Below are 100,741 nucleotides of genomic sequence, written 5' to 3'. Positions count from 1 at the left end.
GAGGTGCCGAGTGGTGGGGCAAGAGCGTTTTGCTTACTTTTGCGCTTTTCAAAAGTGAGCCGCCGTCAGGGCGGAACCCTAAGTGGCCGTTACCTAAATAATGGATATGTACTCGATCTGATCCAACATCCTGGTCGGCTCAGAGGCCGCCATCGGGGGCAAGCCCCCTCCCACATTTGATTTGTGAACACAGTCAAAACTGTGGGAGGGGGCTTGCCCCCGATGAGGCCTGCCCTGACAACGACTACCGCTCGGTCAACCCAAACTGCGTCAGGCAGAACGTGGCAATCCCCATATCCTCCAACCGCTGCGACCCACCCAGCTCCGGCAAATCAATAATCGCCGCCGCTTCAAAGATCTGCGCACCCATGCGTCGCACCAGGTTCGCTGCCGCAATCAGGGTGCCACCGGTGGCGATCAAGTCATCGAACATCAGCACCGAGTCGCCTTCGCACAGGCTGTCGGCATGCACCTCAAGCAGCGCTTCGCCATATTCGGTCTGGTAAGCCTCGGCCAACACGTCAGCCGGCAATTTGCCTTGCTTGCGAAACAGGATCAGTGGCTTGTTGAGCTGGTAGGCGACGATCGAGCCGATCAGAAAGCCACGGGCATCCATTGCGCCGATATGGCTGAAGTCGGCTTCGACATAACGCTGGGCAAAGCTGTCGGCGACCAGGCGCAGGGCGCGGGGCGACTGGAACAACGGCGTGATGTCACGGAAGATCACCCCAGGCTTGGGGAAGTCGATGACGGGGCGAATCAGGGATTTGATGTCGAACGAATCGAAAGTCATCGTCGAAGGGTCCTGGGCGGAAAACGGACCCGAAGTATACCTGCGGCCTTGCCGGTTCGCTCGGCCGCAGAGCGCGGATTACCCTTCCAGGGAGCCACCGGCCAGTGCGCACAGTTGGATAGGGTCGAGGATATGCACTTCCTTGCCCTCGGCGGCAATCAATGCGTTCTGCTGGAAGCGGGTAAACACGCGGGACACGGTTTCCACCGCAAGGCCCAGGTAATTGCCGATTTCATTGCGCGACATGCTCAGGCGGAACTGGTTGGCCGAAAAACCACGGGCGCGAAAGCGCGCCGACAGGTTGACCAGGAAGGTCGCAATGCGCTCGTCGGCGGTTTTCTTCGACAACAGCAGCATCATCTGTTGATCGTCACGAATCTCGCGGCTCATGACGCGCATCAACTGACGGCGCAGCTGTGGCAGTTGCAGGGCCAGTTCATCAAGGCGCTCGAAAGGAATTTCGCACACCGATGTAGTCTCCAGCGCCTGCGCCGACACGGGATGCATTTCGGTGTCCATCCCCGACAAACCGACCAATTCGCTGGGCAAGTGGAAGCCGGTGATTTGCTCTTCGCCGCCGTCGCTGAGGCTGAATGTCTTTAACGCGCCCGAGCGTACTGCATAGACGGAATCGAACTTGTCGCCCTGGCGAAACAGAAACTCGCCTTTTTTCAGCGGGCGGCCACGTTTAACGATGTCGTCCAGCGCTTCCATGTCTTCCAGATTCAGCGAAAGTGGCAGGCAGAGGGGAGCCAGGCTGCAATCCTTGCAGTGAGCCTGGCTGTGAGCGCGCAGTTTGACTGGCTCGGACATTTCTTAAATCCTTGTGGGAAAACACACATAAGACGTAAGGGTAACGCACTGGGGGTAGATGAGGCCAGCGTGTACGAAAAGCCTCGGCGTTATAAAGGTCCGTGTGTCGTGGCCGATACAAAGTAACGATACCTTTTGAATTCGGAGCCAGACCCATGATTTCCATCGGTGCAAATACCCCGGCAAGCCTCAGCGCGCTGCCTTTACCGGAGCCGAAAGACCAGGTGGCAGAAGCGAAGTCGGCGGCGGCTGGCAAAGAGCTGAAGGACGCCACTTCTTCGCCCCTCAGTACCAAGACGGACGAAGGTGTGAAGGTGACCCTTTCCGGCGCAGCCTTGCAGGCGGTCAGAGACACGAAAAAATCCAACAGCGATATCGAGGAAAGCGGCCTGCCCAACGAGGTCCAGCAGGTCTTGAAGATGATCCGCGAGATCAAGAAACAGATTGCAGAAAAACAGGCCGAACTGACCGCTGTCATGGCCGATAACACGCTTTCTGCGGAGCAGGCCAGGGTCAAGGTCAATAACCTGCAGGGTGCGATTGCCGTGCTGAACGCGAGCCTCATCACGGCGCAGACTGCGTTGGGCAAGGCCATGAAGGGGCTCAGTGGCCCCGATGCGATGAAGGCCGCCTCCCTGGCGATGGCGTAGGCAGTCTCAGATCACCCGCGAGAAACGCTGGCGATTCTGGTGCTCAAGGTAGGCATCGAACACCATGCACACCGAACGCACCAGCAAGCGCCCGGCCGGCATCACACGAAGGCCCCGGGCGTCCAGTTCGATCAGGCCGTCTGCGGCCATTATTTGCAACTGCGGCCATATATCGTCGAAATAGCCGCGAAAATCGATGTTGAATGCCTGCTCGATGTCCTCGAACACCAGGCTGAAATTGCAGATTAGCTGCTGAATCACCGCCCGTCGCAGACGGTCGTCCGTGGTGCAGATCAACCCACGGCTGGTGGCCAGTTGCGCGCCCGCCAAGGCATTCTGGTAGCCGTTGAGATCACTGCTGTTCTGGCAGTACAGGTCGCCGATCTGGCTGATCGCCGACACGCCCAATCCAATCAGATCGCAGTGCCCGTGGGTGGTATAGCCCTGGAAGTTGCGCTGCAGGGTGCCTTCTTCCTGGGCGATGGCCAGTTCGTCGTCCGGCAGGGCAAAGTGGTCCATGCCGATATAGCGGTAGCCGGCCTGGGTCAATTGTTCGATGGTGGTTTGCAGCATCAACAGTTTTTCTGCCGGCGAAGGCAGATCATCGGTGTTGATCCGCCGCTGGGGCATGAAACGCTCGGGCAGGTGTGCGTAGTTGAACACCGACAGGCGGTCGGGTTGCAGGCGGATGACTTCTTCCACAGTGCGCGCAAAATTCAGCGGCGACTGCTTGGGCAGGCCGTAGATCAGGTCGATATTGATCGAGCGAAATTGCAGGGTGCGCGCCGCGTCGATCACCGCGCGGGTTTCCTCCAGGCTTTGCAGGCGATTGACCGCCCGTTGCACCTCGGGGTCGAGGTCCTGCAGGCCGATGCTGACGCGGTTGAAGCCCAGTTCGCGCAGCAGGCCCATGGTCGCCCAGTCGGCTTCGCGAGGGTCGATCTCGATGCCGTAGTCGCCCGAATCGTCCTCGAGCACATTGAAGTGCTGGCGCAGGTGTGCCATCACCTGGCGCAATTCGTCATGGCTGAGAAAGGTCGGCGTGCCGCCGCCCAAATGCAGTTGTTCCACCGGCTGTTTGGGGTCGAGGTGGCAGGCGACCTGCTGGATCTCCTGCATCAGGCGTTGCAAATAGGCATGGGCGCGACCACGGTCCTTGGTAATCACCTTGTTGCAGGCGCAGTAGTAACAAATATTGGCGCAGAACGGCACGTGCACATACAGCGACAACGGCCGGGTGGCTTTGCGACTGTCGCGTAGCGCATGGAGCAGGTCGAAAGTGCCGACCTGGCTGTCGAATTGTACGGCCGTGGGGTAGGACGTGTAGCGCGGCCCCGCCAGGTCGTAGCGATGAATCAGATCGGTGTCCCAACGAATGGCGTCGAGCATGCGGGCGGTCCCCCGGTTTGGCTGGTGGGCCGAGTCTAGGGGCTGGGTGGGGTGGGCATGTTGATTTGCATCAACGGGGAGCGGCGCTATGCCACAGGGCCGGTCAGTGCCCCATCAGCCAATGCTGGTGTGGCCCGGGCAGGGTCCAGAGCCCGAACAGCACCACCAGCAAACCACCGGCCATGCGCACGCTGCGCCTGCGCAACAGCGCGGTGACACGTTCGGCGGCCAGCCCGGTCGCCAGCAATACCGGCCAGGTGCCCAGGCCGAACGCGAGCATCAGCAGCGCGCTGTCCAGCGCATTGCCCTGGCTTGCGGCCCAAAGCAGGGTGCTGTAGACCAACCCGCACGGCAACCAGCCCCACAGCGCGCCCAGCAGTAAAGCGCGGGGCAGGCTGGACACCGGCAGCAGGCGGTTGGCCATCGGCTGGATATGTCGCCACAGGCCGCGCCCGAGGCTTTCGAGACGGGTCAGGCCGCTCCACCAGCCGGCCAGGTACAGGCCCATGCTGATCAGCAGCAGCCCGGCGAGCACCCGCATGAACATCGCCGCCGGGCTGTTGGCCACGGCCCACCCGGCCAGGCCGATCAGCAACCCCGCTGCGGCATAACTTAAGATGCGTCCCAGGTTGTACGCCAGCAGCAGGCGAAAACGGCGGCTGCGCTGGTCCCTGGGAATCGCCAGGGTCAGCGCGCCCATCAGCCCGCCGCACATGCCCAGGCAATGGCCACCGCCGAGCAGGCCGAGGGTCAGCGCAGAGGCCAGCAAAGGCGCCAGCTCAAGCATGGGGCGGTTCCTTGGGCGGCTGTTCGGCGCGGTTGGCTTCGTCGATGGCGGCCAGGTGATTGGGGTCCTGGTCGTCGAACAGCACACTGTGGGCCGGGCCGTCGAGGTCTTCGTACTGGCCGCTGTCCACGGCCCAGAAGAAGATGTAGATGGCCACGCCCACTAACAGCAGCGCCGCCGGAATCATCACGTATAGAGCTGGCATCTGCACTCCATGCCCGCGCGGCTCACGCCGGCAGCGGGCGATTGATCAAGGGGGCGCCAACGGCCGGCGCGCTTGGCAGGCGCGTCAGGCGCAGGGCATTGAGCACCACCGTCAACGAACTGAGGGACATGCCGATTGCCGCCCAGATCGGGGTGATCCACCCCAGGGCCGCGAACGGCAGCATCAGGCCATTGTACAGACCGGCCCACAGCAGGTTTTCGATGATGACTCGACGTGTGCGTCGCGCCAGGGAGAACGCCTGCACCAGCGCCTCCAGGCGGTTGGACAACAGCACCGCATCGGCGCTGGTCTTTGCCAGGTCGGTGGCCGAGCCCATTGCCACGCTGATATCCGCGGCGGCCAGTACGGGCACATCGTTGACGCCGTCGCCGAGCATCAGCACTGTGCGGCCCTCTTGATGCAGGCGTTGCAGCACCTGCAGCTTGTCGTCTGGACGCAGGCCGCCATGGGCTTCATCGATGCCCAGCTCGGCAGCGACGCTGGCGACCATCGGCGAGCTGTCTCCCGACAGCAGCAAGGTGCGCCAGCCGCGCGCCTTGCACGCCGCCAGCAGGGCGGGCGCGTCGCTGCGCAGGCGGTCGTCGAGCACGAACCAGGCGAGCGCGCCGCGTTGATCGCCCAGCAGCAGCCATTGCCCGGCTTCGTCCGGTGACGCCGGGATCGGGCCGGCGCTGAGTTCACAGACAAACCCGGGTTGGCCGATGCGCAACAGGCGTTCGCCCACACGTCCTTGCAGGCCGAGGCCGGGGCTGCTCGATACGTCATGGGCCGCCAGGGGCGCACGGCCAAAGGCGCGGGCAATCGGGTGTTCGGAGCGGTTTTCCAGTGCGGCGGCGAGGCTCAGGCACTGGTCGCTGTCCAGTTCGCCCAGGGGCCGGATGGCGCGTAACGCCAGGCGTCCTTCGGTGAGCGTACCGGTCTTGTCGAAAATCACCGTGTCGATCTGGTTCAGCCCCTCCAGCACATGGCCGCGGGTCAGCAGCAACCCAAGGCTGTGCAGGGTGCCGGTGGCGGCAGTGAGGGCAGTGGGTGTCGCCAGGGACAGCGCGCACGGGCAGGTGGCGACCAGCATGGCCAATACAATCCAGAACGCCCGTGACGCATCCAGCTGCCACCACACCAGGCCGATCACTGCAGCCGCAATCAGGGACGCCAGCAAAAACCACTGTGCGGCGCGGTCGGCGATCTGCGCCAGGCGCGGTTTCTCGGCCTGGGCGCGCTCCAGCAGGCGCACGATGGCGGACAGGCGCGTGTCGTGGCCGAGGGCGCGCACCTCGACGGTCAGCACGCCTTCCACGTTGAGGGTGCCGGCGGTGACCGCATCGCCGACATGCCTAGGCTGCGGCAGGTATTCGCCGGTGAGCAGGGATTCATCGACGCTGGACTGGCCTTCGACAATCACCCCGTCCGCCGGCAGCACCGCGCCAGGATGCACCAGCACCCGGTCACCCACGGCCAACTCGCCCAGCAGGATGCGTTCGCTCTGGCCGTCCGCGTCCAGGCGCAGGCACGAAGCCGGCAGCAGGTTGACCAACTGCGCGGTGGCGGCGGCGGTGCGCTCGCGGGCACGCCGTTCCAGGTAGCGTCCGGCCAGCAGGAACAGCGCGAACATGCCGACCGCGTCAAAGTACAGCTCACCCACGCCGGTGATCGCCGTCCAGATCCCCGCCAGATAAGCCCCGCCAATGGCCAGGGACACCGACACGTCCATGGTCAGGTGACGCGTGCGCAGATCGCGCAGCGCGCCTTTGAAAAACGGTGCGCAGCTGTAGAACACGATGGGAGTTGTAAGAAACATCGCAACCCAGCGCAGGATCACATGCAGTTCGGGGCTGAGGTCGATATTGAATTCCGGCCAGGTGGCCATGGTCGCCATCATGGCCTGGAACCACAACAACCCGGCAACACCCAGCTGGCGCAGGGCCAGGCGATTCTCGCCGGCCAGTTGTTCGGCGGCACGGTCCGCTTGATAGGGGTGGGCGGCATAACCGATATGGCGCAGTTCACTGAGCACCTGGCTCAACGGTAACTGCCCGTCAGCCCAGCGTACATGCAGGCGGTGGTTGGACAGGTTCAGCCGTGCCTCGGCCACGGCGGGCAGGCCGCGCAGGTGTTTCTCGATCAACCAGCCACAGGCCGCGCAACTGATGCCTTCCATGAGCAGGGTGATTTCAGCGAGTTCGCCTGTGTGGCGCACGAATGGCTTTTGCACGTCGGCGCGGTCGTACAGCGCCAATTCATCGAGCAACTGCACCGGCAAGGCCTCGGGGTTGGCCGAGGCTTCGCTGCGGTGCCGGTAGTAGCTTTCCAGCCCGCCCGCCACAATCGCCTCGGCCACCGCCTGGCACCCCGGGCAGCAAAGCTCGCGACGCTCGCCGAGGATGTCGGTGGTGAACCGGCTGCCGGCGGGGACGGGCAGGGCGCAGTGGTAGCAGGGGGTGGTCATGGTCGGGATCTTTGGTGGCTGGAAGGGCCTCATCGCGGGCAAGCCCACTCCCACAGGGGTACGCGTTCCAATGTGGGAGTGGGCTTGCCCGCGATGCGCGAAGCGCGATCTTTTACTTTTTCAGGTCTTCGGCACCCTGCAACGGTTCGTCTCCGAGCAGCAAGTCCTTGTCGTGGCTGACCTCTTCTTCTTCGAACAGACGCCAGGTCTTGTCGCCTTCCACGCCGAGCAATTCCACGAAGCGCCGGCCTTCGACCTTCTCGGTGACCTGGCCGATATAGCGGCCGGGCTCGCTGTCGCTGCGGGTCAGGTTGATCTTGCGATCCTTCTCTGGCTGGGTCGGGGAGATCAGGTTCAGTTCCAGCGTGTTCGGGTTGCTGTAGCCGGTAAGGCGCAGTTCGACTTCACCGGTCAGTTCGTCCAGGTGCAGCTTGCCGCGCAACTGGAGGGTCTGGGCCAGGCGTTCGCGGTCCAGGGAGCGGTTGATGCCTTTGCCGGCCTCGTAATAATTGTCGTTGACCAGGTTGTCCGGGTTATTCACCGCGATGGTCACCATGGACAGGGTCAGGGTCACCGAGCAGGCAAGGATGCCGATGATGATCCAGGGCCAGAGGTGCTTGTACCAAGGGCTTGCGGCAGTGGCTGCGGGCATTCTTGTATTCCCTGTCTAACGAACTTGTGGGCCGATGAATCGGCTCTTGGCTTCAATGTGAACGCGGGTGTCGTCGGCATCCTCGAGGATGAACGTCACTTCGTTGGTGCTCGACGGCAATTGCTCGGGGGCGCTCGACAATTCCACCGGCATGCTGACGATGTCGCCGGCGGCCACCTTGATCTCGCGTCGGCCTTGCAGCTTGAGGTCGGGCAGGCCGGCGGCGTCGAGCACGTAGGTGTGGTCGCGCTGGTCCTTGTTCATGATCTTCAGGCTGTAGACGTTCTCGATGCGGCCTTCGGCGTTTTCGCGGTACAGCACCCGGTCCTTGCTCACGTCGAAGCCCACCAGCGAACGCATGAAGAAGGCGGCCACCAGCAGGCTGATCATCGCCAGCAACACCAGGGCGTAACCGAGCAGGCGCGGACGCAATTTATGGGTTTTCTGCCCGGACAGATTGTGCTCGGTGGTGTAGCTGATCAGGCCGCGCGGGTAGTCCATCTTGTCCATGATGGTGTCGCACGCGTCGATACAGGCGGCGCAGCCGATGCACTCGATCTGCAGGCCGTCGCGGATGTCGATACCGGTGGGGCACACTTGCACGCACATCGTGCAGTCGATGCAATCGCCCAGGCCCTGGGCCTTGTAGTCGACCCCCTTCTTGCGCGGACCGCGCACTTCGCCACGGCGTGGGTCGTAGGACACGATCAGCGTGTCCTTGTCGAACATCACGCTCTGGAAACGCGCATACGGGCACATGTAGATGCACACCTGTTCGCGCAGCCAGCCGGCGTTGCCGTAGGTGGCGAGGGTGAAAAAACCGACCCAGAAATACGACCAGCCGTCGGCCTGGCCGGTGAAGAAGTCCAATACCAGTTCGCGGATCGGCGAGAAGTAGCCGACGAAGGTCATACCGGTGACAAAGCCGATCAGCAGCCACAGCGTGTGCTTGCTGAACTTGCGCAGGAATTTGCCGGCGCCCATGGGCGCCTTGTCGAGCTTGATACGCTGGTTGCGGTCGCCTTCGGTGACCTTTTCGCACCACATGAAGATCCACGTCCACACGCTTTGCGGGCAGGTATAACCGCACCACACGCGTCCGGCGTACACCGTGATAAAGAACAGGCCGAACGCCGCGACGATAAGAATGCCCGACAGCAGGATAAAATCCTGGGGCCAGAACGTCGCGCCAAAAATGAAGAACTTACGCTCCGGCAGGTTCCACCACACCGCCTGGTGACCGCCCCAGTTCAGCCACACGGTGCCGAAGTAGAGCAGGAACAGTGCGGCGCCGCCGAGCATGCGCAGATTGCGGAACAAGCCGGTGAAGGCACGGGTATAAATCTTCTCTCGCGAAGCGTAGAGGTCGACGCTTTTGGCAGGCGGGGTAACGTCGTGTACCGGTATCTGGTCGCTCATCATTGCATCCCACGGCGGTGGAGATTTGCCTCGGCCAGTACGTGCCAACCGCGGTCAAATTGGGGGTGTTGCAGTGGCCCAATGATACGCCCCCGATGGTGCGCAAAGGGTGCGACCTTTGGTCGCGTTGGGGCAAATCAATTGATGGTGTAAGTGACCTGGATCAATTGACTTGTTGAGTATGGACGGTTTTTGCTGTTGTGTTGGGCGGGCAGCCCCTGAAACCGTTCACTCAAGAGACCCGGTCTTCATAACAAAACAGGTCGAATGTGTCGCGGGCAAGCCCGGCTCCCACATTTGATCTTTGGTATTTTCAGAATTGGGGCCGCTTAAGTGAGTCACTGATCGAACTGCTGCCTGGCGATAATGGTTGCACGCTCAGGGGTGAATTCGATGTTGTCATCAGGCATTTGCAGCATGTCGGCAATATTTGCAGCAACCGCTTCGTTTACTTCTTCCTGATTACTTTGTTGGAGTATGACGTTGCCTTCGTTCATGCATCAGTCTCGATTGAAAAAGTCGCCTTCAAACTTAACGCCTGTCGCTTGTCGTAGCAATAAACAACAAAGCCCCGTCAGTTTTCGCTGCGCGGGGCCTTGTTGTGTTCGAGGACTTACTGCTCTTCAGCCTTCTTGTCCCCATGGGACAAGCTGTACACATACGCCGCCAGCAAGTGCACCTTGTCATTGCCCTGCAGTTGCTCCTGCGCGGGCATCTGACCCTGGCGACCATAGCGGATGGTCTGCTGCAACTGGGCGAAGCTTGAGCCGTAGATGAACGCACCCGGGTGTGTCAGGTCCGGCGCGCCCATGGCGGGGGTGCCTTTACCGGCCGGGCCGTGGCAGGCCACGCAGTTGCCGGCGAAGAGTTTCTCGCCGTTGGCCACGTCGGCCTTGGCGCCTTCCGGCAGTTTGCGGCCGTCGAGGTTGGTCACCACGAAGGCCGCTACGTCCGCCACGCCTTGTTCGCCGATCACTTCAGCCCAGCCTGGCATCACTGCGTGGCGGCCTTGCATGATGGTTTGCTTGATGGTTGCCGGGTCGCCGCCCCAGCGCCAGTCGGCGTCGGTGAGGTTGGGGAAACCGTAGGCGCCCTTGGCGTCGGAACCGTGGCACACCGAGCAGTTGGAGGCGAACAGCCGACCGCCCATCTTCAGGGCTTGCGGGTCCCTGGCGACTTCTTCAATCGGCATCGAGGCGAATTTGGCGAAAATCGGCCCGAACCTGGCCTCGGACCTGGCCATTTCCTTTTCCCATTCGTGCACGCCGGTCCAGCCGGTCTGGCCGTTGGCAAACGGGGTTTGCTTGTCGTTGTCGAGGTAGTTGTAGCCCGGCAGCAGGCCTTTCCAGTTGCCCAGGCCGGGGTAGAGCGCAAGGTAACCGAGGGCGAAGATGATGGTGCCGACAAACAGCATGAACCACCATTTGGGCAGCGGGTTGTCGTATTCCTCGATACCGTCGAACGAGTGGCCGACGGTCTCGTCCGTCTGCTCGGCGCGCTGGCCCTTGCGGGTCGACAGCAGCAGCCAGGTCAGGGCGAAGATGGTACCCAGACTGAGGACTGTGACGTACAGGCTCCAGAACGTAGTCATTCTTTGTTACTCCTAGACGCTTGCTCGACGTGCTTGATGGCTTCGGGATCATCTGCAAAGGGCAGCATGGTCGCGTCGTCGAATTCCGATTTGCGCCGGGGGCTGAACACCCACAGCGCCAGACCGATAAAGGCCACCATCACCACAACGGTGCCCAGGCCACGAATCATGCCGATATCCATGCCGGTCACCGTTTACTTTTGATGAGGGTGCCAAGGCCTTGCAGGTAGGCCACCAATGCGTCCATTTCAGTCTTGCCCTTTACGGCTGCGGCCGCACCGGCGATGTCTTCGTCGGTGTAGGGCACGCCCAGGGTGCGCAAGACTTCCATCTTCTTCGCGGTGTCCTTGCCGTCGAGCTTGTTTTCCACCAGGAACGGGTACGCCGGCATTTTCGACTCGGGCACCACGTTGCGCGGGTTGTACAGGTGCGCACGCTGCCAGTCATCGGAGTAACGCCCGCCGACACGGGCCAGGTCCGGGCCGGTACGCTTGGAGCCCCACAGGAACGGGTGGTCCCACACGCTTTCACCGGCCACCGAGTAGTGGCCGTAGCGTTCGGTTTCGGCGCGGAACGGGCGGATCATCTGCGAGTGGCAGCCCACGCAGCCGTTGGCGATGTAGACGTCGCGGCCTTCCAGTTCGAGGGCGGTGCGCGGCTTCATGCCTTCGACCGGCTTGTTGGTCACGTCCTGGAAAAACAGCGGGACGATCTGGGTCAGGCCACCGATGCTCACGGCGATGACCATGAAGAAGGCCAGCAGGCCGATATTCTTCTCGACGACTTCATGCTTCATCAGTGGGCTCCCACAACGGCGATCTTGGCGGCGGCTTCAGCTTGCGCCGGGTCGGAGGCGCGCACGGTGCGCCAGACGTTGTAGGCCATGAACAGCATGCCGGCGGCAAAGAACGCACCGCCCAGGGCGCGGACGATATAGCCCGGGTGGCTGGCTTGCAGCGCTTCGACGAAGGAATACGTGAGGGTGCCGTCATCATTGATCGCACGCCACATCAGGCCCTGGGTGATGCCGTTGACCCACATCGAGGCGATGTAGAGCACGGTGCCGATGGTGGCCAGCCAGAAGTGCGTGTTGATCAGCCCGACGCTGTGCATCTGTGCGCGGCCGAACAGCTTGGGGATCATGTGATACAGCGCGCCGATGGAAATCATCGCCACCCAGCCGAGTGCCCCGGCGTGTACGTGGCCGATGGTCCAGTCGGTGTAGTGGGACAGCGAGTTGACGGTCTTGATCGCCATCATCGGCCCTTCGAAGGTCGACATGCCGTAGAACGCCAGGGACACCACCAGAAAGCGCAGGATCGGGTCGGTGCGCAGCTTATGCCAGGCGCCCGAGAGGGTCATCATGCCGTTGATCATGCCGCCCCAGCTTGGCGCCAGCAGGATGATCGACATCGCCATGCCCAGGGACTGTGCCCAGTCCGGCAACGCGGTGTAGTGCAGGTGGTGCGGACCTGCCCAGATATACAGGGTGATCAGCGCCCAGAAATGCACGATGGACAGGCGATAGGAATAGATGGGGCGTTCGGCCTGTTTCGGCACGAAGTAATACATCATTCCGAGGAACCCGGTGGTCAGGAAAAAGCCGACGGCGTTATGCCCGTACCACCACTGGATCATCGCATCCGTCGCGCCGGAGTAGGCCGAGTAGGACTTGAACAGGCTCACCGGCAAGGACGCGTGGTTGACGATATGCAGCATCGCCGTGACCAGGATGAACGCCCCGTAGAACCAGTTGCCGACATAGATGTGCTTGGTCTTGCGCTTGACGATGGTGCCGAAGAACACCACGGCATAGGTCACCCACACGATGGCGAGCAAAATGGCGATCGGCCATTCCAGCTCGGCGTATTCCTTGGTGGTGGTGTAGCCCAGGGGCAGGCTGATGATGGCGCCGACGATGACCGCCTGCCAGCCCCAGAAGGTGAAGGCGGCGAGGCCATCGGAGATCAAGCGCGTCTGGCAGGTGCGCTGCACCACGTAATAGGAGGTGGCAAATAATGCACAGCCACCGAAGGCGAAGATCACCAGGTTGGTGTGCAGCGGTCGCAGGCGGCCGAAGGTCGTCCAGGGCAGGTCGAAATTCAATTGCGGCCAGACCAGTTGCGAGGCGATGAACACCCCGAGCCCCATGCCAAGAATTCCCCAGACCACCGTCATGATGGCGAACTGGCGAACCACCTTATAGTTATAAGCAGTCGGACTGATTGCTGTGCTCATTCTAAGGTTCCACGGTTTAAGTATTTTTATAGGTAAAATCGGCCGCAAGTATGTAGAAAGCGAGGGGCCATTGCAACGCAATGACTGACCTGTATCAAGGCGTTCCACGCCAGATTCTGCGCACTTTCCCTGTTTTGTGTAAGGACAAAGTCAGAAATCTAAACCTGATCGAGTGGACAGGAATTTTCGAGGGCGCAACGGCTACCGTCGCGTACGCCAGGATTGGCCCACTGCAGGAACAAGCGTAGACCCGAAAGCGAGGAGGGGACAGTTGGGTTTTGAAGGGGTGTGACACTGGGTCGCGAATGTCGCCACACGGTAGGAGCGAGCTTGCTCGCGAAAAACGTCAACGGTCACGCGTCAGTCTGGTCTATCGCGTTGTGTTGACGTTCTTCGCGAGCAAGCTCGCTCCTACAAGTGCTAATGGGTCAGGCTGTACACGTAAGCGGCAAGCAAATGCACCTTGTCATTGCCCTGCAGCAGGTCCTGCGCCGGCATCTGGCCCTGACGGCCGTGGCGGATGGTCTGCTGCAATTGCGCCAGGCTTGTGCCGTAGATAAAGCCGCCTGGCTCGGTCAGGTTCGGCGCGCCCATGGCTTCCACGCCGTGGCCTTGGGGGCCGTGGCAGGCGACGCACGTGGTGCTGAATGCGGCTTGGCCGGCGGCCAAATCGGCGTTGTTGTCCGCCGGCAAGGGCAACTTGGCCAGGTCGTGACGTACATACGCGGCGACATTTTTCACCCCATCCTCGCCCAGCACTTCGCCCCAGGCCGGCATCGCCGCATGGCGACCGTTCATGATGGTGGCCTTGATCGCTTCGGCCGAACCGCCCCAGCGCCAGTTGTTGTCCGCAAGATTCGGGAAGCCATACGCGCCCTTGGCATCCGAGCCGTGGCACACCGCGCAGTTGGACGCGAACAGGCGACCGCCCATCTTCAAGGCTTGCGGGTCTTTGGCCACTTCTTCCACGGGCATGGCCGCGAATTTGGCGAAGATCGGCCCGAACTTGGTGTCGGCCCTGGCCATCTCCTTGTCCCACTCCTTGGCCGACGTCCAGCCGTCTTCATAGCCCGGCAGTACGCCTTTCCAGTTGCCTAGGCCCGGGTAGAGGATCAGGTAGCCGACGGCGAACACCAGGGTGCCGACGAACAGCATGAACCACCATTGAGGCAGTGGGTTGTCGTATTCCTCGATTCCATCGAAGGCGTGGCCCATGGTCTGGTCGACGCTGCCGCGGGTTTCGCCCTTGCGGGTGCCGATCAGCAGCCAGGTCAGGCCGATCAGGCTGCCCAGGGTCAGTACGCAGATCCATGTACTCCAAAACAGGGTCATGGCTGGTTGCTCCTTGTTGCAGGCTCTTCTTGAGCATTGTGTGGAGAAGGCTCATCGGCGAACGGCAGCAGGCGCGCCTGCTCGAACTCCGCGTTGCGCCGGTTGTTGAACACCCACAGCGACAGGCCGATAAAGGCGATGGCCACCACCAGCGTGCCGAGGCCGCGAATGGTGCCCGCATCGAATTCAAATCCCATGGCTCACCTCTTGCTCTTGATGGCAGTGCCGAGCACTTGCAGGTAGGAAACCAGCGCGTCCATCTCGGTCTTGCCCTTGAGGCTGGCGACCGCGCCATTGATGTCGTCATCGGTGTAGGGCACGCCGAGGGTGCGCATCACGTTCAACTTGGTCTCGGTGTGGCTGCTGTCGACGGCGGCGGTGACCAGCCACGGATAAGCCGGCATTTTCGACTCCGGCACCACGTTGCGCGGGTTGTACAGGTGCGCGCGGTGCCAGTCGTCCGAGTAGCGTGCGCCGACGCGGGCCAGGTCCGGGCCGGTGCGCTTGGAACCCCACAGGAAGGGGTGATCCCACACGCTTTCGCCGGCCACCGAATAGTGACCGTAGCGCTCGGTCTCGGCGCGGAACGGGCGGATCATCTGCGAGTGACACTGCACACAACCTTCGCGGATGTAGATGTCGCGGCCTTCCAGTTGCAACGCGGTGTAGGGCTTCATGCCTTCGACCGGCTTGTTGGTCACGTCCTGGAAGAACAGCGGGACGATCTGGGTCAGGCCACCGATGCTCACGGCGAGCACCATCAGCAGCATCAACAGGCCGACGTTCTTTTCAATCGTTTCGTGTTTCATCACAGACTCCTCAGGCCAGCTGCGCGACAGGGACGGCTTCGACAGGCTGCACCGAACGCACGGTGCGCCAGGTGTTGTAAGCCATCAGCAACATGCCGCTGAGGAACACCGCGCCGCCCACCAGCCGCACGATGAAGCCAGGGTGACTGGCCACCAGGGTTTCGACGAAGGAGTAGGTCAAGGTGCCGTCTTCGTTGACCGCACGCCACATCAGGCCCTGGGCGATGCCGTTGACCCACATCGAGGCGATGTAGAGCACGGTGCCGATGGTGGCCAGCCAGAAATGCGCGTTGATCAGGCCGAGGCTGTACATCTGCTCGCGACCGAAGACTTTCGGGATCATGTGGTACAGCGCGCCGATGGAAATCATCGCCACCCAACCCAGTGCCCCCGCGTGTACGTGGCCGATGGTCCAGTCGGTGTAGTGGGAGAGGGCGTTGACGGTCTTGATCGCCATCATCGGGCCTTCGAAGGTCGACATGCCGTAGAACGCCAGGGACACCACGAGAAAGCGCAGGATCGGGTCGCTGCGCAACTTATGCCAGGCGCCGGACAGCGTCATCATGCCGTTGATCATGCCGCCCCAGCTCGGGGCCAGCAGCACCAGCGACATCACCATGCCCAGCGACTGCGCCCAATCCGGCAGCGCGGTGTAGTGCAGGTGGTGGGGGCCGGCCCAGATATACAGGGTGATCAGCGCCCAGAAGTGCACGATGGACAAGCGATAGGAATACACCGGGCGTTCGGCCTGCTTGGGCACGAAGTAGTACATCATCCCGAGAAAGCCTGCGGTGAGGAAGAAGCCCACAGCGTTATGGCCGTACCACCACTGCACCATGGCATCCGTCGCACCGCCGTACAGCGAGTAGGACTTGGTCAGGCTGACCGGGATTTCCAGGTTGTTGACGATATGCAGAATGGCCACGGTGATGATGAACGCGCCAAAAAACCAGTTACCGACGTAGATGTGTTTGGTGTTGCGCTTCATGATCGTGCCGAAGAACACGATGGCATAGGCGACCCAGACGATGGTGATCAGGATGTCGATCGGCCATTCCAGCTCGGCGTATTCCTTGGAACTGGTGTAGCCCAGCGGCAGGGTGATTGCAGCCAGCAGGATGACCAGTTGCCAGCCCCAGAAGCAGAACGCGGCGATTTTCGGGGCGAACAGCGTTGTCTGGCAGGTGCGCTGCACCGAGTAGAAGGAGCTGGCGAACAGCGCGCAGCCGCCGAAGGCGAAGATGACCGCGTTGGTGTGCAGCGGGCGCAGGCGACCGAAGCTGGTCCAGGGCAAATCGAAGTTGAGCGCAGGCCAAACCAATTGGGCCGCGAGAAAAACCCCGAGCCCCATGCCGACGATGCCCCACACCACCGTCATAATGGCGAATTGGCGGACCACCTTGTAGTTATAGGCGGTACTTAAAGTAGTGTTCATGGTTCCCCATCCACGGTTCAACCCAAGCAGATGCGGCACTTGGGCTGGAGTTATAGGCAGACTAAAAAGCGAGGCAAGCATGGGCAAAGAGCACAAGGCCAGTATTGACGGGGATCAATGGGCGCACTGTGTGCGTGAACGCGGCTGGCTGTGGGATGCCGCCACGGGCACCCCATCGGGCCAGCCCGTCACCTTGATCCTGGCCCACGGCGCCGGCGCGCCGATGGACTCGGCGTTCATGAACGACATGGCTGCGCGCCTTGCCGGGCATGGTGTGAACGTGGTGCGCTTCGAGTTTCCCTACATGGCCCAGCGCCGCGCGGACGGCGGCAAGCGACCGCCGAATCCGGCGCCGAAACTGTTGGAATGCTGGCGTGAGGTGTATGCAGAGGTGCGACGTCATGTCGCTGGGAAACTGGCGATTGGCGGTAAATCCATGGGCGGGCGCATGGCCAGTCTATTGGCCGATGAGCTGGGCGCCGCCGGGTTGGTGTGTCTGGGGTATCCGTTCTATGCGGTGGGCAAGCCGGAGAAGCCCAGGGTCGAGCATTTGGCTGCGCTCAAGACGCCGACGCTGATTGTGCAGGGCGAGCGGGATGCATTGGGTAATCGGGCGGCGGTGGAGGGGTATGCGTTGTCACCGAGCATCGAGGTGATGTGGTTGGTGGCGGGGGATCATGACTTGAAGCCGCTGAAGGCGTCGGGGTTCAGTCACGAGCAGCATCTGGAGGCGGCGGCGGTTCGCGTGGCTGAGTTTGTGGGTGCCTGTTAGGGACCTATCGGGGCATAGGTATCTACACAACTCTGTAGCGCTCAACCGTAACCACGATGCGAAGCGAGTCGCTCTTGATCTTGATCTGCTTTTGATCTTGATCTCAGGCGCCCCGTTAAACCACGCTGGCCGAACGCAGGCTTGAATCCGTGGGTAACCCGGCAGGACGCCGGGTTAGCCGCACTGGGCCATGGATGGCCCATTGCGGCGGCCCACGGATTCAAGCCTGCGTTCGGGCACACCGAGCCTAGGCGAGGTGCCGAGTGGTGGGGCAAGAGCGTTTTGCTTACTTTTGCGCTTTTCAAAAGTGAGCCGCCGTCAGGGCGGAACCCTAAGTGGCCGTTACCGCAGAAACGGATATGTACTCGATCTGATCCAACATCCTGGTCGGCCCAGAGGCCGCCATCGGGGGCAAGCCCCCTCCCACATGTTGACCTCATTCCAACGTTGGAACGCGGTCGAGTGTGGGAGGGGCGGTGCGACGATTCGACTTGCCCCCGATAGCGGTCTACCGGTTAAAACGCTCCACCAGCGAGTACTGGGTATTGGCGGTATGCGTCAGCTCTTCACTCAACTGCGCCGAGTTCATCGCCTGTTCCGAGGTCTGGTCCGCCAACAGCGCAATGGTGCTGATATTGCGGCTGATCTCTTCAGCAACCGCGCTTTGCTCTTCGGTCGCGGCGGCGATCTGAGTGGTCATGTCGGTAATATTGGCCACCGCCTCGCTGATGCCCACCAGCGCCTGATCCGCTTCCATCACCCGTGCCACACCTTCTTCGGCCTGGCGATGCCCGGCGTCCATGGTTTGCACGGCAGCGCTGGCGGTGTGCTGCAGCTTGGCGATCAGGGCATGGATCTGCCCGGTCGACTCAGTGGTGCGTTGCGCCAACTGGCGCACTTCATCAGCCACCACCGCAAACCCTCGGCCCATCTCGCCGGCACGCGCCGCTTCGATGGCGGCGTTCAACGCCAGCAGGTTGGTCTGGTCGGCGATACCTTTGATCACATCCACCACACCGCCGATTTCGTCGCTGTCCTTGGCCAGTTGCGTGACGGTGACGCCCGTCTCGCCTACGGCCACCGACAGGCGCTGGATCGCCTCGCGGGTTTCCCCGGCGATATCGCGGCCACGGCCGGTCAGGCGATTGGCTTCCTGGGTGGCATCCGCCGTGCGCTGCACATGGCTGGCGACTTCCTGGGTGGTCGCCGCCATCTGGTTGACCGCCGTGGCGACTTGTTCGGTCTCCACGCGTTGACGCTCCAGGCCGCTGGAGCTGTTGTGCGCCAGGGTGTTGGACTGCGCCGCCTGATCGTTGAGGTGCTCGGCGGTGTCCTGCAGGCGGGTGAGGCAGGTCTTCAAACGCGCTTCCTGGCTGAGGATCGACATCTCCAGGCGCGCCTGGGCGCCACGGCTGTCGGTGTACATCTGCGCGATCAGCGGGTCGGAGGTGGTCTGCTCGGCCAGGCGCAGCAAACGCTTGAGGCCGCGCTGCTGCCAGCTCAGGCCGAGCAGGCCCAGCGGCACCGACAGCAATGCAGCCAAGGCAAAGCCCCACTGGGAGGTGAGGGTGGCGCCGATCATGAAGCTCAACTGGCTGACCAGGATAAATGGCAGCCAGTCCTGCAGCACCGGCAGCCACTTGTCCCGCCGGGGAACGGCCGACTTGCCCTGGTTGATGCGTTGATAGAGCGCTTCGGCCCGGCGGATCTGCTCGGCGGTGGGCTTGATGCGCACCGATTCGTAGCCGATTACCTGGTTGCCGTCGAAAATCGGCGTCACATAGGCGTTAACCCAGTAGTGATCACCGGTCTTGCAGCGATTCTTGACAATGCCCATCCATGGCAAGCCTTGTTTGAGCGTCGACCACATGTGTGCGAACACCGCCGCCGGAACATCCGGGTGACGCACCAGGTTGTGCGGGGCACGGACCAGTTCGTCGCGGCTGAACCCACTGATTTCGACAAAGGCGTCGTTGCAGTAGGTAATCACACCCTTGGCGTCTGTGGTGGAGATCAACCGTTGCTGGGCGGGGAAGGTACGTTCGCGCTGGGTAACGGGTTGGTTATTACGCATGATTGTTCAATCCGCAAGGCTTTCAGGGGTTATCGGCCATTGCGGGCGTTTATTTAACTTATTTTTGTAATAATCCCGCGGCGAGTGCCGCGGGAGATCAGGAATGCTCGCGGCTCGCGCCTGCTTTTTGTGGTCGCAACACCAGCCACAACGCCCCTGCAATCAACACCCCGCCATACACGTGGGCCATCGACAGCGGCTCGTCCAGCAGCAACGCGCCCCACAGTACGCCGAATGGCGGGATCATGAAGGTCACGGTCATCGACTTGACCGGGCCGATGGATGACAGCAGGCGAAAATACAGAATGTAGGCGAAGGCCGTACACACCAGGCCCAACCCCAGCAACGACATCCACACCTGCCAGCCACCCCAGCTCGCCGGCGGCTGACTGATGGCGCTGTAAGCGAACAGCGGCAGCAAAAACAACGTTGCGCCGAGCATGCTGCCCAAGGCTGACAGGCGACTGTCCAACCCACCGCGCTGATCCAGCCAGCGCCGTGCGAGAAACCCGGCAAAGCCATAGCAGGTGGTGGCCAGCAAGCACGCCAGTGCCCCCGTCAACAAGTCCATGTCAAACGCCACCGGGCCCGCCCGGGTCAGCACGCCCACGCCGAACAGGCCCAGGCACACCCCGGCGATTTTCGAGGGCGTCAGGCGTTCACTGAAAAACATCCCGCCAATCAGTACGCCCATCAATGGCGTAGTGGCGTTGAAAATGGCCGAGTAACCCGCCGGCAATACCTGCGCGGCTACCGAGTACAGCGTGGCCGGAATCCCGGAGTTGATCACGCCCAACAGCAGCACGGTCTTGAACTTGCCCTGGAAGTCCCAGCTCACGCGCATCATCGAAAGGATCACCAACAAGCCGGCGGCAGCGATCGATACGCGGAAAAACGCGGTCGGCACGCTGCCGATTTCCGGCGCGATGATGCGCATGAACAGGAAACTCGCACCCCAGATGGCGGCCAGTCCCAGCAGGTACAGGGTGTCGACAGGTTTCACGGAAAACTCCTACGCAATCAGGCGGCGGAGTGTTGCCCAGCGTTACGGTTGGCACAATCGCTAAGTAGCGTCGCCAATGAAAAATCGGCCTTCTCCTGCCTCGGTTCACTGGCTAAGCTCAGGGCTTCCCGCAACCCGTTCGAGGTTTTCCGCATGTCGCAGCCCGCCCTCGCTATCGCCCGGATGATCCTCGACGGTTTCGACGACTACCGTGAGCACTTTCGCCAGATCACCGATGGCGCGCGCGAACGTTTCGAAAAGGCCCAGTGGCAGCAAGGGCAGGCCGCTTCGGCGGCGCGCATCAACCTCTACGAAGAGAAGGTGGGGGAGGTCACGGCGCGTCTGCGGGCGGCTTTCGAGGCGGGCGTGTTGCAGGACATCGAACGCTGGCCGCTGGTAAAGAGTGCCTACATCGGCCTGATCGACCTGCGCTTTGACGACGAGCTGTCCGAGACCTGGTACAACTCGGTGTTTTGCAGCCTGTTCAGCCATGACCTGATCAGCGATGGCTGCATGTTCATTCATACCACGCGGCCCAGCCAGCAGCGGACGCGGGCTGCGCAAACCCGCACCTACACGCCTGCCGGCAAGATGGCGGACATGCTCGCGCAGATTTTCGCGGACTACCGCTTCAGTGAGCCTTACGCCGACTTGCCTGCCGACCTGCGCCGCCTGGAAGCGCAACTGCGGGACAACCTGCCGGACTGGGTGTGCAAAGACCCGGACCTGCACGTCGAGCTGTTTTGCTCGGTGCTTTACCGCAATAAAGGCGCCTACCTCGTCGGACGTATCTACACCCGCGACGAACAATGGCCGTTGGTGATCCCGTTGCTGCACCGCGAAGGGCGGGGAATCCAGATCGATGCGTTGATCACTGATGAGGCCGACGTGTCGATCATCTTTTCCTTCACCCGGTCGTACTTCATGGTCGATGTGCCGGTACCTGCGGAGTTCATCGGCTTTCTCAAACGCATCCTGCCCGGCAAGCACATTGCCGAGCTGTACACCTCCATCGGCTTTTACAAGCACGGCAAGTCGGAGTTCTACCGCGCACTGATCAACCACCTGGCGACCACCGATGATCAATTCATCATGGCGCCGGGCGTGCGTGGCATGGTCATGAGCGTGTTTACCCTGCCGGGTTTCAACACGGTGTTCAAGATCATCAAGGACCGTTTCTCACCGTCGAAAAACGTCAACCGCGCTACGGTGATCGAGAAGTACCGGCTGGTCAAAAGTGTCGACCGGGTAGGGCGCATGGCCGATACCCAGGAGTTCGCCGACTTCCGCTTTCCCTTGAGCAAGTTCGAGCCCGAGTGCCTCGCCGAGTTGCTGGAAGTGGCCGCCGGCACCGTCGAAGTGGAGGGCGACAGCGTCCTGATCCGCCACTGCTGGACCGAACGGCGCATGACCCCGCTCAACCTCTACCTCGACAACGCCAACCCCGCCCAGGTGCGCGAAGCCCTGGAAGACTACGGCCTGGCGATCAAGCAGCTGGCGGCGGCGAATATCTTCCCAGGTGACATGCTGCTCAAGAACTTCGGCGTCACCCGTCACGGCCGGGTGGTGTTCTACGACTACGATGAAATCTGTTTTCTCACCGAAGCCAACTTCCGCCACATTCCCACGCCGCACACTCCCGAGGATGAAATGGCTTCGGAACCCTGGTACTCCATCGGTCCGCTGGATGTGTTCCCCGAAGAATTTCCACCGTTTCTGTTCGCCGACGCCGGTCAGCGCAGGTTGTTCGATGAGTTGCATGGCGAGCTGTATGACGCCGATTACTGGAAGGGCCTGCAGGAGGCGATACGTGCCGGTAAGGTCATTGATGTATTCCCTTACCGGCGCAAGCAATGCGATGAATCATAAGAACCAGCGGTGTTTGAACCGCGTGGCGTCAGACATCTTGTTGGCGTATCGATGAAAGAGGTGAGACAGATGTCCCGGCACGATCGCAGTGTCAAACCCCGCTCATGAAGTTCATCCCGCGTACTGCCTGGCTGGTTGTGTGGTAATTCGCAATTCTTTGGGCTGTCAGGCTGGTGACTGGCGTCGACGTGGTTCGAGGGCTTGATGTAGAAGACGCCTTTTCTGTGTAGGCGGGGGGGAATTCATATTGGGGTGGTGGCAGCGACTCTTTTGAGCGCGGTTGAGCCTGCATGGACTGTGTGTAGCTTGGCGGGCGTGGGGTGACGGAATCGATGGGCATTTTAAACTCCAGTTTCAACAGGTGACGCGTTAATTTTCTAGACCTGACCAGGTTTTCGCTAGCTTGGGCATGGGAATGTATCGTTCGACAGGATTGTTGGTCTGGACCGCTTTACTGCATGGCTACGAATGGGCTGTCTTTATTGGTCTCCAATATTTTATTGCTCCAGTTGCTCGTGCGGTTTCGGTCCATCTCGTCCGGAGCATGCTTCTGCGCTGTCGCTGTCTCTTTATAGAGATCATGCATTGACTCTTTATAGGCTGCATCGACGTTTTCCGTCGGGAGGCCTTTGTTCTGCAGTTCTATTTTTCGTTGCAACAGACCGATAGGTTTATCAAGGTGACTTTGGCTGACGGTGGAAGTCGGGAAAGTCTTGGGCAGACTTCTCAGCGTTTCAATGGTTTTCCATGAGCTGTCTGAGGAACTTGATGCACCTTGGGACGTATATTCCGGAGTGCGTTGATGCTTTTGCGCAAAGGAATGGCCGTAACCGCCAGCTCGCGAGTAAGACATACGATCTATCGGCATAAAGACTCCTGGCTGTGTTGTGGGAGGTTAAAGGTCGAGCGCTCAATCCCGTGTAGAGACAGGCGTCAAATCCTCGATCTGTGCATCCTCATTGAGCCGGTTGCATCGCGTTCATCCAATCGGATTTCTGCTATTGAATAGTCGGAATCGTTTATCGATTCATGTAGTCAATTTCGCCAAAGCGCCTAAGCCCGCGCGTTCATTTTTGATTGACCGTCTCAAGGCCGGGAGAAATCTGCGACAATCTTTCCCCATTCAATTGATCCACGCTGTGCAGGGCAGACCTGCCTCACCAAAAGACCCTTGCCACCCAGATGACTGACCAAGTACCCACCCTCGACCAACTGCTCAACACCCTCGATCACGCCATGCTCGCCGACCGCCACCGCTTGCGTCGGCAGTTGCTTGAGCTGCGCAAGAAGCCTGACGAGGAAAAGCTGGCGCAGTGGGTGGCGCGCAAGCAGGCGTCCTGCGCCCAGGTCACGGCGCGGCGTGCGAGCCTGCCGGTGATTCGTTACGACGACAGCCTGCCGATTGCAGCCAAGCGTGACGAGATCAAGGCTGCGCTGAACAAGCACCAGGTGCTGATCATTGCCGGCGAAACCGGTTCGGGTAAAACCACCCAGTTGCCGAAGATCTGCCTGGAAATCGGCCGTGGCCAATACGGCCTGATCGGCCATACCCAGCCACGCCGGATCGCCGCGCGCAGCGTTGCCAGCCGTGTCGCCGAAGAACTGGCCACCCCGCTCGGCGCGTTGGTCGGCTATCAGGTGCGCTTCGAGGACCAGAGCGACTCCAATACGCTGATCAAGCTGATGACCGACGGTATCCTGCTGGCGGAAACCCAGAACGACCGCTATCTGGAGCGCTATGACACGATCATCGTCGACGAAGCCCACGAGCGCAGCCTGAACATCGACTTTCTGCTCGGTTACCTCAAGACGCTGTTGCCGCGCCGGCCCGACCTGAAAGTCATCATCACCTCGGCCACCATCGACCTTGAACGTTTCTCCAAGCACTTCGACGATGCGCCGATTGTCGAAGTCTCGGGCCGCACGTTCCCGGTCGACACCTGGTACCGCCCGCTGACCCTGGAACAGGACGAGGAGGGCAACCGCGTCGAGGACGACCTCACCGTCGACCAGGCGATCCTCGCCACCCTCGATGAAATCGCCGCCTATGAGCGCAGCGAACGGCGCAGCCCCGGCGATGTGCTGGTGTTCCTGCCCGGCGAACGCGAGATTCGCGACGCCGCCGAGATGCTGCGCAAGGCCCAGCTCAAGCACACAGAGATCCTGCCGTTGTATGCGCGCCTGTCACCGGCCGAGCAACAGCGTATTTTCCAATCCCACCCGGGCCGCCGCGTGGTACTGGCGACCAACGTCGCGGAAACCTCGTTGACCGTGCCGGGCATTCGTTATGTGATCGACAGCGGCACCGCGCGCATCAGCCGCTACAGCTACCGCGCCAAGGTGCAGCGCCTGCCGATCGAGGCGATCTCCCAGGCCAGCGCCAACCAGCGTAAAGGCCGTTGCGGCCGGGTCGAGCCGGGCATCTGCATTCGGTTGTACAGCGAAGAAGACTTTATCGGGCGCCCGGAATTTACCGACCCGGAAATCCTGCGCACCAACCTCGCCGCAGTGATCCTGCAGATGCTGCACCTGCGCCTGGGTGAAATCACCGACTTCCCGTTTATCGAACCGCCGGATGGCAAGGCCATCAGCGACGGTTTCAACCTGCTGCAAGAGCTGTCGGCGGTGGACCGCAACAGCCAGCTCACGCCGTTGGGCCGCCAACTGGCGCGCCTGCCGGTGGACCCGCGCATGGGCCGCATGCTGCTCGAAGCCGCCAAGCTGGGCAGCTTGCAGGAAGTGCTGATCGTCGCCAGCGCCATGTCGATCCAGGACCCGCGCGAGCGTCCGCCGGAGCGCCAGCAAGCCGCCGACCAGGCCCATGCGCAGTGGAAAGACGCGGATTCGGACTTCGCCGGGCTGGTCAATCTGTGGCGCGGCTTCGAAGAACAGCGCCAGGCACTGACCGCCAGCCCGCTGCGCAACTGGTGTCGGAAGAATTTCCTCAACTACCTGCGCCTGCGCGAATGGCGCGATTCCCATCGCCAGTTGAGCCTGATCTGCCGCGACATGCAGTTGACGATCAACAAGGAACCGGCGGATTTTCCGAAATTGCACAAGGCGGTGCTGTCCGGCTTGCTCAGCCAGATCGGCCAGAAGACCGAGGACGGCGACTACCTGGGCGCGCGTCAGCGGCGCTTCTGGATTCACCCTTCTTCGGGCATCGGCAAGAAACGTCCGCAATGGCTGATGACCGCCGAACTGGTGGAAACCACCAAGCTGTATGCGCGCATGGTGGCCAAGATCGACGCCGACTGGATCGAACCGCTGGCCGGGCACTTGATCAAGAAAAACCATTTCGAACCGCATTGGGAGAAAAAGCGCGGCCAGGTGGTGGCGTTTGAACAGATCACCTTGTTCGGGCTGATCGTGGTCGGACGCCGGCCGGTGCATTACGGGCCGATCGATCCGGTGGTGTCGCGCGAGCTGTTTATCCGCGAAGGCCTGGTGCGTGGGGAAATCCAGTCGCGAGCCAAGTGCCTTGCGGCCAACCAGCAACTGCTGGAGCAGCTCGACGAACTGGAAGCCAAGGCGCGCCGACGCGACATCCTGGCCGACGAAGAAACCCTCTACGCCTTCTACGATGCGCGCCTGCCGGCAGAGATCCACCAGACGGCGACCTTCGACAGCTGGTACAAGGTCAACAGCCAGAAAGACCCGCAACTGCTGATCATGCGCGAGGAAGACGTGCTGGCCCGCGAAGCCAGTGAAGTCACCGCCGCGCATTACCCGGACACCTTGCACCTGGGCGACCTGGCCCTGGCCTTGAGTTACCACTTCGAGCCCAACCACCCGCGTGACGGCGTCACCCTGCGCGTGCCGGCGCCATTGCTGCCGGCATTGCCGGCCGAGCGCCTGGAATGGCTGGTGCCGGGGGTAATCGAAGCCAAGTGCATCGCTCTGGTGCGCAACCTGCCCAAGGCGCTGCGCAAGAACTTCGTGCCGGTGCCGGATTTCGTCAAGGCCGCGCTGCAGCGCATCGAGTTCGGCCAGGGCTCGCTGCCCCAGGCGCTGGGCCGTGAATTGCTGCGCATGACCGGCGCGCGGGTCAGCGACGAAGCCTGGGCCGAGGCGGCGCAGCAGGTGGAAAACCACCTGAAGATGAACCTTGAAGTGGTCGACGGCCAGGGCAAGTTCCTTGGCGAAGGCCGTGATTTGGCAGAGCTGACGGCACGTTTCGCCGAGGCCAGCCAGGCGGCGCTGGCGGTACCGCAAACTGCGAAAAGCCAGCAGCCGGTGGAGGCCAAGGTGTTTGCGGCGGTCGCTGAGAAGACCCAGCAGAACATCGCCGGCCTGTCGATGACGGTGTACCCGGCGCTGGTGGAAGAAAACGGCACGGTCAAGGAAGGGCGTTTCTCTACGGCCGCCGAGGCCGAATTCCAGCACCGCCGTGCCTTGCAGCGTCTGTTGATGCAGCAACTGGCGGAACCGGCGAAATTCCTGCGTGGCAAATTGCCGGGGCTGACCGAATTGGGCCTGATGTATCGCGAACTGGGGCGCATCGATGCACTGGTGGAAGATATCCTGCTCGCCAGTCTCGACACCTGCGTACTGGAGGGCGAAGCCACTTTACCGCGCGATGGTGCCGGGCTGGCCGCGCTGGCCGAGCGCAAGCGTGGCGGCTGGACCGAACATGCCGAGCGCCTGGCGCGCCTGACCCTGGACGTGCTGAAACTCTGGCATGGCCTGCAAAAGCGCTTCAAGGGCAAGATCGACCTGGCCCAGGCGGTCGCCTTGAACGATATCAAGCAGCAACTGAGTCATCTGGTGTACCCAGGGTTTGTGCGCGAGACCCCGGCGCAGTGGTTCAAGGAACTGCCGCGTTACCTCAAGGCCATCGAGCTGCGCCTGGAAAAACTGCCGAGCCAGGTGCAGAAGGACCGTGTGTGGAGCACCGAACTGAGCGGCCTGTGGGCCCAGTACCAGAACCGCCTGAACAAACACACCCAGGAAGGCAAGCGCGATCCGCAGTTGGAACTGTATCGATGGTGGCTGGAGGAATATCGGGTGTCGTTGTTCGGCCAGCAGTTGGGGACCAAGGTGCCCATATCCGACAAGCGACTGAGCAAGCAATGGAGCCAGGTAGAGCCTTGAGGTCTTCCCGGTTGCCCAAGTGAGCAGGGGGCAAATGTGGGAGGGGGCTTGCCCCCGATGACTGAGTGTCAGCCACTGATGTCTTGACTGATACACCGCCATCGGGGGCAAGCCCCCTCCCACATTGTGAGCTGTGTGCAGCCGGACTATCGAGGACATTTCCGACAAGGATTTGGGTTCAGTACCGCCGCGAGCAACTGATAACAGGGTCCAACTGTGGGAGGGGGCTTGCCCCCGATGACTGAGTGTCAGTCACTGATGCCTTGGCTGATACACCGCCATCGGGGGCAAGCCTTCTCCCACATTTAACGGTGTCTGTCCGGGAAGTGGCGCCAAACCCCGGTGTTTGTGGCAAACTTCGCGCCCATAAATGCCGGGATCGTCGTAGCAGCGACGCGATGGAATAAAGCGTTGCCAGTTTGATGCCCGCTGGACGGAATCAAACGACCTAAAGTTTGGTACGACGGTACCAATATCTTCTGCCTGACAGATTTAGAGGAACGACCGTGCATAACGTCGTCATCAGCGGCACTGGCCTGTACACCCCGGCCAACAGCATCTCCAACGAAGAGCTGGTGCAGTCTTTCAATACCTATGTGCAGCAGTTCAACAGCGAAAACGCTGCGGCCATCGAGCGCGGCGACGTGCAGGCGTTGACTGAGTCCAGTGCGGCGTTCATTGAAAAGGCCTCGGGCATCAAGAGCCGCTTCGTCATGGACAAGGACGGCATTCTTGACCCTCGGCGCATGGCCCCACGCTTGCCCGAGCGCAGCAACGACGAATGGTCGGTGCTCTGCCAGATGGCCGTCGGCGCTGCCGAGCAGGCCCTGCAACGCGCCGGCAAGACCGCCGCCGATATCGATGGCGTGATCGTCGCCTGTTCCAACCTGCAGCGTGCGTACCCGGCCATCGCCATCGAGGTGCAGGAAGCCCTGGGTATTGAGGGCTTCGGTTTTGATATGAACGTGGCGTGTTCCTCGGCCACCTTCGGGATTCAGAATGCCGCCAACAGCATCCAGTTGGGCCAGGCCCGGGCGATCCTGATGGTCAACCCGGAAGTCTGCACCGGTCACCTGAATTTCCGTGACCGCGACAGCCACTTCATCTTTGGCGATGCCGCCACGGCGGTGATCCTCGAGCGGGCCGACCTGGCGACCTCCGAGCACCAGTTCGACGTGGTGAGCACCAAGCTGCTGACCAAGTTCTCCAACAACATCCGCAACAACTTCGGCTTTCTCAACCGCACCGCGGAAGAGGGCGTCGGCGCGCCGGACAAACTGTTCGTGCAGGAAGGCCGCAAAGTGTTCCGCGATGTCTGCCCGATGGTGGCCGAGTTGATTGGCGAGCACCTGGCGGAAAACCAACTGGACGTCACCGATGTGAAGCGCTTCTGGCTGCACCAGGCCAACCTGAGCATGAACCACTTGATCGTGAAGAAACTGCTGGGGCGCGAGGCCTCGGTGGAAGAGGCGCCGGTGATCCTCGATACCTACGCCAATACCAGTTCGGCAGGCTCGGTGATTGCGTTCCACACGTATCAGGACGACTTGCCCAAAGGCGCCGTGGCGGTGCTCAGCTCGTTCGGGGCCGGCTACTCCATCGGCAGCGTGATCCTGCGCAAACGCTGATGGCGGAGCGGGTCTGCGCGTTTACAGTGAGGTGTTGAATGGCAGCAGCGGACGACACGCATCTGCTTGAACGCCTGCTCAAGGGCGAGCAGCGGGCCTACAAGGAGTTGGTCACCACGTATCAGAGTGCGATGCGCGCGGTGGCCTATGCCATCGTCGGCCAGCGGCATGCCGATGAGGTGGTGCAGGATGCCTGGCTGTCAGTGGTCCGCAACCTCGCCAGGTTCGAAGGGCGTTCCAGCCTGAAGACCTGGCTGCTGACGATCACCGCGAACGCCGCCAAGGGCCGCTACAAGCAAAATCGTCGGGAGGTGTTGCTTGACGACCTGCCTTCTCCCCATGGAACCATCGGTGATGAACGCTTTACGCCTGACGATGGGCACTGGGCCGTAGCCCCGTATGCCTGGCACCAGGACACGCCGGAAGCCTTGCTCACCGAAGAGGAATTGCGCAACTGCCTGGAGCACACCCTGCTGAGCCTGTCCGAATTGCAAAGCAGCGTGCTGGTGCTGCGTGAACGCCAGGGCCTGGAGCTGGAGCAAATCTGTAATCTTCTGACACTCTCACTCTCCAATGTGCGTGTGCTGCTGCATCGGGCACGGCTTAAAGTCTTTGCCACAGTGGAGCATTTTGAGGAAACGGGCGAATGTTGACGTGTAAGGAGCAAGTGGCACGTTCCAGTGACTACCTCGATGGGCAATTGACCTTTCGTGAGCGTCTGCTGGTGCGTCATCACTTGATGTTCTGTCCGAACTGCCGGCGCTTTATCCGTCAGATGCGCCTGATGCAGGCGACGTTGCGGATCATGCCGGACGAGCCGGTGAAGGATGCGGATGCGCTGGCCGAGCGGCTCGCGGCCGAGCGGCGTAAAGATGTGTAGGAGCGAGCTCGCTCGCGAAAAACGTCAACGATAACGCGGGTATCCTGGATAAACGCGCTGCCTGTTCGTTCTTCGCGAGCATGCTCGCTCCTACAGGGTGAGGTTAGAACTTGGCTTCAGCATCCAGCTGCAGGGTGTTGGTGTTGGCATCACGCTGAGTCCGGCTGGCGTAGTCAGCCTTGGTCAGGAAGTACGTGGCGCCCAGGGCGAAGTTCTTGTCGATGTCGTAGCTGACCTTCATCTTGTGACCGCGCGAACCGGTGGTGCCGTTGGCGAAGTCCGAGTCGGTGAAGGCGCCTACCACTGCGTCACGTTGCGTATCGCGGTAGTTGTAGTCGAGGTTGAAACCGAACACCTTGGACTTGGCACCCACCAACCAGGCGGTGTCCTGATCGGTCACGGCATCGTTGTTTTTCACGTATTGGCCGTAGAAGGCCAGCGGCACTGCCAGGCCGCCGATGTCGGCCTGGGCAAAGCCTTCATACAAGCGGAATTCGTTATTGGCCGAGTTGCCGTTGACCGCCAGTGCGCAAGGCGTGGTGGTGGTCGTGCAGCGGCTGTCCTTATCGTTCTGGTAGGCGTAGACACTGCCGCCCAGGGTCATTTTCAGGTTGTCGGTCAGCGAGAAACGCGTGCCCAACTGGCCGGATGTCAGGCGCAGGTCGTGGCGAAATTGCACGCCGTCGCCGTCGACGTTGTCCTTGAGGTTGTAGTTGCCCAGGCTGCCGAACAGTTCGGCGCTGCCGCCCAGCGGGTATTTGTAGGTGACGGCCAGGCCTTCGGGGTTGATATCGCTGTCCCAGATCACATCGCCCATGCTCACCCACGGTTGCATCATCTTGCCGCCGATCACGTGCAGGTTCTTGATCTGGTCAGGGTGGTAGTCGATGTAGCCGAGGTCCAGCCAGATCGATTTCTTATCGAAGTAACCATCCTGGTCCTGGTTGGTGGAACGCGCATCGTCGCCGCCGCCCGTGGCGATACGGATACCGGTGTCCACCTGCGGGTTGATCTCGGTGTAGGCACCCAGGCGCGCGCGGATACGTTGACGGTCCTTGTCACGCCCACCGTTGTTGGGCTCACCGTCGATCTTGATGGTTTCCTGGCGAAAACGCACATCGCCCTTGAACTGAGTCTTGGCGGCCCAGGCCAGCTTCTGGTCGAAGCTGCTCAGCTCGTTGGTCTTTTTCGCGGTGGCGGCAATCTGTTCGTTGGTTTCCTGTTGAGCCTGGCGTGCGATCTGCTGTTCTTTCTGGTCCTTGGCCAACTCGTTCTGCAATTCGGTGTACTGCGAAGCAGTGATCTGGCCGTTGGCCTTGAGCATGTCGAGCAACTTAGCGTCGACTGCAGCGCTGGCCGGAACGCTCAGGGCCAGCAACAGGCCGCCGCACAGGACCGCCGCAGTTTTAGTGGAAGCAAGACGCATATCAATCTCCGAAAGTGAGGAGGGGTAACAAACCCTCCAGGACACAACCGACCGATGACGGACGGAAAAAAGGCCACCTGGCAAACCCGGGTGCTCTAAAAACAGGCGTCAGTATCGCGACGGTTTATGACGGAGTAGTGGCTAAGTGATTTCATCTCCATGACAATTGGTTTGCCCACGGAACTATTGATTTGGAGTTGTGTCCCGGGTTTTTTCCGGGTGTGTACACGGCTGTGATAGGCGATACTCGCCAGGCTTTCACGCCCAAGACACAGAGAAGATGCCGATGCCGCTGCAACGCCTGGACAGCCTGTCCGACATCGCCCCGCAGGCCTGGGATGCCCTGGCGCCGCAGGCCCAGCCATTCGTGCGGCATGCGTTCCTGAGCGCGCTGGAAGACAGTGGCAGCCTGGGGCCCCATTCGGGCTGGCAACCGGAGCATTTGCTGCATTGGGAAGGCGAGCGGCTGGTGGCGGCATTGCCCGGTTATCGCAAATGGCATTCCTATGGCGAGTACGTGTTCGATCATGGGTGGGCCGACGCCTGCGCACGCGCCGGCATCGACTACTACCCCAAGCTGCTGACGGCCGTGCCGTTCAGTCCGGTCAGCGGCCCGCGTTTGCTTGCGGCCAATGCCGAGGACGGCTTCGAACTGCTGAACAGCCTGCCCGGTTACCTGGAAATCGAAGGGCTATCCAGTGCCCATGTCAATTTCACCGACGCGCTGGCCGATGACGCATTGGCCCGGCAACCCGGCTGGTTGCAGCGCCTGGGCTGCCAGTTCCACTGGCAGAACCGTGGCTACCGCGACTTCCAGGATTTTCTCGACGCCCTGAGTTCACGCAAGCGCAAACAGATGCGCAAAGAGCGCGAACAGGTGGCGGGGCAGGGTATCGAGTTCGAGTGGTTGCAGGGCCATGAACTGAGCGAAGCCCAGTGGGATTTTGTCTACGACTGTTACGCCAACACCTATGCGGTACGCCGCCAGTCGCCCTACCTGACCCGGGCGTTTTTCAGCCTGCTGGCCGAGCGCATGCCCGAGGCGATTCGCGTGGTCCTGGCCAAACAGGGCTCACGCCCGGTGGCCATGGCGTTCAGCCTGATCGGCGGTGACAGCTTCTACGGCCGCTATTGGGGCTGCCTGGCGGAGTTCGACCGGCTGCATTTCGAGACCTGTTTCTACCAGGGCATGGACTACGCCATCGCCCACGGCCTGCAACGCTTCGACGCCGGCGCTCAAGGCGAGCACAAACTGATTCGCGGCTTCGAACCGGTGATTACCCGTTCGTGGCATTACCTGCGCCATCCGGGGCTGAAAAACGCCGTGGAGGATTTCCTCGAGCGCGAGCGAGTGGGCATCCTGGCGTATGCAGAAGAGGCGAGGTCGGCGCTGCCTTATCGGCAGGCTTGAGCCAACGATCGATCCGTATCATTTCCGCCCGAAAAGAACCAAGAAGTATTATGACGCAAACATCGAAAACTGATTGGGAGCGCCTGGCCAAGATGAGCGACAAAGATATTGATACCAGTGAAATTCCTGAACTGGATGCTGAGTTTTTTCGACGTGCTGAACTGCGTGTTCCTGTGAAGCAGGCGGTCACCATTCGACTTGATGCGGATGTTCTAGAGTGGTTCAAAGGTCAAGGCACTGGCTACCAGACCCGCATTAACCAGCTCTTGCGCCAGTACATGCAGGCTCATCAAGGCTGATCAACACGTCAAAAGTTCCGCCCTGCCTTATCGGCAGGCCTGCCCGTAAGATCGTTCCCACGCGGAGCGTGGGAATGATCAGGCTGCACTAACCTTAGAGTCTGCCGGTCTCGATGCCTTCAATCGATGCCAACGAACCCACCCGTCTGGTGCTGCCACAACCGCGCATACAGCCCGCCATGGGCCAGCAATTGGGCGTGGCTGCCGCTTTCGGCGATCCGGCCTTTTTCCAGTACGACCAGTCGGTCCATGCGCGCGATGGTCGAGAGTCGATGCGCGATTGCAATCACGGTCTTGCCCTGCATCAGGGTTTCCAGGCTTTCCTGGATCGCGGCTTCCACTTCGGAGTCCAGTGCCGAGGTGGCTTCGTCCATGATCAGGATCGGTGCATCCTTGAGCAGCACGCGGGCGATGGCGATCCGTTGACGCTGGCCGCCGGAGAGTTTCACCCCACGCTCGCCCACATGGGCATCCAACCCGGTACGGCCCTCGGAATCCGACAGCAGCGGGATGAACTCGTCGGCGCGCGCCTTGTGCACGGCGGCCCAGAGTTCTTCGTCGGTGGCCTGCGGCTTGCCGTACAGCAGGTTGTCGCGGATCGAGCGGTGCAGCAGCGAGGTGTCCTGGGTGATCATGCCGATCTGCGCGCGCAGGCTTTCCTGGGCGACTTCGGCGATGTCCTGGCCGTCGATCAGGATGCGGCCGCCCTGCAGGTCGTAGAGGCGCAGCAGCAGGTTGACCAGGGTCGACTTGCCCGCGCCGGACGGGCCGATCAGGCCGATCTTCTCCCCGGCCTTGATCTCAAGGTTCAGGCCGCCAATGATCCCGCTCTGCTTGCCGTAGTGGAAATCCACCTGCTCGAAGCGCACCAGGCCGCGGGGCACTTCCAGGCGCGGGGCGTCGGCGCGGTCGACCACCGCGAGCGGCTGGGCGATGGTCTTGAGGCCATCCTGCACGATGCCGATGTTTTCGAAAATGCCGTTGACCACCCACATGATCCAGCCGGACATATTGACGATGCGAATCACCAGGCCGGTGGCCAGGGCAATGGCGCCGACGGAAATCAGCGACTGCGTCCACAGCCACAGGGCCAGGCCTGTGGTGGTGACGATCAGCAGGCCGTTCAGGACGGTGATGACCGCGTCCATGCTGGTGAGCACGCGCGCCGCCAGTTGGGTTTTTTCGGTTTGCTCGACAATCGCTTCCTTGGCGTATTCCTGCTCATTCTGCGTATGGGCAAACAGCTTCAAGGTGGTGATGTTGGTGTAGCCGTCGACGATGCGTCCCATGAGTTTGGAGCGTGCTTCGGAAGAGATCACCGAACGCTCCTTGACCCGCGGCACGAAGTAACGCAATGCCAGGCAGTAGCAGATGATCCAGATGATCAACGGAATCATCAGTCGCCAGTCGGCCTCGGCAAACAACACCAGCGAGGTGATGGCATAGATCGACACGTGCCAGATGGCTTCGGCCGTTGCCACCGCAGAGTCACGCAACGAGTTGCCGGTTTGCATGATGCGTTGGGCAATGCGCCCGGCGAAATCATTCTGGAAGAAATTCAGGCTCTGCTTGAGCACGTAGCTGTGGTTCTGCCAGCGGATCAGGCTGGTCATGCCGGGGTTGATGGTCTGGTGCACGAGCAAGTCATGCAGGCTGTTGAAAATCGGCCGCAGCAGCAGGGCGACCACGGCCATCCAGATCAGCTCGGTGCTGTGCACCTGGAAGAAATTCGCGGGCGGCGTGCCCTGGGCCAGGTCGATGATGCGGCTCAGGTAGCTGAACAGCGCGACCTCGATCAGCGCACCGACCAGGCCCACCACCAACAGCGCGGCAAAACACGGCCACACCTGGCGCAGGTAGTAGAGGTAGAAGGGCAGGACTTTATCGGGCGGGGCCGCGCTGGGAGCATCGCGGAAGATGTCGATCAGTTGTTCAAAACGACGATAGAGCATTAGGCTTGACGCCCGCCGTGCGGGCTCTCCTTTCAAATGCGCACGTCGCCTTGTGGGCAACGTGCGGAAGTTCCTGCAGACCTCAGTCGATGCGCTTGGCCGACTTGATCAGGACAGGATCGATTGGCACGTTCTGCATGCCTTGCTTGGTGGTGGTCTGCGAATTGACGATGACATCCACCACGTCCATGCCCTTGACCACCTTGGCAAATACCGCGTAACCGGCATCGCGGCCCGGGTCGAGGAAGGCATTGTCGGCCACGTTGATGAAGAATTGGCTGGTGGCCGAGTTCGGGTCATTGGTGCGAGCCATGGACAAGGTGCCGCGCACGTTATGCAGGCCGTTGCTGGCTTCGTTCTTGATCGGTGCTTCGGTCGGCTTTTGCGACATTTGCTGGGTAAACCCGCCGCCCTGGACCATGAAACCCGGGATCACACGGTGAAAAATCGTGTTGGTGTAGAAACCCTTGTCGACATAGGCGAGGAAATTCTTGGTGCTGATCGGCGCCTTGACCGGGTCGAGTTCGATTTCAATGTCGCCATTGGTGGTGGAAATCAGTACGTGGGGCGCCTTGGCCGGTTCGGCCGCCATCAGGTTGGCAGCGAACAGAACGGAACCGGCAAGGAAGGCAATTTTTTTCAGCATGGGTCAGTGATCCTGGGTAATGGTGTCGAGTTGATCCAAGGGCGTGGCGGGAATCTTCAATCACCACCGGTCGCGCGTTGGGCAGCAGTTTTACATAGATTTCTTTCCGGGCCATGGGTTCACTGCGTTTCAGGCTTGCCGAGGGGCCGCGAAGGGCGCGTCCAGCGGAGCGGTATCAAAGGTGCGTAGCAGTTCCACGAGAATCTGCGTCGCCGGCCCCAGGGGTTTGTCCTTGTTCGAATACAAATAGAACGTGGGATGGCGGCTGACGCCCTGTTCCAACGGCAGTTGCTTGAGCAGGCCTTCGGCGAGTTCGCGCTCGATCATGTGCCGGGGCAACCACGCAAACCCCAGGCCGCTGCCCACGAACGCGGCGGCGGTGGCCAGGCTGCCGACGGTCCAGCGCTGTTCGGCGCCGAGCCAACCCACATCCCGCGGTTGCTGGCGACCGGAGTCGCGGATGACCACCTGCATATGGCTTTCCAGGTCCTGGAAGCTCAACTCGCGGTGCATGCGGTGCAACCCGTGCTCGGGATGGGCCACGGCGACGAATTCCACATCGCTCATTTCGGTGCCCAGGTAACCGGGAATGCTGAAGCCGCAGATCGCCAGGTCAGCCACGCCTTCTATCAAAAGCTCCTCGACGCCGGACAACACCTCCTCACGCAAGCGCACCCGGCAGCCTCGGCTCTGCGGCATGAAGGCGGTCAGGGCGCGTACCAGGCGCGCGTTGGGATAGGCCGCATCCACGACCAGCCGCACTTCGGCCTCCCAGCCTTGTTCCATATGGTGGGCAAGATCTTCCAGTTGGCTGGCATTCTTCACCAGTTGCCGGGAGCGGCGCAGCAGCACTTCACCCGCATCGGTGAGTACCGCCTTGCGCCCGTCGATGCGCAGCAGCGGCACGCCGAGCTGGTCCTGCATGCGCGCCACGGTGTAGCTCACCGAGGACTGCGAACGGTGCAGCGCTTCGGCCGCCTGGGCGAAGCCGCCATGGTCGACCACGGCCTGCAATGTGCGCCATTGATCAAGGGTCACGCGGGGCGCTTTCAAGATGAGCTCCTCTTGTCCTAAGCTGGCGGTCCTTATTGGAGACTGCCGAATGAGAAAATTCTGTTGTGTGTTGCTGGCGCTGCTGCCGATGAGCGCGTTTGCCTACCCGATCGACGTGACTAAACAGATCGACGGCGTAAGCATCGACTACACCGCGTCCGATGTGGACGGCGATATCAGCTCGATTCAGCTCAATAACTACGGCACTCAGGATGCCCTGTGTTCTGTAATCTTTACCAATGGCCCGGAAGCGCCGCGTCGTCGCTCCGTCAGCGTGCCCGCAGGCAAAAGCACCCACACCACGGTCAAGTTCAACCGCGCGATCATCAAGATGCGAATCGCCCTGACGTGTGCGCCGAAATAAGGCAAGCGCGGAGCACGGCGACAGGCAGACTCCGCTTATAAACAAATTTATAGATGGGTTATAGCAGTTTTTTGCGCTTTTTAATCGAAGCGGCCACGGTTAATCTTTTCTGCATCGACTCACAGCATTTTCCGATAGAGCCTACATGGCCCTGTCCGCCAACGCCCTGTTCGCGCAGGTGGCTTGATCCTTTAATCGCCAGATAATCCCCCGGTGTTTATCTGCCCCCAAGCAATCCCTTCAAGTACGCGTACCGAACCTCCCTTTGCACTGTTTGCTCCTGAGTGCTCCTGCCCGACTGCCGCTTCAGCGAGGTCGGGTTTTTTTTGCCTCGAGTTTCTTCGAGCATCGAAAAGCTTTAATGTCGCGCCCATTCGAAACGAGGCGCACATGGGCTATCTACTGGTTGTCACCCTGATTCAGGCATTTTCCTTCAGCTTGATCGGCGAATACCTCGCCGGTCACGTCGACAGCTACTTCGCAGTGCTGGTGCGCGTGGTACTGGCCGGGTTGATCTTTATCCCACTGACCCGCTGGCGCTCGGTGGCACCGGCCTTCATGCGCGGCATGCTGGTCATCGGTGCGCTGCAGTTCGGCGTGACCTACGTGTGCCTGTATCTGAGCTTTCGCGTACTGACGGTGCCGGAGGTGTTGCTGTTCACGATCCTCACACCGTTGCACGTGACCCTGATCGAAGACGCGCTCAACCGGCGGTTCAATCCCTGGGCACTGGTCGCCGCACTGGTGGCGGTGGCGGGTGCGGCGGTGATTCGCTTCGACCAGATCACGCCGAATTTCCTGATGGGCTTCCTGCTGCTGCAACTGGCCAATTTCACCTACGCCGCCGGGCAAGTCATGTACAAGCATCTGGTGGCACGCTATCCGAGCGATCAGCCGCATTACCGACGCTTCGGTTATTTCTACCTGGGTGCCTTGCTGGTGGTGCTGCCCGCGTTCCTGCTGTTCGGCAAGGCAGACTTTCTGCCCCAGGCGCCGCTGCAATGGGGGGTGCTGGTGTTCCTGGGGTTGATCAGTACCGCGCTGGGCATGTACTGGTGGAACAAGGGGGCGTGCCTGGTCAATGGTGGCACCCTGGCGGTGATGAATAACCTGCATGTGCCGGTGGGGCTGCTGCTGAACCTGCTGATCTGGAACCAGCATGAACCGCTGGGAAGGCTGGCCCTGGGCGGCCTGGTGATTCTGGCGGCGGTTTGGGTGAGTCGATTGGGTATCAAGCCCGCCGCTGGCGTAAAGTCTGCGACCTGAAGGTGCCAGCGATGTGTGAGCGGCAATGAGAGTGTGTTATCGAAAGGAACGGTGTGGGGGTGGCAGAGTGGACAAGGTCGATGAACTGATAATTGCTGCCTTGAAGGATGACTCCCGCGTCAGCCTGGCCGAACTGGCGCGCCAGGTTCACAAGTCTCGAACCGCCGTGGAGTCGCGGGTTCAAAAACTGATCGAAAAGGGCATTATCCTGGGCTTTACCATCAGCGTCGCTGAGGGTGATGAGGCCCGGCAATCGGCATTTTTGATGCTCAAGCTCAACGGGAGCACCTGCCACCTGGTGTTTCCGAAAATCCACCAGTATCGCGAGGTGGTGCAGGCCTATTCATTGTTTGGCGACGTGGACATGATGCTCGACGTGCGCTACCGCCATTTTGAAGAGTTGATGGTATTGAAGGAAAACCTGCTCAAGATCGAGCACGTGAATGAGGTGGTGGTCAATCCGGTGCTCAAGGCCTGGCGCTAGCCGCTGCCGTCCGGGACGGCAGCGGCTGGTGCCCGATCAGGCCGGCGCGTGGTCGTGGAAGGTTTCGAGAAAGTAGTGATTCAGCGCCGGCATTGTCTGGCGCAGGGTGTCCACGAATTCTGCGATGACCGTCTGGTTGAATGCCAGCGTGGTGTCGTCATGCCCCAGTACCACCACCAGCAGGCTGGACGATGCGTTCGTCAGTCTGAAGTCATGGGCATCGGCGTCGACTTTGCCGATGCTCGCCAAAGGCACGTCGCCGCAGGTATAGACGATGTCGCCCGCGGGGATCATGACGTCCTTCTTGGCAAACAACGGGCGGAAGGCCCTCGGTTCCGGCGAGCGCATGACGTGGATATCGTCCCGCTGATGATAGCTGTGTACGCCGATGCTGACGCCGTGTCGGATCGCCACGGCGTTATAGGCATCGACGACGTTATTGATCGGGCGCACACCGTTGGCGATGAAGCGCCGCAGCAGTTTTTCGTTGGCGCTGACCGTGTTGGTATAGCCGAGCTTTTCAAGCTGGCGGGCAAACCCTTCGTAAACGGGATTGGCGTCCAGTTCGTTGAGGTGCGAGGCCACATGATTCAGGTTGCTCTGCAAGAGACTGACGAAACTCTGGTCGTCAGACACCCGGATGTTTTCGACAACGGCGGCGCACGCATTATTGAGGCCCAGGTCAAGGGCTGACTGTTGAATGATCAAACGACTTTTCATGCCCTTAGCTCCATAGCTTGTTGCGCAGCAGTTCAGTGCTGGCGTCGAGCTGTTGCAGGCTGGGGTGCTGCAACCAGAACAGCCCTGGGCAGGTGGCGAAGTCGATCGTGACCGGCGTGGTGTCGCCCGGGCTTAGGAAGAAGCGATGGCCGCAATAGGCTTCATCGAGCATTGCGCTCTGCAGCGCCTGAGGTGAAGGCGCGGTAAAGGTGCGGCGCTCGTCGGAACAGAAAAAGCCAATACGACCATGGCTGATCTCACGTGCAACTCCGGCCGGCGGGCGAGGCCGGCCGAGGTAGCTGTCGATGGCCAGCGATAACAGGTCCGGCTGGTACACCTGTTGAAACAGCAGCGGGGCGATACCGCCATGCAAACGGCCGCCCGCTTCAATCATCACCGGGCCCGCATCGGACCAGATGATTTCCATATGAATCGGCCCGATCTCGATGCTCAGGGCCGCCGCTGCCTGGCGCGCGTAGTCGATCAAGGGTTGCAGCTCTTGTGCCTGGGGGTCGAGGGTGTCCAGGCTTTCATAGACAAACTTGCTGCCGTTTCTGTGGATTTTGGTGTATTTGCACACCGTGGCGATGGTGTACTCGCCATCAAAGGCGACCATGTCCACCACGTACTCCGGCCCCGCCACGAATGGCTGCACGATAAACCCGAGGTTGAACTCCCCAAGGTCGTTTTTCTGCCGCCAGGCCGCATTGTTCAGGGCGGTTTGCACTTCGTGCTTGCCCCGGGCGAATACCACGCCTTCGGTGGCGGCCGAATTCAGCGGCTTGACCACGTAGGTGGCCGCTTCGTCCAACGAGTCGACGACTTCCCGGATGCGGGTTTGCGAACTCAACAGTTGCGACGCAATGTTCGCCAATCCGTGTTTCTTGAGCGCTTGCTGCATGGAAAACTTGTTGCGCCGCAGGTCGCTGGTGATGCGGCTGTTGCCCGCAATACGCAGCACTTCGGTGAGGTAATCGGTGAGATAGATCGCGGTCTCGCAGCCTGCGATCACCGCGCTCAATGACAGCTTCTCGAGGGTTTCCAGCAGGCTCTCTTCCCAGTGGTAGACCTCTTCGAAATCTTCCCGGATCAGGTCATCGGTGAAGTGCCTGGGCAAGGTGTTGGTGGAGATCACCGCGATGCACTTCACGCCCTGGGCCTTGAACAACGGGGCGTAGAGTTTGCCGGTGGAAAACGGGTCGACGATCAGTACGGTTGGCAATTGAGGCATTCCTTATTCAAGGGTCGCGGTGGCCGGAACCGCCGGCGTGAGGTTCCACGCCAGCACGGCGGCGGCCAACAGGCCGGCGGAGACGATCATCAACAGGCGCGCACCTTCCAGCCCGAGGAATCCTGCGGTGGTGAAAAACGTCAGGATCATGGGCGCCGAACCGCTGACCAGCAGGTAGTAGAGCGAACTCTTTGCAGCGATCACGTCGGCCACCCGAGCATTGGGCGCCGACTCGATCAGGTTCTTGCGCAATTGGATGCGCAGGCTGTTGATGCAAAAGCCCAGCAGGAACGCGGCCACCATCATCACGTAGAGGTTCTGGAAATACACGATTGCCACGTCGGCCAGCAGCACCAGGAGGATGGCGCTGTAGCTGTTGAGCTTGATACGTGGCAGCACCGCCGCACTGAAGGCACCCAGGCCCGCCAGGCCGCTGGCCACGCCGAACAGGGTGGCGTTCCACTCATTGAGCTTTTGAAACACGATCGGCACCAGGCTGTTGAAGGCGCCGATATGGAACCCGATCATGCTTAACACAATGATCAGCACGTAGAGGTTTCGCGGCAGGTTCAGCGCCTGGGCCACGGGGCTGTCACCGGCCTGCTCGGTGTTGTCGGCGCCGGGCGTGGCCTGTACGAACAGGATCGCCGCCAGCGAGACAATCGCCGCCAGGCTGATGATCTGGAGAGTCTGGCTGACCGAGAACACGTCCACGATCACCCCGCCCAGCAGCGCGCCGCCGAAGGCGCCGATCTGGATTGACGTTTGCATCAGCCGCGCCGAGGTGTCGCTGTCGGTCGCGCCGGCCAATACCAGCTTGGTATTTTTCGACTCGAGGGTGCTGATGGTGAAATAGTCGGTGACACCGACCACGAACGCGATTGCCAGGAAGCCGATGGGCAACACGGCGGCGTTCGTGAACGACAGGCCAAGCACGGCGGCGAACGCGGTCAGGCGGATGTACAGCAGGCGTTTCATGCTCAGTTCAATGGTGAAAAACTTGCCGATGTATTGTTCGCACACATACGGCACCACCGTCGCTACGCACAGCGTGGCGCCCACCAGGAATGTCGAGCCGGTGGTTTCCAGGCCGAACCAGACCATGGCAATCACAATCGCCATGTCCAGGCCGGTAAACAGGGTCACGATCGAGTAGAACGCTGTCAGTGTTGATTTAGTGGTCATAGGGCTCAGTCGTAACGAGAAAGTTTGAGTAAAGGCACGCACCGTTGGGTGTCACCGACGACGGTACTGAACTGGTTTCTGACGCGAACGGTGGGTGGCGACTTCTTTTCCAGGTTGCACACCTTGTAAGCGTTGTCGTGCCAGGGGCAGATCACACTCTGCCCGTCGCCGCTGGTTTCACCCATGTGCAACGGGCCGCCGCGATGGGGGCAAGTGGTCGGCAGCAACTGCGTCGAATAGGTGTGGCGCTTGAGAAAATAAGTGGTGTCTTCCACGGCCACGTAGTTGGCGTCGGTCAGGTTCAGGCGGATAGCTTTCATGGGGTGCCTACTCAAAGTGCCGTGACGGTATAGGTGCAGGAGGGGCTGACGACGCGGGTGCCATGCAGCATGCCCTTGGGAATCACCACGCCTTCCCCGGCCTTCAGGCGCACGCTGAGTTCGGGGCTTGCGACAAAATCCAGCTCGCCGGTTTCAACCCAGAACAGCTCGTCATTGGGGTGGGTGTGCGGCACCGAGAGTTCGTGCTCGGCCTCGGTAATTCGCAGGTCCACAGGCTTCTGGCCGTGGTGGGCGGCAGCCAGTGCACGGTGTTCATCCAGCTCGTCATGCCATTTGATATGGGCGTAGAGCTCTTCATCGGCGATGTCCTGCAGCAACCTGAACTCTTCGAAACCGCGGACCAGGTCGGGAATGATCTTGCTGCCGAACTGCTTGATCATCGGCAGGATGAGGCGCTGCAGGGCCATTCTTCCGTGATGGACATCGATGTGTGAATGTTCATCGAAATAGTCGGTGGAGACGCTGTCGCCGAAAATGGCCTTGATGGCGCTCGACTGATGCTTGGTGGTGAGGGCCAGGGTGGCCTCGGTGTAATACATCGCGCCAATGTAGCGGAACAGCTCGCCGTGGTTGGCGGACACATAATGGAAGTAGTTGGTCAGTGACAAGGAACCTGCGGTGTAGAACTGCCAGTAATGGTGCACGTGGTGAGACATGCCCATGTCTTTGAGCATGTCTTCAAAAATGGTGCTGTGCTTCTTTTTATCGACGCCGTAGCCATATTCATCGATCAGGATCTTGAACAGCTCGCTGGTGTACACACCGCAGTTGCCCAGCACGTTACGCGCCATCGCCGAGGCTTCACTGAGGAAGTCGCCGGCGCATTGGGTCATGAAAAAACGCGCGGCCCGTTCAGGGTTGCGGCTGGTGGTCAGTACCTGGTGCAACCTGGATTCGGACTGTGCGACATCTTCCAGGACTTTGTCGGTGTGGGCGACAAACGAATCCAGGCACCACGAACCGTTGATATGCACTTCCTGCTTGAGCCAGTCGTACAGATACTGCTCAAGCAACGGCCGGATCTTCTTGCCGCTGGCGGCGTGCTCGGGGTCGTAGAATTGCTTGAACGCCTTGAGGTCGAGTTCCATGGGCGGCTTTGGCAGAAATACCAGGTCCTGCTCATAGATATTCAATAACAAGCGTTGCGCCAATAAATGCTGACTGTCTGAAAGTTGGTCGCTGGTCAGACGGGTGCTGATAATGACATCTGAAATATCCTGCGGCCGAGAGGGGCGCTGGAATGGGCTGTTGGTATAAAAGCTGCGCGGCTGGGCAAAAGCCTGGGCATCACCATAGTGCGTAAGCGCCTCGGCATCCGAACTGAGTGCGAAGTGGGGCGCGTCATCTGACAGCTTAGTTGTCCATAACATAAGAAGTGCCTTCTGGCTGATTTGTTCGATGGCCAGATGCTATAGATTTGGTTTTTCTAAAAACAGATTGAAAATTGGGCGCGTAGATAGTGAATTTCACTAAATCAATAGGTGGAGTCTGCTTTGTGATTTGGGTGAGTTGATTTATTTTAGGGCGACGACTAGACATGTTCGCCGGCCTTTTCCGGCATGCGGGCTAATAAGGTCTTGAGGAAGAAGGAAGATGACAGTCAGCGTTTTGATCCTGCCGGGCCTGTTCAACTCCGGTGAAGCCCATTGGCAATCGCAATGGGAGCGTCAGTTCCACGGGTTGCAGAGGGTCGAGCAGCAGGACTGGCAAACGCCCGTCGCTGCCGATTGGGTGGCGCGTCTGAATCAGGCGATAGAGGCGGCTGACAGCGACGTTGTGCTGGTCGCGCACAGCCTGGCGATTACCCTGATCACACGCTGGGCGGCGCAGTATCCGCAGTCGAACAAGGTGAAGGGCGCCTTGCTGGTGGCGCCGAGCGATACCGAGGCGGACTCGTATCCGTCGGGCACCACCGGTTTTACGCCGATGTCGATGCAGCGCCTGCCGTTTCGCACGATCCTGGTGGCGAGCACCAACGATCCCTACGTCACCCCGGAACGGGCGAAAGCATTCGGCGAGGCATGGGGCAGTGAACTGGTGTGGGAGCCGGACGCCGGCCATATCAACGGCGACTCGGGGTACGGGCCTTGGCCAAAGGGTGTGGAATACCTTTACCAATTGACCGGTGACCCGCAGTTCCAACTGAAGTAGCGGCCACTGCGAGGGACCGGCCCGGCCCCTCGCAGCTCAGGTTGTCAGTGCTCCAGGGTTTCCACGGCCTTGGCATTCTGCGTCATCGCAAACAACCCGCCGCGCAGGTCCGTGCCGCTCGGCTGCTGGTACAGGCTCAAGCCGAACTCCGGCAACACCGCCAATAAATAATCGAAAATATCCCCCTGGATGCGCTCGTAGTCCGCCCACGCCGTGGTGCGGGTGAAACAGTAGATTTCCAGCGGCACGCCCTGGGCGGTGGTCTGCATCTGGCGCACCATGCAGGTCATGTTCGGCTGGATGTCCGGGTGGCTTTGCAGGTACGCCAGGGCGTAGGCGCGAAAGGTCCCCAGGTTGGTCATGCGGCGGCGGTTGGCCGACAGTTGCGCACTGTGGCCCTGGGCTTCGTTCCAGGCCTTGAGTTCGGCCTGCTTGCGCCCGATGTAGCCGGTGAGCAAGTGCACCTGGGTCATGCGTTCTTCTTCGTCATCGCGCAGAAAACGCACGCCGCTGGCGTCGATGAACAGGCTGCGCTTGATGCGCCGTCCGCCGGAGGCCTGCATGCCGCGCCAGTTCTTGAATGACTCGGACATCAGGCGCCAGGTGGGAATGGAGACGATGGTCTTGTCGAAGTTCTGCACCTTGACCGTGTGCAGGGTGATATCCACCACATCCCCGTCGGCACCGACCTGGGGCATTTCGATCCAGTCGCCGACCCGCAGCATGTCGTTGCTGGTCAATTGCACGCTGGCGACGAACGACAGCAGCGTGTCCTTGTACACCAACAGGATCACCGCCGACATGGCACCCAGGCCCGACAGCAGCAACAGCGGCGAACGGTCGATCAGGGTGGCGACGATGATGATCGCGCCAAACACGAACAGCACCATCTTCGCCAGCTGCACATAGCCCTTGATCGAGCGGGTGCGCGCATGTTCGGTGCGCGCGTAGATATCCAGCAGCGCGTTGAGCAGGGCACTTATCGCCAGCACCATGAACAGAATGGTGATCGCCAGGGCCACGTTGCCGATGAACAGGATGGCGGTCTTGCTCAGGTCCGGCACCAGGTACAGGCCGAACTGGATCACCAGGGACGGCGTCATCTGCGCCAGGCGATGGAAGACTTTGTTATGCCGCAGATCGTTGAGCCAATGCAGCGCCGGTTGCCGGCCGAGTAATTTGACCGCGTGCAGGATGAGGTAACGCGCCACACGCCCCACGACGAAGGCCACCACCAGCAATACCAGCAAGCCGAGGCTGGAATGCAGGACCGGGTGTTCATCGAGGGCGCCCCAGAGGTCTTGGACGTTGAGCCAGAGCTGTTTGATATCCATGGATTAACCGATTCTTCTGTAAGACAACACGGGCCGATTAGAGCATTTAAGTGCAACAAAGTTGACGCCACGGACAAAATCGCTGACAAAAAAGCAGCTGATTAGCACCGTTCGCGTAAAGAAACTCGGTTTGGACGCCCGAAACCGGTAACCTATGCAGCTGATATTTTGTATTTCTTCGAGGTAGCACCCGTGTTTTCCCAATTCGCCCTGCACGAACGCCTGCTCAAAGCCGTGGCCGAGCTTAAATTTGTCGAGCCTACGCCTGTGCAGGCAGCGGCCATCCCGCTCGCGCTCCAGGGGCGTGACCTGCGGGTGACGGCGCAAACCGGTAGCGGCAAGACCGCTGCTTTCGTCCTGCCGGTTCTCAACCGCCTGATCGGCCCGGCCAAGGTCCGCGTCAGCATCAAGACCCTGATCCTGCTGCCGACCCGCGAGCTGGCCCAGCAGACCCTGAAGGAAGTGGAGCGCTTCTCGCAGTTCACCTTCATCAAGTCCGGCATCATTACCGGTGGCGAAGACTTCAAGGTCCAGGCCGCCATGCTGCGCAAGGTCCCGGACATCCTGATCGGCACCCCGGGCCGCATGATCGAGCAACTCAATGCCGGCAACCTCGACCTCAAGGAAGTCGAAGTGCTGGTGCTTGACGAAGCCGACCGCATGCTCGACATGGGCTTTGCCGACGACGTGCAGCGCCTGGTGGCCGAATGCGTCAACCGCCAGCAGACCATGCTGTTCTCCGCCACCACCGGTGGCTCGACCCTGCGCGACATGGTCGCCAAGGTGCTGAACGACCCCGAGCACCTGCAGGTCAACAACGTCAGCGACCTGAACGCGACCACGCGTCAGCAGATCGTCACCGCTGACCACAACGTGCATAAAGAACAGATCCTCAATTGGCTGCTGGCCAACGAGACCTATCAGAAGGCGATCGTCTTCACCAATACCCGCGCCGCTGCCGACCGGATCTACGGGCGCCTGGTGGCGCAGGAATACAAGGCGTTCGTGCTGCACGGCGAAAAGGACCAGAAGGATCGCAAACTGGCCATCGACCGCCTCAAGGCGGGCGGCGTGAAGATCCTGGTCGCCACCGACGTCGCCGCGCGCGGCCTTGACGTGGATGGCCTGGACCTGGTGATCAACTTCGACATGCCACGCAGCGGCGACGAATACGTGCACCGTATCGGCCGTACCGGGCGTGCCGGCAACGATGGCCTGGCCATCTCGCTGATCTGTCACGGCGACTGGAACCTGATGTCGAGCATCGAGCGCTACCTCAAGCAATCGTTCGAGCGCCGCACCATCAAGGAAGTCAAAGGCACCTACACCGGGCCGAAGAAGGTCAAGGCCTCGGGCAAGGCCGTTGGGGTGAAGAAGAAAAAGACCGACGCCAAGGGCGAGAAGAAGAAGGCCGGCGCCAAGTCACCGACCAAGCGCAAGATCGCCAACCGGCCGAAGACCGACAACCTGTCGCTCGTCAGCAAGGACGGCATGGCCCCGCTCAAGCGTCGCAAGCCAGAAGCGCCGGCTGCCGAGTAACATCCGTCTGACCGATCGTTCCCACGCTCCGCGTGGGAACGCCTCCCGGGACGCTCCGCGTCCACGCCTGCATTCAGCTTTTGGCGTTAGTCGCCGCTTCCTTGAGTTCCTTGAGGCGCGCATCAATCAACTGGCACTTGTCGGGAAATTCCGCGCTTTCGGTGTCCAGGTCCATTTTCTGCAACTCGTCATTCATCTCTTTGGCCTTGGTCGGGTTCTGCTCGGTGAGCTGGGTGACTTCCCGCGCCAGTTGCTCGCGCTTGGCGGTGGCTTCTTCCGGCGTGCAGGCCCAAGCGGGCATGATGCTTAGCAGCGTGGCGACGACGGCCAGGTTCATCAGGGTTTTCATGGGCGACCTCCTTGGCGATTGTGTACGGTTGAGGGGGCGAACGTCGGGAAAGTTCAGCGAAATGACGTCCGTCGATCAGGCTGAACGGCGGCTGAGCTGGCGTGTCACACCCCTGGACGGGCTACTTTTCCGTGGGCCTGCAGGAGGAATCAGGATGACGACTTACAACTGGGATCTGATCGAACGTCTGCTGCATGAAGTGCAAAACGGTGAGGGCAGCTTCGCTCCGCGCAAGTACGCCGAGCAGGAAGCCGCCGAGAAGGCCACGGCGGGCGAGCCCGTGGGCAACCTGGATACGCTTAAAAAGACGGCTGCGGATTACGAAGCGCTGTTGCTCAAGCGCGGGTTTATCGAATCGCGTCCGGAGGAGGAGGGCGGCAATGGCGAGAATTTCATCCTGACGCCGCGCGGTTCAAGCCTGCTTTCCCTGATCGACAGTTCCATTCCAGGCGAGCACCATCCACGTCTTGTGCTGGATCAACAGGAAGATGCGCTGGACGAAGTCACCTTCGATCACGTGGCCTCCAAGGCCGCAATTGCCGGCGGCGCCATCTGAAGACCCCGCATTACCCTGTAGGAGCGAGCTTGCTCGCGAAAAACGTCAACGATAACGCGTGTTTTCTGAATGAGCGCGGTGCCTGTGAGTTTTTCGCGAGCAAGCTCGCTCCTACAGACGGCGGTAGGGCTTGTCCCGCGCTGCTATCGAAAGCACGGCCTTTCCCGCATCACGCAGAGGCAGCCTTGAGGCATTTGAGGGCCTGAAAATCGCCACGGACTTTGTCGATTTTCTGGCTCAGCTTCATGCGCTGTTGCTCAGTGCTCTGCGCCATCAAATCCACAATCAAACTACGCGCCGCCGCTTCGGTCTGTGCATAGGCCGCCCGGTACTCGGGGGTCCAAAGACTTTCCCGGTCCACCAGTAATTGCTGCATTTTTTGCGCAAACCCGGGACTGTTGCGTTGCTGCAGCGCCTCGCTGAACTGCGCCTGCCAGTGCGCGCGGTTGCCGATCCACTCGTTGTTCTGATCTCCCAATGCCTCGGACCAGGCCACCACCCGCTGCTGCTGGCTGGCGCTGAGTGGGCCGATCCAGGCGTCCAGACGCTTGCTCATGCGCTCGGCGCGCTCCTTGATCTGCTGGGCCAGCGGCGGCTTGAGGTATTCGTCCTGGCGTTTGCGCAGGTCTTTGGCCAGGGCGTCGTTCATCTCCTTGACCTGCTGATCATCCAGACCTTGCAGCAGGTGCACCGCAGACGGGGTGATTTCACGCGCGATCTCGGCGATGGCCTGTTTGGCTTCGACAGTGCGGGCCTGCAAGGCGGCGTCGGTGATCTTGTTGGCGTCGACCATCTGTTGCAGGCGGTCCAGCCAGTCCAGGTAACCCGGCAGTTGCGTGGTGCAGTGCCAGGCCAGGTGCTCCTTGAGTTTGTCATTGAACCAGCTCTTCTGCCCGGCGTTCATGTCCAGGTAGTCGTTGAGGGTCCAGGGGATGATCACGTCAAGATTACGGTAGGCCAGGCCCACGCGATTGCAGCCGGCGAGCACCAGGCTCATGGTCAGCAATAACACTATAAATTTGAGCCGACGCAACATGGGCAGGTCCTTGCACGGTTGGGGTTAATGCATGTGAACCTGCACAAGGGGCGACAGTTCAGCCCATCAATAAAACGACCGGACAGCCTTCAAGGTCAACAGACCGTCACATTGCGAATTGTGTCCGGAGTAGGCCGAGCAGTCCCCGCCACTGAGACTGGAGTCGCTGTAGATCAGGTCCAGGTCGACCCCCTTCCAGGCGCGGGACAGTTGCACTGACCAGTCGCTGAAGCTGCTGATGGCGCCGTTCTCCACCAACACCGGCGTGCCCAGTTGATGGGTGGTGTACTTCACGCTGACGCCGACGCCGAACGGCTGGGTGCCGCCGAGGTCGGCAAACAGCGTGCTGTCCTGGCGGTCGGGGTCGTTGCTGAAAGACACGCCGAAACGGTTGCCCAGCAGGTTCAGGCCACCATAAAACGCCTGGCTGTCGAGGGGGCTGACCTTGGGATAGCTGTAGTGAATCAAGCCCACTTCGTAGCCCAGGGTCTGGTCGAAGGGATGCTTGAAACCCATATAGGAATCGACTTCAAGGGTGCTTGGGGAGGACAATCCCATGTTCGGTGAAAACTGGCCGAAGTACAGGCCGCTGTCGTGACTCAGGTCCAGTCCGCCATGGAACGCGTCGCTGCCGGGAGAGGTCGGCTTGACCAGGCCCTGGGCCATGGTGCGGCTGGGGGTGGTACCCAATTTCAGGTCGAAGTCGCCCAATTCGCGCTGGAAAATCTGCGCTTCGGCGAGCGGACACGCGGCAAGCGCGCTGACCAGTAACATGCAGGATTTGAGCATGCTTCACTCCATGAAAAGCGAGGAGCAGTGACGAAAAAAGATGGGCAGATGCCCGTGCTAGACGTGTGCAAGGATACCGGCGAAAGCTCGCAGGTGAGGCCCGTTCGTCGATTGGGGTGAGGATCAAGGTGTTGCGAAGGCGTTTCGGGCTCTAGTCCTAGCGCCTTGAAGGCAAGACGCTTAGGGACCAGGTGCGTTGCGCGGGTATTACTTTTTGCCCAGGCTGATCTGCTTGGACGGGCCGAAAGTCTGGCCGCTCACGCCCTTGGCAATTTGCTGGATTTCGCCACCGGACTTGAGGAACGCAGCAATCTGGCTGTTGATCGATTCGCTGGTTTCAACGGCGGGAGCTGGCTTTGCTTTGCTGTTGGATGCTTTTACGCGCATGGCGGCCACTAACCTGTAGAAAATTAACTTGGCCAGGCATCGTACAGGAATTACTTGACAATTGCTTGGCAAATATCCCCTGGGAATTAAATGTCGCCTCTGCAAAAGACCGAACTTGATCAACCCAATAACCCGCTAACTGACTGTTTTAACTCGAAAGCTTGAAACGTGCAGGCGCTGGCGACGGGTAAAATTCGCAGGATTGATCAGACGAGCGGGGCACTGCCATTGCAGTGCCACGTCGGCCTGCGGATTTTTCAGGCACGCGCGCGTGTCTGGCTCAACTCGGGTAGAATGCCGCCCACGCAATGAGGGTATCTGGAAATGGCTTTAGTCGGGCGCTACAACAGCTTGCAAGTGGTTAAACACACTAACTTTGGTTTGTACCTGGATGGTGCGCAAGACGGTGAAATCCTCTTGCCTAATCGGTATATCCCCAAGGACATTCCCAGTGAAGATGAAGACTGGCTTAACGTTTTCATTTATCTGGACAGTGATGACAAACTTATCGCCACCACTGAAAAACCCAAAGTTCAAGTGGGCGAATTTGCCAGTTTGAAAGTGGTGGAAGTCAACAGCATCGGTGTGTTCCTCGATTGGGGGCTGCCCAAGGATCTGTTGCTGCCTTATTCGGAAGAAAAACGTCAGCTGAGCGCCGGTGAATACTGCGTGGTGCATGTCTACCTCGACAAGCACACCCGGCGCATCACCGCCACCGCGCGCCTTGATCGCTACCTGGACAAAACGCCGGCCAATTACCAGGTGGGCCAGGAAGTCGACCTGTTGGTGGCCGAAGCCACGGACATGGGCTTCAAGGCGATCATCAACAACAAACACTGGGGCCTGATCCACAAGAATGAAGTGTTCAAGTTCCTGCGCCCGGGCAAGGAAGAGAAAGGCTTTATCAAAGAGATCCGCGCCGATGGCAACATCAGCCTGAGCCTGCAGCCGGTCGGCCAGGAAGCGGCTTCCAGCCTCAACTCGAAGATCCTCGCCAAATTGCGTGACAACAACGGCACCTTGCCGGTCAGTGATAAAAGCGATCCCGCCGTCATCAGCAACTTGTTCGGCGTGAGCAAAGGCAACTTCAAAAAGGCCATTGGTGCGCTCTACAAGCAGGGGCAGATTGTGATTCATGCCGATCGCATTGAACTAAGCTGAGTGCGGCCGGCTCTGCTGTAGGAGCACGCTTGCTCCTACAGTGGATGGTCAAATGTCGAAGAAAACCTTGTTTGCCTACCTCGGTACGCTGGTCGCCTTCCTGGTGCTGGACGGCCTCTGGCTGGGCGTCCTGATGGGGCCTACCTATAAGAGCCTGCTCGGCTCGCTGATGCTCGATCAGCCCCGGCTGTTACCCGCCGTCGTGTTCTATCTGCTGTATGTCCTCGGTTGCGTGATATTCGTTGTCTTGCCCAGCGCGAGCTGGCAACGCGCTGCGCGTTTGGGGGCCTTGCTGGGGTTGGTGGCCTATGGCACTTACGACCTGAGCAATTGGGCCACGCTGCAAGGCTGGTCCGCCGGCCTGGCGGTAATGGACATGGCGTGGGGTACTGTTCTCACGGCGATCTGTTGCACAGTCGGCTTCCTGTGTGCACAACGGGTGCGTCAGTGATTGTGTACAGGATTGTCTTGCACCGTTGCTGCGCATAGCTGTTCTATCTAAACCTTTATAATGTCTTTGGAACACCGTTCCACGGGCATTGTGTGCCATTGGCATGCATTCTGCTGACTGCCTCGTATACAACCCATACTGCGTACCGTATGCATATCGCTACGGCAACGCAGGGCGATATTACGAGGAGTCCCGCGATGACCGACCAATTGCCCAACGGCTACAGCCCACGGCTGTATAACCAGGACCTGGGCCCACTGCCGCAGAAATGGACCTGGTACAACATCTTCGCCTTCTGGATGAGCGACGTGCACAGCGTCGGCGGCTACGTGTTCGCCGCCAGCCTTTTCGCCCTGGGGCTGGCCAGTTGGCAGGTGTTGATCGCCTTGCTCGCGGGCATTTGCATTGTGCAACTGATCGCCAACCTGGTGGCCAGGCCGAGTCAGCAGGCGGCGGTGCCTTATCCAGTGATTTGCCGCCTGGCATTTGGTGTATTTGGTGCGAATATTCCTGCGGTGATCCGTGGCCTGATCGCGGTTGCCTGGTACGGCATTCAGACCTACCTGGCGTCGAGTGCCTTGATCATCGTGGTGCTGCGCTTTTTCCCGTCGATGGCTGTGTATGCAGAGCCGCACTTTGCCGGGTTGTCGTACCTGGGCTGGTTCGGCTTTCTTACGTTATGGGTGCTGCAGGCCGCTGTGTTCTGGGCCGGCATGGAATCCATCCGCCGCTTTATCGACTGGGCCGGCCCGGTGGTGTATGCGGTGATGTTTGCCCTGGCCGGCTGGATTGTGTGGAAAGCGGGCTGGGCGAATATCAGCTTTACCCTGGCGGAAAAGTCGCTGTCGGGCTGGCAGGCCATCGGTCAGGTGATCGTGGCGACGGCGCTGGTGGTGTCGTACTTCTCCGGGCCTACCCTCAATTTTGGCGATTTCAGCCGCTACTGCCGCAGCATGCAGGACGTGCGCCGTGGCAACTTCTGGGGCCTGCCGGTGAACTTCCTGGCCTTCTCCCTGGTAACCGTGGTGATCGTCTCGGGCACGCTGCCAGTATTTGGCGAAATGTTGCATGACCCCATCGCCACGGTGTCGCGCATCGACAACAGCATGGCCGTGCTGCTGGGCGCCTTCGCGTTCGTGACCGCCACTATCGGCATCAATATCGTCGCCAACTTTGTCTCGCCGGCGTTCGACTTCGCCAACATTGCGCCGAGCAAAATCAGCTGGCGTGCGGGTGGAATGATCGCCGCCGTGGCGTCGATCTTTATCACGCCGTGGAACCTGTTCAATAACCCGCTGATGATTCACTACACCCTGGACATCCTGGCCGCGTTTATCGGGCCGCTGTTCGGCATCCTGCTGGTGGATTTTTACCTGGTCAAAAAGCAGCAGATCGACGTGGATGCGCTGTTCGATGACAGCCCGAGCGGACGCTATTACTTCGACGGCGGGGTGAATTGGACGGCGGTCAAGGCCTTGGTACCGGCGACGCTGGTGGGCGTCGCCATCACCTTCACGCCGGCATTGCAAGTCATGGCCAATTTCGCCTGGTTTACCGGCTGCTTCCTGGGAGGGCTGTTTTTTCTGCTACTGGCACGGCGTGAGCAGGGGCGCTTGCCGACCCCTCTGGTCGCTGGCTGAGCACGACACCGCCGGCCACCAACAGGCCGCAACCGGCAATCACCAGTGCCGGTTGCAGGCCGCCGCTCAAGTGGCTGCTCACCGAGGCCAGCAGCGGCCCGCTCAATTGGCCGATTGCAAAGCTGGCCGTCAACAAGCCGGTGCTGCGCTGATAGCCGTGGGGCGCTATCTCGCGCAGGCGCGCCATGACCAATTGCATGCACGCCAGAAACGGTGCGCCGCACAGCAATACTCCCAGCGCCAGGCCCCAGGCATTGCCCAGCAGGCACGTGAATACGCCGGCCGCCTGCAGCCACAGCGTGGTCATCAGCCAGCGCCGGGTGGTGTTCGGGTCCTTGCGGCGCAGGCTGGCTATCACCACGCCCATCGCAGCGGCCAGGCCAAAGCACGGCCAGAACAAGTCGGCTTGCCAGGCGCCCTTGAACTGCGCAGTGGCCATCTGCGACAGGAAAGTCGCTGGAATGATGTAGCCCAGGCCGAACAGGAAGTAGATCCAGCCCAAGTGCGCGATGCTGCCGTTATTACCCGCGTTGGAGGCGGGCGCAGCCAGCGTGGTCGGCGCAGGCAGGAAGGGCAGGATGGCCAGCAGCATCACCAGTGCCACCGCGCCATACACCAACCACAGCGTTGCGGAGCTTTGCCCCAATAGGTTGGACCCCAGCGCCAGCAGTCCGGTGAGCACAATGCCCAAGCCAGGTCCTGCGAACACCAGCGCTCCCAGGCGTGGCCTGCCAGCGGCAATCGCCAGCGGCTGGCTCAGGCTGGTAATCATCACCAGGGCCCAGGCGCTGGCGACTCCGGTGCCGAAACGCAGCAGCAGGTGCGGCCAAAAGCCGTGGGCCCAACAGGACGCCAGGGTCAGCAGCACGCAGAGCCACAACCCGCCGTACAAGCGCCCTTTAATATGGTGATGACTGCGGGCGAAGATCGAGTCCACCGCACCGACGAAGTAACCCAGGTAATTGGCGGCCGCGATCAACCCGGCGCCGGTCAGGTCGATCTGACCTTCGCTGAGCAAATGCGGCATCTGCGGGGTAAGGGCAAAGCGGCCGATGCCCATGGCCATCATCAGGGCGACAAAGCTGGCGGTTAAGCGAATCAGCGGTGACATGTGCACGTGTCCTGCGAGAAAGCGAAGACCTTCAGGCTAAAGCGGATTGACTTTCTGTAAAAATGAATAATAGTGAGCAACTTGTTCAGTTTTGGAGAAAGGCTATGGAGTTCAGTCAACTGCGCATCTTCCAGGCGGTAGCGGAAGAGGGCTCCATCACCCGCGCCGCCGAGCGCCTGCACCGGGTGCCGTCGAACCTGTCGACCCGGCTCAAGCAAATGGAAGAACAGCTTGGCGTCGAGCTGTTTGTGCGTGAACGCCAGCGTTTGCAGCTTTCTCCTGCGGGTAAAGTGCTGCTGGACTACAGCACCCGTCTACTGGCCCTGCACGATGAAGCTCATGGCGCCGTGCAGGGCGGGCAACCGGCGGGTGATTTTGTGCTCGGCAGCATGTACAGCACGGCGGCGATTCACTTGCCCAGGCTATTGGCGCGTTATCACAAGGCCTATCCAATGGTGAATTTGCAGGTGCAATCCGCGCCGAGCGGCGAACTGCTCGAAGGCTTGATCACCGGGCGGCTGGATGCGGCGCTGGTGGATGGTCCGTTGACGATTGCCACGCTGGACGGCGTGCCGCTGTGCGAAGAGCGCCTGGTGATCATTTGCGAGGCCGATCACCCGCCGGTGCGCGGCCCCCAGGACGTGGCCGGCCGCTCGGTTTTCACGTTCCGCCGCAGTTGCGCCTATCGCACCCGCCTGGAGACCTGGTTTTCCCACGAGCGCGTGGCCATGGGTCGCGCCATCGAGATCGAGTCCTACCAGGGCATGCTGGCTTGTGTGATCGCCGGCTCAGGCGTGGCGTTGATGTCCGAATCCATGCTCGAGAGCCTGCCGGGCAAGGACAGTGTGTCCGTTCATCCGCTGACTGGGCCTTTTGCCACTGCCACCACCTGGTTGATGTGGCGAAAGGGTATGCTCGGCGCTAACCTCAATGCATGGATCGAGCTGCAGCAGGCGAGCCAGGCAGAGAGCGTGCAAGACAGGCGCGAGATTGCTTGAACGAATCGACAGGATTCTGATCCATTCAGTAATAGTTCGTTGTGGTTTCGCGCAAGCAATACATAGGACTTAGGGCTACTATCAGTGTAGGAAAGGGCGACAAGACAGGCGTCTACCCGCATTACCCTCAAAGGGGGCAAATCATGAAAGAGAAAATTCAAACCTGGCTCCATGATCTTGGCGTTGCGCTGGGCTTGATCGAGCCTCCACTGCAGCCGGTGCCGATTCGTACCGATGACGAGCAACGCCGCCCACGTCGGCGTTGATCCCCAGCCAACCCGGTATTCGTGTGGGAGCGGGCTTGTTCGCGATGCGGTGAGTCAGTCGATAAGTAGTTGACTGGTTTACTGCATTCGCGAGCAGGTTTGCTCCCATATTTCGTTTGTGGCAGGCACGAAGATCGGTTAAAGCGCCTTACATCTCTCGCCTTCAAATGTCGGAATTGGGCTACTCGCTCGTCAGAATTGGCTGGCTTATTCATTTTAAAAGATGAGCGTAGGTTGACTTCCGTTACGGAATTTCATCGGTTGTTGCAATTCTTTGTGGAAAGGTCAAACAAAACCCAGGAATAGAGAACGGCCGCTTCCGTAACTCCAAACTTTATAAAACCTCTCTTCGGGGCATTACTAAGTCAGAGTTATTGGAGACTAAGCCATGACGCGCTTTCCCGTTCCGCCCGTCGCCGCATCCTTGATCGCCACAACCGAGAGCATTTTACATATCGCGCCGGTTTCCAGAGGCTGGAAAGCTGATGCTCCGGACAACATCGTGTTTCTCTCCCCGACAATAACCAAGCAGGCGTTGCTCACCCAGATCGGGCTTTTGCGTCCAGCAACAATCGTTGTTGGGGACCAAGCCATGGATGCAGACGTCATAGACCTCTGGCGTTCAGCCCACCCATTTGGAAACCTGCATCTGATTCGCAGGGGGACAAGCCTCGATAAGGTTCGACTGGACCTGTGCGCATCCAAAGGGATTCAAGTGGTCAACACGCCCGGTGTGAACGCGCCGCATGTCGCTGCTTATATTGCGCGCTGGCTGACATTGGCCGATGGCTCGATACCCCGTGACATCTGCGTGCTGGGATATGGCAATGTCGGCCAGGAACTTGTCACGTTACTCCTTGATCGAGACCCGGATGTTCGAATTAAGGTGTTAAGCCGCTGCCCTTCGGCACTTGGCAGAAAAGTCTCCCAAAACAGCCGGGTGTCATTTGTAGTCGACTGGTTCGAGGCGATGAAGGGGGCCCGTGCAGTCGCTCTGTGTTTATCTCTGACTAAGGACTCCACCCGTCGTATTGACCGTGCCCTTATTCAATGTCTGCACAAAGAGGCTCGCGTTGTTTGCGTCGCCAAACCGGACGTGTTCAGCGATGACGCTTTGCAGGCCCTGGCGCGAGCCGAGGGCATCCAGCTTGTATTGGACTATGGGCTCGTCACATTGGACGCGTTTCGAGTGCGCGCGCAAAAGCTCGGCTGTAGTGTCTCCACGTGGCGCAAACCGGCGACGCTGACGGCGCAGGCGGCAACTGCAGAAGCCTGCCAGTGCGATCTCGACTATGCCGTCGCAATCCAATTGAGCTTGACGGCTTTGCACGATCTTGCCAGGCGCAAAGTTGTACAGTCATTGGCGATTCCCGTTCAGCAGATAGAGGCCGATGCGCCACGCGTGTCGATCATCGGCAGAGGGATCAACGGCCTTTTTCAAGCCGTGATGTTTCGCCTGGCCAATTATCAAGTCGACGTATACGGCCGCAACCGGCAGAGCGATGGCGCCAGCCACAAGCAGGTGAACATGCGTCACCTGTCAGCGACGGAGACGACGGCAAAGCCGCTCCATAATCAGTACCTGCTCTGCGGAAATCAGCATTTGGCCGTTGAATGCAACCGAGCAGGCATTGAATTGTTTGAAAAACTTCTGGCTGACAACCCGTCACTGGCACCCTTTGCCCACGCGCGGATTGTAAGAGCCTATATAGGCGATACCACTGATGTAGAAGGCGCGATACGCGAACAGCGCGATATCGAACGCCGTCCTTGGCCGAGCGGCAAGCCAGGAGGTGAAGTTGCAGAGATCAGTCAAACGCAAATCCAGGCAAGTTACGGCGTTCAAGGTGTCGGCCGGGCTATAGAAGTATCCGGCTACGAGGTGGCATTCGACGATCTGATTCTGGAGTTGGAGAGGCTTTTGCAACGTGCGGGGGTTCAGTTTCGGTCCAGGCTTTTGACGTCGGAACACATTTGTGAACTGAGCAAAGATCACTTCGTTGTCACTGCCATGGGCGTAGAGGAACCCAACGTGATCGCGATCATCGGTTGGTTTTTCAAACTGCCCGCGATTGGACATGAAGGTGCCGAAATGCGCGGGCTCGAGTTGCAGTACGATCTACCCGTCGGTGTCATGAATTGCCGCCTGGACGGGGATTGCATTCTTGTCTCCGGCGGGCAGGTTCCGTCTGGATCAACGCTTGAATATAAAGAGCAAGTACTCGCGGCGTGCCTTGCTGCTATTGCTCGGCATTTTCCACAGTCTTACCGCAGAGCCGTCGAAAAAAGTGACCTGCAAATAATCGAATGTGCGAGGCCGGGTACTTCAGATGGGCTTTCGATCGTGTATTGGTCCGCCTACCATCAAATCGCGGCCGGAGGCACATATGCCGGCGGCACTACCCAGGGATTGGTGTGGGCCTCTTTGGTTCAGGAGATCATCCTGGCCAGAACGTCTGACCATTGAGGGACAAAAAAACGGGTGTGACATTCGCCGTCGCACCCGCTGAAGAAACCGCTCTAAAGCCCGGACGGGGTCAAGCCACGCCTGCCACCACGGCGCCCGGTTTACGCGACACCACACTCACCAGCACAAAACTCACCGACGCGACCGCGAGGCTGTAATAAATCGGCGTGTTTGCATCCAGCCCGTCCTTGAACATAAATACCAGCGCGGTCAGGAACCCCAGGCCCATCGACGTAATCGCCCCTGCGGTGGTCGCGCGTTTCCAGAAGATTGCTCCGATCAGCGGGATCAGCATGCCGCCCACCAGCAGGTTATAGGCCAGGGTCAGGGCGCTGATCACATCGTTCACCACCAGTGCGATGCCGATCACGGCGATGCCGGTCAGCAGGGTGAACAAGCGGTTGACGCCCAGGCTCGACTGCTTGCCGCTGCGCAACCGTGGCAACACGTCTTCGGTCAGCACGGTGGAGGCGGCGAGCAAGCCGGCGCTGGCCGTGGACATCATGGCCGCCAGGGCTGCGGCAATCACCAGGCCGCGAATGCCGTCCGGCAGTGAGGCTTTGACGATGGCCGCGAACGCGTTGTTGGCGTTATCCAGTTCCGGGATCAGCACATGCGCCGCCATGCCGATCAATGCGCATGCCAGGCCATAAACAATGCAATAGAACCCGGCGAAGGTGCCGGCGTACCGCGCAACCTTTTCGTCGCGAGCGGTGAATACGCGCTGCCAGATATCCTGGCCGATCAGGATGCCGAAGAAGTAGATCATGAAGTAGGTAATGATCGTGTCCCAGCCAATCGCGGTGAAGCTCAAACTCGATGCCGGCAGCCTGGCCACCAGTTCATCCCAGCCGCCGACGCGGTACAGGCAGATCGGCAACAGAATGAACATCAGTCCAACCGTCTTGATCACGAACTGCACGATATCGGTCAGGGTCAGCGACCACATGCCGCCGATGGTCGAATACACCACCACCACGCCACCGCCCAGCAGCACCGAGATCCAGAACGGCAGGCCGAACAGCACTTGCAGCACAGTGCCGATGGCCAGGATCGAGGTCACTGCAATCATCAGTGCGTAAGCCAGCATGATCACTGCGCTGGCCTGGCGAGCCATGGGGTTGTAGCGTTTCTCCAGGACCTGGGTGACGGTGAAGATTTTCAGCTTCAACAGCGGTTTGGCCAGGAACAGGTTCAGCGCAATGATCCCCGCGCCCAGCGCGGCGCACAGCCAGAAACCGGAAATACCGTGCACATAACCCAGGCGAACAGTGCCGACGGTGGAGGCGCCGCCCAATACCGTGGCGGCCATGGTGCCCATATACAGCGATGGCCCCAGGTTGCGCCCGGCCACCAGATAGTCTTCATGGGTCTTGGCGCGGCGCATGCCGTAGTAGCCGAGCACCAGCATGCCGGCGGCGTAGATGAGGACGACAAATAGATCCAAAGCCATGACGGTGATTCTCCGATTATATTTTTTATGGACGATCAGGCGGCAGTCGGCTCGGCAAGCGCGCGAGCCAAGGTCAGGTACATCGGTGATTGGGGACCTTGGAAGTCCCCGGGTTTTTCAGAGTGCGGCCATGCTTTTTATTCTGTTCAAGGCGTGTACGCGCTGATCAGCGATGCGTCACGCCGGGCAATACACAGAGCATTTCATACAGCAGGTTGGCACCCAGCAGCGAGGTGTTGCCGGTGGTGTCATAGGGCGGCGAAACTTCCACCAGATCACAACCAATCAGGTCCAGGCCCTGGCAGCCACGAATGATCTCGATCGCCTGGATGGTGGTCAGCCCGCCGATTTCCGGCGTGCCGGTGCCCGGTGCCCAGGCCGGGTCGATGCCATCGATGTCGAAACTCAGGTACACCGGGCCGCCGCCGACCTTTTCGCGCACTTCGGCCATCAACGGCGCGAGCGAGTGATGCCAGCACTCTTCGGCCTGGACCACGCGGAAGCCCTGCTTGCGGCTCCAGTTGAAGTCTTCAGCGGTGTAGCCCTGGGCGCGCAGGCCGATCTGCACCACACGGTCGCAGTCGAGCAAACCCTCTTCCACGGCGCGGCGGAAGGTAGTGCCGTGGGCGATTTTCTCGCCGAACATATGGTCGTTGACGTCGGCGTGGGCGTCGATGTGCACCAGCCCGACCTTGCCGTGTTTCTTGTGAATCGCCCGCAGGATCGGCAGGGTGATGGTGTGGTCGCCGCCCAGGGTCAGGGGGATGACGGCGTGCTCGAGGATTTCATCGTAGGCGTGTTCGATGATGCGCACGGCGTCGAGGAGATTAAAGGTATTGATCGCCACGTCGCCCATATCCGCAACCGACAGCGAATCGAACGGCGCAGCGCCGGTTGCCATGTTGTAAGGGCGGATCATCACCGACTCGGCGCGAATTTCCCGAGGCCCGAAGCGGGTGCCGGCGCGCAGCGAGGTGCCGATGTCCAGGGGCACGCCGATGAAGGCCGCGTCCAGGCCCTCGGCCGTTTGCAGGTGGGGCAGGCGCATCATGGTGGCGATGCCGGCGAAGCGCGGCATTTCGTTGCCGCCCAGTGGTTGGTGGAAAATCTTGTCCACGGGATTGCCTCATCGTTGCTGTGTTTATCAGGAGGCCGATTCTGTAAAAAGCGGGGGCGGGGAAGAATCGGCAGAGGCAAATACTTAGTTCAGATTTTTCTAAACTAACGCCTGGGGTAAACTCGGTTCAAATGAGAGAGCCTGCGGAGATTTGATGGCCAACGCCTTGCCCGACCTGAAACTGCTGCGCATCTTCGTCAGCGTTGTGCGACACCAGGGGTTCGCCAACGCGCAACACGCACTCAACCTGTCGACGTCAGCCATCAGCACCTATATGAGCCAGCTGGAATCGGCGTTGGGCCTGGTGCTGTGCCATCGTGGGCGCGGCGGTTTCAGCCTGACCAGCAAGGGCGAGCTGTTTTATCAGGAGACCTTGCGTTTATTGGGCGAACTGGAAGGCTTCGAACAATATGCCGCCGCGTTGAAGGGCGAATTGCGCGGCACCCTCAAGCTCGGTGTGCTCGACTCCACGGTCAGCGACAAAGCGCTGCCGTTCGCTGAGGTGATCGGTGCCTACAGCCTCGAACACCCGGCAGTCCATTTGCATCTGTCGGTGATGAGTCCTTATGAACTGCAACTGGGGGTACAGGACAATCGCCTGGATCTGGCCATCGGCGCGTTTTCCAACCGCATGAGCGGGCTGATCTACATGCCGCTGTACCGGGAGCAGCACTGGCTGTATTGCAGCACCCGGCACCCGTTGTTCAACGAGCGGCGTATCCCCGAGCAGGTCATCACCCAGCAACGTATGGTCGGGCGTGGTTACTGGAGCCAGGCCGAACTCGCGCGCCACGGCTTCAAGCACAGCGCGGCCACCGTGGAGAGCATGGAGGCGCAGCTGATTTTGGTGTTGTCCGGCGCCTACATCGGCTACCTGCCCGAGCACTACGCCCAGGCCTGGGCCGACAAGGGCGACCTGCGCGTACTGCTGCCGGCCACCTTCGGCTACCAGGCGCCGTTTTCGATGATCATGCGCCGGGGGCGAGGCCGCGAGCCGCTGATCCAGACGTTTCGCGATTTACTTAAAGCCCAGCTCAACCAGGCCTGAAAAACATGTCCAGACCCCAGTGTTCCCATTGTCTCAGGCCCGTCAGCCACTGCCTGTGCCCGCTGATTCCGCGTCTCGACAGTCGCACCCGTGTGTTACTGCTGCAGCATCCGAGCGAGGTCAACCACGCGCTTAATACCGCGCGGCTGGCGGCGTTGGGGTTGAACAATGCGCAGTGGGTGGTGGGGGAGGTGTTCGATGACCTGGCGACCCTGTTGAACCCGCCCGGCTATCAGGCGCGGCTGTTGTTTCCGGCCGACGATGCCCAACCCCTGCAAGCCTACGCACAAGACGATCAGCCGCTGTTGCTGGTGGTGCCCGACGGCACCTGGCGCAAGGCGCGCAAGTTGCTGCACCTCAACCCGTTGCTGGCGGCCTTGCCTCGGGTGACGCTGGCCGATGGCGGCGTCTCCCGGTATCGCTTGCGCAAGGCGCCGGGACCTGGCGCCTTGTCGACGGTCGAAGCGATCGCGCAGGCGTTGCAGGTACTGGAAGCGCCGGCATCGTTCGAGACGTTGCTCAAGCCTTTTGAAGCGTTGATCGAGGGGCAGATTGCGGCGATGGGGGAGGAGGTTTTTCAGAGAAATCATGGCGGTGGGGATTAGGGGCAGGCGGGGTATCGCGGTGCGGCTATCGGGACATAGGTATCTACACAACTCAGCAGCGCCCAACCGTAACCACGATGCGAAGCGAGCCGCTCTTGATCTTGATCTGCTTTTGATCCTAGGCGCCCCGTTAAACCACGCTGGCCGACCGCAGGCTTGAATCCGTGGGTAACCCGGCAGGACGCCGGGTTAGCCGCACTGGGCCATGGATGGCCCATTGCGGCGGCCCACGGATTCAAGCCTGCGTTCGGGCACACCGAGCATTAGCGAGGTGCCGAGTGGTGGGGCAAGAGCGTTTTGCTTACTTTTGCGCTTTTCAAAAGTGAGCCGCCGTAAGGGCGGAACCCATAGCAGCCGTGACCGCAGAAACGGATATGTACGCGATCTGATCCAACATCCTGGTCGGCCCAGAGGCCGCCATCGGGGGCAAGCCCCCTCCCACTGTTGACAGCGTTCCAACATGAGAATGCGGTCGAATGTGGGAGGGGGCTTGCCCCCGATGGCGCCCTCACAGGCACCCCACTTCTTCCTTATTCCTATAAGCCATAAGCACCGCACTTTGCGTGATATGGCCCGCCGACCTTTCCCGGTATGATGTCCGCCCCCGCAGTCTGGATTGCGAATACGCCATGACCTTGCAGTACCCAACAATCGCCGATTGCGTCGGCAACACACCCCTGGTCCGCTTGCAACGCATGGCGGGTGACACCAGCAATACCCTGTTGCTCAAGCTTGAAGGCAACAACCCCGCCGGGTCCGTCAAGGATCGTCCGGCGCTGTCGATGATTACCCGCGCCGAACTGCGCGGGCAGATCAAGCCGGGAGACACGCTGATCGAAGCCACCTCGGGTAATACCGGGATCGCCCTGGCCATGGCCGCCGCGATCAAGGGTTACAAGATGGTGCTGATCATGCCCGACAACGGCAGCGCCGAGCGCAAGGCGGCGATGACCGCGTATGGCGCCCAGTTGATCCTGGTTACCCAGGAAGAGGGCATGGAAGGCGCGCGCGACCTCGCCGAACGCCTGGCCGCCGAAGGCCGTGGCCTGGTGCTGGACCAGTTTGCCAACGGGGATAACCCCGAAGCGCACTACACCAGCACCGGCCCGGAAATCTGGCGCCAGACCCAAGGCACCATCACGCATTTCGTCAGCTCCATGGGCACCACCGGCACCATCATGGGCAATTCGCGCTACCTCAAGGAGCAGAACCCGGCGATTCAGATTGTCGGCCTGCAACCGATGGAAGGCGCGGCCATTCCCGGTATCCGCCGCTGGCCCGAAGAGTATTTGCCCAGGATCTATAACGCCACGCGCGTGGACCGCATCATCGACATGGCCCAGCGTGAAGCCGAAGACACCACCCGCCGCCTGGCCCGTGAAGAGGGCATCTTCTGCGGTGTGTCGTCCGGTGGTGCGGTGGCCGGTATGTTGCGCCTGTCCGAAGAAGTGGAAAACGCGGTGATCGTCGCGATCATCTGTGACCGAGGCGACCGCTACCTGTCGACCGGCATCTTCGACGAACCCAACTGATGGCCAAGCACGAGAGAGGCCTGCGCTTTCAACCGACGGGCGGCAGCCGGGCCCCTCAGATTCCCGTGGGCAAGAAACAACGGCTGACCATCGAACGCCTGGCCAATGACGGGCGCGGCATTGTGTTCTTCGAAGGGCGCACCTGGTTCGTCAACGGTGCGCTGGCCGGTGAAGAAGTCGAAGCGCGGGTGCTGGGCGCCCACGGCAAGGTGGTCGAGGCGCGCACCGAACGTGTGTTCACGGCCAGCGAACTGCGCCGTCCGGCGCCGTGTGCGCATTTTGGCCGCTGTGGCGGCTGCAGCGTGCAACACCTGCCCCATGCCGAACAACTTGCGCTGAAACAGCGCATGCTCGCCGAGCAATTGTCCCGTGTGGCCGGTGTCGAACCGCAAGCGTGGGCTGCGCCCTTGAGCGGGCCGGAGTTCGGCTACCGACGCCGCGCCCGTGTGGCCGTGCGCTGGGATGCCAAGGCGAAGCAGCTTGAAGTGGGCTTCCGCGCCGTGGCCAGCCAGGACATCGTCGCCATCGATGATTGCCCGGTACTGGTACAGGCCTTGCAACCGATCATGCAGCGTCTGCCGAACATGCTGCGCCGCTTGAGCAAGCCTCAGGCGTTGGGGCATGTGGAGTTGTTCAGTGGTACGGCCATCGCCGTGTTGCTGCGGCATATGGCACCGCTGTCCGAGGCGGACATGCAGGTGTTGAAAGAGTTTTGCACCTTCCATGATGCCCAGTTGTGGCTGCAGGGCGAGGGCCAGCCGGAGCCGGTCGAGCCGGGTAGGGCGCTCGGCTTTCGCCTGGAGGCGTGGGACCTGGAGCTGGCGTACCGGCCGGGTGATTTTGTGCAGGTCAATGCCGGGGTCAACGAGGCGATGGTCGCCCAGGCCCTGGAATGGTTGGCGCCGCAAGCCGATGAACGGGTGCTGGACCTGTTTTGCGGGCTGGGCAATTTTGCCCTGCCACTGGCCAGGCAGGTCCGCGAAGTCGTTGCCGTGGAAGGCGTGCAGACCATGGTGGAGCGTGCGGCACAGAATGCCCTAAGCAACAATTTGCATAATGCACGGTTTTTTCAGGCCGATTTGTCCCAGCCCCTGACTGACGCGGAATGGGCCAAACAGGGCTTTTCTGCGGTACTCTTGGACCCACCGCGCGACGGTGCCCAGGAAGTTGTGCGCAGACTTGCCACCCTGGGGGCCAGGCGCCTGGTGTATGTGTCCTGCAATCCGGCGACGCTGGCGCGGGACACGGTTGAGTTGGTCAAGCAAGGCTACCGGCTAAAGCGTGCCGGGATCCTCGACATGTTTCCGCAGACAGCGCATGTCGAGGCCATGGCGTTATTTGAAGCGGGCTAGGATGCCCGTTTAATCCGACTGGCCTGCAGTCTCCAGGGCCGTGAACTGCCAGGGAATCTGCAGCAAGGTCGGCGATGATTTTTGGCGCATCCAAGGTGCGTCGTAGGGAAGGTAAGCAAGATGGTACAGGTGAGAGCACACCAGCCGATCAACACCGACGGCAGTATCAATCTCGAGGCATGGCTGGATCATGCCGTCAGTGTCGACCCGGCACTGGACCGTGAAGCCTTGAAAGCAGCCTGCGAGTTCGCTCGCGAGTCTGAACAGCAGGACAATGCGGCCAAGAACCTGTGGGCGGAGGGCACTTCAAGCTTTCGTACCGGGTTGGAAATCGCCGAGATCCTCGCCGATCTCAAGCTGGACCAGGATTCGCTGATTGCCGCCGTGCTCTATCGCGGCGTGCGCGAAGGGCACATCCCGTTGCCGACCGTCAGCCAGCGTTTCGGCGCAGTGGTGGCCAAGCTGATCGACGGCGTGCTGCGCATGGCGGCCATCAGTGCCAGCCTCAGCCCGCGCCAGTCCATGGTGCTGGGGACCCAGGGCCAGGTGGAAAACCTGCGCAAGATGCTGGTGGCGATGGTCGACGACGTCCGCGTCGCGCTGATCAAGCTGGCCGAACGTACCTGCGCGATCCGCGCGGTGAAAACCGCCGACGACGAAAAACGCAACCGCGTTGCCCGCGAAGTCTTCGACATCTACGCGCCGCTGGCGCACCGCCTGGGCATCGGTCACATCAAATGGGAGCTGGAGGACCTGTCCTTCCGCTACCTCGAACCCGATCAATACAAACAGATCGCCACGTTGCTGCATGAGCGGCGGCTCGACCGCGAGCGCTTTATCAGCGACGTGATGGGCCAGTTGCGTGCCGAGCTGCAGGCCACCGGCGTCGATGCCGACATCAGCGGGCGCGCCAAGCACATCTATTCGATCTGGCGCAAAATGCAGCGCAAGGGCCTGGCGTTCAGCCAGATCTACGACGTACGGGCCGTGCGTGTGCTGGTGCCGGAAATGCGCGATTGCTACACCGCGCTGGGGATCGTCCACACGCTGTGGCGCCACATTCCCAAAGAGTTCGACGACTACATCGCCAACCCCAAGGAAAACGGCTATCGCTCGCTGCACACGGCGGTGATCGGTCCTGAGGGCAAGGTGCTCGAAGTGCAGATCCGCACCCACGCCATGCACGAAGAGGCCGAGTTGGGCGTCTGCGCCCATTGGCGCTACAAGGGCACCGACGTCAAGGCCGGGTCGAACCAGTACGAAGAGAAGATCTCCTGGCTGCGCCAGGTACTGGAGTGGCACGAAGAACTCGGCGACATCGGCGGCCTGGCCGAACAGCTGCGCGTGGATATCGAACCGGACCGGGTCTACATCTTCACCCCCGACGGTCACGCCATCGACCTGCCCAAGGGCGCCACGCCGCTGGACTTCGCTTACCGCGTGCACACCGAAATCGGCCACAACTGCCGTGGCGCCAAGATCAACGGGCGCATCGTGCCGCTCAACTACAGCCTGCAAACCGGTGAGCAGGTCGAGATCATCACCAGCAAGCACGGCACGCCGAGCCGCGACTGGCTGAACCCGAACCTGGGCTACATCACCACCTCACGGGCACGGGCGAAGATCGTCCACTGGTTCAAGCTGCAGGCCCGCGACCAGAACGTCGCCGCCGGCAAGACCCTGCTCGAACGCGAACTGGCGCGCCTGGGCCTGCCCCAGGTGGACTTCGACAAGCTGGCCGAAAAGGCCAACATGAAGATCGCCGAAGACATGTTCGCCGCCCTCGGTGCCGGCGACCTGCGCCTGGCCCAATTGGTCAACCTGGCCCAGCAACTGGTGGAGCCGGAGCGCGGCAACGAACAGCTGGAACTGATCCCGCGCAAGGCCACCGGCTACAAACCCGGCAAGCGCGGCGATATCCAGATCCAGGGCGTGGGCAACCTGATGACGCAAATGGCCGGTTGCTGCCAGCCGTTGCCGGGCGACGCCATCGTCGGCTACATCACCCAGGGCCGCGGCGTGAGCATTCACCGCCAGGACTGCGCCTCGGTGCTGCAACTGGGCGGGCGCGAGCCGGAGCGGATCATCCAGGTCAGCTGGGGCCCGGTGCCGGTGCTCACCTATCCGGTGGACATCATCATCCGCGCCTACGACCGTTCCGGTTTGCTGCGTGACGTCTCGCAAGTGCTGCTCAACGAGCGGATCAACGTACTCGCGGTCAACACCCGCTCGAACAAGGAGGACAACACCGCGCTGATGTCCCTGACCATCGAGATTCCGGGACTCGACGCGCTGGGGCGGCTGCTGGGACGGATTTCCCAGCTGCCGAACATCATTGAGACGCGGCGCAATCGCACTCCATGAACAGCTGGATGAACGCGGATTAAAATGTGGGAGGGGGCTTGCCCCCGATGAGGGAGGGTCAGTTGGCACTTATATTGACTGACCCACCGCTATCGGGGGCAAGCCCCCTCCCACACTGGATCTTCAGTGGAAAGAGATCGATGTATTCACTAGACGACCTGCTACACCTGATGAACCGCCTGCGCGACCCGCAATACGGGTGCCCGTGGGACATCAAGCAAACCTACGCCAGTATCGTGCCGCATACCCTTGAAGAAGCCTACGAGGTGGCCGATGCCATCGAGCGCGGCGACTTCGATCATCTGCAAGGCGAGCTGGGCGACCTGCTGTTCCAGGTGGTGTATTACAGCCAGCTGGCACGCGAAGAAGGGCGCTTCGAATTTGCCGGCGTGATCGATGGCATCACCCGCAAGCTGATCCGGCGTCATCCCCATGTGTTCCCTACCGGCGATCTTTACGCACCGCTGGATATCCCGCAGTTGAGCGAGGAGCAGGTCAAGCAGCGCTGGGAGCAGATCAAGGCCGAGGAACGTGCGGAAAAATCCGACGCGCCCGAGCAACTGTCCCTGCTTGATGATGTGCCCACCGCCTTGCCATCGCTGTCCCGTGCCGCCAAATTGCAAAAGCGCGCCAGCCAGGTGGGTTTCGACTGGCCGTCGGCGTTGCCGGTGGTGGATAACGTCCGCGAAGAGCTGGATGAAGTGCTCGAAGCCATGGCCGATAACGACTCGGCGGCGATTGCCGATGAGGTGGGTGACCTGTTGTTCGCAGCGGTCAACCTCGCCCGTCACCTCAAGCTCGACCCTGAAACCGCGCTGCGCGGTGCCAATGCCAAATTCGAGCGACGTTTCCGATTTATCGAACAGGCATTGCGCGACACGCACCAACCCATAGAAGATTGCACCCTCGAAACGTTGGACGCCCTGTGGGGCGAAGCCAAACGCCAGGAAAAGACTATATCCAGCTGCGGTTGAGCAGTTGCCCAAGTGAGTAAGCACCATGAGCCTTTCCCTTCGCGACCAGTTGCTCAAAGCAGGTCTGGTCAATCAAAAGCAGGCCAAGCAGGTCGGCAAAGAGAAGCAGAAACAGCAGCGCCTGGTCCACAAGGGCCAGGCTGAGGTCGATGACACCCAGGCGCGCCTGGCCGCCGAGGCGCACGCCGAGAAGGTCAAGCGCGATCAGGAGCTGAACCGCCAGCAGCAGGAAAAAGCCGAGGCCAAGGCCCGTACGGCCCAGGTCAAGCAATTGATCGAAACCTCGCGGCTGCCAAAGTTGACCACCGAGGACTACTACAACTTCGTGGATGACAAGAAGGTCAAGCGCCTGTCGGTCAACACGCTGATGCGCAATAAACTGAGCAATGGCTCCCTGGCCATCGTGCACCACGGCGGCGGCTACGAAGTGATCCCGCGCGAAGCCGCGCTGAAGATCCAGGAGCGCGCGCCGGAGCGTATCGTGCAGCTAAACCTCCTGACCGAAAGCCAGGTGCCGGATGAGGACGATCCCTACGCCGCCTACCAGATCCCGGATGATCTGATGTGGTAAGGCTGTAGAAACGACAAACCCCGCCAACAGGCGGGGTTTTCGTTTGCAGGCGGCCCGGCTGCGTGGGCCGGACGTCTACGCGATTTCGGAATTTCAGGAGCCTTGTGCCTGGCGTTTCATCTCAAGCGATTCAAGTTCGTTTTTATAATTATGAGCATCGCTCTCGTTGTGAAACATACCGACCAGCAAATCTTGTTGATGTACATCCCAGATGTGAATCCCGTGGCCTAGTGCTTCGTGGGACATATGTTCATCGTCGCGTTCAGTTACTTTTACAGTCATCTGCTTGCTCCAATCTCTGGTTGATCTGCGGCAAGTCGTCGCAGGCCTTTGTTATATGATTTGTTAGCTTGCTAAGTAAACCGGTTTTGCGTGCAACAATTCATTGCAGGAAACGCAACAGTGCTGCAGGCCTTGTAAACCGTGGCATTTGGTCGCAGGGGGGTGGGTTAGATGACAAAAGTTTCATGTTTGGGGCAGGTTACTGACGCCATCTGGGGCATAGGTATCTACACAACTCAGCAGCGCCCAACCGTAACCACGATGCGAAGCGAGCCGCTCTTGCTCTTGATCTGCTTTTGATCTCAGGCGCCCCGTTAAACCACGCTGGCCGAACGCAGGCTTGAATCCGTGGGTAACCCGGCAGGACGCCGGGTTAGCCGCCCCGCGCCATGGATGGCGCGTGGCGGCGGCCCACGGATTCAAGCCTGCGTTCGGGCACACCGAGCCTAGGCGAGGTGCCAAGTGGTGGGGTAAGAGCGTTTTGCTTACTTTTGCGCTTTTCAAAAGTGAGCCGCTGTAAAAGCGGAACCCTAAGCAGCCGTTACCGCAGAAACGGATATGTACTCGATCTGATCCAACATCCTGGTCGGCCCAGAGGCCGCCATCGGGGGCAAGCCCCCTCCCACATTTGGACCGGGATCGACTCAAAATCCTTGTCGACCCAGAGGCCGCCATCGGGGGCAAGCCCCCTCCCACATTGGACCGGGATCGACACTAACATCCTGGTCGGCCCTGAGGCCGCCATCGGGGGCAAGCCCCCTCCCACATTTGGACCGGGATCGACACTAACATCCTGGCCAGCCCAGAGGCCGCCATGGGGAGCTAGCTCCCTCGCCACATGTCGGTGTCATATCAAAGCTGTGTAGATACCTATGCCCCGATGGGGCCAGAAGCTTCACAGCAAATACCCAGGCGAAAAAAAGCCCCGCATTCAGCGAGGCTCTTTTCAACTCATCAGGCCAATCAGCTACCTTTGACAGCCTTACCGTCAACAGTGCCATCCTGCAGCATGATGTTGTATTCCTTGCCATCCGTTTCAACCTGACGCAAGGCAACCAGAATGCCGCCCTGGTCCTTGGCAAACCACATCTGCGTGATGCGCTTGCTCTGGGAAGGGTCACGCACGCGTTCAACCTTGATCGCGTCGATGGCGCCCACCTTGGTCTGGACCTTTTCCGGGCCAATGACGCGGAAATCGTAGGTATCGACGTCAGTGCCTTCGGCTACTCGGTAGCTCATGCTTTTCTTGCCGGCCGCCACGTCGCGCTGAAGCGCGAGTTGATAGGTGGACTTGTCGAGCATGCCGCTTTCGAGGGTGACGTTAACCGGGTCCTTGTTTTCAAAGCCGGTGATTTTCTTGGTTGCCTGGTCGAAATCCAGGTTGATCTTCTTCGCTTTGCCCAGGCCGCCGCGCTCGAAGCTGTAGCTCTTGGGTTGCAGGGTGTCCTTGTCGAACACGATCACGCTGGTTTCGGTCAGGCTGGCAATCATCATCGAGGCCTTGAAGTTCAAGGTCCACGTGCCGTCGCCGTTTTTGGTCAGGCTGCGTTCAGCCGAACCACTCATGGGCAGTTGCTTCCAGTCGGCGGTGTAGCTGACGGAGAAGGGGTGAAGGTCTGCCGCTTGCACGGCAGGCAGAGCGAACAGCGCAAAAGCGAAAAGCAGGGCGCGACGCATAAAATCTCCTAGGTTCGAATCAAGTGGCCGCTGGCCGCGAGTAACTGACCGTCCAATAATGCTCCCTGTTCACCAAGAATCAACCGACCCTCGACAAACCAGCGAACGGCCAGCGGGTAAATCCTGTGTTCCTGGGTGTGAACCCGTTGCGCAAGCGTCTGCGCCGAGTCGCCTGACTCTACCGGAACCACTGCCTGTACGACCAGAGGCCCGCCATCGAGTTCCTCGGTGACAAAGTGCACGGTGCAGCCATGCTCGCTGTCACCGGCATCGAGGGCGCGCTGATGGGTGTGCATGCCTTTGTACTTGGGCAGCAGGGACGGGTGGATATTGAGCAGGCGCCCTTCGTAATGGCGCACGAAATCGGCGCTGAGAATGCGCATGAAGCCGGCGAGCACCACCAGCTTGGGCTCGAAGGCGTCGATCAGTTCGATCAAGGCCTGGTCGAAGGCCTCGCGACCTTCGAACGCCTTGTGATCCAGCGAGCGGGTCTGGATACCCGCGTTCCTGGCACGTTGCAGGCCATAGGCGTCGCTGCGGTTGGAAATCACCGCAGCGATGCGCACCGGACTGTCGCCGGTCAGTGTGCTGTCGATCAGCGCCTGCAAGTTACTGCCGGTGCCGGAAAGCAGCACCACGACATCACGTGTCGCGGGCATCCGCGCTTGCATCAATGGGCCTTGAGGTTCTTCAGTTCAACCTGGGCTGCGCCTTCGGGAGCCGTGGCGATCTGGCCGATGACCCAAGGGTGTTCGCCGGCTTCACGCAATACGTTCAGCGCGGTTTCAACGTGTTCCTGGGCCACGCAGATGACCATGCCCACGCCGCAGTTGAGCACGCGGTGCATCTCGGTTTCGTTGACGTTGCCTTTCTCTTGCAGCCAGTCGAAGACTGCAGGGCGCTGCCAGCTGGCCACGTCGACAATCGCCTGGGCGCCTTTTGGCAGTACGCGTGGGATGTTGTCCAGCAAGCCGCCGCCGGTGATGTGGGCCATGGCCTTGACGGCGCCGGTGTCCTTGATCAGCTTGAGCAGTGGCTTGACGTAAATGCGCGTCGGGGCCATCAGCAGGTCGGTCAGTGGCTTGCCGTCGAGCTGGATGTTCTCGATGTCGGCGCCGGACACTTCGATGATCTTGCGGATCAGCGAGTAGCCGTTGGAGTGCGGGCCGGATGATGGCAGGGCAAGCAAGGCGTCGCCGGCAGCCACTTTGGAGCCGTCGATGATCTCGGCTTTTTCCACCACGCCGACGCAGAAGCCTGCCAGGTCGTAGTCTTCGCCTTCGTACATGCCTGGCATTTCAGCGGTTTCGCCGCCCACCAGGGAGCAACCCGACAGTTCGCAGCCGGCGCCGATGCCGGTGACCACCTGGGTCGCGGTCTCGACATTGAGCTTGCCGGTGGCGTAGTAGTCGAGGAAGAACAGCGGCTCGGCGCCGCATACCACCAGGTCGTTGACGCACATGGCAACCAGGTCGATGCCGATGCTGTCGTGCTTGTTCAGGTTCAGGGCAAGGCGCAGCTTGGTACCCACGCCGTCGGTGCCGGAGACCAGTACAGGCTGCTTGTAGCCGGCCGGGATTTCGCAGAGGGCGCCAAAACCGCCCAGGCCGCCCATGACTTCGGGGCGCGCAGTGCGCTTGGCGACGCTCTTGATGCGTTCGACCAATGCTTCACCGGCGTCGATGTCTACACCGGCGTCCTTGTAGCTCAGGGAGGGTTGCTTGCTCATGATCCAGGCCTTTAGGGGGGATTCAGGGGTAACGACCGAGCCGGCAGGCACTTTTGGTAAAAGGCCCAGCCGTTGACGGTCTGCGAAGGCGCGCGATTTTATCAGGCTTGAGGGGCAGCGGCCATCCTCGGGCCGACGGGCAGGGCATATGAGCTTAAAAAATGCGGAATCGGCGCGGTAATGCAGCGTATTAAGGTATAGCCTTGAACCCGCTATCGTTATGACAGTATGAAAACTTGCCGAGACCCGTGAATGTTTTACCGGTCGCTGTGTCACAGCTTTGCCAAACCGAGATCACGCGGTCTGTTCCAGCCGCTAAATTTGTCGTTCGGGAATCTTCCATGCGTCTGTGTAAATTCTTTTTTGTAGGCTGCTTGTCGTTGGTCAGCCTGGCGAGTCATGCCGAAACCCTCAATGGCCTCTATCAAGTCCTCGAACCGGTCAGCAGCCAGTCGCCCCAAGAGCGCGACCAGGCCACCCAGCGCGCCGTGCAGACCCTGGTCATTCGCCTGACCGGCGATGCCAAGGCCGCCGAAGGCCCGGGCCTGGCGGCGATCCGCAAGGACCCGCAGCAAATCATCAGCCAATACGGCTACGACGCCGGCCCGCCGGAAAGCCTGCAAGTGGATTTCGACCCGGTCAGCACCGATCGCGCCTTGCGTGACGCCGGGTTAGCGATCTGGGGCAGCAATCGACCTTCGATCCTCGGTTGGTGGCTGAACGACTCGACTGACGGCAGCAGCCTGGTCGGCGACGGCCAGGCGGTGGCGCAGACGCTGCGCCGGGCGGCCCAGCACCGTGGCTTGCCGCTGCGCCTGCCGCTGGGTGACCTGGACGAACAGGTCGTCGCCACTGCGCCGAACCTGGAAAGCGCAGACGCCACGCCGCTGCGCGCCGCCTCCGAACGTTATGGCGCCGATGCGTTGCTGGCCGTTCATGCACGCCAGGAGGGCAACCAGTGGCAGGCCAAATGGCGTCTGTGGCTGGGCGAAAAGACCGAGCAGGGCAGCGTCCAGGGGGCTGACACCGCCGCCGTCGCCGACGCCGTATTGCTCGCCGTCAGCCAGACGCTGGCACCGCGCTTTGCGGTCAAGCCGGGGGTCAGCTCCGAGCAGTTGCTTGAGGTGCAAGGCATGAACCTGGAGCGCTATGCCGTGCTGGGCCGATTGCTGGAGCCCTTTGGTGGTCAGCCGCAGCGGGTGGAGGGCGATCGTATTGTGTATCGCGTCAATGGCAGCGCCGACCAGTTGCGCACTCAGTTGAGCCTGGCCAAATTGCAGGAAGTGCCGGCCGGTGAAGCCCAGGTCCAGCAACCGCCGGCCGACGGCGCACAACCGGCCGCGGCGCCTGAGCCTCAGGCGCAGTTACGTTTTCATTGGTAAATGAATAAGTGGGTAAGCGGTCTTCCTTCTATATAGAGGAGGGAAGCCAATAACAGAGGAAGTGGTTTATGGCGGATACGCGTCGTTGGGTGTGGCTTGGCGGGATTGTCCTGCTGTGCGTTTTTGTGTTTTTGCTGCATTCGATCCTGACGCCATTTCTGGTGGCGTTGTTGCTCGCCTATCTGTTCGATCCGGTGGTGGATCGCCTGGAGAAAGCCGGCCTGTCGCGAACCTGGGGTGTGATCGCGGTATTTGCCTTGTTTACCCTGATCATCACCGCGCTGGTACTCGTGCTGGTGCCGATGCTGGCCAAGCAGCTGTATCGGCTTTACGAGCTGGCGCCGCAGATGCTCGACTGGTTGCAGCACACGGCCATGCCGTGGGCCCAGGCCAAGCTGGGGCTGTCGGACGGGTTCTGGAAGTTCGACAAGGTCAAGGCGGCCATCAGTGAGCACATGGACAAGACCACCGATATCGTCAGTATGGTGCTCAGCCAGGCAACCGCTTCCAGCCTGGCGCTGATCGGCTGGCTGACCAATCTGGTGCTGATCCCGGTGGTGGCGTTCTATCTGCTGCGTGACTGGGACATCATGATGGCCAAGATCCGCAGCCTGCTGCCGCGCGACCGCGAGGAACGCATCGTGTCCCTGGCCGGCGAGTGCCATGAAGTCCTGGGCGCGTTCGTGCGCGGGCAACTGCTGGTGATGCTGGCGTTGGGCATCATTTACGCCGCCGGCTTGATGGCGATCGGCCTTGAGCTGGGCCTGTTGATCGGCCTGATCGCCGGCCTGGCCGCAATCGTGCCGTACATGGGGTTCGTCATCGGTATCGGCGCGGCGCTGGTGGCGGGGCTGTTCCAGTTTGGTGGCGACCTGTACCCGATGCTCGGGATCGTCGCGGTATTCATGGTCGGTCAGGCGCTGGAAGGCATGGTATTGACGCCGCTGCTGGTAGGCGACCGCATCGGTCTGCATCCGGTGGCGGTGATCTTTGCGATCCTTGCGGGCGGTGAGCTGTTCGGCTTTACCGGCATCCTGCTGGCGCTGCCGGTGGCGGCGGTGATCATGGTGCTGGTGCGGCATGTTCACGACCTGTACAAGGATTCGGACGTGTACACGGGGGTTGAAGACCCCGATCTGTAATCGAGGTATCACAAACCCGGCTTATCGCCGGGTTTGTTGTTTATGGGGGCGGGGGCGTCAAACAAATCGCGTAAAACCAGCAGGTTAACGCAAACCTTTGATTTTGCTTATGGTCTGCTGCATTGTGCGCCCGGCGCCACGCGTATAAACTTTGCAAACTTTACACAGAGGCCACTCACGGTTCGATGGGAGCCGTTCAGTCAGCATGAAACCGATTCAGCTGCCCCTAGGTGTGCGTCTGCGTGACGACGCTACCTTTATCAATTACTACCCAGGCGCCAATGCCGCTGCACTCGGCTATGTCGAGCGCCTCTGCGAAGCCGACGCCGGGTGGACTGAAAGCCTGATCTATCTGTGGGGCAAGCATGGCGTAGGGCGTACCCACTTGTTGCAGGCCGCGTGCCTGCGTTTCGAGCAAATGGGCGAGCCGGCGGTCTACCTGCCTTTGGCCGAGCTGATGGACCATGGTGTGGGGATCTTCGACAACCTCGAACAATATGAACTGGTGTGCCTGGACGACTTGCAGGCCATTGCCGGCAAGGCGGATTGGGAAGAGGCGCTGTTTCATCTGTTCAATCGCCTGCGTGACAGCGGCCGGCGCCTGTTGATCGCCGCGTCCACCTCGCCGCGTGAACTGCCTGTGAAGCTGGCCGACCTCAAGTCGCGCCTGACGCTGGCGTTGATCTTCCAGATGCGCCCCCTGTCCGATGAGGACAAATTGCGCGCCCTGCAACTGCGTGCTTCGCGTCGCGGCCTGCACCTGACCGACGAGGTCGGGCATTTCATCCTCACCCGGGGCACGCGCAGCATGAGCGCCTTGTTCGATTTGCTCGAACAGCTCGACCAGGCCTCGTTGCAGGCCCAGCGCAAGCTCACCATTCCGTTCCTCAAGGAAACCCTCGGCTGGTAGCCAGCCCTTGTGTTTCCAGGCTTTCGGCAAATTCCAGGCGCCAGAAAACCTGCGTTTGAGCCAGTTTGGCTACGCAAAGGTCAGGTGTCAGGGATCAAGGCTTAGATGGCGTGGTCCACGCAAGAAGTCACAAAGAACTCGATTGAATTTGCAAATCGATGTGATAGTGGGCATAGTCTCGGCTTCTTTACACATCAGCCACGGTCGTGCCCATGCTAAATCGCTTCGCACCCCTCGTGCCTCTCGCACTCGTTACCCTGTTGTTTGGTTGCGCCTCCCACCCTCAGCAGGTGGCAGAACAGCAAAAACCCCAGGTTCAAAATCAGGCTAAATTCGTTGCTGCACAGTCTGCTTCTGTTTATGAAGAAGAGCTGGCAACCGAAAAAGAACTCGCCGACTTCTCCGGCAGCAAGCCTTACCAGCTTCCCGTTCTGGCCGACAGCATTCTCGAACGCGGCATGTCCCTGATCGGTACCCGTTACCGTTTCGGCGGCACCTCCGAGGCCGGTTTCGACTGCAGCGGTTTTATCGGCTACCTGTTTCGTGAGGAGGCCGGCATGAATCTGCCGCGCTCCACCCGCGAAATGATCAACGTGAAAGCACCGTTGGTCGCGCGCAACAACCTCAAGCCCGGTGATCTGCTTTTCTTCAGTACAGCCGGTCGCGGTCGTGTCAGTCACGCCGGTATCTACCTGGGCGATAACCAGTTTATCCACTCCAGCAGCCGTCGTAGCGGTGGGGTGCGGGTCGATAGCCTGGGCGACAGCTACTGGAGCAAAACCTTCATCGAAGCCAAGCGCGCACTCGCCATGGCCCCGTCTACGGTGACCGCCAGTAAGTAAAGTTAAAGTGATACTTGAAGTTTGACGCGTAAGCGCTAGAATCCCTGGACATTGTTGTAATCCGTTCGCGCGAGCCCTGCTTGCGCGTTCTGGTTTTCAACGTTCGGCAGCGAAAGCCGCATCCAGTCCAGGATTGTTCTGCACATGTCGACCTCGGCCCGCCTCATTCTGCTTGTTTGCGCCGCGCTTCTCAGCGCCTGCGCGAACCGTCCACCGCCGCCCGCGCCCGTAGCGGTCAAGCCCAAGCCGGTGTTCAACTATTCCACCCAGAATTTCTCGCCTGCCGCCGAAGATGTGCTCTTCCGCGCGCTGGGCCTGGTCGGCACGCCCTATCGGTGGGGCGGCAATACGCCGGACTCGGGGTTTGATTGCAGCGGCCTGATTGGTTTTGTCTACCGTGACGCAGCCGGTATCACCTTGCCGCGCACTACCCGCGAGTTGATCGTGATGCGTGCTCAGGACGTCAGCGAGCAAAACCTGCAAACCGGTGACCTGCTGTTCTTTGCCACCGGTGGGGGGTCGCGGGTGAGCCACGCCGGGATCTACGTGGGCGAGGGTCGCTTTGTGCACGCGCCGCAGACCGGTGGTACGGTGAAGCTTGATACGTTGTCCAAGGCGTATTGGCAGAATGCCTACTTGAGCGCCAAGCGAGTATTGCCGGCCAACCTGGCCCGCAATCCCTGAGTCAAGCATAGATTCAAATGTGGGAGGGGGCTTGCCCCCGATGAGGGAGGGTCAGTTGATAAATTTTCAGCTGACCCACCGCCATCGGGGGCAAGCCCCCTCCCACATTGGTTTTGTAGCGGTCTCGTAAATCTCTACTTGGCAGCAGACACCCGCCATACCTTATTGCCCACATCATCAGCCACCAGCAACGCGCCTTGCTGGTCGATCACCACGCCCACCGGCCGACCCATGGCGTTCTCATCCTTATCAAGGAACCCGGTCAGCACATCCACCGGTTTGCCCTTAGGCTGCCCACCCTCGAACGGCACGAAGATCACCTTGTAGCCACTGTGCGGCTTGCGATTCCACGAGCCGTGCTGGCCGATGAATGCACCGTTGCTGAACTGCGCAGGAAGTTTGTTGCCGGTGGCGAAGGTCAGTCCCAGCGACGCGGTATGCGGGCCGACCGCATAGTCCGGCGCAATGGCTTTGGCCACCAACTGCGGGTTCTGCGGCGTGACGCGCACATCCACATGCTGGCCGTAGTAGCTGAAAGGCCAGCCGTAGAAGGCGCCGTCCTTGACCGAGGTGATGTAGTCCGGCACCAGGTCACTGCCGATCTCATCGCGCTCGTTCACCGCCGTCCACAGCTTGCCGCTCTGGGGTTCCCAGGCCATGCCGTTGGGGTTGCGCAGGCCGGAGGCGAAAATACGATGCTGGCCCGTGGCGCGGTCCACTTCCCAGATCGCCGCCCGGCCTTCTTCGGCTTCCAGGCCGTTCTCGCCGACGTTGCTGTTGGAGCCGACGCTCACATACAGCTTGCTGCCATCCTGGCTGGCCACTACGTTTTTGGTCCAGTGATGGTTGAGGCTGCCACCCGGCAAGTCGACGACCTTGGTGCCGGCCGCCTTGATCGCGGTTTCGCCAGGCTGATAGGGGAAGCGCAACAACTTGTCCGAGTCGGCCACGTACAGGTCGTTGCCGACCAGGGCCATGCCGAACGGCGAGTTGAGGTTTTCCAGGAACACCGTGCGCGTTTCGGCGACGCCGTCGTGGTCGGCGTCGCGCAGCAGGGTGATGCGGTTCGGGCTCGGCACGCCCGCGCCGGCGCGGCCCATGACTTTTTCCATCACCCAGCCGCGAATGCCTTTGCTGTCATCCGGCTTGGGCGGTGCGTTGGTCTCGGCCACCAGTATGTCGCCGTTGGGCAGCACATAGAGCCAGCGCGGATGCTCCAGGCCCTCGGCGAATGCAGCCACCTGCGTGCCGGCAGCGGCGGTGGGCCTGGCGCCGTCTGGCCAGCCGACAGCCGGCGCGATGTTCACGGTGGGGATCAGCGTCTTGTTCGGTTCCGGCAGCCTGGGCGAGGGCCCGGTGCCATCGGTCACCTGCAGGGTAGAGCTTTCTCCGCAGGCGGCGAGGGTGCCGGCCAGCATGATCAGTAAGGCGAGTCTGGTTTTATGCATGGTGTTCTCCTGAATACCTGTAAGGGTAGAGAAGCACATCACCTTGATGGTTCAAGTACAGGGCCAGCTTTAATTGACGCTCCACCCCCAACCCACTAACCTTCGCGGCTTGTTCCAGGTGCTCTGTGGCGTGCGCGTCGACGGAGTGAAACAGGGAAGCCGGTGAGTGAGCGCACTTGTACACAGTGCTGCCGCAATTCCGGCGCTGCCCCCGCAACGGTAAATGAGTCAAGACGGCGCTGTTGGCCACTGTATCGCAGGCGATATGGGAAGGCGCGCCGTCGGCCTGCACGGTCTTTTACACAGACTGAGCGCCACTCATGAGCCCGGAGACCGGCCTGAAGCATCCAACAGCATCACGGTGGGCGATGCTTGGCTGTCTGTTTTCTTTTTTCCTGCCCGCCGTTTTTGTCCAGCCCCAACGGAGAGCTGCCATGACCGATACCCCCGACCGCGACGAACGCCACCTGGCGCGCATGCTGCGCAAAAAAGCCGTGATCGATGAACGCATCGCCAATTCGCCCAATGAGTGCGGGTTGCTGCTGGTGCTGACCGGCAACGGCAAGGGCAAGAGCAGCTCGGCCTTCGGCATGCTGGCCCGGGCCATGGGCCATGGCATGCAGTGTGGCGTGGTGCAGTTCATCAAGGGGCGTCACAGTACCGGCGAAGAGCTGTTCTTCCGCCGTTTCCCCGAGCAAGTGCGCTTCCATGTGATGGGCGAAGGCTTTACCTGGGAAACCCAGGATCGCCAGCGCGATATCGCCGCCGCCGAGGCGGCCTGGGCGGTATCCAGGGCGATGCTGACTGACCCCTCCATCGGCCTGGTGGTGCTGGATGAACTGAACATCGCCCTCAAGCACGGCTACCTCGACCTGGACCAGGTGCTCGGCGACCTGCAAGCCCGTCCGCCGATGCAGCACGTGGTGGTGACCGGCCGGGGCGCCAAGCCTGAGCTGATCGAAATGGCCGATACCGTCACCGACATGGGCATGCTCAAGCACGCGTTCCAGGCCGGTATCAAGGCTCAGAAAGGCGTCGAACTTTGAATCAGCCCCGTCATTGCCCGGCCGTATTGATCGCCGCACCGGCGTCCGGTCAAGGCAAAACCACCGTCACCGCCGCGTTGGCGCGTCTGCACCGCAACCTGGGGCGCAAGGTCCGCGTATTCAAATGCGGGCCGGACTTCCTTGACCCGATGATTCACGAACGCGCCAGTGGCGCGCCGGTCTATCAATTGGACATGTGGATGGTCGGCGAGCAGGAAAGTCGTCGTCTGTTGTGGGAAGCGGCGGGGGAGGCCGACCTGATCCTGATCGAAGGCGTGATGGGCCTGTTCGACGGCACCCCTTCCAGCGCCGACCTGGCGCGGCATTTCGGCGTGCCGGTGCTGGGGGTGATCGACGGCACCGCCATGGCGCAGACCTTCGGCGCACTCGCCTTGGGCCTGGCCCGCTACCAGCCGGACCTGCCCTTCGCCGGGGTACTCGCCAACCGCGTCGGCACGCTGCGCCATGCGCAGTTGCTGGAGGGCAGCCTGACCGAAGGGTTGCGCTGGTACGGCGCGCTGTCGCGCGAAACCGGCATAGAACTGCCCAGCCGGCACCTGGGCCTGGTGCAAGCCAGCGAACTGAATGACCTCGACGCGCGCCTGGACGCCGCCGCCCAAGCCCTGGGCAGCAGTTGCGAAGTGGCCGTGCCGCCGCCGGTGACGTTTGCCGCGCCCGCAGTTATCACGGCCGAGCTGCTGCTCGCCGGGGTGCGCATTGCGGTAGCCCGTGACGAAGCTTTCGCCTTTACCTACGGCGCCAGCCTCGACCTGTTGCGGGCAATGGGCGCGCAGCTCACGTTTTTCTCGCCCCTTCACGATCACGGGTTGCCTGACGCCGACAGCCTGTACCTGCCGGGTGGCTACCCGGAATTGCATCACCTGGCGCTGGCGCAAAATACCGCGATGCTTGAGGCAATCCGCGCCCATCACGCCGCCGGCAAGCCATTGCTCGCCGAGTGTGGCGGCATGCTGTACCTGCTCGACTCGCTTACCGATGTCGACGGCAACCGCGCCGAACTGCTCGGCCTGCTGCAGGGCGACGCCGTGATGCAAAAGAAATTGGCGGCCCTGGCGCTGCAAAGCGTGGAGCTGCCCGAGGGCACGTTGCGCGGGCATACCTATCACCACTCCCTGACCAGCACTGAGTGCGAGCCGATCGCCCGCGGGCTTAGCCCCAATGGCGGGCGCGGGGCGGAGGCGGTGTATCGGCAGGGGCGGATGACGGCCTCCTATGTGCACTTTTACTTTCCGTCGAATCCGGCGGCGGTGGCCGCATTGTTTGCGCCAGGTCCCGACACCGCTATCGGGGGCAAGTCGAATCGTCGCACCGCCCCTCCCACAATTGACCGAGTTGAAACCCCATCCAATGTGGGAGGGGGCTTGCCCCCGATGAGGCCATGACTGACCACGCCTTCCCCGAAGCCGACCGCCAAGCCGTCTACCGCGCGATCGCCGAACGCCGCGACATGCGCCATTTCAGCGGCGGCAGCGTCGCGCCTGAATTACTGCAACGCCTGCTCCAGGCCGCCCACCAGGCGCCGAGCGTCGGCCTGATGCAGCCGTGGCGGTTTATCCGCATCAGCGACCGCCAATTGCGGGGCCGCATTCAACAACTGGTGGAAGAAGAACGCATCCGCACCGCCGAGGCCCTGGGCGAGCGTTCCGACGACTTCATGAAGCTCAAGGTCGAAGGCATCCACGACTGCGCCGAAGTGCTGGTGGCGGCACTGATGGACGATCGCGAACGGCACATCTTTGGCCGGCGCACCTTGCCGGAAATGGACATGGCGTCCTTGTCCTGCGCGATCCAGAACCTGTGGCTGGCCGCCCGCGTCGAGGGCCTGGGCATGGGCTGGGTCTCGTTGTTCGAACCCCAGGCCCTGGCCGACCTGCTGGGTTTGCCGGCGGGCGCCAAACCCCTGGCGGTGCTGTGCCTGGGACCGGTCGCCGCGTTTTATCCGGCACCGATGTTGCAACTCGAAGGCTGGACCGAACCTCGGCCATTGAGTGACATGCTGTATGAAAACCTGTGGGGAGTGAGTCAATGAGTGTGGCCTTGCTGTGTGTCGCCGCCGTGGCGCTGGATGCGCTGCTGGGCGAGCCCAGGCGCTGGCATCCGCTGGTGGCATTCGGCAATTTTGCCGGGCGTATCGAGCAGCGTTTCAACACGGAGGGCCGTGGCTGGCGCAGCCATGGCGTGACCGCGTGGTTTATCGCGGTAGTGCCGCTGACCCTGCTCGCCACCGCATTATCCTGGGCGCCTTATATCGGTTGGGTGCTGGAAATCCTGGCGCTGTATTGCGCCCTCGGCATGCGCAGCCTGGGGGAGCATGTGATCCCGGTCGCCCAGGCCCTGCGCAGCGATGACCTGGAAGAGGCGCGCAAACGCGTGAGCTATCTCGTTAGCCGCCAGACCAGCGAGTTGGATCACACCGAGGTTGCCCGCGCTGCCACCGAGTCGGTGCTCGAAAACGGCAGCGATGCCGTGTTCGCCGCACTGTTCTGGTTTGTGGTCGCCGGGGTGCCGGGCGTGGTGCTCTATCGCCTGAGCAACACCCTTGACGCCATGTGGGGCTATCGCAACGAACGCTTTGAGCGCTTCGGCTGGGCGGCGGCGAAGATCGACGACGGGCTCAACTATATTCCTGCACGTTTGGTGGCATTAACCTACGCGCTGCTGGGCAAGACGCGGCTGGCGCTCAGATGCTGGCGCACCCAGGGTCCGACCTGGGACAGCCCCAACGCCGGCCCGGTGATGGCCGCTGGTGCCGGCGCGCTGGGCGTGGAACTGGGTGGCGCGGCGATCTATCACGGCGAGGTGCACCAGCGCCCGCCGTTGGGCGAAGGCCCGCCGGCCGACGCTGACGCCATCGACCGCGGCTGGCAACTGGTGCAGCGCGGCCTATGGTTGTGGCTGCTGATCCTGTGCGCGGGGGCGCAATTTTATGCTTGAACATGGTGGTCGGCTGCGTAAGGCCGCAATTGAATACGGGATTGCCGAAGCGGATTGGCTCGATTTGTCCACTGGCCTGGCGCCCTGGCCGTGGCCGATCCCGGAGATTCCTGTGCGCGCCTGGGCGCGGTTACCCGAAGCCGATGACGGCCTGGAGAAAGTGGCCAGCGACTACTACGGCGCCGCCCAAGCGTTGCCGGTGCCAGGCTCCCAGGCCGCGATCCAGTTACTGCCGCGCCTGCGCCGTTCGGGCAAGGTCGGGGTGCTGTCGCCGTGTTATGCCGAGCACGCCGAGGCCTGGCGGCGTGCCGGTTATGTCGTACGCGAAGTGCAGGAGCAGGAAGTCGACTTCTTTCTCGACGGCCTCGACGTGCTGGTGGTGGTCAACCCCAATAACCCCACCGGCTTGAACCTGGCCCCTGAGCGCCTGCTCGACTGGCATGCGCGGCTGGCCCAGCGCGGTGGCTGGCTGGTGGTGGACGAGGCCTTCATGGATGTTACCCCGCACTTGAGCCTGGCCAGCCACACCCATCAGGTCGGCTTGATCGTGTTGCGCTCGTTCGGCAAGTTCTTCGGCCTGGCCGGCGTGCGCCTGGGTTTTGTGCTGGCCGAGCGCAAGTTGCTCAGGTTGTTGGCCGAACAGGTCGGGCCTTGGGCGGTCAGCGGGCCGACCCGAGTGATTGGCCAGCATTGCCTGAGCGACAGCGCCGGGCACGTTCGCCAGCGCACCCGTTGCCTGGAGGCGGGCCAGCGCTTGTTCGACCTGCTGCAGCGCCAGGGTTTTGAACCCCACGGGGGCTGCGCCTTGTTCCAGTGGCTGATCACACCGCACGCCGAACGCTTGTACGAATTCATGGCCCAGCGCGGCATCCTGCTGCGCCTGTTCGTGCACAACAGCAGCGTGCGTTTCGGCCTGCCCGACAGCGAGGCCGATTGGCAGCGCCTCGAGACGGCCCTGGTCGCCTATAAGGAAGTGACATGACCACGCTGATGGTGCAGGGCACCACCTCCGACGCCGGCAAAAGCACGCTGGTGACCGCGCTGTGTCGCTGGCTGGTGCGCCAGGGGGTTCCGGTCGCACCGTTCAAGCCACAGAACATGGCGCTCAACAGCGCGGTGACCGCCGAAGGCGGCGAGATCGGCCGCGCCCAGGCCGTACAGGCCCAGGCCGCCCATCTGGCGCCCCACACCGACATGAACCCGGTGTTGCTCAAGCCCAACAGCGACACCGGTTCCCAAGTGATCATCCATGGCCGCGCCGTGACCAGCATGAACGCGGTCGCCTACCACGACTACAAGGCCATCGCGATGCAGGCGGTGCTGGCCTCCCACACCCGGTTGAGCCAGGCCTATGCGGTGGTCATGGTCGAAGGCGCGGGCTCGCCGGCCGAAATCAACCTGCGCGCCAATGACATCGCCAATATGGGCTTCGCCGAGGCCGTGGACTGCCCGGTGCTGTTGATCGCCGATATCAATCGCGGCGGGGTGTTCGCCCATCTGGTCGGCACCCTGGAGTTGTTGTCCCCCAGCGAGCAGGCGCGGGTCCAGGGGTTCATCATCAACCGTTTTCGCGGTGATATCGCGCTGCTGCAACCGGGGCTCGATTGGCTGGAGGCGCGCACCGGCAAGCCGGTGGTGGGCGTGCTGCCCTATGTGATGGACCTGCACCTGGAGGCCGAGGACGGTATCGATCAGCGCCAGATCGACAAGGCCGCCCAGGTGCTCAAGGTGGTGGTGCCGGTGCTGCCGCGCATCAGCAACCACACGGATTTCGACCCGCTGCGCCTGCATCCCCAGGTGGACCTGCAATTCGTCGGGCCGGGCCAGCCGATCCCGGCTGCCGACCTGATCATCCTGCCGGGGTCGAAAAGCGTGCGCAGTGATCTGGCGTATTTGCGTGCCAATGGGTGGGACACGGCCGTGGCGCGGCATTTGCGTTATGGCGGCAAGGTGCTGGGCATTTGTGGCGGGTTGCAGATGCTCGGCGAGCAGGTGCATGACCCGCTCGGTCTGGAAGGAGCCGCCGGCTCCAGCGACGGGTTGGGGCTGCTGGCGTTCAGTACCACGCTTGCGCAGGAGAAGCAGCTGCGCAATGTGCGTGGACGGTTGTTGCTGGAGGATGCCGAGGTCAGTGGGTATGAGATCCATGCGGGGGTGACGAGCGGCGGGGCGTTGTCGAATGCCGCTGTGCGGCTTGATGATGGGCGCAGTGACGGTGCGCAGAGTGCCGATGGGCAGATTCTCGGGACGTACCTGCATGGCCTGTTCGAAACCCCGGCCGCGTGCAGTGCGTTGTTGCGCTGGGCGGGGTTGCAGGAGGTGCAGGAGGTGGATTATCACGCGCTGCGTGAGCGGGATATCGAGCGGTTGGCGGATTTGGTGGAGCACCATCTGGATACTGGTTTGTTGCGCAGACTGTGCGGGCTTTGACGGTGTGTACGCGGACAGAATGTGGGAGGGGGCTTGCTCCCGATGGCGGCCTCAGGGTTGGCCAGTATTTTGGATCAGATCAAGTACATATCCATTATTTAGGTAACGGCCACTTAGGGTTCCGCCCTTACGGCGGCTCACTTTTGAAAAGCGCAAAAGTAAGCAAAACGCTCTTGCCCCACCACTCGGCACCTCGCCTAGGCTCGGTGTGCCCTCTCTCCGGCTTGAATCCGTGGGCCGCCGCCACGCGCCATCCATGGCGCGGGGCGGCTAACCCGGCGTCCTGCCGGGTTGCCCACGGATTCAAGCCTGCGTTCGGCCAGCGTGGTTTAACGGGGCGCCTGAGATCAAGAGCGACTCGCTGCGCATCGTGGTTAGGCTTGGGCGCTACTGAGTGGACTAAATGTGGGAGGGGGCTTGCCCCCGATGGCGGTGGGTCAGCTATCAATGTATTCACTGTCACTCCCTCATCGGGGGCAAGCCCCCTCCCACATTGTTCGGTGGCGGCCTCAGCCGGTCGGCGGGCCTTGGAAGGTATGTGCTTATGCATCAATTAATTCTCGGCGGCGCTCGCTCGGGCAAGAGTCGGCTGGCTGAAAAGCTCGCCGGCGACAGCGGGCTGTCCGTGATTTATATCGCCACCAGCCAGCCGCTGGACGGTGAGATGAATCAGCGCGTTGCCTTGCATCGCGAACGGCGCCCAGATCACTGGGGCTTGATCGAAGAACCCGTCGAGCTGGCGCGTGTGTTGCGCGAAAACGCCGCTGCCGGCCATTGTCTGTTGGTCGACTGCCTGACTTTGTGGCTGACCAATCTGTTGATGCTCGAGGATGCCGAGCGCCTGGCGTTCGAGCGCGATCAGTTGCTGCAAACCCTGGCGTCGCTGCCGGGTGAAATCATTTTTGTCAGCAACGAGACCGGACTGGGTGTCGTGCCGCTGGGCGAATTGACTCGCCGTTATGTGGATGAAGCCGGTTGGCTGCATCAAGCCTTGGCCGAGCGGTGTCAGCGTGTGGTGCTGACGGTGGCCGGCCTGCCTCTGACTTTGAAAGGTACTGCGTTATGACCGATTCCTGGTGGCTCAACCCCTGCAAGGCCATCGATGCTTCTGCGCAGAAACAGGCGCGGGACCGTCAGCAGCAGTTGACCAAGCCCGCCGGTTCCCTCGGCCAGTTGGAAGCGCTGGCGGTGCAATTGGCCGGATTGCAGGGCCGGGTCAAGCCCTCGGTGGATCAACTGTGGATCGCGATTTTTGCCGGTGACCACGGCGTGGTCGCAGAAGGCGTGTCGGCGTTTCCCCAGGCAGTGACCGGGCAGATGTTGCACAACTTTGTCACCGGTGGCGCGGCCATCAGCGTGTTGGCCCGGCAACTGGACGCGCAGCTGGAGGTGGTCGATCTCGGCACGGTGACGCCCTCCCTGGCGTTGCCCGGCGTGCGTCACCTGAACATCGGCGCGGGCACGGCCAACTTCGTCAACGGCCCGGCGATGACCCAGGCTCAGGGCAATCAGGCCCTGCAGGCCGGGCGAGACAGCGCACACCGCGCCCTGGAAAGCGGCGTACAGCTGTTTATCGGTGGCGAGATGGGCATCGGCAACACCACCGCCGCCAGTGCGTTGGCCTGTGCGCTGCTCGATTGCCCGGTGAGTGACCTGACCGGGCCGGGCACGGGTTTGAATGCCCAGGGTGTCAGTCATAAGGTGGCGGTCATCGAGCGCGGCCTGACACTGCACGGGGCCCAGCGCGACGACGCGCTGCAGACGCTGTTCAACCTGGGGGGATTTGAAATCGCCGCGCTGGTCGGTGCCTATCTGGCCTGCGCCCAGGCGGGCATCGTGGTGCTGGTGGACGGGTTTATCTGCAGTGTCGCCGCACTGGTCGCCACGCGCCTGAACCCGGCCTGCCGCGAGTGGCTGGTGTTCGGCCACCGTGGCGCCGAGCCGGGCCATCGTCACGTGCTGCACAGCCTTGACGCGCAGCCTCTGCTCGAGCTGGGCCTGCGCCTGGGCGAAGGCAGCGGCGCAGCGTTGGCGGTACCGCTGTTGCGCCTGGCCTGTGCGCTGCACGGGCAGATGGCGACCTTCGCCGAAGCGGCCGTGGCGGACCGTCCCGCATGACGTTGCACCTGGATGTGCTGCGCCACGGTGAAACCGAATTGGGCGGCGGCCTGCGCGGTAGCCTGGATGACGCCCTGACGGCCAAAGGCTGGGAACAGATGCGCGCCGCAGTCGCAGGGCGGGGGCCGTGGGACCGGCTGATCAGTTCGCCGTTGCAACGCTGCGCGCGCTTTGCCCAGGAGCTGGGCGAGCGTCTGGACCTTCCGGTCAGCCTGGAAAAAGACCTGCAGGAGCTGCACTTCGGTGCCTGGGAAGGGCAGAGCGCGGCGGCGTTGATGGAAACCGATGCCGAGGGCCTGGGCTTGTTCTGGGCGGACCCCTACAGTTTTACGCCGCCGCAAGGTGAGCCGGTGGGCGCGTTTTCCGAACGGGTGCTTGGTGCTGTCTCACGTCTGCGCCAGGCCCATGCCGGTGAGCGCGTGCTGTTGATCAGCCACGGTGGGGTGATGCGGCTGCTGTTGGCGCGCGCGCGCGGCTTGCCCCGTGAACAATTGCTGAATGTCGAAGTCGGCCATGGCGGGCTGTTCAACTTGCAAGTCGCGACCGATGGCACGTTGAAGGAAGGAGGCTGACCATGCTGCCATTCTGGATCGCCCTGCAGTTCCTGAGCAGCCTGCCGATTCGCCTGCCGGGCATGCCGCAACCGCAGGAACTGGGGCGTTCGTTGCTGTTTTATCCGCTGGTGGGCGTGCTGTTCGGCCTGCTGCTGTGGTGCCTGAACGCTTTGTTGACGGGCACGCCACTGTTGCTGCACGCCGCGCTGCTGCTGAGCGCCTGGGTGCTGCTCAGCGGCGGCCTGCACCTGGACGGCCTGGCCGACAGTGCCGACGCTTGGCTGGGTGGTTTTGGCGACCGTGAACGCACTCTTACCATCATGAAGGACCCACGCAGCGGGCCCATTGCCGTGGTCACCCTGGGCCTGGTGCTGCTGCTCAAGTTCACTGCGCTGGTGACGCTGATCGAGCAGCACAATGGCGCTGCGCTGATTCTCGCGCCGCTGATCGGCCGGGCGTCGATGCTGGCGCTGTTTCTCACTACGCGTTATGTGCGCGCGGGTGGATTGGGTCAGGCGCTGTCGGATCATCTGCCCAGGGTTGTCGGCCAGCAGGTGCTGGTCCTCAGTGGACTGGCCTGCATCCTGATCGGCGGGTTCAACGGTGGGCTGGCGGTATTGCTCGCCGCAGTGTGTTTTATCGGGTTGCGCCAGGTGATGGTCAAGCGCCTCGGTGGCACCACCGGCGATACTGCCGGCGCACTGCTGGAACTGCTGGAAACGGCGGTGCTGATTGGACTGGCGTTGTAACACTTTCTTGCATTTGCACAACTCCGGGTATATACACGCTCCATGCTTGCCTCCCAATGTCTATGCACCAACCTGCGACGCGCCGCCCGTGGCGTCAGCCGGCATTACGACGGCGCCCTCGACGGCTTCGGGATCAACGTTGCGCAGTATTCCTTGCTGTGCAACCTGCAACGTCTCGATCAGCCGAGCATTTCCAGCCTGGCCGAAGCCATGGGCCTGGACCGCAGCACCCTGGGGCGCAATCTGCGCGTCCTGGAAGGTGACGGCCTGGTGCGGTTGGTCGAGGGTGATGACCTGCGCAATCGCCTGGTGGTATTGACCGAGGCGGGCCAGCAGCGGTTGGCGGCGGCCCTGCCGGCATGGGAAGCGGCGCAACAGAAATTGATCGATCAGCTTGGCGCGCAAAAGCGCGAAACCCTGTTGGCCTTGCTGGATGAACTTGCCTGAACGGCGGTTTGTTCGGCTACAAGCGGGTATATACCCGCGACGGAGAATAAGAAATGACCTCGATGTGGCGCACCAGTGGCTGGGTTCTTTTGGGGAGTGCGCTGATCCTGGCGTTGTCGTTGGGCGTGCGGCACGGCTTTGGGCTGTTCCTGGCGCCGATGAGCAGCGAATTCGGCTGGGGGCGTGAGACGTTCGCTTTTGCCATTGCCTTGCAGAACCTGATCTGGGGCCTGGCACAGCCGTTCACCGGGGCCTTGGCCGACCGCTTCGGCGCGACCAGGGCGGTGTTCGTCGGCGGCGTGTTGTACGCCGTGGGCCTGGTGCTGATGGGCATGTCGGACTCGGCGTGGTCATTGTCCCTGAGTGCCGGGTTGCTGATTGGCATCGGCCTGTCCGGCACGTCGTTTTCAGTGATTCTCGGCGTGGTCGGCCGCGCCGTAGCACCGGAGAAACGCAGCATGGCCATGGGCATCGCCAGCGCCGCCGGCTCCTTTGGCCAGTTCGCCATGGTGCCTGGCACCCTCGGCTTGATTGGTTGGCTGGGCTGGTCGGCGGCGCTGCTGGCCCTGGGCTTGATGGTGGCGTTGATCCTGCCGCTGGTGGCCATGCTCAAGGACAAACCGCTGCCGGTGACGGTCGGTCAACAAACCCTGCGCGAAGCGTTGAAGGAGGCGTGCTCCCACTCCGGGTTCTGGCTGCTGGCCTTCGGCTTTTTCGTCTGCGGATTCCAGGTGGTGTTTATCGGTGTGCATCTGCCGGCGTACCTGGTGGACCAGCATCTGCCGGCCACGGTGGGCACCACGGTGCTGGCCTTGATCGGCCTGTTCAATGTGTTCGGCACCTACACTGCCGGCTGGCTGGGTGGGCGCATGTCCAAGCCGCGTTTGCTCACCGGTTTGTACCTGCTGCGCGCGGTGGTGATCGGGCTGTTCCTGTGGGCGCCGGTTACCGAGGTCACGGCTTACCTGTTTGGTATGGCCATGGGCTTCCTCTGGTTGTCCACCGTACCGCTGACCAACGGCACCGTTGCCACTTTGTTCGGCGTGCGAAACCTTTCGATGCTGGGTGGGATTGTGTTCCTGTTCCATCAACTCGGCTCATTCCTCGGTGGCTGGTTGGGCGGGGTGGTCTATGATCGAACCGGTAGCTATGACCTGATCTGGCAAGTGGCGATTCTGCTCAGCCTGCTCGCAGCGGCCCTGAATTGGCCGGTGCGTGAGCGGCCGGTGGCGCGCGTGCAGGCGCAAATGGAGGCGGCATGAGTGCAGCACTGCGGTGCGTGATCCTGGCGGTGGCGCTGGTGGTGTTGCTGTTGGCCTGGTGGGGCTGGCAGCAAGGCGGCCTGGCGTTGATGCAGTTGGGCATGGCGATCTGTTAAGTTCATTGTCTGAACCGAATCAAGGACCTTTGATATGTTGATGCGCTGGCTCGCTGTACCCGTCCTGATGGCTGCTGGCAGTGTGGCCCTGGCCGCCGGATGCCCGCCGTTGCTGGAGGGCCAATTGCCCAAGCTGCGGGCCAAGGAATCCATTGACCTGTGTCAGCGTTTTGCAGGCAAGCCTTTGGTGATCGTCAATACGGCGAGCTTCTGCGGCTTCGCTCCTCAATTCAAAGGCCTCGAAGCCTTGTATCAGCGTTATAAGGGCGAAGGGCTGGAGGTGATTGGCGTGCCTTCCGACGACTTCAAGCAGGAGGCCAAGACCGGTGAGGAAACCGCCAAGGTCTGCTACGTCAATTACGGCGTGACCTTCACCATGACCGAGCCGCAGAAGGTCAAGGGGCCGGACGCGGTGCACCTGTTCAAGAGCCTGGCGCAGCAGACCGACACGCCGCCGAAGTGGAATTTCTACAAGTACGTGGTGGATCGCCAAGGCAAGGTGATTGCCAATTTTTCCAGCCTGACCAAGCCTGACAGTCCCGAGCTGATCAAGGCGGTAGAGCAGGCGATCGCTTCCAGGCCCTGATACAGGATCGTCCATTAAAAAGCCCCGCCTCCTTTGCAGGAGGCGGGGCTTTTTTATACCGCGATGAATCAGAAGCGGTAGGTCATGCCCAGGCCGAAACCGTTGGCACTGTTCTCATACTTGGCGTTGTAGCTGGCCAGCTGGTTGGCGCGTGCCACCTTGACGTCCTCTTCCTTCAGGTAGGAGTAAGCCACGTCGATGGTCATGTTCGGCATGACCTCGTAGCCCAGGCCCAGACTGAAGATGGTGCGGTCGCCGGTGGGAATGCGCGGCGAGCGATCCGTGTTGTTGGTCGGCGACTGGTCGAACGTCAGGCCGGTACGCAGTACCACCTGCTTGGTCAGCTGGTACGAAGTACCCACGGCGTACGCCCAGGTGTCGTGCCAGTTCTGGTCTTCCTTGATGGTGCTGACCAGGCCGGGGGCCAGCGCGCCACCCGCTGCGGCAGTCACGCCTTCGTTCTTGACGGTGATGTCTTTCAGGCGGCTCCAGCGGGTCCAGGTTGCACCGGCGTAGAGTTTCCACGCATCGGTCAGGTCCTGGGTTACCGACAGGTCGTAGGACTCAGGCGTGTCGATCTTCAGCGAGGCGTCGTAGCGATTGCTGCGCAGGAACGGCGACGTCGCGGTCGGTGCGGTGACTTCGGTGTGGCCGTCCAGCTTGTAGCTGACCTTGGAGTGGTAGGTCAGGCCGACGCGAGTAGTATCGGTGGCTTGTACCAGTACGCCGATGTTGAAGCCCAGCGCGGTGTCGTCACCCTTGATCTTGATGTTGGTGTCGGGGGCGCGAGGGTTCAGCGTCAGGTCCGATTCCAGGGTACCGGCAATGCGGTTGATGGTCGGGCCAAAACCCACGGAAACGCGATCGTTGAAGGCGTAGCTGACAGTCGGTTGCAAAGTGATGACTTTCACTTCGCTCTTGCTGCCGAAGCCACGGCCCTGGAAGCCGCTTTCGTAGTCGGTCACCAGGCCGAACGGCGCATAGACGCCGAAACCCACAGCCCACTGATCGTTGAGTTTATTGGTGTAGAAACCGAAAGGGACGGCGGTGAACGGCACCATATCGCCCTTGTTGCTGCCACTGGAGCGACCGCTGGTATTGCTCAGGTCAGTGGACGCATCGATGGCCGCGACACCGCCGGTAACCTGCTGGCCGCTCAGGCGAGCCATGCCGGCAGGGTTGCCATACACAGTGCTTGCATCATCGGCAGAAGAAGAGCGACCCGCGAAACCAGTACCCATTCCGCTGACGCTCTGTTCGTTCAGGGCGAAGCCGCTGGCGAACAGTTGGGAGGAGGCCATGGCAACGGCGAGGCTAAGTGTGGTCTTGAGCATTACTTTTTTCATTATTAGAACTCCGTGTGATCACCGCTGCGGAAAGTATCAATAAATTTCACATCGCGCTATAGGCTGTAATGCAGGAGATAGAGCGGTTTTGTAGGACAATCCGACCAGATTTGCGGTTTTTTGGCGAATCTTGCAAATTGCCCGGTCAGCAGGTCGCGTATTTCATGGGACAGACACAGGTTTGCCCGGCCTGGGAGAAATCTCGCAAACGTCATTGAGGGTGAAATATTTTTAATGAATGACGGGCCCGAGAAGGCGGGCTTGGCAGCGGTAAATCGGATCTCAGGCCCGTCGCAAGCGGATCATGCCGCTTGAGTTGAAGTGTAGTGTCATATTCATCCTGTAAAGGACTGTTTTTAAAACATCTTCTTCAACTGGTTATAACGTTTATATCTATTTGTGATTAGTAAGAATTCTTTGGCTGAATGCCAGGCAATAAAAAACCCTGCTTTTCAGACAGGGTTTTTGTGTTTCAGCGACTCGGGTCGATCAGGCAATCAATGCCTGACGGGTACGCTCGATCACGGCCTGCAGCGGTTCTGCGCTGGAGTATTGATCGGGGTACAAGCGTTCGCTGTGACGCGCGATGCCGTGTTCGTTGACCAGGGTGAAGCTGAAGCAGCCTTTGCGAGCGGCCATGATCAGGCAGTTCATTGGGGCAAAAGCGTTGGTGAGGGTGCGGATGGCATCCTGAGTATGGATTTGAGCGTTCATATTATGGGTGTTCCTACAAATGACACAGATAAGAACCGTGCCGTATTAAAACGTTCCAGTGACGTTGATCACCATTGATCAAACGAAGAACCCGACTGGAACAAAGCAGCCAGTTTGAAGCGCTATTGAATGAGGCGCGCTTGGGCTGGCAGGTAGGTACTTAGGAGGGCAGGCAACACAACAGGGGCAAAGGTTCTGGGCCCCGGGTGAAGATCCTGATCAATTTGCAGGTTGGTTCGGTCAGAGTATGGAGACTTCGCGACACCCTTTGCTTGTTCAAAGGCCGTGTCGTCGCAAGTGATACCTGGAAACCATCGAGGTGGTCGATCCCATGTGATTCAGGGATATGTTCGACCAGAATTGACTTTCAGCTTGGTACTAACGCCGCGGATAGTAACGGATCGAAACAGGGAAGGGAAGGGGGCCCGTAAAAAAATCCCGATCAGCCCCCCAGCAGCCCGCGATAGACCAGCACGGTGATCGACGCGGCCAACGTACAACCCAGTGCGTAGGCGGCGAGGGTCAGCCTCAAGGACTTGCCGGTCTCGATGACCCGAATGACATCACGCATGTCGCCGATCCCGCCTTCGCCCAGTTCGATGCACAGACTTGACGCGGTCAGAGCGGCGGATACCAGGATAGCGATGGCAAACAGCGCGCCGTCCGGGGACGGTAACAGCGCATTGATGGCCAGGGATGTCGCACAAATGGCCAGCAGCAACGTGGCGAATAACAGAATTCCTTTCATCGGCCCTGCACGGTTGCGTTGTCGGTGGAGAAGTGTGGCGAGCGACGACCGCTTTGAAAAGTCCCCAGGCCTGCAGGCAGTTACATTTTCCCGGCCTGTCGGAGCAAAAAGGCCCGCGATATAACCATTGACTGGGTAGTTGTGCACATTTGTCGCAGCTTGTGTAACTTCAGGGGCAGCGGCCCTGGAGCCCGCTCATTTGCCTGCAATCAAAATTTAAGTCAATGAAAAATCTGGCTTTTTTTTATTGGTGAAAAAATCGTCAGTTTGACTGCGGCCCCCGTTCCATGGGGCTTTGCGCGAGTTAAAGCGGGGTTGTCCACTGAGTTATCCACAGCTTCTGTGGATTGTCCCAAGCGCTTGCTCTAGAACGGGCGTGCAGCGTTTTTTCAGCTTTACCTGTACGAAAAAAAGAGTAGAGTGGCGCGCCTTCCGGTCTGCCCCACAGTGCTTTATGAAGTTTCGCTCCGTATCACCTTCTGTTACCGACACTCCCCAAACTGTTACCGCGCCCAAGCGCTTTTCGTTGAAAGTCGCCTTGTGGCTGCTCGACAGCCCACGCCTGGGGCAGAGTACCAACATCAAGCACTTGGCCGGCCGTCTGCTCAAGCAGCCTGCCCGTGAAGGCGTGGTGGCCGCACAGAGCCGCCTGGGCCAACTGATGTGCCGTGAATGCGGAAATGCCCGCGACCGGCGTATCGGCCAGGACCTGCTGCGTTCGGCGGCCCGTGCCGGTGATCGCCGCGCCCAGCGCGAATTGGGCCAGGTCGAAGACTGAGCTGTCCTCCCGTGCCTTGCTTGGTTAACCTTGCTGTTTTTGGGTGAAGGCAGAAATGACTATGGTGTTCGACTGGACCAGTGTCGCCCTCGGCCTTGCGGGCGCAGCCCTGCCGTTACTGGCGTGGTGCTGGCAGCTTCAACGGCGGCTGACCGCGCGCACCACCGGCTGGGAGTTGCTGGAAGAGCGCCTGGCCACCGCGCAGATGGCCCAGGAAGGGCTTGCCGCGCAGTTGGACGCCAGCCGCGACGAGATCAGCGATCTGAGCCAGGCCAACGCCGCCAAGCAGGCCGACCTGGCTGCGGTACGCCGCGAAGTCGAGCTGTTGCAGATCGACCGCGATAACGCCCGCGATGCCGCCCACGCCTGGAATATCGACCGCAGCGCCAAGGAAACCGAACTGCGCCGCCTTGACGCCCTGGCCGCGGCCCTGCGCGCCGAGCTGCGGGAACAGCAGGACAGCCATCAACAACGTCTCGCCGACCTGCAAGGTTCCCGCGATGAGCTGCGCGCGCAGTTCGCCGAACTCGCCGGGAAGATTTTCGACGAGCGCGAACAACGCTTTGCCGAGACCAGCCAGGAGCGTCTCGGGCAGTTACTCGACCCGCTCAAGGAACGCATCCAGTCCTTCGAGAAGCGCGTTGAAGAAAGCTACCAGAACGAAGCCCGCGAACGCTTTTCCCTGGCCAAGGAGCTTGAACGCCTGCAGCAATTGAACCTGCGCCTGTCGGACGAAGCCACCAACCTGACCCGCGCCCTTAAAGGCCAGAAAACCCAGGGTAACTGGGGCGAGCTGATCCTCGAGCGCGTGCTGGAACATGCGGGGCTGGAAAAAGGTCGCGAGTATCAGACCCAGGTCAGCCTCAAGGGCCCGGATGGCGAACGCTTCCAGCCGGACGTGCTGATCATGTTGCCGGGCGACAAGCAGGTGGTGGTGGACTCCAAGGTCAGCCTGACCGCCTACCAGCAGTATGTTGCGGCGGATGACGAGGTGATTGGCCAGGCGGCGTTGAAACAGCATGTGCTGTCCTTGCGCAATCACGTCAAGGGCTTGGCCGGCAAGGATTACAAGCGCCTGGAAGGCTTGCACAGCCTGGATTTCGTGCTGTTGTTCGTGCCGATCGAAGCGGCGTTTTCCGCAGCGCTGCAAGCCGAGCCGAACCTGTTCCAGGAAGCCTTTGACCGCCATATCGTGATTGTCAGCCCGACCACCTTGCTGGCCACCCTGCGGGTGATCGACAGCCTGTGGAAGCAGGAGCGTCAGAGCCAGAACGCGCGGGAAATCGCCGAGCGCGCCGGTTGGCTGTATGACAAGTTCGTGCTGTTTATCCAGGATCTGGACGAAGTGGGTAATCGTCTGCAACAGCTGGATAAGGCTTACAGCGCAGCGCGCAACAAGCTGACGGACGGACGCGGGAATCTGGTCAGTCGCACCGAGCAGTTGAGACTGCTTGGCGCCCGAGCGAGCAAGAGTTTGCCGGCGGATCTGCTCGAGCGCGCGATGACGGATGCTGACGGTGTAGCGCATCTTCCTGAGTAAAACACAGGCCAAATGTGGGAGGGGGCTTGCCCCCGATTGCGGAGTGTCAGTCGCCAGATCTATTGGTTGATGCACCGCTATCGGGGGCAAGCCCCCTCCCACATTGTACGGAGTACACTTGAATTAAAGGGGCAAATGCCGACTTAACAGCGCCCGCAACGCCGCCGGTTTCACCGGCTTGGCCAGGTAATCCAGCCCCGCCGCATGCACTTTGGCCACCATCTCCGCACGGCCATCGGCACTGATGACCACGCCGGGAATCGGCTCGGCCAATTCGGCGCGCAGCCAGCCCATCAGCTCGGTACCGGTCTCGCCGTGGTCCAGGTGGTAATCCACCAACGCGAGTTGCGGGCGCATGCCTTCAGCCAACAGGGCCGCGCATTGCGCCTGGTCAGTGGCGGTCCACACCTCGCAACCCCAGCTTGTCAGCAAGCTGCGCATGCCGATCAGGATGCTTTCTTCGTTATCCACGCACAGTATGTGCGCGCCGCTGAGTGGCAGGCCATTTTCCTGCGCGGCCTTGACCGGTGCCGCGGTCTGGTTACGCGCCAACGGCACACGCACACTGAACACGCTGCCCTTGCCCGGCCACGAGCGTACGCTCAGGCGATGGCCCAGCACGCGGCACAGGCCGTCGGCGATCGCCAGGCCCAGGCCCAGGCCCTTTTCGGCGCGGGTCTGGTGACTGTCCAGGCGCTTGAATTCTTCGAAAATCACTTTCTGTTTATCCAGCGGGATGCCGGGGCCACGGTCCCATACTTCCAGGCACAACTGGCCCTGGCGGCGACGTACGCCGAGCAGTACCGGCCCGTCGGCATAGCGGAAGGCGTTGGTCAGGAAATTCTGCAGGATCCGCCGCAGCAACTTGATGTCGCTGTCCACCCGCAGGCGACTGCCGCGCAAACGAAAGCGCAACCCTTGCTCCTGGGCCAATGCCTTGAATTCGGCGCCCAGGGTGTCGAATAACTCGTTGAGGACGAACGGCTGGCGTTGTGGATTGATCTTGCCGTTTTCCAGGCGCGAGATATCCAGCAAGTCGCTGATCAGATCCTCGGCCGAGCGCAACGAACTGTCCAAGTGCTGCACCAGTTGCCGGGCTTCGCTGGAAAGGCCTTCATGCTGATGGGAGAGGGCGGCGGAGAACAGGCGTGCGGCGTTCAGCGGTTGCATCAAGTCGTGGCTGACGGCGGCCAGAAAGCGGGTCTTCGACTGGCTGGCGGATTCGGCCACGCCCTTGGCCTCGGTCAACGCGACGTTGAGCTGCGACAGTTCATGGGTGCGCTCGGTCACCCGTTGCTCCAGGCCTTCGTTGGCCTCGGTCAGCGCCTGTTCGGCTTCGCGGAACGCGGTAATGTCGGTGAAACTCATGACAAACCCGCCGCCTGGCATCGGGTTGCCGATCAATTCGATTACCCGTCCATTGGGAAACAGCCGCTCTGACGTGTGCGCACGGCCCTGGCGCATCCAGTGCAGGCGTCGCGCCACATGCACTTGTGCCTCACCGGGGCCGCACAGGCCGCGCTCGGCGTTGTAGCGGATGATGTCGGCAATCGGCCGACCGACACTGATCAAGCCGTCGGGGTAGTTGAACAGTTCCAGGTAGCGCCGGTTCCAGGCCACCAGCTTGAGCGACTGATCCACCACGCTGATGCCCTGGGTGATGTTTTCGATCGCACCCTGCAGCAGGGCGCGGTTGAATTGCAGCACCTCGGACGCTTCGTCGGCGATCCGTACCACGTCCTCCAGCTGCATGTCCCGCCCTTCAATGGCGGCTTTGACCACGGCGCGCGTGGACGACGCGCCGAGTACGCCGGCCAGCAAACGCTCGGTGTGGGCGATCCAGTCGTTGTCGGCATTCTGGTTGGGGTTGAAGCCTTTGCCCTGGCGATAGGCGAAACGGATAAAGCTCTGCTGGGCCCGTTCTTCACCGACAAAGCGTGCCGCAAGGCTGAGCAGGTCGCTGATCTGTACCGACAACATGGAGCGGGCGCTGGCGCGCTGGCTGATTTCCTGACCGATAAAGCGGCCGGCCTGCCAGTGTTCGGAGACCCGTGTACGCGACAGCATCGACACCCACACGAACAGCGTGAAATTACCCGCCAGGGAGAACACGGTGCCCAAGGTCAGCGAGGTCACGGAAAAGCCGAAGGGATGCGAGTGCATCCAGGTCAGGCCGGGGAAAAGGCTCAGCGACCAGCCCAGGCTTTTCGCGGTAACCGGTAGGACCAGGGTGTAGAACCACAGGAACGTACCCGCCGCCAATCCTGCAAATACCCCGCGCCGGTTGGCCTGTTTCCAGTACAACGCTCCGAGCATCGCCGGTGCCAGCTGGGTCACGGCGGCAAACGCGATCTGGCCGATGGTCGCCAGGCTCGCGGTGGAACCCAGCAGTCGGTAACTCACATAGGCCAGCAGCAGGATGATCACAATGCTGACCCGGCGCACCGACAGCATCCAGTGGCGGAACACTTCGAAGGGCCGTTCGGCGCTGGAGCGGCGCAACAGCCAGGGCAGCAGCATGTCGTTGGAGACCATGGTCGACAAGGCAATGCTCGCCACGATCACCATGCCGGTGGCCGCCGAGGCGCCGCCGATAAAGGCCAGTACGGCGAGGGCCGGGTGGGCTTCGGCCATCGGCAGGCTGATCACGTAGGAATCGGGCAGCACCGAGCCTGGCAACAGCATCTTGCCGCCGAGGGCGATGGGGATCACGAACAGCGCGGCAAGGATCAAATAAGCCGGGAACACCCACTTGGCCAGGCGCAAGTCCTGCGGGTCGATATTCTCCACCACCGTCACATGAAATTGCCGGGGCAGGCAGATGATCGCCATCATCGCGACGCCGGTCTGCACCACCATCGACGGCCAGTTGATGGTCTCCTTCCAGTATTCCTCCAGGCGTGGTGCGAGCATCGCCTGGCTGAACAGGTCGCCGAAACCGTCGTACAGCCCGTAGGTCACAAACGCGCCGACCGCCAGAAACGCGAACAGCTTGACCAGCGATTCAAAGGCAATCGCCAGCACCATGCCCCGGTGGTGTTCGGTGGCGTCGAGGTTGCGGGTACCGAATACGATGGTGAACAGCGCCAGCACCAGCGACACCACCAAGGCGGTGTCCTGGGCCCGCGTGCCCGTGGTGTCGGGCCCGGAGCCGATCAACAGGTTCACGCCGAGCACGATGCCTTTGAGCTGCAGGGCGATATAAGGCAATACGCCGACCAGGCAGATCAACGCGACCACCACCGCCAGGGACTGGGATTTGCCGTAGCGTGCGGCGATAAAGTCGGCAATGGAGGTGATGTTTTCCTGCTTGCTGATCAGAATCATCTTCTGCAGCACCCAGGGCGCCAGCACCAGCAACAGCACCGGGCCCAGGTAGATCGGCAAGAATGCCCACAGCTGTTCGGCAGCCTGGCCCACCGCGCCGAAGAACGTCCAGCTGGTGCAATACACCGCCAGCGACAAGCTATACACCCACGCACGCACACGCGGCGGCAGCGGCGCATGGCGGCGGTCACCGTAAAAGGCGATGGCAAACATAATGGCCATATAGGCCAGGGCAACGGCGGCGATCAGCCCGCTGGACAGCGTCATGGTAACTCCGAGCATAGGGACACCCGGGCGGTGCGGGCCCGGTCGGACAGTCTCGCATGATGCTTGGGGTTAGTCAGTGTCGACCAAGGTCTGAGCGCGACGTGATGTCGCGGCTCAGCGAGGGGGCAGGGTT

At 61.1% G+C, this 100,741-nt stretch carries 95 protein-coding genes and 1 riboswitch (1 of these 96 running past the window's edge); of the genes, 48 read left to right on the top strand and 47 right to left on the bottom strand.

What is annotated here, in order from left to right; translation table 11 throughout:
• Nucleotides 1-244: 244 nt before the first annotated feature.
• Together BFQ00_RS24270 and fnr are read right to left on the bottom strand one after the other, a co-directional pair.
• Complete coding sequence (locus tag BFQ00_RS24270; protein ID WP_065934967.1) at nt 245-793, bottom strand: adenine phosphoribosyltransferase; 549 nt, start codon at nt 791-793, stop codon at nt 245-247.
• A gap of 78 nt (nt 794-871) precedes the next feature.
• Complete coding sequence (gene fnr, locus BFQ00_RS24265; protein WP_065887883.1) at nt 872-1,606, bottom strand: fumarate/nitrate reduction transcriptional regulator Fnr; 735 nt, start codon at nt 1,604-1,606, stop codon at nt 872-874.
• A 155-nt stretch (nt 1,607-1,761) separates the two neighbouring features.
• On the opposite strand from fnr, the gene BFQ00_RS24260 reads away from it, so the two are divergent.
• Nucleotides 1,762-2,256, top strand: a complete 495-nt coding sequence (locus BFQ00_RS24260; RefSeq protein WP_170827590.1) for a hypothetical protein — start codon at nt 1,762-1,764, stop codon at nt 2,254-2,256.
• 6 nt (nt 2,257-2,262) lie between these two features.
• On the opposite strand, the gene hemN is transcribed toward BFQ00_RS24260, so the two are convergent.
• The 15 genes from hemN to ccoN (BFQ00_RS24190) all read right to left on the bottom strand — a co-directional run bounded on the left by hemN (nt 2,263) and on the right by ccoN (BFQ00_RS24190) (nt 16,580).
• Nucleotides 2,263-3,645: an oxygen-independent coproporphyrinogen III oxidase gene (gene hemN, locus BFQ00_RS24255; protein ID WP_065934966.1), complete on the bottom strand. Its 1,383-nt coding sequence runs from the start codon at nt 3,643-3,645 to the stop codon at nt 2,263-2,265.
• 103 nt (nt 3,646-3,748) lie between these two features.
• The gene (locus BFQ00_RS24250) at nt 3,749-4,432 is read right to left on the bottom strand and encodes a sulfite exporter TauE/SafE family protein (protein WP_065934965.1); all 684 of its coding nucleotides are present in this window, start codon (nt 4,430-4,432) and stop codon (nt 3,749-3,751) included.
• Entirely contained in the window at nt 4,425-4,637 is a 213-nt protein-coding gene (gene ccoS, locus BFQ00_RS24245; RefSeq protein WP_057721235.1) for a cbb3-type cytochrome oxidase assembly protein CcoS, read from the bottom strand. The genes BFQ00_RS24250 and ccoS overlap by 8 nt, the downstream gene beginning before the upstream one ends.
• Before the next feature lie 22 nt (nt 4,638-4,659).
• Complete coding sequence (locus BFQ00_RS24240; protein ID WP_065934964.1) at nt 4,660-7,104, bottom strand: heavy metal translocating P-type ATPase; 2,445 nt, start codon at nt 7,102-7,104, stop codon at nt 4,660-4,662.
• Between the two features lie 112 nt (nt 7,105-7,216).
• Complete coding sequence (locus BFQ00_RS24235) at nt 7,217-7,756, bottom strand: FixH family protein (protein ID WP_065887887.1); 540 nt, start codon at nt 7,754-7,756, stop codon at nt 7,217-7,219.
• 15 nt (nt 7,757-7,771) lie between these two features.
• Nucleotides 7,772-9,175, bottom strand: a complete 1,404-nt coding sequence (gene ccoG, locus BFQ00_RS24230) for a cytochrome c oxidase accessory protein CcoG (protein ID WP_065934963.1) — start codon at nt 9,173-9,175, stop codon at nt 7,772-7,774.
• 338 nt (nt 9,176-9,513) lie between these two features.
• Complete coding sequence (locus BFQ00_RS29715) at nt 9,514-9,672, bottom strand: hypothetical protein (RefSeq protein WP_165386147.1); 159 nt, start codon at nt 9,670-9,672, stop codon at nt 9,514-9,516.
• Nucleotides 9,673-9,788: 116 nt separating this feature from the next.
• Entirely contained in the window at nt 9,789-10,766 is a 978-nt protein-coding gene (gene ccoP, locus BFQ00_RS24225; RefSeq protein ID WP_065934962.1) for a cytochrome-c oxidase, cbb3-type subunit III, read from the bottom strand.
• Complete coding sequence (locus BFQ00_RS24220) at nt 10,763-10,948, bottom strand: CcoQ/FixQ family Cbb3-type cytochrome c oxidase assembly chaperone (RefSeq protein ID WP_003193169.1); 186 nt, start codon at nt 10,946-10,948, stop codon at nt 10,763-10,765. Before BFQ00_RS24220 ends, ccoP (BFQ00_RS24225) begins: the two co-directional genes overlap by 4 nt.
• A gap of 5 nt (nt 10,949-10,953) precedes the next feature.
• The gene (ccoO, locus tag BFQ00_RS24215) at nt 10,954-11,562 is read right to left on the bottom strand and encodes a cytochrome-c oxidase, cbb3-type subunit II (RefSeq protein ID WP_025854274.1); all 609 of its coding nucleotides are present in this window, start codon (nt 11,560-11,562) and stop codon (nt 10,954-10,956) included.
• Complete coding sequence (gene ccoN, locus BFQ00_RS24210; protein WP_065887893.1) at nt 11,562-13,004, bottom strand: cytochrome-c oxidase, cbb3-type subunit I; 1,443 nt, start codon at nt 13,002-13,004, stop codon at nt 11,562-11,564. Before ccoN (BFQ00_RS24210) ends, ccoO (BFQ00_RS24215) begins: the two co-directional genes overlap by 1 nt.
• Nucleotides 13,005-13,424: 420 nt before the next feature.
• Nucleotides 13,425-14,336 carry a cytochrome-c oxidase, cbb3-type subunit III gene (gene ccoP / locus BFQ00_RS24205; protein WP_065934961.1) on the bottom strand — a complete coding sequence of 304 codons (912 nt, stop codon included), beginning with the start codon at nt 14,334-14,336 and terminating at the stop codon, nt 13,425-13,427.
• Nucleotides 14,333-14,533 (bottom strand): cbb3-type cytochrome oxidase subunit 3, encoded by a 201-nt coding sequence (locus BFQ00_RS24200; protein ID WP_065894413.1) that lies wholly within the window; start codon nt 14,531-14,533, stop codon nt 14,333-14,335. The genes ccoP (BFQ00_RS24205) and BFQ00_RS24200 overlap by 4 nt, the downstream gene beginning before the upstream one ends.
• Nucleotides 14,534-14,536: 3 nt before the next feature.
• Nucleotides 14,537-15,145 (bottom strand): cytochrome-c oxidase, cbb3-type subunit II, encoded by a 609-nt coding sequence (gene ccoO / locus BFQ00_RS24195; protein ID WP_010208565.1) that lies wholly within the window; start codon nt 15,143-15,145, stop codon nt 14,537-14,539.
• Nucleotides 15,146-15,155: 10 nt separating this feature from the next.
• Entirely contained in the window at nt 15,156-16,580 is a 1,425-nt protein-coding gene (gene ccoN / locus BFQ00_RS24190; protein WP_065887897.1) for a cytochrome-c oxidase, cbb3-type subunit I, read from the bottom strand.
• A gap of 79 nt (nt 16,581-16,659) precedes the next feature.
• On the opposite strand from ccoN (BFQ00_RS24190), the gene BFQ00_RS24185 reads away from it, so the two are divergent.
• The gene (locus BFQ00_RS24185) at nt 16,660-17,352 is read left to right on the top strand and encodes an alpha/beta family hydrolase (RefSeq protein WP_065934960.1); all 693 of its coding nucleotides are present in this window, start codon (nt 16,660-16,662) and stop codon (nt 17,350-17,352) included.
• 508 nt (nt 17,353-17,860) lie between these two features.
• Here the strand turns inward: BFQ00_RS24185 and BFQ00_RS24180 are convergent.
• Both BFQ00_RS24180 and BFQ00_RS24175 read right to left on the bottom strand, forming a co-directional pair.
• A complete protein-coding gene (locus BFQ00_RS24180) occupies nt 17,861-19,426 on the bottom strand; it encodes a methyl-accepting chemotaxis protein (RefSeq protein ID WP_065887899.1) in 1,566 nt (521 codons plus the stop codon).
• A 97-nt stretch (nt 19,427-19,523) separates the two neighbouring features.
• On the bottom strand, nt 19,524-20,429 hold the full coding sequence (locus tag BFQ00_RS24175) for a DMT family transporter (protein ID WP_065934959.1): 906 nt from the start codon (nt 20,427-20,429) through the stop codon (nt 19,524-19,526).
• A gap of 153 nt (nt 20,430-20,582) precedes the next feature.
• Here BFQ00_RS24175 and aceK point away from each other — a divergent pair, with 153 nt between their 5' ends.
• Entirely contained in the window at nt 20,583-22,298 is a 1,716-nt protein-coding gene (gene aceK, locus BFQ00_RS24170; RefSeq protein ID WP_065934958.1) for a bifunctional isocitrate dehydrogenase kinase/phosphatase, read from the top strand.
• A 451-nt stretch (nt 22,299-22,749) separates the two neighbouring features.
• On the opposite strand, the gene BFQ00_RS24165 is transcribed toward aceK, so the two are convergent.
• Nucleotides 22,750-23,166 (bottom strand): hypothetical protein, encoded by a 417-nt coding sequence (locus tag BFQ00_RS24165; RefSeq protein ID WP_065934957.1) that lies wholly within the window; start codon nt 23,164-23,166, stop codon nt 22,750-22,752.
• Between the two features lie 314 nt (nt 23,167-23,480).
• Here BFQ00_RS24165 and hrpA point away from each other — a divergent pair, with 314 nt between their 5' ends.
• The 4 genes from hrpA (at nt 23,481) to BFQ00_RS24145 (ending at nt 29,900) form a co-directional block, all read left to right on the top strand.
• On the top strand, nt 23,481-27,392 hold the full coding sequence (gene hrpA / locus BFQ00_RS24160; RefSeq protein ID WP_065934956.1) for an ATP-dependent RNA helicase HrpA: 3,912 nt from the start codon (nt 23,481-23,483) through the stop codon (nt 27,390-27,392).
• A 506-nt stretch (nt 27,393-27,898) separates the two neighbouring features.
• Complete coding sequence (locus BFQ00_RS24155) at nt 27,899-29,020, top strand: beta-ketoacyl-ACP synthase III (RefSeq protein ID WP_065934955.1); 1,122 nt, start codon at nt 27,899-27,901, stop codon at nt 29,018-29,020.
• A 38-nt stretch (nt 29,021-29,058) separates the two neighbouring features.
• Entirely contained in the window at nt 29,059-29,673 is a 615-nt protein-coding gene (locus BFQ00_RS24150) for an RNA polymerase sigma factor (protein ID WP_065887905.1), read from the top strand.
• The gene (locus BFQ00_RS24145) at nt 29,667-29,900 is read left to right on the top strand and encodes an anti-sigma factor family protein (protein WP_065887906.1); all 234 of its coding nucleotides are present in this window, start codon (nt 29,667-29,669) and stop codon (nt 29,898-29,900) included. The genes BFQ00_RS24150 and BFQ00_RS24145 overlap by 7 nt, the downstream gene beginning before the upstream one ends.
• Before the next feature lie 103 nt (nt 29,901-30,003).
• Here the strand turns inward: BFQ00_RS24145 and BFQ00_RS24140 are convergent, their stop codons facing one another.
• A complete protein-coding gene (locus BFQ00_RS24140) occupies nt 30,004-31,326 on the bottom strand; it encodes a putative porin (protein ID WP_065887907.1) in 1,323 nt (440 codons plus the stop codon).
• A gap of 286 nt (nt 31,327-31,612) precedes the next feature.
• Here BFQ00_RS24140 and BFQ00_RS24135 point away from each other — a divergent pair, with 286 nt between their 5' ends.
• Nucleotides 31,613-32,737, top strand: a complete 1,125-nt coding sequence (locus BFQ00_RS24135) for a GNAT family N-acetyltransferase (RefSeq protein WP_065935008.1) — start codon at nt 31,613-31,615, stop codon at nt 32,735-32,737.
• A gap of 50 nt (nt 32,738-32,787) precedes the next feature.
• Nucleotides 32,788-33,036 carry a BrnA antitoxin family protein gene (locus BFQ00_RS24130; protein ID WP_065887908.1) on the top strand — a complete coding sequence of 83 codons (249 nt, stop codon included), beginning with the start codon at nt 32,788-32,790 and terminating at the stop codon, nt 33,034-33,036.
• Nucleotides 33,037-33,155: 119 nt separating this feature from the next.
• Here BFQ00_RS24130 and BFQ00_RS24125 read toward each other — a convergent pair whose 3' ends face one another.
• From BFQ00_RS24125 to BFQ00_RS24115, 3 genes are all read right to left on the bottom strand, one after another.
• On the bottom strand, nt 33,156-34,988 hold the full coding sequence (locus BFQ00_RS24125; RefSeq protein WP_065934954.1) for an ABC transporter ATP-binding protein: 1,833 nt from the start codon (nt 34,986-34,988) through the stop codon (nt 33,156-33,158).
• Nucleotides 34,989-35,070: 82 nt separating this feature from the next.
• Complete coding sequence (locus BFQ00_RS24120) at nt 35,071-35,634, bottom strand: peptidylprolyl isomerase (protein WP_065887910.1); 564 nt, start codon at nt 35,632-35,634, stop codon at nt 35,071-35,073.
• Nucleotides 35,635-35,763: 129 nt separating this feature from the next.
• The gene (locus tag BFQ00_RS24115; protein ID WP_065887911.1) at nt 35,764-36,687 is read right to left on the bottom strand and encodes a LysR family transcriptional regulator; all 924 of its coding nucleotides are present in this window, start codon (nt 36,685-36,687) and stop codon (nt 35,764-35,766) included.
• Between the two features lie 49 nt (nt 36,688-36,736).
• Here BFQ00_RS24115 and BFQ00_RS24110 point away from each other — a divergent pair, with 49 nt between their 5' ends.
• From BFQ00_RS24110 to BFQ00_RS24100, 3 genes are all read left to right on the top strand, one after another.
• Entirely contained in the window at nt 36,737-37,051 is a 315-nt protein-coding gene (locus BFQ00_RS24110; RefSeq protein ID WP_065934953.1) for a 3-phosphoglycerate kinase, read from the top strand.
• A gap of 390 nt (nt 37,052-37,441) precedes the next feature.
• Complete coding sequence (locus BFQ00_RS24105) at nt 37,442-38,317, top strand: carboxylate/amino acid/amine transporter (RefSeq protein WP_065887913.1); 876 nt, start codon at nt 37,442-37,444, stop codon at nt 38,315-38,317.
• 67 nt (nt 38,318-38,384) lie between these two features.
• Nucleotides 38,385-38,801: an Lrp/AsnC family transcriptional regulator gene (locus BFQ00_RS24100; protein ID WP_065887914.1), complete on the top strand. Its 417-nt coding sequence runs from the start codon at nt 38,385-38,387 to the stop codon at nt 38,799-38,801.
• 36 nt (nt 38,802-38,837) lie between these two features.
• Here BFQ00_RS24100 and BFQ00_RS24095 read toward each other — a convergent pair whose 3' ends face one another.
• The 5 genes from BFQ00_RS24095 to BFQ00_RS24075 are packed head-to-tail and all read right to left on the bottom strand — an operon-like array spanning nt 38,838 to nt 43,648.
• Complete coding sequence (locus BFQ00_RS24095) at nt 38,838-39,521, bottom strand: phenylalanine--tRNA ligase beta subunit-related protein (RefSeq protein ID WP_065934952.1); 684 nt, start codon at nt 39,519-39,521, stop codon at nt 38,838-38,840.
• 4 nt (nt 39,522-39,525) lie between these two features.
• A complete protein-coding gene (locus tag BFQ00_RS24090; protein ID WP_065934951.1) occupies nt 39,526-40,752 on the bottom strand; it encodes an ATP-grasp domain-containing protein in 1,227 nt (408 codons plus the stop codon).
• Nucleotides 40,753-40,755: 3 nt separating this feature from the next.
• Nucleotides 40,756-41,937: an MFS transporter gene (locus BFQ00_RS24085; protein ID WP_065887917.1), complete on the bottom strand. Its 1,182-nt coding sequence runs from the start codon at nt 41,935-41,937 to the stop codon at nt 40,756-40,758.
• A gap of 5 nt (nt 41,938-41,942) precedes the next feature.
• On the bottom strand, nt 41,943-42,257 hold the full coding sequence (locus tag BFQ00_RS24080) for a Rieske 2Fe-2S domain-containing protein (RefSeq protein ID WP_065887918.1): 315 nt from the start codon (nt 42,255-42,257) through the stop codon (nt 41,943-41,945).
• Between the two features lie 11 nt (nt 42,258-42,268).
• Entirely contained in the window at nt 42,269-43,648 is a 1,380-nt protein-coding gene (locus tag BFQ00_RS24075) for an iron-containing redox enzyme family protein (protein WP_242527118.1), read from the bottom strand.
• Between the two features lie 223 nt (nt 43,649-43,871).
• Between BFQ00_RS24075 and BFQ00_RS24070 the strand changes: the two genes are divergently transcribed.
• A complete protein-coding gene (locus tag BFQ00_RS24070; RefSeq protein WP_065934950.1) occupies nt 43,872-44,429 on the top strand; it encodes an RBBP9/YdeN family alpha/beta hydrolase in 558 nt (185 codons plus the stop codon).
• A 44-nt stretch (nt 44,430-44,473) separates the two neighbouring features.
• Here BFQ00_RS24070 and BFQ00_RS24065 read toward each other — a convergent pair whose 3' ends face one another.
• Nucleotides 44,474-45,763, bottom strand: coding sequence for a mechanosensitive ion channel family protein (locus BFQ00_RS24065; RefSeq protein WP_065887920.1), 1,290 nt, complete (start codon nt 45,761-45,763; stop codon nt 44,474-44,476).
• Between the two features lie 192 nt (nt 45,764-45,955).
• Between BFQ00_RS24065 and BFQ00_RS24060 the strand changes: the two genes are divergently transcribed.
• Nucleotides 45,956-47,302 carry a DEAD/DEAH box helicase gene (locus BFQ00_RS24060; RefSeq protein WP_065887921.1) on the top strand — a complete coding sequence of 449 codons (1,347 nt, stop codon included), beginning with the start codon at nt 45,956-45,958 and terminating at the stop codon, nt 47,300-47,302.
• Between the two features lie 73 nt (nt 47,303-47,375).
• On the opposite strand, the gene BFQ00_RS24055 is transcribed toward BFQ00_RS24060, so the two are convergent.
• Nucleotides 47,376-47,651 carry a hypothetical protein gene (locus BFQ00_RS24055; RefSeq protein ID WP_065934949.1) on the bottom strand — a complete coding sequence of 92 codons (276 nt, stop codon included), beginning with the start codon at nt 47,649-47,651 and terminating at the stop codon, nt 47,376-47,378.
• A 154-nt stretch (nt 47,652-47,805) separates the two neighbouring features.
• On the opposite strand from BFQ00_RS24055, the gene BFQ00_RS24050 reads away from it, so the two are divergent.
• Nucleotides 47,806-48,207: a transcriptional regulator gene (locus tag BFQ00_RS24050; protein WP_065934948.1), complete on the top strand. Its 402-nt coding sequence runs from the start codon at nt 47,806-47,808 to the stop codon at nt 48,205-48,207.
• A 169-nt stretch (nt 48,208-48,376) separates the two neighbouring features.
• Here the strand turns inward: BFQ00_RS24050 and BFQ00_RS24045 are convergent, their stop codons facing one another.
• The 3 genes from BFQ00_RS24045 to BFQ00_RS24035 all read right to left on the bottom strand — a co-directional run bounded on the left by BFQ00_RS24045 (nt 48,377) and on the right by BFQ00_RS24035 (nt 50,419).
• Entirely contained in the window at nt 48,377-49,243 is an 867-nt protein-coding gene (locus BFQ00_RS24045) for a DUF6279 family lipoprotein (RefSeq protein ID WP_065934947.1), read from the bottom strand.
• A gap of 66 nt (nt 49,244-49,309) precedes the next feature.
• Entirely contained in the window at nt 49,310-50,032 is a 723-nt protein-coding gene (locus BFQ00_RS24040; RefSeq protein WP_065934946.1) for a TorF family putative porin, read from the bottom strand.
• A gap of 207 nt (nt 50,033-50,239) precedes the next feature.
• A complete protein-coding gene (locus tag BFQ00_RS24035) occupies nt 50,240-50,419 on the bottom strand; it encodes a hypothetical protein (RefSeq protein ID WP_003193095.1) in 180 nt (59 codons plus the stop codon).
• 324 nt (nt 50,420-50,743) lie between these two features.
• Here BFQ00_RS24035 and BFQ00_RS24030 point away from each other — a divergent pair, with 324 nt between their 5' ends.
• From BFQ00_RS24030 to BFQ00_RS24020, 3 genes are all read left to right on the top strand, one after another.
• Nucleotides 50,744-51,580 carry a CvfB family protein gene (locus BFQ00_RS24030; RefSeq protein ID WP_065884480.1) on the top strand — a complete coding sequence of 279 codons (837 nt, stop codon included), beginning with the start codon at nt 50,744-50,746 and terminating at the stop codon, nt 51,578-51,580.
• Nucleotides 51,581-51,632: 52 nt separating this feature from the next.
• Nucleotides 51,633-52,031, top strand: coding sequence for a DUF2177 family protein (locus tag BFQ00_RS24025; protein WP_065896258.1), 399 nt, complete (start codon nt 51,633-51,635; stop codon nt 52,029-52,031).
• A gap of 197 nt (nt 52,032-52,228) precedes the next feature.
• Nucleotides 52,229-53,671, top strand: a complete 1,443-nt coding sequence (locus tag BFQ00_RS24020) for an NCS1 family nucleobase:cation symporter-1 (protein ID WP_065934945.1) — start codon at nt 52,229-52,231, stop codon at nt 53,669-53,671.
• Here the strand turns inward: BFQ00_RS24020 and BFQ00_RS24015 are convergent.
• The gene (locus BFQ00_RS24015) at nt 53,583-54,782 is read right to left on the bottom strand and encodes an MFS transporter (RefSeq protein ID WP_065934944.1); all 1,200 of its coding nucleotides are present in this window, start codon (nt 54,780-54,782) and stop codon (nt 53,583-53,585) included. The two genes, BFQ00_RS24020 and BFQ00_RS24015, sit on opposite strands and share 89 nt — an antisense overlap.
• 104 nt (nt 54,783-54,886) lie before the next feature.
• Here BFQ00_RS24015 and BFQ00_RS24010 point away from each other — a divergent pair, with 104 nt between their 5' ends.
• The 3 genes from BFQ00_RS24010 (at nt 54,887) to BFQ00_RS24005 (ending at nt 58,513) form a co-directional block, all read left to right on the top strand.
• Nucleotides 54,887-55,780 carry a putrescine utilization regulator PtrR gene (locus BFQ00_RS24010; protein WP_065884484.1) on the top strand — a complete coding sequence of 298 codons (894 nt, stop codon included), beginning with the start codon at nt 54,887-54,889 and terminating at the stop codon, nt 55,778-55,780.
• A 143-nt stretch (nt 55,781-55,923) separates the two neighbouring features.
• A complete protein-coding gene (locus BFQ00_RS30195; RefSeq protein WP_017737772.1) occupies nt 55,924-56,046 on the top strand; it encodes a PA1414 family protein in 123 nt (40 codons plus the stop codon).
• 388 nt (nt 56,047-56,434) lie between these two features.
• Complete coding sequence (locus BFQ00_RS24005; protein WP_065934943.1) at nt 56,435-58,513, top strand: FAD-dependent oxidoreductase; 2,079 nt, start codon at nt 56,435-56,437, stop codon at nt 58,511-58,513.
• Nucleotides 58,514-58,583: 70 nt separating this feature from the next.
• Here BFQ00_RS24005 and BFQ00_RS24000 read toward each other — a convergent pair whose 3' ends face one another.
• Both BFQ00_RS24000 and speB read right to left on the bottom strand, forming a co-directional pair.
• Entirely contained in the window at nt 58,584-59,966 is a 1,383-nt protein-coding gene (locus BFQ00_RS24000) for a sodium:solute symporter (RefSeq protein WP_065934942.1), read from the bottom strand.
• A 166-nt stretch (nt 59,967-60,132) separates the two neighbouring features.
• Nucleotides 60,133-61,083: an agmatinase gene (gene speB, locus BFQ00_RS23995; protein ID WP_065934941.1), complete on the bottom strand. Its 951-nt coding sequence runs from the start codon at nt 61,081-61,083 to the stop codon at nt 60,133-60,135.
• A gap of 154 nt (nt 61,084-61,237) precedes the next feature.
• On the opposite strand from speB, the gene BFQ00_RS23990 reads away from it, so the two are divergent.
• The 7 genes from BFQ00_RS23990 to BFQ00_RS23960 all read left to right on the top strand — a co-directional run bounded on the left by BFQ00_RS23990 (nt 61,238) and on the right by BFQ00_RS23960 (nt 69,529).
• Complete coding sequence (locus BFQ00_RS23990) at nt 61,238-62,131, top strand: LysR family transcriptional regulator (protein ID WP_065884488.1); 894 nt, start codon at nt 61,238-61,240, stop codon at nt 62,129-62,131.
• A 5-nt stretch (nt 62,132-62,136) separates the two neighbouring features.
• Entirely contained in the window at nt 62,137-62,736 is a 600-nt protein-coding gene (locus tag BFQ00_RS23985; RefSeq protein ID WP_065934940.1) for a tRNA-uridine aminocarboxypropyltransferase, read from the top strand.
• 629 nt (nt 62,737-63,365) lie between these two features.
• Complete coding sequence (gene cysM, locus BFQ00_RS23980; RefSeq protein WP_065884490.1) at nt 63,366-64,268, top strand: cysteine synthase CysM; 903 nt, start codon at nt 63,366-63,368, stop codon at nt 64,266-64,268.
• Nucleotides 64,268-65,620 carry a 23S rRNA (uracil(1939)-C(5))-methyltransferase RlmD gene (gene rlmD, locus BFQ00_RS23975; RefSeq protein WP_065934939.1) on the top strand — a complete coding sequence of 451 codons (1,353 nt, stop codon included), beginning with the start codon at nt 64,268-64,270 and terminating at the stop codon, nt 65,618-65,620. Before cysM ends, rlmD begins: the two co-directional genes overlap by 1 nt.
• Nucleotides 65,621-65,740: 120 nt before the next feature.
• Nucleotides 65,741-67,984, top strand: a complete 2,244-nt coding sequence (relA, locus tag BFQ00_RS23970; protein WP_065884492.1) for a GTP diphosphokinase — start codon at nt 65,741-65,743, stop codon at nt 67,982-67,984.
• 140 nt (nt 67,985-68,124) lie between these two features.
• Nucleotides 68,125-68,958 (top strand): nucleoside triphosphate pyrophosphohydrolase, encoded by an 834-nt coding sequence (gene mazG / locus BFQ00_RS23965; protein WP_065934938.1) that lies wholly within the window; start codon nt 68,125-68,127, stop codon nt 68,956-68,958.
• 25 nt (nt 68,959-68,983) lie between these two features.
• Nucleotides 68,984-69,529 (top strand): DUF2058 domain-containing protein, encoded by a 546-nt coding sequence (locus tag BFQ00_RS23960; RefSeq protein ID WP_057011833.1) that lies wholly within the window; start codon nt 68,984-68,986, stop codon nt 69,527-69,529.
• A 93-nt stretch (nt 69,530-69,622) separates the two neighbouring features.
• Here BFQ00_RS23960 and BFQ00_RS28650 read toward each other — a convergent pair whose 3' ends face one another.
• The 4 genes from BFQ00_RS28650 to purM form a co-directional block, all read right to left on the bottom strand.
• The gene (locus tag BFQ00_RS28650; protein ID WP_065893744.1) at nt 69,623-69,811 is read right to left on the bottom strand and encodes a hypothetical protein; all 189 of its coding nucleotides are present in this window, start codon (nt 69,809-69,811) and stop codon (nt 69,623-69,625) included.
• Between the two features lie 963 nt (nt 69,812-70,774).
• Complete coding sequence (locus BFQ00_RS23955; protein WP_065884494.1) at nt 70,775-71,488, bottom strand: DUF3108 domain-containing protein; 714 nt, start codon at nt 71,486-71,488, stop codon at nt 70,775-70,777.
• Between the two features lie 8 nt (nt 71,489-71,496).
• Nucleotides 71,497-72,147, bottom strand: a complete 651-nt coding sequence (gene purN / locus BFQ00_RS23950; protein ID WP_065935006.1) for a phosphoribosylglycinamide formyltransferase — start codon at nt 72,145-72,147, stop codon at nt 71,497-71,499.
• A gap of 11 nt (nt 72,148-72,158) precedes the next feature.
• Complete coding sequence (gene purM / locus BFQ00_RS23945) at nt 72,159-73,217, bottom strand: phosphoribosylformylglycinamidine cyclo-ligase (protein WP_065884495.1); 1,059 nt, start codon at nt 73,215-73,217, stop codon at nt 72,159-72,161.
• A 341-nt stretch (nt 73,218-73,558) separates the two neighbouring features.
• On the opposite strand from purM, the gene BFQ00_RS23940 reads away from it, so the two are divergent.
• The 5 genes from BFQ00_RS23940 to BFQ00_RS23920 all read left to right on the top strand — a co-directional run bounded on the left by BFQ00_RS23940 (nt 73,559) and on the right by BFQ00_RS23920 (nt 78,177).
• Nucleotides 73,559-74,599, top strand: coding sequence for a DUF2066 domain-containing protein (locus tag BFQ00_RS23940; protein WP_065934937.1), 1,041 nt, complete (start codon nt 73,559-73,561; stop codon nt 74,597-74,599).
• 68 nt (nt 74,600-74,667) lie between these two features.
• Nucleotides 74,668-75,741 carry an AI-2E family transporter gene (locus BFQ00_RS23935; RefSeq protein WP_065884497.1) on the top strand — a complete coding sequence of 358 codons (1,074 nt, stop codon included), beginning with the start codon at nt 74,668-74,670 and terminating at the stop codon, nt 75,739-75,741.
• 205 nt (nt 75,742-75,946) lie between these two features.
• Nucleotides 75,947-76,651: a DnaA regulatory inactivator Hda gene (gene hda, locus BFQ00_RS23930; protein WP_065884498.1), complete on the top strand. Its 705-nt coding sequence runs from the start codon at nt 75,947-75,949 to the stop codon at nt 76,649-76,651.
• Nucleotides 76,652-76,863: 212 nt separating this feature from the next.
• Nucleotides 76,864-77,493, top strand: coding sequence for a C40 family peptidase (locus BFQ00_RS23925; RefSeq protein ID WP_065884499.1), 630 nt, complete (start codon nt 76,864-76,866; stop codon nt 77,491-77,493).
• Nucleotides 77,494-77,637: 144 nt separating this feature from the next.
• Nucleotides 77,638-78,177 (top strand): C40 family peptidase, encoded by a 540-nt coding sequence (locus tag BFQ00_RS23920; protein ID WP_065934936.1) that lies wholly within the window; start codon nt 77,638-77,640, stop codon nt 78,175-78,177.
• Between the two features lie 134 nt (nt 78,178-78,311).
• Here the strand turns inward: BFQ00_RS23920 and BFQ00_RS23915 are convergent, their stop codons facing one another.
• Nucleotides 78,312-79,625 carry a PQQ-dependent sugar dehydrogenase gene (locus tag BFQ00_RS23915; protein ID WP_065934935.1) on the bottom strand — a complete coding sequence of 438 codons (1,314 nt, stop codon included), beginning with the start codon at nt 79,623-79,625 and terminating at the stop codon, nt 78,312-78,314.
• A 99-nt stretch (nt 79,626-79,724) separates the two neighbouring features.
• A riboswitch (cobalamin riboswitch) is annotated at nt 79,725-79,982 on the top strand.
• A 77-nt stretch (nt 79,983-80,059) separates the two neighbouring features.
• Here BFQ00_RS23915 and cobO point away from each other — a divergent pair.
• The 13 genes from cobO to BFQ00_RS23850 all read left to right on the top strand — a co-directional run bounded on the left by cobO (nt 80,060) and on the right by BFQ00_RS23850 (nt 91,888).
• Nucleotides 80,060-80,671 (top strand): cob(I)yrinic acid a,c-diamide adenosyltransferase, encoded by a 612-nt coding sequence (gene cobO, locus BFQ00_RS23910; RefSeq protein WP_065934934.1) that lies wholly within the window; start codon nt 80,060-80,062, stop codon nt 80,669-80,671.
• Complete coding sequence (locus BFQ00_RS23905; protein WP_065934933.1) at nt 80,668-82,074, top strand: cobyrinate a,c-diamide synthase; 1,407 nt, start codon at nt 80,668-80,670, stop codon at nt 82,072-82,074. The genes cobO and BFQ00_RS23905 overlap by 4 nt, the downstream gene beginning before the upstream one ends.
• Nucleotides 82,071-82,721: a 5,6-dimethylbenzimidazole synthase gene (gene bluB, locus BFQ00_RS23900; protein WP_065895743.1), complete on the top strand. Its 651-nt coding sequence runs from the start codon at nt 82,071-82,073 to the stop codon at nt 82,719-82,721. Before BFQ00_RS23905 ends, bluB begins: the two co-directional genes overlap by 4 nt.
• A complete protein-coding gene (gene cbiB, locus BFQ00_RS23895) occupies nt 82,718-83,626 on the top strand; it encodes an adenosylcobinamide-phosphate synthase CbiB (protein WP_065934932.1) in 909 nt (302 codons plus the stop codon). Before bluB ends, cbiB begins: the two co-directional genes overlap by 4 nt.
• Nucleotides 83,619-84,608: a threonine-phosphate decarboxylase CobD gene (gene cobD / locus BFQ00_RS23890; RefSeq protein ID WP_065884506.1), complete on the top strand. Its 990-nt coding sequence runs from the start codon at nt 83,619-83,621 to the stop codon at nt 84,606-84,608. The genes cbiB and cobD overlap by 8 nt, the downstream gene beginning before the upstream one ends.
• Nucleotides 84,605-86,056: a cobyric acid synthase gene (locus BFQ00_RS23885; RefSeq protein WP_065934931.1), complete on the top strand. Its 1,452-nt coding sequence runs from the start codon at nt 84,605-84,607 to the stop codon at nt 86,054-86,056. The genes cobD and BFQ00_RS23885 overlap by 4 nt, the downstream gene beginning before the upstream one ends.
• 544 nt (nt 86,057-86,600) lie before the next feature.
• Entirely contained in the window at nt 86,601-87,122 is a 522-nt protein-coding gene (gene cobU, locus BFQ00_RS23880; protein ID WP_065884508.1) for a bifunctional adenosylcobinamide kinase/adenosylcobinamide-phosphate guanylyltransferase, read from the top strand.
• A complete protein-coding gene (gene cobT / locus BFQ00_RS23875; RefSeq protein WP_065934930.1) occupies nt 87,119-88,174 on the top strand; it encodes a nicotinate-nucleotide--dimethylbenzimidazole phosphoribosyltransferase in 1,056 nt (351 codons plus the stop codon). The genes cobU and cobT overlap by 4 nt, the downstream gene beginning before the upstream one ends.
• Nucleotides 88,171-88,746 (top strand): alpha-ribazole phosphatase family protein, encoded by a 576-nt coding sequence (gene cobC / locus BFQ00_RS23870; RefSeq protein WP_065934929.1) that lies wholly within the window; start codon nt 88,171-88,173, stop codon nt 88,744-88,746. Before cobT ends, cobC begins: the two co-directional genes overlap by 4 nt.
• 2 nt (nt 88,747-88,748) lie before the next feature.
• A complete protein-coding gene (locus tag BFQ00_RS23865; protein WP_065934928.1) occupies nt 88,749-89,477 on the top strand; it encodes an adenosylcobinamide-GDP ribazoletransferase in 729 nt (242 codons plus the stop codon).
• 42 nt (nt 89,478-89,519) lie between these two features.
• Nucleotides 89,520-89,924, top strand: a complete 405-nt coding sequence (locus BFQ00_RS23860) for a MarR family winged helix-turn-helix transcriptional regulator (RefSeq protein WP_065884512.1) — start codon at nt 89,520-89,522, stop codon at nt 89,922-89,924.
• Between the two features lie 53 nt (nt 89,925-89,977).
• On the top strand, nt 89,978-91,186 hold the full coding sequence (locus tag BFQ00_RS23855) for an MFS transporter (RefSeq protein WP_065934927.1): 1,209 nt from the start codon (nt 89,978-89,980) through the stop codon (nt 91,184-91,186).
• 150 nt (nt 91,187-91,336) lie between these two features.
• On the top strand, nt 91,337-91,888 hold the full coding sequence (locus BFQ00_RS23850) for a glutathione peroxidase (RefSeq protein WP_065934926.1): 552 nt from the start codon (nt 91,337-91,339) through the stop codon (nt 91,886-91,888).
• A 68-nt stretch (nt 91,889-91,956) separates the two neighbouring features.
• On the opposite strand, the gene BFQ00_RS23845 is transcribed toward BFQ00_RS23850, so the two are convergent.
• From BFQ00_RS23845 to BFQ00_RS23835, 3 genes are all read right to left on the bottom strand, one after another.
• Nucleotides 91,957-93,234, bottom strand: a complete 1,278-nt coding sequence (locus BFQ00_RS23845; protein WP_065934925.1) for an OmpP1/FadL family transporter — start codon at nt 93,232-93,234, stop codon at nt 91,957-91,959.
• Between the two features lie 489 nt (nt 93,235-93,723).
• Entirely contained in the window at nt 93,724-93,948 is a 225-nt protein-coding gene (locus tag BFQ00_RS23840) for a hypothetical protein (protein ID WP_010208698.1), read from the bottom strand.
• Nucleotides 93,949-94,390: 442 nt separating this feature from the next.
• The gene (locus tag BFQ00_RS23835; RefSeq protein ID WP_065884516.1) at nt 94,391-94,696 is read right to left on the bottom strand and encodes a hypothetical protein; all 306 of its coding nucleotides are present in this window, start codon (nt 94,694-94,696) and stop codon (nt 94,391-94,393) included.
• A 454-nt stretch (nt 94,697-95,150) separates the two neighbouring features.
• Between BFQ00_RS23835 and BFQ00_RS23830 the strand changes: the two genes are divergently transcribed.
• Nucleotides 95,151-95,474 (top strand): hypothetical protein, encoded by a 324-nt coding sequence (locus tag BFQ00_RS23830; protein WP_065884517.1) that lies wholly within the window; start codon nt 95,151-95,153, stop codon nt 95,472-95,474.
• A gap of 175 nt (nt 95,475-95,649) precedes the next feature.
• On the top strand, nt 95,650-97,014 hold the full coding sequence (rmuC, locus tag BFQ00_RS23825; protein WP_170827591.1) for a DNA recombination protein RmuC: 1,365 nt from the start codon (nt 95,650-95,652) through the stop codon (nt 97,012-97,014).
• Between the two features lie 123 nt (nt 97,015-97,137).
• Here the strand turns inward: rmuC and BFQ00_RS23820 are convergent, their stop codons facing one another.
• Both BFQ00_RS23820 and BFQ00_RS23815 read right to left on the bottom strand, forming a co-directional pair.
• The gene (locus BFQ00_RS23820; RefSeq protein ID WP_065934923.1) at nt 97,138-100,608 is read right to left on the bottom strand and encodes a hybrid sensor histidine kinase/response regulator; all 3,471 of its coding nucleotides are present in this window, start codon (nt 100,606-100,608) and stop codon (nt 97,138-97,140) included.
• A 114-nt stretch (nt 100,609-100,722) separates the two neighbouring features.
• Nucleotides 100,723-100,741, bottom strand: the end of a protein-coding gene (locus BFQ00_RS23815; protein WP_065893780.1) for a YbaN family protein. It continues 365 nt past the right edge of the window; the window shows 19 of its 384 coding nt (coding positions 366-384); its start codon lies off the right edge, out of view; its stop codon occupies nt 100,723-100,725.

The organism is Pseudomonas sp. 28 E 9 (genome assembly GCF_900004785.1).
Classification (GTDB): domain Bacteria; phylum Pseudomonadota; class Gammaproteobacteria; order Pseudomonadales; family Pseudomonadaceae; genus Aquipseudomonas; species Aquipseudomonas orientalis_A.
The sequence above is the reverse complement of the archived record's forward strand: the minus strand, read 5'-3'. Positions and strand labels throughout refer to the sequence as shown.

Coding starts and splice junctions, on each gene's coding strand:
- BFQ00_RS24270 (WP_065934967.1), bottom strand. CDS start 793: ATGACTTTCGATTCGTTCGACATCAAATCCCTGATTCGCCCCGTCATC.
- fnr (WP_065887883.1), bottom strand. CDS start 1,606: ATGTCCGAGCCAGTCAAACTGCGCGCTCACAGCCAGGCTCACTGCAAG.
- BFQ00_RS24260 (WP_170827590.1), top strand. CDS start 1,762: ATGATTTCCATCGGTGCAAATACCCCGGCAAGCCTCAGCGCGCTGCCT.
- hemN (WP_065934966.1), bottom strand. CDS start 3,645: ATGCTCGACGCCATTCGTTGGGACACCGATCTGATTCATCGCTACGAC.
- BFQ00_RS24250 (WP_065934965.1), bottom strand. CDS start 4,432: ATGCTTGAGCTGGCGCCTTTGCTGGCCTCTGCGCTGACCCTCGGCCTG.
- ccoS (WP_057721235.1), bottom strand. CDS start 4,637: ATGCCAGCTCTATACGTGATGATTCCGGCGGCGCTGCTGTTAGTGGGC.
- BFQ00_RS24240 (WP_065934964.1), bottom strand. CDS start 7,104: ATGACCACCCCCTGCTACCACTGCGCCCTGCCCGTCCCCGCCGGCAGC.
- BFQ00_RS24235 (WP_065887887.1), bottom strand. CDS start 7,756: ATGCCCGCAGCCACTGCCGCAAGCCCTTGGTACAAGCACCTCTGGCCC.
- ccoG (WP_065934963.1), bottom strand. CDS start 9,175: ATGAGCGACCAGATACCGGTACACGACGTTACCCCGCCTGCCAAAAGC.
- BFQ00_RS29715 (WP_165386147.1), bottom strand. CDS start 9,672: ATGAACGAAGGCAACGTCATACTCCAACAAAGTAATCAGGAAGAAGTA.
- ccoP (WP_065934962.1), bottom strand. CDS start 10,766: ATGACTACGTTCTGGAGCCTGTACGTCACAGTCCTCAGTCTGGGTACC.
- BFQ00_RS24220 (WP_003193169.1), bottom strand. CDS start 10,948: ATGGATATCGGCATGATTCGTGGCCTGGGCACCGTTGTGGTGATGGTG.
- ccoO (WP_025854274.1), bottom strand. CDS start 11,562: ATGAAGCATGAAGTCGTCGAGAAGAATATCGGCCTGCTGGCCTTCTTC.
- ccoN (WP_065887893.1), bottom strand. CDS start 13,004: ATGAGCACAGCAATCAGTCCGACTGCTTATAACTATAAGGTGGTTCGC.
- ccoP (WP_065934961.1), bottom strand. CDS start 14,336: ATGACCCTGTTTTGGAGTACATGGATCTGCGTACTGACCCTGGGCAGC.
- BFQ00_RS24200 (WP_065894413.1), bottom strand. CDS start 14,533: ATGGGATTTGAATTCGATGCGGGCACCATTCGCGGCCTCGGCACGCTG.
- ccoO (WP_010208565.1), bottom strand. CDS start 15,145: ATGAAACACGAAACGATTGAAAAGAACGTCGGCCTGTTGATGCTGCTG.
- ccoN (WP_065887897.1), bottom strand. CDS start 16,580: ATGAACACTACTTTAAGTACCGCCTATAACTACAAGGTGGTCCGCCAA.
- BFQ00_RS24185 (WP_065934960.1), top strand. CDS start 16,660: ATGGGCAAAGAGCACAAGGCCAGTATTGACGGGGATCAATGGGCGCAC.
- BFQ00_RS24180 (WP_065887899.1), bottom strand. CDS start 19,426: ATGCGTAATAACCAACCCGTTACCCAGCGCGAACGTACCTTCCCCGCC.
- aceK (WP_065934958.1), top strand. CDS start 20,583: ATGTCGCAGCCCGCCCTCGCTATCGCCCGGATGATCCTCGACGGTTTC.
- BFQ00_RS24165 (WP_065934957.1), bottom strand. CDS start 23,166: ATGCCGATAGATCGTATGTCTTACTCGCGAGCTGGCGGTTACGGCCAT.
- hrpA (WP_065934956.1), top strand. CDS start 23,481: ATGACTGACCAAGTACCCACCCTCGACCAACTGCTCAACACCCTCGAT.
- BFQ00_RS24150 (WP_065887905.1), top strand. CDS start 29,059: ATGGCAGCAGCGGACGACACGCATCTGCTTGAACGCCTGCTCAAGGGC.
- BFQ00_RS24145 (WP_065887906.1), top strand. CDS start 29,667: ATGTTGACGTGTAAGGAGCAAGTGGCACGTTCCAGTGACTACCTCGAT.
- BFQ00_RS24140 (WP_065887907.1), bottom strand. CDS start 31,326: ATGCGTCTTGCTTCCACTAAAACTGCGGCGGTCCTGTGCGGCGGCCTG.
- BFQ00_RS24135 (WP_065935008.1), top strand. CDS start 31,613: ATGCCGCTGCAACGCCTGGACAGCCTGTCCGACATCGCCCCGCAGGCC.
- BFQ00_RS24130 (WP_065887908.1), top strand. CDS start 32,788: ATGACGCAAACATCGAAAACTGATTGGGAGCGCCTGGCCAAGATGAGC.
- BFQ00_RS24125 (WP_065934954.1), bottom strand. CDS start 34,988: ATGCTCTATCGTCGTTTTGAACAACTGATCGACATCTTCCGCGATGCT.
- BFQ00_RS24120 (WP_065887910.1), bottom strand. CDS start 35,634: ATGCTGAAAAAAATTGCCTTCCTTGCCGGTTCCGTTCTGTTCGCTGCC.
- BFQ00_RS24110 (WP_065934953.1), top strand. CDS start 36,737: ATGAGAAAATTCTGTTGTGTGTTGCTGGCGCTGCTGCCGATGAGCGCG.
- BFQ00_RS24105 (WP_065887913.1), top strand. CDS start 37,442: ATGGGCTATCTACTGGTTGTCACCCTGATTCAGGCATTTTCCTTCAGC.
- BFQ00_RS24095 (WP_065934952.1), bottom strand. CDS start 39,521: ATGAAAAGTCGTTTGATCATTCAACAGTCAGCCCTTGACCTGGGCCTC.
- BFQ00_RS24090 (WP_065934951.1), bottom strand. CDS start 40,752: ATGCCTCAATTGCCAACCGTACTGATCGTCGACCCGTTTTCCACCGGC.
- BFQ00_RS24085 (WP_065887917.1), bottom strand. CDS start 41,937: ATGACCACTAAATCAACACTGACAGCGTTCTACTCGATCGTGACCCTG.
- BFQ00_RS24080 (WP_065887918.1), bottom strand. CDS start 42,257: ATGAAAGCTATCCGCCTGAACCTGACCGACGCCAACTACGTGGCCGTG.
- BFQ00_RS24075 (WP_242527118.1), bottom strand. CDS start 43,648: ATGTTATGGACAACTAAGCTGTCAGATGACGCGCCCCACTTCGCACTC.
- BFQ00_RS24070 (WP_065934950.1), top strand. CDS start 43,872: ATGACAGTCAGCGTTTTGATCCTGCCGGGCCTGTTCAACTCCGGTGAA.
- BFQ00_RS24065 (WP_065887920.1), bottom strand. CDS start 45,763: ATGGATATCAAACAGCTCTGGCTCAACGTCCAAGACCTCTGGGGCGCC.
- BFQ00_RS24055 (WP_065934949.1), bottom strand. CDS start 47,651: ATGAAAACCCTGATGAACCTGGCCGTCGTCGCCACGCTGCTAAGCATC.
- BFQ00_RS24050 (WP_065934948.1), top strand. CDS start 47,806: ATGACGACTTACAACTGGGATCTGATCGAACGTCTGCTGCATGAAGTG.
- BFQ00_RS24045 (WP_065934947.1), bottom strand. CDS start 49,243: ATGTTGCGTCGGCTCAAATTTATAGTGTTATTGCTGACCATGAGCCTG.
- BFQ00_RS24040 (WP_065934946.1), bottom strand. CDS start 50,032: ATGCTCAAATCCTGCATGTTACTGGTCAGCGCGCTTGCCGCGTGTCCG.
- BFQ00_RS24035 (WP_003193095.1), bottom strand. CDS start 50,419: ATGCGCGTAAAAGCATCCAACAGCAAAGCAAAGCCAGCTCCCGCCGTT.
- BFQ00_RS24030 (WP_065884480.1), top strand. CDS start 50,744: ATGGCTTTAGTCGGGCGCTACAACAGCTTGCAAGTGGTTAAACACACT.
- BFQ00_RS24025 (WP_065896258.1), top strand. CDS start 51,633: ATGTCGAAGAAAACCTTGTTTGCCTACCTCGGTACGCTGGTCGCCTTC.
- BFQ00_RS24020 (WP_065934945.1), top strand. CDS start 52,229: ATGACCGACCAATTGCCCAACGGCTACAGCCCACGGCTGTATAACCAG.
- BFQ00_RS24015 (WP_065934944.1), bottom strand. CDS start 54,782: ATGTCACCGCTGATTCGCTTAACCGCCAGCTTTGTCGCCCTGATGATG.
- BFQ00_RS24010 (WP_065884484.1), top strand. CDS start 54,887: ATGGAGTTCAGTCAACTGCGCATCTTCCAGGCGGTAGCGGAAGAGGGC.
- BFQ00_RS30195 (WP_017737772.1), top strand. CDS start 55,924: ATGAAAGAGAAAATTCAAACCTGGCTCCATGATCTTGGCGTTGCGCTG.
- BFQ00_RS24005 (WP_065934943.1), top strand. CDS start 56,435: ATGACGCGCTTTCCCGTTCCGCCCGTCGCCGCATCCTTGATCGCCACA.
- BFQ00_RS24000 (WP_065934942.1), bottom strand. CDS start 59,966: ATGGCTTTGGATCTATTTGTCGTCCTCATCTACGCCGCCGGCATGCTG.
- BFQ00_RS23990 (WP_065884488.1), top strand. CDS start 61,238: ATGGCCAACGCCTTGCCCGACCTGAAACTGCTGCGCATCTTCGTCAGC.
- BFQ00_RS23985 (WP_065934940.1), top strand. CDS start 62,137: ATGTCCAGACCCCAGTGTTCCCATTGTCTCAGGCCCGTCAGCCACTGC.
- cysM (WP_065884490.1), top strand. CDS start 63,366: ATGACCTTGCAGTACCCAACAATCGCCGATTGCGTCGGCAACACACCC.
- rlmD (WP_065934939.1), top strand. CDS start 64,268: ATGGCCAAGCACGAGAGAGGCCTGCGCTTTCAACCGACGGGCGGCAGC.
- relA (WP_065884492.1), top strand. CDS start 65,741: ATGGTACAGGTGAGAGCACACCAGCCGATCAACACCGACGGCAGTATC.
- mazG (WP_065934938.1), top strand. CDS start 68,125: ATGTATTCACTAGACGACCTGCTACACCTGATGAACCGCCTGCGCGAC.
- BFQ00_RS23960 (WP_057011833.1), top strand. CDS start 68,984: ATGAGCCTTTCCCTTCGCGACCAGTTGCTCAAAGCAGGTCTGGTCAAT.
- BFQ00_RS28650 (WP_065893744.1), bottom strand. CDS start 69,811: ATGACTGTAAAAGTAACTGAACGCGACGATGAACATATGTCCCACGAA.
- BFQ00_RS23955 (WP_065884494.1), bottom strand. CDS start 71,488: ATGCGTCGCGCCCTGCTTTTCGCTTTTGCGCTGTTCGCTCTGCCTGCC.
- purN (WP_065935006.1), bottom strand. CDS start 72,147: ATGCCCGCGACACGTGATGTCGTGGTGCTGCTTTCCGGCACCGGCAGT.
- purM (WP_065884495.1), bottom strand. CDS start 73,217: ATGAGCAAGCAACCCTCCCTGAGCTACAAGGACGCCGGTGTAGACATC.
- BFQ00_RS23940 (WP_065934937.1), top strand. CDS start 73,559: ATGCGTCTGTGTAAATTCTTTTTTGTAGGCTGCTTGTCGTTGGTCAGC.
- BFQ00_RS23935 (WP_065884497.1), top strand. CDS start 74,668: ATGGCGGATACGCGTCGTTGGGTGTGGCTTGGCGGGATTGTCCTGCTG.
- hda (WP_065884498.1), top strand. CDS start 75,947: ATGAAACCGATTCAGCTGCCCCTAGGTGTGCGTCTGCGTGACGACGCT.
- BFQ00_RS23925 (WP_065884499.1), top strand. CDS start 76,864: ATGCTAAATCGCTTCGCACCCCTCGTGCCTCTCGCACTCGTTACCCTG.
- BFQ00_RS23920 (WP_065934936.1), top strand. CDS start 77,638: ATGTCGACCTCGGCCCGCCTCATTCTGCTTGTTTGCGCCGCGCTTCTC.
- BFQ00_RS23915 (WP_065934935.1), bottom strand. CDS start 79,625: ATGCATAAAACCAGACTCGCCTTACTGATCATGCTGGCCGGCACCCTC.
- cobO (WP_065934934.1), top strand. CDS start 80,060: ATGACCGATACCCCCGACCGCGACGAACGCCACCTGGCGCGCATGCTG.
- bluB (WP_065895743.1), top strand. CDS start 82,071: ATGACTGACCACGCCTTCCCCGAAGCCGACCGCCAAGCCGTCTACCGC.
- cbiB (WP_065934932.1), top strand. CDS start 82,718: ATGAGTGTGGCCTTGCTGTGTGTCGCCGCCGTGGCGCTGGATGCGCTG.
- cobD (WP_065884506.1), top strand. CDS start 83,619: ATGCTTGAACATGGTGGTCGGCTGCGTAAGGCCGCAATTGAATACGGG.
- BFQ00_RS23885 (WP_065934931.1), top strand. CDS start 84,605: ATGACCACGCTGATGGTGCAGGGCACCACCTCCGACGCCGGCAAAAGC.
- cobU (WP_065884508.1), top strand. CDS start 86,601: ATGCATCAATTAATTCTCGGCGGCGCTCGCTCGGGCAAGAGTCGGCTG.
- cobT (WP_065934930.1), top strand. CDS start 87,119: ATGACCGATTCCTGGTGGCTCAACCCCTGCAAGGCCATCGATGCTTCT.
- cobC (WP_065934929.1), top strand. CDS start 88,171: ATGACGTTGCACCTGGATGTGCTGCGCCACGGTGAAACCGAATTGGGC.
- BFQ00_RS23865 (WP_065934928.1), top strand. CDS start 88,749: ATGCTGCCATTCTGGATCGCCCTGCAGTTCCTGAGCAGCCTGCCGATT.
- BFQ00_RS23860 (WP_065884512.1), top strand. CDS start 89,520: ATGCTTGCCTCCCAATGTCTATGCACCAACCTGCGACGCGCCGCCCGT.
- BFQ00_RS23855 (WP_065934927.1), top strand. CDS start 89,978: ATGACCTCGATGTGGCGCACCAGTGGCTGGGTTCTTTTGGGGAGTGCG.
- BFQ00_RS23850 (WP_065934926.1), top strand. CDS start 91,337: ATGTTGATGCGCTGGCTCGCTGTACCCGTCCTGATGGCTGCTGGCAGT.
- BFQ00_RS23845 (WP_065934925.1), bottom strand. CDS start 93,234: ATGAAAAAAGTAATGCTCAAGACCACACTTAGCCTCGCCGTTGCCATG.
- BFQ00_RS23840 (WP_010208698.1), bottom strand. CDS start 93,948: ATGAACGCTCAAATCCATACTCAGGATGCCATCCGCACCCTCACCAAC.
- BFQ00_RS23835 (WP_065884516.1), bottom strand. CDS start 94,696: ATGAAAGGAATTCTGTTATTCGCCACGTTGCTGCTGGCCATTTGTGCG.
- BFQ00_RS23830 (WP_065884517.1), top strand. CDS start 95,151: ATGAAGTTTCGCTCCGTATCACCTTCTGTTACCGACACTCCCCAAACT.
- BFQ00_RS23820 (WP_065934923.1), bottom strand. CDS start 100,608: ATGACGCTGTCCAGCGGGCTGATCGCCGCCGTTGCCCTGGCCTATATG.